Here is a 111,436-nt window from a genome sequence, read left to right on the forward strand (position 1 = left end):
TGGCCTTCGCAGCCCGCGATTGCTACCAGGCGATGGGCACGATGCCCGGCGAGATCCGGCTATCGGGCGGCGCCGCGCGCAGCCCGTCCCTGCGTCGCATCATCGCGGCCGCGACCCGGGCGCAAGTGCGAACGAGCAGCCGCCAGGAGGCAGGTGCTGCAGGTGCGGCGATGATGGCCGCGGTCGGCCTTGGCGTCTATCGATCGATGGACGACTGCGCCGCCGAGTGGGTGACGCCGCTTCTCGGCGACTGCGATGCCTATGACGAGGCGCTTTCGCAAAGCTACGATGCGCTCTTCCCTTCCTTCGTTGCGGCGCGCCAGGCGCTTCGGCCAGTGTGGAAAACCATGGCGCACCGGCCGCTCACCCGCATCCCGGGTGCACAGGAGTAAGGTCTTGAGTGATATAGTTGATCTCTTTGTGATTGGCGGCGGCGTCAACGGGGCCGGCATCGCGCGTGATGCGGCAGGTCGCGGGCTGTCCGTCATCCTCTGCGAAAAGGACGATCTGGCGCAAGGCACCAGCTCTCGCTCCGGCAAGCTGGTGCATGGCGGCCTGCGCTATCTGGAATATTATGAATTCCGGCTGGTTCGCGAGGCGCTCATCGAACGCGAGGTGCTGCTCGAGGCGGCGCCGCACATCATCTGGCCCATGCGCTTCGTTCTTCCGCATAGCCCCGAAGACAGGCCGGCGTGGCTGGTCCGGCTCGGACTGTTTCTTTACGATCACCTTGGCGGCCGCAAGCGGCTGCCGGGAACCAGGACGCTCGATCTCAGAACAGCGCCCGAAGGGGCGCCGATCAAGGACGAATTCAAGCGCGGTTTCGAATATTCCGACTGCTGGGTCGACGATGCGCGCCTTGTGCTGCTCAACGCCCTGGACGCCAGCCAGCGCGGCGCCAGCGTGCTGACGCGGACCGCTTGTGTCGCCGCCCGCCGCGAAGACGGACTGTGGTCGATCGACATGCAGGATGGCCGCACAGGTGCGGTGACGAAAATCCGCGCGCGGGCGCTGGTCAATGCGGCAGGGCCGTGGGTCAACGACATTGTCAGCCGCGTCGCCGGGCAGAATTCCACCCGCAATGTTCGGCTTGTAAAGGGCAGCCATATCGTCGTGCCCAAATTCTGGGAGGGACGGCAGGCCTATCTAATCCAGAACAGCGACAAGCGGGTGATCTTCGTCAACCCCTACGAGAACGATCTGGCGCTGATCGGCACGACCGACATTCCCTACGAAGGCAGGCCGGAGGAAGTGGCCGCCGAGCCAAGCGAAGTCGACTATCTGATCAAGGTGGTCAATCGCTATTTCAAGCGACAGCTGACACCACGAGACGTGGTCTACAGCTTCTCCGGCGTGCGCCCGCTCTATGACGACAATGCCGACAATCCGAGCGCGGTGACACGCGACTATATCTTCGAACTCGACGCCCCTAGCGGCGGCGCACCGCTTCTGTCGGTGTTTGGCGGCAAGATCACCACCTTCCGCAAGCTGTCCGAACATGCGCTGGAAAAAATCCAGCCGTTCTTTCCGGCGATGAAGAAAGCCTGGACTGCCAAAATTCCCTTGCCGGGGGGCGACCTGCCGAACGCGGACTTCGAACAGTTCCTGGGCGATTTGCACACCGAGTTTCCGTGGCTCGGCCCGTCGCTGGTGAAGCACTACGCTCGAAGCTATGGCAGCCGTGCTAGGCAATTGCTCGCCGGAACGCAAAGCGAGGCGGATCTCGGCCGCCGTTTCGGACCCGATTTTTATGAACGGGAGGCAAAGTTCCTGGTCGACACCGAATGGGCCGGCGCATCAGCCGACATATTGGAGCGTCGCACCAAACATGGCCTGCACATCAATGCAGCCGAGCGGAAGACATTCGAGGACTGGTTCGGTAACGTCATGGCGGTGGCGGACTGATGGCTTTCACGCTCTCCCTCAACACCAATCCGCTGGTCAACCGCTTCGCCGATCCCGACGACCTGATCGACGCCATTGCCTACGGCATCGGCATCCGCGACGTGCAGCTGACGCATGAATTCGTCAATCCGGGCTGGCCGGCGGCGACGATTGCCAAATTCCTGCGCTTGTTCAACCGGGCGCTTTCGCGGACCGGCGTCAGGATCACCTCCGGCATGACCGGACCCTATGGCCGGCTCAATCATTTCGGCCATCCGGACCCGGATGTCCGGCGCTACTATGTCGACTGGTTCAAGACCTTTGCAGACATTTCCGCCGAACTCGGTGCTCCGGGCATGGGGACGCAATTCGCCATATTCACCTACAGGGACTTTGACGATCCGCAGCGGCGCGCTGCACTTCTCGACATCGCGCTTGAATGCTGGCGAGAGGTGGCCGAACACGCCAAGGCGGCGGGCCTGACATATCTGTTTTGGGAGCCGATGTCGGTGGGCCGGGAATTTGGCCACACGATTGAAAGCTGCGTCACGCTGCAGAGTGCCATCGATGCGGCCAAGCTGCCGATCCCGATGAAGATGATGGTGGATATCGACCATGGCGACGTCACCTCGCCAAATCCTGACGACACCGATCCTTATGCCTGGGCGAAGGCGTTTCCGCTGCAGTCGCCGATCATCCACATCAAGCAGTCTTCGATGAACAAGGGTGGACACTGGCCGTTCACGGCTGCCTACAACAAGGACGGCCGCATAGTTCCGCAGAAGCTGCTCGACACCGTGCGGCAGGGTGGCGGAACCGACAACGAAATCTGCCTTGAACTTTCCTTCCGGGAGAGGGAACCGGTCGATCATCAGGTTATCGAGATGATCCGCGAGTCGGTGGATTTCTGGGCGCCTTACATCGACAGCGGCCGCGACAGTCTCAAGCCTCGGGCCTGAACGAATACGTCCCCTGAAAGCCGTCGTCGATGGCGGCCGCAAAAGGATCGAAGGAGAAAAAGAATGGCCCCATATTGGGTCGGCACGAGTTGGAAGATGAACAAGACGCTGGCGGAGGCACTGCAGTTCGCCGATGCCCTGGCGGCATTCATGCCTGGTTTCGATCCGGCGATACAACCGTTCGTCATTCCGCCGTTCACCGCCGTGCGCGAGGTCAAGACGGCGCTGGCCAAGACCCGCGTGAAGGTCGGCGCCCAGAACATGCATTGGGCCGACGCCGGCGCCTGGACGGGAGAGGTTTCGCCGGTGATGCTGAAGGATTGTGGGCTCGATCTGATCGAACTCGGCCATAGCGAGCGTCGCGAGCATTTCGGCGAAACGGATGTGACCGTCGGATTGAAGACGGCGGCGGCGGTCAGGCACGGCTTCGTGCCGCTGATCTGCGTCGGCGAGACGCTGACCGAGCGCGAAGACGGTCGCGCCGATGACGTTTTGACCGCCCAGGTTCTTGGTGCGCTGCAAGGGCTCGAGGACGGCGAATTGTCGGCCGAAATCCTCTTTGCCTACGAGCCTGTCTGGGCGATCGGCGAGAAGGGCATCCCGGCCAGCGCCGACTATGCCGATAAGCAGCAGGCGCTGATCAAACAGGTCGCCGCAAGCCGGATGGCGAAGGCGCCGCCCGCGCTTTACGGCGGCAGCGTCAATCCCGGCAACGCGGCCGAACTGATCGGCCAGCCGCATGTCGATGGCCTGTTCATCGGCCGTTCGGCGTGGCAAGCGGAAGGCTACATCGACATCCTGAAAAAGGCGTCGGCCGCCATCGAGCGCTGACCACTACAGTAAGAAGCAAAGGAGTTCATGCCATGAAAATCGCACTCGGAGCCGACAGCGCCGGCAAACCGCTGCTCGACGTCATCGCCAAGCATCTCGCCACGAAGCCGGAGCTGCAGGTGAGCGATCTTAGCCAGGCCGGATTCTACGCCGATATCGCCGCCAAGGTCGGTCACGAAATTCTGGACGGCAACTACGACCGGGCCATCCTGTTCTGCGGTACCGGCATTGGCGTCAGCATATCCGCCAACAAAGTCCCGGGAATTCGCGCCGCATTGACCCACGATACCTATTCCGCCGAGCGCGCCGCCAAGTCCAACAACGCACAGATCATCACCATGGGCGCCCGCGTCATCGGTCCCGAACTGGCGAAATCGATCGCCGACGCATGGCTGGCCTCGGAGTTCGATCCGAATGGCCCCTCCGCCGCAAACGTGCAGGCCATCGACAACCTAGACAGCAAGCGCTGAAGGCGAGACGCGCTCCTGATCAGCCGGTCAAGGCGACTCGCATCGCCTCGATCACGGTTACGGCGGACGCGGCGCCTGGATCCATATGGCCAAGCGAGCGTTCGCCGAGGCGGGAGGCCCGGCCCTTGGCGGCGATCATCGCCTTGGTCGCTTCCGCACCTGACTTAGCCGCCTGGGCAGCAGCCTCGAGACTGTCCACCAGACCCTTGCCGGAGGCCAGCGCCTCGCCCGCCGCCTGCGCTGCCGGACCCCATGCATCCATCATCGTCTTTTCGCCCGGCTCGGCCTTGCCGCGATCCTGAATGCCCTTGGCCATGGCCTGGAACATTGCGACCGCGTCGGCGTCGTCAAGCGACGTCTTGCCCTTCACGGCTGCCGCGCCGCGCATGAACGCAGTGGCATAGAGCGGACCCGAGGAGGCGCCGACGGCATTCAGAAACGACTTTGCCGCGGTGTTCAGCAAGGTGGTCGGATCGGTGGCTCCGGTGTCCAATGCCGCTACCGCATCGCGTGCTGCGGAGAATCCGAGCTCCATCGCAATGCCGTGGTCGGCGTCGCCGATAATACCGTCAAGCGCGCACAGCCGGTCCCTGTCGGCTGACATCGCGTCCGCGATGGCCGCGAACATGCCGGCAAGGCGGGCGGTGTCGATTGTCGTCATGTCTTTGGCCCTTGCCGCTGAAGGTCTATTGTTTGACCATGAACTTTTCCGAAAACCGGAACTCCACTTTTCGGGATCATGGTCTAGCCGGCGCGAAACATGGCGCAGTCGCAGGGGTGGTCCAGCATCGTCTGCAACTCGCCGTCCAGCCGATGTAGCGTGATCGAGGCCCCGGCCATTTCGAGTGAGGTGCAGTAATTGCCGACCCAGGTTGCGTGAATAGATACACCGATGTCATCAAGCCGGCGCTTCAACCGCCGGTTCATGATGTAGAGTTCCATCAGCGGCGTCGAACCGAGCGAATTGACGAGCACGGCGACCTTGTCGCCGCGTGCCGGCGCCATCTCGTCGAGGATCTTGTCCAGCATCTCGTCGGTGATCTCGTCGGCCGTTTTCAGTTTTCCGCGGGCGATGCCGGGCTCGCCGTGGATGCCCATCCCGATCTCCATCTCGTCAGGCCCGATCTCGAAATTCGGCCGGCGGGTCTGCGGCAGCGAACAGGGCGACAGCGCGACGCCCATGGTGAAGGTGTGGTCGTTGGCCTTCCCGGCGATGCGCTCGCATTCGTCGAAGGACAGCATCCGGTCGCAGGCGGCACCGGCCGCTTTGAAGATGAAGAAATTGCCGGCGACGCCACGCCTCTTGTGCCGCTGGTCGCGCGGTGCCGAGGCGACGTCGTCGGTGCTCAGCACCGTGCGCACCTCGATGTCGTCCATATCAGCCATCTCGGCCGCCATGTCGAAATTCATCACGTCGCCGGCATAGTTGCCGTACATGAACAGGACGCCGGCGCCCCCACTGACCGCCCTGGCGCATTCGAGGATCGGGTCTGGCGGCGGCGAGGCGAAGACGTTGCCGATGGCCGCCGCATCGGCCAGCCCCTTGCCGACGAAGCCGAGAAAGCTCGGCTCGTGCCCCGAGCCGCCGCCGATGACGAGGCCCACCTTGCCTTGGCGCGGTCCGTCGCGGGCGATGATCGAGCGTGAACTGCCGTCGACGCTCTTGAGATGGCGGGGATGCGCGGCCAGGATGCCTTCCAGCATCTCGTCGACGGCGCGGTTGCCGTCATTGATGATCTTCTTGGTCTGCACCCGTAGCCTCCCGATTTCGATATTTTTGCAGATAGTACCGGGTGTTATCGGGATTTCCACCCGGCAAAAGCATTTCACGCGTTGCGGTGTTCGCGCGCCGCCGTTGTTGACAAGCATGCCTGGACGGTTGCGATCCGGCGGCTAGCCAGCGGCGCGCCCCGCCGACCTGCCTGTCCGCGAAAACGACGTGCGAAGGCGATAGCGGTCGCCGGCATATCGGATCGTCGACGACAGCAGCGGCCGGCCGGTCGCATCGACGATGAGCTGACGCATCACCAGGGTGGATTTGCCGACGTCGATGTCGAGGTGGCGCGCGAGGGTAGGATCGGCGCCGCGCGCCTCGATCGTGGTTTCGGCGCGTGCCAGATCAACGCCGGCATCGATCAGCAGGCCGAACAGCGAAGCGGTGCGGAAGTCGACACGGCTGAGATCGGGGACGAGGGCGAGGGCGAAGAACGAGGTGTCGACGGCGACCGGAACCTGGTCGAGGCGGCGGATCCTTTCCAGGTGGAACAGCGTCGCGCCGGGTGCGATCGACAGCTCCTCGGCCTCGTCCAGCGAGGCGGGTGCTTCCTCGGCGCGCAACACGTCGGAGGAGGGCGCCAGACCGAGACGCCTGGCGGTCTCGCTGAAGGATTCCAGCGTGTTGGGAAACTCCTTCGGCACCTTGGCCGAAACATACCAGCCGCGCCCATGCGAAGGGGTCAGCACACCTTCCTCGACAAGGCTTTGCAGGGCCCGGCGCAAGGTCACCCTGCTGATCGACATGCGCGTGAACAGATCGCGCTCGGGCGGCAGCCGCGCGCCCGAAGCAAGCTTGCCGGCGGCGATCTCCTGCAGGATCGCATCGGCCGCTTGTCGCCAGAGCGGTTCGGGTCCGTCCGACTGCAGTGGCGAGCCCTCCATTTCAGTTACCATCTGCCCTGATCTTTTCCCAGACGCCCGTTCGCATCGAACGGTAGCAGGCGTCAATTACCTGGTTAACGATGACCCCATCCTCGAAGGTTTCCAGTGGCGTCGTCCCAGCCGCGAAGTGTTCCACAAAATGCCGCATCTGTTGTGAAAAACCGTAGGCCCGGGTCTCCTCGGGCACCGGATAGACCCAGCCGGTCTCGGAATCCGCCTTCTCGACGAGGTAGCCCACCGGCTTTTCGATAAAACCCCAGACCGGGCCGACGGATGTGTCGGTGACGATACGGCCGGCCGAGCCAACCAGTTCATGGCGAAGCTGCATGCCGCCTTTTTCGATCCACGACGATTCGATCGTCGCGAGCTGGCCGCCGGCGAATTTCAGCAGCGCGATCGCCGTGTCTTCCCCGGTTGTCTTATCACCGTGGACCAGCGTCGCGCCCCACGCCATCACCTCGGTAATCTCGTTGTCCTTGCCGAAGAAGTGGCGGGCGCTTTCGACGGTGTGGCAGCCCATGTCGAGCAGGGCGCCGCCACCGGCGAGCTCGGCGTTCCAGAAATGCGGCGCGTGCGGCCCCGAATGTGCTTCCCGGGCGCGCATGGTGAGGAGATTGCCGATGCCGCCCGCCTGTATCATCTGGTGGGCCTTGGCAATGTTGGGGGAAAACACGGCGCATTCGGCATAGCCGTGCCAGATGCCGGCACGCTGGACGATATCGAGGATTTCCTGCGCTTCCTTGCCCGTGCGTGCCAATGGCTTGGTGCAGATGACGGCCTTGCCGTACCTGGCAGCGATCCTGACGGCTTCGAGATGGATCTCGTTGGGCAGCGCGATCACCACGAGCTCGACCGCCGGATCGGCGCACAAGGCGTCGATATCCCTGTGGGCGGTGACCTTTGAACCCCACTTTTTCGCGAAGGCTTCGGCGCGCTCGAAGCTGCGCGAGGAGCAGGCCACGAGTTCGGCATTGCGTACGTCGAGCAGCGAGTCCGCATAGGTCTCAGCGATGAAACCCGACCCCAGAATTCCAACTCCAATCATCAAGTCCTCCCAAATTTCTTGCCGTCTGTTTGGTGGCGCCCAGTCCGGACAACGACCATACAACAGGAAAAGACAATACAATACCACTTGTCACAACATGTATCAGTAGGTATGGTCCCAGGCAACAGTGCAAAATCGTGAATCCACACGGGGCACCATCTTGAGGGAGAGCAGGAAAATGCGTTCCATGCGTGTATCGATCCCGCTGGCGGCGACGCTTGGCGTGATGTTTTCAGGCGGCGTAGGCGCCGCTTTTGCCGACCCGGTCACCATCACCTTGAACAGCTGGCGGACCGAGGACATCGCGGTCTGGCAGGACACCATCCTGCCCGCCTTCGAAGCCAAGCATCCCGACATCAAGGTCGAGTTCGCGCCGATCAACACCAATGAATACAATGCCGCCATCCAGTCGCAGATCGAAGGCGGCGCCGGCGGCGACCTGATCACCTGCCGCCCCTTCGACGTGAATCGCGAATGGATCAAGCGCGGCTATTTCGAATCCCTGGAAGGGCTGCCGGGCCTGGAAAACTTCGACAAGACGTCCCGCGCCGCTTGGTCGGGCGCCGACGACAAGGCCTACTGTCTGCCGGTCGCCGCCGTGCTCGCCGGCTTCTACTACAACGCCGACATCTTCAAGGAACTGGGTTTGAAGGTGCCGACCACCAGCGCCGAGTTCATCGATGTGCTGCAGGCGATCAAGAAGGACGGCCGCTATACGCCGCTGGCTTACGGCTCGGCCGAATCCTGGCAACTCGCCTATAACGGCCTCTACAGCATCGGTCCGGCCTACTGGAAGGGCGAGCAGGGCCGGCTCGGCCTGATCGACGGCAAGAAGAAACTGACCGACCCCGAATTCGTCGATGCCATCGCCGCCTTCGAAGCCTGGAAGCCGTTCCTGCCGGCCGGGCAGGAAAGCCTGAACTATGCCGACATGACGCAGCTGTTCACGCTCGGCAAGGCGGCCATCCTCCCGGACGGCTCATGGGACATCAACCAGGCGACCTCGACCGGCCTCAATATCGGCGTGTTCGGTCCGCCGGTGCCGAAGGCGGGCGACCAGCGCTACCTGCAGGAGATGCCGGACATGGGCATCGGCATCAATGCCAAGAGCACGCACAAGGAAGCGGCCAAGACCTTCCTCGACTGGGTCGCCGGACCCGAATTCCAGGAGCTCTATGTCAACGCCGCGCCCGGCTTCTTTGCCATGAGCAGCAAGCCGGTCACCTACAAGAACAAGCTAGCGCAGGATTTCGCCGACCTCAAGAAAGGCGCTGAGCTGACACCGCGGCTGGCGCTGGATCGCCTGAGCGCCGGCACGCCTCCGCTCGACGACGAGACCTGGCGTCTGCTGCAGGTGATGTTCACCAAGTCGGACGTCACGCCTCAGCAGGTTGCCACCGAGCTTCAGACCGGGCTCGCCTCCTGGTACGGACCGCAAAAGAAGTAATCCGGGAACGCCTTGCGCATGTCTTGCCAGCCGGCGAGGCATGCGCGAAGCCTTCGGGCACGCCGGCACATCCATGCCGGCGTGAACAAGAGGTCATCAATTGATATCTCCCGCTGCCGCCTACAGAAACCTGTTGCTGTTCGTGCTGCCGGCCCTGGCCGTCTACCTGGTCTTTGCCGTGCTGCCGCTGGCGACCTCGATCGTGATGAGCTTCTTCCAGACCAATGGCGTCTCTGGCGACACTTTTGTCGGCCTTGCCAACTACGAGCGCCTGTTCACGCATCCGACGATCAGCGCCCGCTTCTGGAACGCGCTTTTGAACAACATGCAGTATTTCGCCATCCATCTCATTGTCGAAGTGCCGATGGGCCTGCTGCTAGCGGCGTTGCTGACGTCGGGAAAACTGGCACGGTCGGAAGGTATCTACCGCACCTTGCTGTTCATACCGGCGACGCTGTCGGTGGTCATCGTCGGCTTCGTCTGGCGCCTGATCATCAACCCGCTCTGGGGCCTGGTCGGTTTTCCGCTGCTGGGCACGGAATCGACCGCACTCACCACGATTTCGCTGATGTCGGTCTGGCAGTATTTCGGCATCCCGATGGTCTTCCTTTACAGCGCCTTGCTGGCGGTGCCCAACGAGCTCGTCGAAGCCGCCAACATCGATGGCGCCGGCGGCTGGACGACGTTCTGGAAGATCAAGTTTCCGCTGATCGCGCCGCAATTCGGCCTGATCGCGATCCTCACCTACATCTGGACGTTCAACGGCTTCGACCTGGTGTTCGCGCTCAACGGATCGGCGCCCGGACCCAACTACAGCACCGACATCCTCGGCACCTATTTCTACCGGACCTTCTTCGGTTCGAGCGGGCAGCTTGCCGATCTCGACCTGGGTGCCGCGGTCGCGACGATCATCTTCCTCACGGTTCTGTTGGTGACATCGGTCTATTTCTGGCTGATCCAGCGCCGCCTGAAATCCTATTCGGTCTAGGAGCTGACATGAGCGCCCCGGACCTCACCATGCCAGTTGCCCGCCGCCGCCAGGACCGCGAGCCCTGGACGCTGGAGCGCATCATCGTCCACGCACTGCTGATCCTCTTTGTCCTGCTCGCCATAGGACCGGTGCTGATCGTCATCATCAATTCGCTGAAGACGACGCCGGCGATCTTCGGTGGTCCGTTCGACCTGCCGACGGCCAAGACCTTCAGCCTCGAAGGCTACAAGCGGGTCTTCACCCGCGGCAATTTCATCGTCAACTACCGCAACAGCCTGATCGTCACGGTGACGACGATCGTGCTGACGGTGGTCCTGTCGACGCTCGCCGCCTTCGCCCTGGTTGAGTACCGCGTGCGGGTCGCCTCGCTGCTCGCTGGCCTGTTCGTGCTCGGCATCATGTTGCCGATCCGGCTCGGCACGATCCCGCTCATCCAGATGATGCTCGCCTGGAAGCTGATGGATACGCTGGCCGCCTTGATCCTCGTCTACACCGCCATGAGCATCCCGATCGCGGTGACGCTGATGGTCACCTATTTCCGCACCGTTCCGACAGATCTCAAGGAAGCAGCGCGCATGGATGGTGCAAGCGAGTTGCGCACCTTCTGGATCGTGCTGCCTTTGGTCAGGCCCGGCCTCGCCGCGGTGGCTGCGCTGACCATGCTGCCGGTCTGGAACGACCTCTGGTTCCCGCTGATCCTGGCTCCAAGCCGGCAGAACCAGACGGTGACGCTCGGCGTGCAGCAATTCGTCGGCCAGTTCATGAACGACTATCCCGCACTTCTCGCCGCGCTGACGCTTGGCGCGGTGCCACTCGTCCTGCTGTTCACCCTGTTCTCGCGGCAATTCATCAGCGGCCTGAGCAAGGGCTACAGCAAATAGCCGGACGTCATGGCCGACAGATTTTCGCAAGACTTCTACAATTTCGAACTGATGGAACATCAAGATGCAGATAGGCAAATACATCCGCCGGCAGCCTTCGACCCTGACCGGGCTGCCCGCCGCCATCGGCGCGGATCTGGATCGGTTCGCTAGCCTGCGCCAGAAGCCGCAGCGCATCGTGCTGCTCGGCACCGGCTCCTCGATGAATGCGCTGCTGGCCGGCGCCGAAGCGCTGGAGGAGGGGACGGGCGCCTCGGTGATCGCCAAGGAGCCGGAGGCTTTCCTGCGCTTGCCGCCCAAGACATCGGACCAGCGCACGCTGGTTCTGGCTGCCTCGCAGTCCGGCATGAGCATCACCACGATCGAAGCGGTGCGCCTGGCGGTGGCGCGCGGGTTTCCCACCCTTGTCATTACTGGTGAGGAGGGCAGCCTGATTACTGAGGCCGGCGCCGAGGTGATCGTCATGCCGATCGGTCCGGAGACGGTCGGCCCGAAGACCATGGGCTATACCGCCACCGTCATCTCGGTGCTGGCGGTTGCCGCCAAGCTCGCCAACAAGACGGTCGATCTGTCGAAGCTTCTCGGACAACTGGAGCAGACAGCGGAAACCGGTCTTGCCGCAGCGAAGGATCTGATCACCCGCTTCGGCGTCCCCGACTACATACTGGTCGCCGGACAGGCGACGCATCTCGGCACCGCGTTGGAGGCGTCGCTCAAGATCGCCGAGATCAGCGGCGTGCCGACAGCAGCCTTCGACACGGAGGAGGCGTTGCATGGGCATGTCTATGGCACAACGGACAAAAGCCTGGTGATCGCCATCGCGCAGACCGAAGCCGAGGCGAAGGTCGCCGCCAATCTTGGCGAGGCTCTGGCCGAACTCGGGCCACGTGCGGTCGTCCTCAACCTCTCCGGCCATCCGACCCGCTTCGACCTCGATGTCAGTTGGCCGATCGAGCCGGAACAGCAATGGCTCGCCGGTTGTTGGGCGCCTATCCCACTGCAATGGTATGGTTGCGAGCTGGCGATCGCGCGTGGCATCGATCCGGACAAGATGATCTATCCCAATCTCGGACGCAGGCTCAACGTGCGCATCCGCAAGGAGGCCTGATGGTAACCGCGATCGGAATCGACATTGGCGGCAGCCTGGTCAAGCTCGGCGCCGTCGACGGTTCGGGCAAGGTGCTGGCGCGCGGCGCTGTCCCGGTACATCGGGATATCGAGTTTGCGGATTTCGTCCATCTGGTCACCAAGGCCACCGACGAGCTGACGCGGCAGTATCCGGACATCACCGCCATCGGCATTGGTGTGCCGGGCACGCCAAATACCGAGACCGGTATGCTGAATGGCCGATGCCCGGCGATCCCGGCACTGTTGAAGGGTTCGCTGTCGAAACTGTTCGGCATTCGCTTCGGCGTCCCGGCCATCGTCCGCAACGATGCCGTCTGCGCCACCCATGGCGAGATGCGGCACGGCGCCGGCCGTCCCTTCTCCCGCTTTGCGCTGCTGACGCTCGGCACCGGCATCGGCGGCGCCATGGTCATCGACCGCAAGGTGATCGACGGCCCGGACGGGTTGCCGCCACAGCTTGGCTGCATCTCGCTCGATCCGGCCCGCACCGACATTGCCGATCCGGTGCCGGGCATGGTCGAGAACCTGGCCAGCGCCCGTGCGCTCGTCAATCGGTATCGCCAGCTCAAGCCGGACACCGACGCCACCAACGCCGAGACCGTCTGCGATCTTGCCAAGGAAGGCGACCCCATCGCGCTGCAGGTCGTCGACGAGGTGGCGCGCTGGCTCGGTCAGATGATCGGCATCATGTCGAACATGCTCAACATCGAGGCGGCGATCATCGGTGGCGGTCTGGCGCTCGCGGGCCCGTTCTTCACCGACCGAATTGCCCGCAATGTCAGGGATTTCGTGCTGCTCAAGCCCGGCCGGCCACCTTTGATCGTGGCGGTGGAGCATGGCAATGACGCCGGCGTGATCGGTGCCGCGGCACTGGCGCTCGACATGTTCGCGCCCACGGCAAGGGAGTAGCGCCATGGCCGACGTCGAACTGAAGAAGGTTTCGAAGAGTTTCCAGAATCTGAAGGTGGTGCACGATATCGATCTCGACATCGCAGAGGGCGAATTCGTCGTCCTCGTCGGGCCGTCCGGCTGCGGCAAGTCGACGACGCTGCGCATGGTGGCCGGACTGGACCGGCCGAGCGGCGGCGAGATCCATATCGGCGGCAGGCTGGTCAACAACGTGCAGGCCAGGGATCGCGACATCGCGATGGTCTTCCAGAGCTACGCGCTCTATCCGCAGATGACGGTCGCGCAGAACATGGCTTTCGGCCTGCGCATCCGCAAGGTGCCGGACGGCGAGGTGACGCGGCGCATCGCCCGTGTCGCCGACATCCTCGACCTCAGCGAACTGCTGCAGCGCAAGCCGCACCAGCTGTCCGGCGGCCAGCGCCAGCGCGTCGCGATGGGCCGCGCCATGGTGCGGCAACCGAAAGTGTTCCTGTTCGACGAACCGCTCTCCAACCTCGACGCCAAGCTCAGGGTGAAGATGCGCGCCGAGATCAAGAAGCTGCATCAGATGGTCGCGACCACGACAGTCTACGTCACCCATGACCAGGTCGAGGCGATGACGCTGGCCGACCGCGTCGTGGTGATGAACAAGGGGCGCATCGAGCAGATCGGGCCGCCCAACGATCTCTATCATGAGCCGGCCAGCCGCTTTGTCGCCGGCTTCATCGGCAGCCCCGGCATGAACTTCTTCAAGTGCCGGCTGGAAGCGCGCGGCGACCGATTGGCCGTCGTGCTCGGTGATGGCACCGCTCTCGCCGTCCCGGCTGCCCGTACGGCCCGCTATGCCAGCCATGTCGGGCGCGAACTCGAATTCGGCCTGCGTCCCGAGCACATCACCGAGCAGCGCGAGCGGCCCGACGTCGTCGACATCAAGGCGCTGGTCGAGGTGGTCGAGCCGATGGGCATGGAAACGCTGCTGCATGTGCTGATCGCCGGCGCGGAGGCGACGGCGCGCATCGATCCCGCTTCGACGCCGAAGCCGGGCGAGGTGGCGACACTCTCGCTCGGCATGGCCCATATGCACCTGCTCGATCCCGACAGTGGCAAGGTGCTCTGAACCTGCCGGCGTACCGTCACGACACGCAAAGGGGTGGGCGCGGAGGATAGCCGGTTCCCTGCCACACTTTCACGTGTCAGAGAGCAAAAACAATATATTATTTGTTGACAAATATAATTTTGGAGCGAATTTTTAGGCACGGTTTCGAATGACCGTGATGGTTCCCAGCAGGCACGGCCATCTCACCGCAGTCCCAGGAATTTGCCGGTCATGATCGACATCCAAAGCGTGTCAAAGTCCTTCGTGACCAGGGACGCCGATCCCGTCCGTGCACTGAACGAAGTCAGCCTCGAAATCTTCGACAATGAATTCTTCACCCTGCTTGGCCCGTCCGGTTGCGGCAAGACGACCTTGTTGCGTCTGATCGCCGGTTTCGAGGCGCCAAGCTCGGGCGCCATCCGCATCGCCGGCAGCGATGTCGCCGCCTTGCCGCCGCAGAAACGGCCGGTCAACACGGTGTTCCAGAGCTACGCGCTGTTCCCGCATATGAGCGTCGCCGAGAATGTTGCCTTCGGGCTGGAAATGCAGAACGCGCCGAAATCGCTGATCGACGAGCGCGTCAGGGAAGCACTGGAAATGGTGCGGCTCGAAGGCTTCGCCACGCGCCGCCCGGCGCAACTGTCGGGCGGCCAGCAGCAGCGTGTCGCGGTTGCGCGTGCCCTTGCTCCGAAGCCGAGCGTGCTTCTGCTCGACGAGCCGCTGTCGGCCCTCGACCTCAAGCTGCGCAAGGGCATGCAGAGCGAATTGAAGCGGCTGCAGCGCGAAACCGGCATCACCTTCGTGCTGGTCACCCACGACCAGGAGGAGGCGCTTGCCATGTCCGACCGCATCGCGGTGATGCGCAGCGGCGACGTGCTGCAGGTCGGCACGCCGCGGGACATCTACGACAATCCGCAGGACCGCTTCGTTGCCGATTTCATCGGCGAGTCCAACCTGCTGCCGGGGGCAGCGCTTGGTCGCGACCCGGCGAAGACGATCGTCGTGCGCCCCGAACACATCGTCGTCTCGCCGGCATCCGATGACGCCACAGGCCACGCCAGGGGAGCGGTGTCAGCCATCACCTTCCTCGGCTCCGACACGCTCTACGAGATTGTCCTGGAAGAGGGAGCAAGGCTGCAGTCGCGCTCGCGCGGTGGTGCGGCATTGGCGACAGGCGACAGGGTCGTCGTCGACTGGGCCCGCGACGTCGAACGCGAATTGGCGAACTGAGGCGGCGATGGGTCCGAACCGCACCTACCTGCTGATTGCACCCGCCATGCTGGTCATCGGCATTTTCATGGTGCTGCCGCTGTTCCTTGCGGTCGCCTATTCGTTCATGACCGCCAACCCCTATGGCGGCGTCACGGCGCCGGCGACATTCGACGCCTATCTCCAGTTCCTGTACCAGCGCGACTTCGACGACAGCCTGGTGTTTTCGCCGAGCTATGCGCTGATCATCCTGCGTTCGATCTACCTCGCCATTGCCACGACCCTCATCTGCCTGGTGCTTGGCCTGCCGGTTGCCTGGTACATCGTCTGCCAGACACCGGAGCGCCGCCGGGTCCTGCTGTTTGCCGTCACGCTGCCGTTCTGGATCAACACGTTGATCCGCACCTATTGCTGGATCCTCATCCTGCGCGACGAAGGCCTGGCGAATGGTGCCTTGCGTCATGCCGGGATCATCTCCGATCCGCTGCCGCTGCTCTACAATGACGGGTCGATCCTGCTCGGCCTCGTCTACACCTTCCTGCCCTTCATGGTGCTGCCGATCTACTCGACGCTGGAGCGCATCGACCCGCGTCTGATCGAGGCCGCGCACGATCTCTACGCCAGCCGCGCCGCGGTCTTCCGCCGCATCGTCTGGCCGCTGGCGAGACCCGGCGCGCTGGCCGGCGCCACGCTTGTCTTCGCGCCGGCGCTCGGCTCGTTCTTGGCGCCCGACCTGCTTGGCGGCGGCAAGAAGCTTTTGATCGGCAGTCTGATCCAGATGCAGTTCACCTCGTCGCGCAACTGGCCGTTTGGGGCAGCACTCTCGACCGTGGTGACGGTCGTCGTGCTGACCGTCTTCGTCATCCGTTCGCGCAAGGCACAGGAGGAGCGGCGATGAATAGCGTAAAACCCTTCGACTGGCGGCAAACGCCCGGCCTGTCGGCCTACACCGCTCTCATATTCCTCTTCTTCTACGCGCCGCTGCTGATCCTGGTGATCTATGCCTTCAACTCGAGCCGGCTGGTCACCGTGTGGGCCGGCTTCAGTTTCAAATGGTTCGTCGCGGTCGCCAACAACGGCTCGATCCGCGACGCTGCCTTTAACAGCGTCATCATCGCGATCGTCGCCACCATCGCCTCGACGGCCATCGCCACGGCCGGCGCGTTGGCGCTGGAACGCGGCCGGCTGCGCTTCGGGCGGAGTGCGGCAACGGCGCTGATCGCGATGCCGCTGGTGGTGCCGGAGATCGTCGTGGCGATCACCACGCTGATCTTCTTCTCCGGGCTCGGGATGCATCACGGGCTCATCAACCTGATGATCGCCCACACCGTCTTTTGCATTCCGTTCGCGCTGCTGCCGATCCAGGCGCGGCTGCGCGACATGGGCGGCACGCTGGAGGAGGCTGGCCGCGACCTCTATGCCGACGAATGGCGGCTGTTTCGCCGCGTCACGCTGCCCTTGCTGATCCCGGCGATCTCGGCCGGCGCCATCATGGCCTTCGTAGTCTCGCTCGATGATTTCCTGATCTCGATGATGGTGTCGAGCGCCGGCTCGACCACCTTGCCGGTCTACATCTACGGCATGATGCGGCTTGGCGTGACGCCTGAGGTCAACGCCATCTCCACCATCCTTCTTGCCGTTTCCATCGTCTTCGTTGCGGCGGCCCTGCTCGTCGGACGACGCAAATAAGCTTGCCTAGAAATAAGAAAACCAGAGGAGAACGACCGTGACCAAATGGAAAGAAGGACTTTCAGGAATAGCTTTGGCCACCGCCATCATGGGGGCCATCACCACCACGGCACTCGCCGATTCCGGCGAACTGCACATCTACAACTGGACCGACTACACATCGGACGAAATGATCAAGAAGTTCGAGGCGGAGACCGGCATCAAGGTTACCATCGACACCTACGATTCGAACGAGACCGCGCTCGCCAAGTTGAGCTCGGGCGCCGCCGGCTACGACGTGATGATCATCAGCAACGACTTCGTGCCGATCTTCGTCAAGCAGAAGCTGTTCCAGGAAGTCGATGCGGGGGCGATGCCGAACTTCAAGAACGTCGATCCGAAATGGCAGCACCGGTCCTGGGATCCGGATGCGAAATACACCGTGCCATGGGTATGGGGCACCACGTCCTATTCGGTCGACACCGCCGTCTACAAAGGGCCGACCGACAGCCTGAAGCCGCTCTTCGATCCGCCGGCGGAACTCAAGGGCAAGGTCGGCATGTTCGGCTCGCCGACCGAGGTGATGTCGCTGGCGCTGGTGTATCTCGGCAAGGATCAGTGCAACAGCAATCCGGCGGACCTGAAGGAACTCGATGCCTTGCTCGAGGCGCAAAAGCCCTTCGTCAAGGTTTACAATTCCGATGGCATCGTCGAGCGCCAGGTCGCCGGCGAGACGGTCATGCACGAGCAGTGGTCGGGCAAGGCGCTGGCGACACGCCAGCAGAAGTCGACGGTCAAGTATGTCTATCCCAAGGAAGGTGTTGTCGGCTGGATGGACAATGTCGCCGTTCCCTCGACCGCGCCCAATGTCGACAACGCCAAGAAGTTCCTCAACTTCCTGATGGATCCCGAAAACATCGCGCTGCAGCAGAAATACACCGGCTACCAGAGCGCGATCGCTGGTTCCAACAAATACCTGGCGGCGGATATTGGCGGCTCGCCGGAGTTCAACCCGCCGGCCGATCTGAAAATCTCGTTTGCGCCGTCATGCGACGAGAAGGCGATCCGCGCCTACGATCGTATCTGGACCAATCTGCGCCAATAGGCTGATGACGCAAAACGCCGCCCGTGCGAACGGGCGGCGTTTTGCCTCCTGTCCGAGGACCTCGAAAGTGAATCGCTACGCCCGCACAATTTTCTCGCGCGCCGGCAGGTCATCGGCTTCGGCCGCCAGCAGGATGTCGGTGGTCACTGCCAGATGCGCCGCCAGCAATTCGGCTGCCTTCTCGGCATTGCGGTCGAGCACGGCATTGGCGAGGTCCTGATGTTCCTTGCTGATGTTGCGGGCATTGGGTGCCAGCGAGACCGAACGGCGGCGGTAGCGCTCGCTCTGGTCGTAAAGCTGGTCGCGCAGGCGCAGCAGCCAGCGGCTGTCGCAGCCGCCAACCAGCGCCTTGTGGAAGGCCGCATGCGCGGTCGCCCATTCGTCGCTCGAATGCACCGGATGGTCCGGTGTGTGCTCTGGCGTTCGCGACAGCCGGTGCAGGGCCGCGACCAGCTGCGATTCCCAGGCGACGTCGCCGACCTCGATGGCGCGGCGGATGCACAGCGTTTCGATCTGGATGCGCGTCTTGGTGAGGTCGACCAGATCCTCGGCCGAGATCGGCGCGGCGCGGAAGCCGCGTTGCGGTTCGGCCACGACAAGGCCCTCGGACGTCAGCCGCGACAGCGCCTCGCGGATGGCGCCGAGGCTGACGGACAGCCTGTCGCACAGTTCCTGCACCTTGAGCCGGCTGCCCGGTGCGATGCGGCACGACAAAAGGTCGGCGCGCAAATCCTCATACGCGCCCTGGGTGAGATTGATCGAGCCTTCCCTAGCCATTGGTTCGCCCGCGGCCGAATCTGTCCATCGAATGCCCTCATACATTATCCCAGGCAGGAATCAGAATGCAAAATAATATATTCTATGTTGACAGATATATAATTTCTGAACAAAGTCCAGCCTTCACAAGCGAGGATGTGGCCAGTGCGATTTGCAGCCTATAAATCGCCGCGGGGACCCGGACTGGCAATCGCATTGTCGGCAGGTGAGTTCCGCGGCATCGACGAAAGCGATGCGATGTTTCCCGGACGACTGGAGGAACTCATCGCCGAGGGCACGCAGGCGCTGCAGGCGGCAGGCGAGCGGCTGGCCAGCGGACGGCGGATCGATCCTCAAGCGGTCGAGTGGCTGCCGCCGCTATCGGCACCGGGCAAGATCATCTGCGTCGGCCTCAACTATGTCGACCATTCAATCGAGAGCGGCTTCGTGCCGCCGAATTATCCGACCTTGTTCGCCCGCTTCTCGACCAGCCTGATCGGGCATGGCGCGGCCATCCGCCGTCCGGAGGCCTCGATCCAGCTCGACTACGAGGGCGAGATGGTGGCGATCATCGGCAAGGCCGGCCGCCACATTGCCCCTGGCAAGGCACTGAGCCATGTCGCCGGCTACTCCATCTTCAACGACGCCTCGATCCGCGACTTCCAGACCAAGTCGCCGCAGTGGACCGTCGGCAAGAATTTCGACGGCACTGGCTCCTTCGGGCCGATCTTCGTGACGGCAGACGAATTGCCGCCGGGCGGCAAGGGGCTGCGCATCCAGACGCGCCTCAACGGCGAGGTCGTCCAGAACGCCTCGACCAGCGACATGATCTTCGATGTCGCCTCGCTGATCTCGATCATCAGTGAAGCGATCACACTCGAGCCGGGCGATATCCTCGTCACCGGCACGCCGTCCGGCGTCGGCATGGCGCGCAAGCCGCAGCTGTTCATGAAACATGGCGACGTCTGCGAAGTGGAATTGGAAGACGTCGGCATCCTGTCCAATGTCGTTGCCGACGACGTCATTACTGCGCAAGCCGTCAACCAATAACCCCGCCAACTCCGAAAGGACGATGTCATGACAAGAGTGATGTTTCGAAATGCCATGATTTGGGATGGCACCGGCGCCGATGCCTTTCCAGCCGATCTGCTGGTCGAGAATGGCCGCATCGTCACCATTGCGCGCACGCCCGGCCAATTGTCCGGTGACAGCGCGACGACGATCGAATGCCGCGGCATGACGCTGATGCCGGGCCTTGTCGAAGGCCACGCCCACATCTCCTTCGGCGGCGCGATCAAGGATTCCGACCTTGGCCTGATTCCGCCAGAGGAGCATCTTCTGCTGACCATGCGCAATGCCAAGACATTGCTCGACCATGGCTTCACCAGCGCCTACAGCGCCGCGACCTCGAAGCTCAGGCTAGACATCGTCATCCGCAACGAAATCAATGCCGGCCGCTTGCCGGGACCGCGCATGCGCGCCGGCAGTCCGGAAATCACCGTAACCGGCGGCCTCGGCGACGAGCGCCAGCAGCACATGTATCACGAGAGCTTCGGCATGATCGCCGACGGCGTCGAGGAGATCACCAAGGCGGTGCGCCTGTGCTGCCGCGAAGGCGCCGACAACATCAAGATCAACATTTCCGGCGATGATCTGAGCCCCGCGGCGCATGGCGGCCTGACCGTGATGAGCGAAGCCGAAGTGATGACGGCGGTGTCGGTGGCGCGCGACTTCGGCAAGAAGATCAACTGCCATGCCCGCGCCGCAGGTTCGGTGAAGCGCGCGGTGAAGTGCGGCGTCGACGTCATCTATCACTGCGAATCCGCCGACGAGGAAGCGCTCGATGCGCTGGAATCGGCCAAGGACCGCATCTTCGTCGGCCCGGCCATCGGCATCATCTACGGCACACTCTACGAGGGCGAGCCCTTCGGCTTCACCCACGAGATGGCGGTCAAGTTCGGCATGCAGCGCATCCTCGACGACAGCCGCAAGGTATACACCGAATTGCGCAAGCGCGGCGTGCGCGCACTGATCGGTGGCGACTATGGTTTCGCGCAGACGCCGCAAGGCACCAACGCGCGCGACCTCAAGCATTTCGTCGACCTGCTCGGCTATTCGCCGAGCGAGGCGCTGCAATGCGGCACGCGGCTCGGCGGCCAGGTGATGGGGCTCGGCGACGAGCTCGGCATGGTCAAGGAAGGCTTCATCGCCGACCTGCTGCTGGTCAATGGCGACCCACTGAAGGACCTCGACATGATGGTGCATGAGAAGAACCTTGTCGTCATCATGAAGGACGGCGAGCTCTACAAGGACCAGTCGGCCTCGGTCGCCGCGCAGCGCCAAGCAGCGTAGGCATCATGCAGCCCGCGGTTCCGATCGATGTCGACGAGACAAGCGGCATCTGGCGGACCGACGGGCTGCCCATGGTCTACCTGCCCAGGCACTTCCTGGTTAACAATCATCTCGCGGTCGAGGCAGCCCTCGGGCGCGACGCCTATCGCGCCATCCTGCGCACCGCGACGGCAAAGTCCGCCATCGAATGGTGCGAGGCGCAGGTGCAGGGCAAGGGCCTCGATCCGGAGGCGACGTTCCGCCATTATTTCCAGCGCCTGTCGCAGCGCGGCTGGGGCCAGTTCTCGATCGACACGCTGGATGTGGGCGGGCGCTTCGGCAGCATCAGCCTGAGGAATTCGATCTTCGCGCTGGAGGCCGGGCAGGGGCCAGGCCAGCGCGTCTGCTACATGTTCGAGGGTTTTGTCACCGGCGCCTTCTCGTTCCTGCTCGGTCTTGCGGCACCGACGCAAGTCGAATGCGAGGAGACATACTGCGCCTGTGATGGCCGGCACGACCATTGCCGGTTCGACTTCGCGGAAAGGCGTCCTGCCTGAGGCGCGCTACGGCCGGATGAGGGTCAGGGACCGTGGGGGCCGCACAGGTCGAGCGTCCATTGGATGGTTCCGCAATAGTCGCCGGCGTAGCCGTCGTAACTGCCGTAGCCATTGTAGTAGCCGTCTATCCAGCCATCATCGCCGACCCGATCGTCGCCGGTCCAACCGCCGCTGACCCACCCGCCGCGGTGCCCATGTCCACCACGCACAGCGTGTCGATGCGCGCCACCGTGATGGGCAGCAGTGTGGTGGACACTATGGTGCCTCACGACCGCGGCATTGGCGTCGGTGGTCAACGGGATCGCGCTCGTGGCCAACGCCAGTACGATGGAAGTGATGAATGCTATTTGCCTTTTCATGAGGATGCCTCCTGTTCATGCGAGACATACATGGGGAGGAAAACGACCTCTCACTCGACACGTTCCTTCACGAAATCGGGACGACATTCGCTGAAACGCAAATGAACCGGAAAACTCCACGCAACGGCCGTTTGCCAATGTCCTCGCAGGGATAGCCGCGGTCAAGATTTGTTGACCTCCATCAAGCCCAAATTGACTACCGCTTGCCTTTTTGTCGGACCATAAGACAGGCCGTGCGGTCAGGTCTCGGCTGGCTGGCGCGCACAAGGCAATCTTGCCTTTGAACGCGGATGCGCCAGCTTGGGCTGCAACATATAGCCGCCTGCATGACGGAATTGGCCACAGCATTGGAACAGCCTCAATTTGCCACCGAGCGCGACCCGAGGTTGAGGCTAATCATTCCGATCATCGTCGCCATCGCGTTTCTGATGGAGCAGCTCGATTCCACCATCATCACCACCGCGATCCCGGCCATCGCGCGCAGCCTCGACACGACACCGGTCAGGCTGAACCTGGCGATCACCACCTACATCCTGACCTTGGCCGTGTTCATCCCCGTCAGCGGCTGGTTCGCGGACAGGTTCGGCGCACGAAGAGTATTCGCGCTGGCGCTTTTCACCTTCACCCTTGGTTCGGCGCTGTGCGGCATCGCCAGCAGTTTCGGCATGCTGCTGGCGATGCGCGCGCTGCAGGGGCTGGGCGGTGCCATGATGACGCCCGTCGGGCGGCTGATCCTGCTGCGCAGCTTTCCGCGCAGCGGCTTGATCACCGCCATGACGTACATGACCTTGCCCGCCATCATGGGACCTGTCATCGGGCCGCTGCTCGGCGGCCTGTTGACCACATATGCCTCGTGGCGCTGGATATTCTATGTCAACGTGCCGTTCGGCTGCCTTGGCATTGCCGCTGCGCTGCGCTTTGTCGACGATTTCCATGAGGAAGCGGTGCAACGTTTCGACTTCGCCGGATTCCTGATGGTGGGATGCGGCGTCGCACTGCTGCAATTCGGGCTGGAAAGCATCGGCCGGCCGATCATCCCTGTCTCGGCGACAGTGCTGGTGCTGGCAGCGGCGGTCCTGCTGCTGCTCGCGTTCGGGCGCTATGCGCGCCGCGTCGTCGCGCCGGCAGTTGACCTGACGCTGTTTCGGTTTCGCTCGTTCTGGGTCGGTACGCTGGCCGGCGGCTTGTGCCGTGTCGGCCTCAACGGCGTGCCGTTCCTGTTGCCGCTGATGCTGCAGGTCGGCTTTGGCATGAGCCCGGTTACCTCCGGCTCGCTGACATTCGTCGGCAGCTTCGGCGCCTTGCTCATTCGGCCGCTGCTGTCGCCGCTGTTGCGGCGCTTCGGTTTCAATGTCGTGCTGATCGGCAGTGCGCTTGTCGGCTCCGCCGCTGTGGCGGGCTTCGCCCTGATCGGCGTCGACACGCCACACTGGATGATCGGCCTCTACGTCTTCGTGTTCGGCATCATCCGGTCGGCGCAGTTCATGACCTCCAACACGCTGTCCTACGCCGACCTGCCGGCGGACAAATTGAGCCGCGCCACCAGCCTCGGCGGCGTCCTGCAGCAGCTCAGCGTTTCGCTCGGCGTTTCAATCGCCGCCATGGTGCTGGGTCTGGTTGCCGGGGAAACCCACATCGTGACACCGGGGCGCTTTCATCAGGTGTTCCTGCTGACCGCGATCATCCCGCTGCTGTCCATTCCCGGCTTCCTGTATCTGCGCGCCGAGGACGGCGTGCAGGTCAGCGGCCACGTTCGCAAGGACAATTCTCGCAAATAGGGCGACGAAAGTTATGGCCTAGCATCGCGCGCGTATACGGGCATACTTGCATCCACATAGGGAACCATCGTTAGGTGCCCTGAACTTCAGCTCTCCGCCGGCTTGCGTTCGACGATGTAGATGTGGTCGGCCGCCAGCACCACTTCGCCGCGCTGGTTGATCACTTCGCAGCGCTCGATGACCCGTCCCGAAGCCGGCCGCTTGGGATCGTCTTCCTTGGCCGCGATGGTGGTGCGCGTCCGGATCGTGTCGCCGATGAACACCGGCTTGATGAAGCGCAGCCGGTCGTAACCATAGGAAAAGGCGACAGGATTGACGACGGTCGCCGTCAGCCCGATGCCGATCGAGAACACCAGCGTGCCATGCGCGATGCGCTGGCCGAATGGCGTCGTCTTCATGAACTCGGCGTCCATGTGATGCGGGAAGAAATCGCCGGTGTGGCCGGCATGGACGACAAAGTCGGTTTCGGTGATGGTGCGGCCGCTGGTGAGGCGCGACGCTCCGATCTCGTAGTCCTCGAAATACTGGATCTGTTCCATCAGGGTCTTTCCGCGATCGGTGTCGCCGGTGCCGCACTCGATTGATAGGCCGCCTCGACCAGCGCCATCGTGCTCCAGGCATCCTCGACCGGACTGATCAGCTTCGCATCTTCGCCGGCTGCAGAACGCTGGACATTGGCCATGCGGCCGACGAAGGCATCGGGAAACCACTCGCCGGCCAAGGGCACCGCGACCCAGTCCGTCCCGCCTTTGGGGTAGATTTCCAGCACATCCGGTTCACCGCGCGGATAGTCGAGGTTGAGGCCGAGTTTGAGATAGGCCGCGCCCTCGGTGCCGCAGATGCGGAACTCGCAGGCCTGGTGCCGGCGGCCGAACTTGTGGTCATGGTTGATCGACAGCGCGCAGCGCACCGTGTTGCCATAGTCGAGAATGGCGCTGGTGCGCGTCTGCGCCACCGCATGGTTGGGATGGCCGAGCGTCTTGGCGTGCACGCCTCGGGGGTCACCGAGCAACTGCCGGATCAGGTCGAGATAGTGGATCGAATGCATGGCGATCTCGACGCGTGGCGCCTTGAGCAGGAATTCCCACAGTTCCCACGGTGTCGCCAGCGCCAGCCAGGCGTCGAAGTCGACGATCTCGCCGAGCCAGCCCTTGGCGATCGCGTCCTTGAGCGCCAGCATCATCGGCGCGAAGCGCAGCTGGAAGTTCACCGCTGCCTGAAGCTTTTTGGCGCGGCAGATTTCGAGGATCGTGGTTGCTTCAGTGAGGTTGCTGCCCATTGGCTTCTGGATCAGCGCCACCGCGCCGTCAGGCAAGGATTTCAGCACATCGGCATGGCGCGACGGCGGTGTCGCGAGGTCGAAGATCGCGCCCTTGACGGCTGCAGCCTCCTCGGCGGAACGAAAGGCTGTCACACCCCATTGGGTGGCTAGTTTTTCAGCTCGAGCATGATCGGGATCGTAAAGCCCGGCGATCGGGAAGCCGGCCTTCCTGTAGGCCGGGAAATGCGCGTCGCCGACGATCGACCCGGCCCCGAAGGTGACGATCGGCCGGGGCGTCGAAGGTTTGGGCCAGGACTGGGCGAGTGAGGCAGGGTCGAAACCGCCTTCAATCATGATGGAAGACCTCGTCCATCGCTGCCCACCATTCGCCTTCCCCGCGCGTCGCCAGCGGTTCCTGGCAAGGCATGCAGACCGCCCACCATTCCTGCGTCCTCGGGTCGGCTGCCATCTTGGCCATGTCGGCCGCGTAGTCGGTGCCGTGATATTCGAACGTGCTGAACAGCAGGTTCTCCGGCCGCTTCAGGTAGATCGAGTAGTTCTTGATGTTGCAGGCCGAGATCATGGTCAGCACGTCCGGCCAGACAGTAGCGTGAAGGCGGACATACTCCTCGACCTTTTCCGGCTTCAGCCCCAGAACCATCCCCATCCGCTGCATATCAGTCTCCTATCCGGTGATCGCCGTGGTGAATTCGGCGATGCTCATGGCCTTGACCGCGTCCCAGTCCCAATCGATGCCGATGCCCGGTTCGTGGGGCGCCAGCGCCTGGCCATCCTCGATGCGCATATGCTTGCCGGTCAACTGGTCGAGCTGCGGAATGTACTCGACATAGCGGCCGTTCTGAACTGCGCAGGCCAGGCTGACATGCAGTTCCATCAGGAAATGCGGGCAGACCGGAATGTCGAAGGCCTCCGCTGCATGGGCGATCTTGAGCCAGGGCGTGATGCCGCCGATGCGGCCGACATCGACCTGGACGATCGAGCAGGCGCCTTTTTGCATGTATTCGCGGAAATGGCGGATGGAATAGAGCGACTCGCCGATGGCGATCGGCGTCGGCGTTGAATTCGACAACCGCACATGCCCGTCGATATCGTCGGCCGGCAGCGGCTCTTCGATCCAGGCGAGGTCGAGCTCGCGCAGCCTGGCCGCGCGCCGGATCGCTTCGTCGACAGAGAACCCCTGATTGGCGTCGGTCATGATCTCGTAGCCGTCGCCCACCGCCTTGCGCACCGCCGAGAGGCGGGCAAGATCCTCCGACCCGTGCGGCCTGCCGATCTTCACTTTTGAGCCGCGAAAGCCCTTGGCCTTGGCGGCCAGCGCATCGTCGACCAGCGCCTGAGTCTCGATGTGCAGCCAGCCGCCTTCGGTCGTGTAGAGCGGGCAGCGGTCCTTGGCGCCGCCGGCCAGCTTCCACAGCGGCAGGTTCTGCTTTTTCGCCCGCAGGTCCCACAGCGCCGTATCGATCGCAGCGATCGCGATGGCGGTGATCGCGCCGATCGTGGTGGCGTGGGTGGCAAATTCGAGATCGTGCCAGATCGCCTCGATCATGTCGGGGTCGCGGCCGATCAGGCGCGGTGCCAGATGGTCGGACAAGAGCCGCATCACCGACGAGCCGCCGGTCCCGATCGTATAGCTGTAACCGGTGCCGACCGCGCCGTCGGAATCGGTGATCGTCACGATGGGCGTTTCCTGGCTGACGAAGCTCTGGATTGCGTCGGTGCGCTTGACCTTGGGAACAAGGTCCACCATCCGCAGTTCGACTTTCTCGATTCTGGCCATGTCGTCAGCTCCGCAATGTCTTCCCGGTGTCGGCGGCAAACAGATGTGCCTGCGACATGTCGAAACTCATGGCGATCCGCTCGCCCGATTTCAGCGGCCTCGGGTTCAGCATGCGCGACACCCAGTCAGTGCCGTTGAATTCGACGAACACCAGCGTCTCGTTGCCGAGCGGTTCGGTGACGGTGATCGGCAGCTCGATCTGGTGGACGTCGGCGGCGCCGCCGGAACTGATGCCATGGCCGGTCGGATAGATGTCGTCCGGCCGCAGCCCGAACACGACCTTCTCGCCGGTGGCAACATTGGACTTGAACTGGTCGGGCAGCGGCAGTTTTTCGCCGCTGGCGAAAACCATCTGGCTGTCATCGATCGTGGTTCGTGCAGGTTCATCGGTGGCGAGCCGATGAAGCCGGCAACGAAGCGCGTCGCCGGCCGCCGGAAAACCTCGTCGGGCGTGCCGACCTGTTCGATATGGCCGTCGCGCATGATGACGATGCGGTCGGCAAGCGTCATCGCCTCGACCTGATCATGGGTGACATAGATCACCGTCGACTGCACCTTGGCATGCAGTTTCTTGATCTCGGTGCGCATCTGCGTGCGCAGCTTGGCGTCGAGGTTGGAGAGCGGCTCGTCGAACAGGAAGACGTGGGGATCGCGCACAATGGCGCGGCCCATGGCAACGCGCTGCCGCTGGCCACCGGACAGTTGCGACGGGCGGCGGTCCAGCAGCGTGTCGAGGCCCAGGATGGCCGAGGCCTCGGCGACGCGTCGGTCCATGTCTTCCTTGGCCGCACCGGCGATCTTCAGGGAGAAGCCAAGATTCTCGCGCACCGTCATATGCGGATAGAGCGCATACGACTGGAACACCATCGAGATATTGCGCGAGCGCGGCGGCAGGTCGTTGACGATGCGGCCACCAATCTCGATCGAACCGGCGCTGATCTCCTCCAGCCCGGCGATCATGCGCAGCGTCGTCGACTTGCCGCAGCCGGAGGGGCCGACCAGCGCGATGAATTCGCGGTCGGCGATGTCGAGGTCGATACCGTGCACGATCCCGACATTGCCATAGCGCTTGGTCAGCTTGGTGAGGGAAACGGTTGCCATGGGTGTCAGCCTTTCACCGCGCCGGAGGTCAGGCCGCCGACAAGGTGTTTCTGGACGATGTAGGTGAGGGTGAGCGCCGGAATGATCATCACCACGGCGAGCGCGCACATGCCGCGCCAGTCGATGGTGAACTCAGCCGTGTAGTCGAGCAGGCCGACCGGCAGCGTCTTGGCGCTCACCGAGCGGGTCAGCTGCGAAGCCAGCGCGAATTCATTCCAGCAGGTCAGGAAGGCGAAGATGGCGGCCGACGCGATGCCCGGCCCGGCGAGCGGGAACTCGACCTGCCAGAACGCCTGCCAGCGCGTGCAGCCGTCGATCTGCGCCGCTTCAGCGAGGTCCTTCGGCACCTGGCGGAAGAAGCCGTCGATCAGCCAAATCGTGAACGGCACGTTGAGCGCGACATAGGCAAGGATCAGTCCGAAATGCGTGTCGATGATGCCAAGCCGCACATAGAGGAAGAACAGCGGCAGCGACAGTGCGATGCCTGGCACCGTCCGCGTAAGCATCAGGCCGAGGAAGACGCTCGACTTTCCGCGGAAGCGGTAGCGCGCAAACGCATAGCCGCCGGCCATGCCGATGGCCACCGCAATGATCGTCGACGTCACCGAGATGATCAGCGAGTTGCGGAAATATTCGATCACCGGGATGCCGCCCTTGCCGATGCCGCTGAACATGGCGACATAGGCGTCGAACGAGATTTCCTGCGGGATCCACACTGGGGGCTTGGCCATGATCTCGACGGTCGGCCGCAGCGACGACAACACGATCCACAGACCGGGTAGGCAGATGGTCAGCATCGCCAGGAACAGGCCGATGCGGTAGACGATGCCTGTGAGCCGGCGCTTCAAGCGGGCGGAAGAATTCTCGTCCATCTTCACCACTCCGCACCGATCTGCGTGCGCGCCGCGGCGAGCTTGTTGAAGAAGTAGACGGTGAAGGCGATCGACAGCAGGATCGAGAAATAGGCCATGGCATTGGCCATGCCCATGCGTCCGTCGCTATAGGCGGTGCGCGCCACCAGCGTCCACAACAGCTCGGTGCGGCCCGCCGGTCCGCCATCGGTCATGATCTTGACGATGTCATAGGCGCGCGCCACGTCGAGCGAGCGAATGGTCATGGCGATGTAGGCGAAGGGCATGACGAACGGCCACGTCACATAACGGAATGTCTGCCATGGCGTGCAGCCGTCGACGCGCGCCGCCTCGATCGGCTCCTTGGGCATGGCGAGCAGGCCGGCCAGGATCAGGATGGCGAAGATCGCGGTCGACGACCAGATTTCGGCGATCGAAATGGCGATGAAGGCGAGATGGCTCTCGATCAGCCACGGTATGGCGTCCTGCGTGAGCCCAAGCGACTGCAAGGCATTGTTCACCAGGCCGATATTGTCGTTGAACATGAATTTGAATTGGAAGCCGACCAGGATCGGCGAGAACATCATCGGAAACATCATCAGCGTGCGCAGGATGCGCTGGCCGCGCGTCGCCTTCTCGACCAGCATCGCCAGGCCGAGGCCAAGCAGCATTTCGAGATTGAGCGCGATCGTCAGCAGCAGCACGGTGCGACCGAACGCCCACCAGAAATCGGTGTTGGACAGGATCGAAAGATAGTTCCTGAAGCCGATAAAGACGAAGAAAGTCTCGGGCCGCGTCAGGCGGAAAGGCGTGAAGCTGGAATAGAGCGACAAAAGCAGCGGCACCACGACAACCGCCGCCAGCACGATGACAGCCGGAAGCAGCAGCAGGAATGGCGGGGATGGCTTGAAGCCCTTCATCAGGATCCTGTGGGGTGTTGCATTCAACTGTCGGTGCCCCTTCTTCGTCGAGGCCCGGACCGGGGAACGGAAGGCTATCATGGATCGGTCAGCACACTCGCCCCGGCAAGGCGCGATCGCCTCCCCCATCGCTGATGGGGGAGGCCGTCTTGGGAGCAGTCGCTAGAGCTTGCCGGCGTCCTGGAGGATCTGCGTCGCCTTGGCGGCGGCCTCATCCAGTGCCTGCTTGGAAGTCTTGTCGCCGAGGATCGCCGCCTGCAGCTCGGGATAGACGGCGTTCGAGATCTCGATCCACTCAGGCGTCTGCGGCACGGCAAAGGCGTGCTTGGCTTCTTCCTGGAAGGCGGCAAGGACCTCCTTCTTGTAAGGGTCGTTTGCCGCTTGCTGCAGGTCCCAGTCCCAGACCGCGGTGCGGGTCGGCAGCGGACCTGCGGCAGCCTCGAGCTTCTGGCTGTCCTCGTTGGTCAGCCACCACACCAGGGAAGCCGCGGCCTCCTTGTTGGGACAGTTCTCGGTCACCGAGAAGCCATGGAAACCGGACCAGCCGGTGCGCTTGCCCGAGGAGCCCTTCGGCGCAACCTTGACGCCGACATTGCCGGCGACTTTCGACGACTTCGGATCGTTGAAGAATCCTGCCCAGCCCGGCCAGTCGAGGTTGATGGCGACGGTTCCGGAGGCAAAGCCCTGGCCGAGGTCGTCCCAAAGATAGTTGGTCGTGCCGGCCGGCACTGCCTTGGCCTTGTAGAGGTTGACGAACCAGTCGAGCGCCTTGATGCCTGCTTCGGAGTTGAAGATCGGCTTGCCGTCCTTGTCGAGGTACTCGCCGCCTTCGGCGACCACCATCTCGTAGAAACGACCATTGATCGCCTCTTCCTTGCCGGCGAACTGGGTGCCGTAGAAATTGGGCGGCTTGGCGAAGAACTCAGCCTGGTCGGTGACTTCCTTCCAGGTGTCCGGCGGCACCAGATCATAGCCGTATTTCGCCTTGAACTTGGTCTTGTTGTCGGCGTTCTCGTACAGGCTCTTCTGGTAGTAGAGCGCCGAAACGTCGAACTGCGCGCGGGGCAGCATCTCGAGCTTGCCGTCGATGGTTGCCGACTTGATCGTCGAAGGCACGAAGGCGTCGATCTCTGCCTTGGGCAAGAGCTTGCTGAGATCGGTGTAGAGGCTCGTATACTGCGGCGCGAAGGACGAATGGTTCCAGCCGACGCACCAGTTGGTGCTGCCCGAGGCGATGTCGGACTTGAGCTCCTTGTCGATGTCGAAGCCGTTCTTCTTGGTCAGGATGTTGACCTTGGCGCCGGTAAGCTTCTCCCATTCGGGGATACGCTCATAGAGTTTTTCATATTGCTGGCCGCCGATCAGCTTTGCGTCGATGGTGACGCCTTCGAACTTGCCGGGCAGGTCGCCGGCAAGGGCCGTGCCTGCACCGAATGCAAGCAACAATGCGCCGGCGGACACGCCGGAAAGCAATCTGTTCATTGGTATCCTCCCTTGGTGCGCCTCAGTGGCGACCGCAACTCGTCTGATGACAAGAAGCGCTACATTCATATACAAACAAAACATTCACGGGTACGTCAAGGCGAAATTTGTTTCCGTCGGCTGCGTTCCTGCGTATATGAAGAATCGAATTCACTGGAGAGATGCGCCATGGATGACAGCGAAGACGAGCGCTATCGCGCGCCGGCGCTCGACAAGGGGCTCGACATCCTCGAACTGCTGGCCGGCGTGGACGGCGGCCTGACGCAAGCCGAAATCGCCAAGAAACTCGACCGCAGCCCCAACGAATTCTACCGCATGCTCGACCGGCTGGTGCGGCGCGGCTATGTCACCCGGCTGGATGGCGACCGCTATTCGCTGACGCTGAAGTTGTTTGGCCTGGCGCAACTGCATGCGCCGGTGCGGCGGCTGGTTTCCTACGCAACGCCGCTGATGCGCGAGCTGGCAGAGACATCGCAGCAGGCCAACCAACTCGTTGTTTTTGATCGTGGTTCCGCCGTCGTGATCGCCCAGCAGGAGGCACCGAACTACTGGGGAATCTCGATCCGCGTCGGCTCGCACATCAGCCTGTTCGACACCGGCTCGGGCCATGTGTTGCTCGCCTTCCGCTCCCAGGAAGAGCGGCAGATGATGATTTCCGAGCACGTCCGCAGCACCGACAAGACCGCGCAATCGGCCGAGTTCTTCGCCCGGCTCGACCAGATCCGCGACCGTGGTTACGAGATGATGGCTTCGATGCAGACCGCCGGTGTCTTCAACCTGTCGGCCCCGGTGCGGAGTTCCGACGGCAAGGCGATCGCGGCACTGTCGATTCCCTACATCACCGTCGTCAACGCGCCCTCCGCGCCTGACATCACCAGGACCATCGAACTGTTGCTGGTCACGGCCGAAAAGCTGTCGCACCTGGCCGGATCGGCGGTCGGATCGTCGACATGAATTCTTATTTGAATGAAGAATTCCTCCGTGAGATGATCTGACGACCCAAGAGGAGGAGCTACAGTGATCGTCGATACCCATCTGCATCTCATCGATCGTTCGGTGCTGCGCTATCCCTGGCTTGCCGGCGTGCCGGCGCTTGACCGCGATTTTTCCTATGAGGAATACGCCGTGGAGGCCCACCGCGTCGGCGTCGGGCGCGTGCTGCATATGGAGGTCGACGTCGATCCGGCGGACATCGAAGCCGAGACCACTCGTGTCGAAAAGTTGTCGATGCAGCCCGGCAGCATGCTGGCCGGTGCGATCGCGTCCTGCCGGCCGGAACAAGCAGACTTTGCCGCCTATCTCGAGCGGCAGCGGGCAGATCCCTTCGTGAAGGGTTTCCGCCGCGTCCTCCATGTCGTACCCGACGATCTCTCGGAAGGCCCGTTGTTTCGGGACAACATCAAGCGGCTTGGCGGCAGCGGGTTGACCTTCGATCTGGTCGTGCTGCCGCACCAGATTCCCAGGGCGATCGCGCTTGTTGACCTGGCGCCAGATGTCCAGTTCGTGCTCGACCATTGCGGTGTCCCCGATATCAAGGGCAATGGCGAACATCCATGGCGCGAACACATGAGCGAGATCGCGCGCCGCCCGAATGTCATGGCCAAGATTTCCGGCATCGTCGCCTATGCCGATCCCGGCAGTTGGACGGCCGGGACGCTGCGGCCCTATGTCGAACACACCATCGATGCGTTCGGCTGGGACCGCGTTGTCTGGGGCAGCGACTGGCCGGTCTGCACGCTTGGTGGCGGCCTCTCGACCTGGGTGGCGGCGACCCATGCGCTGCTGTCAGGTTGCAGCGTCGATGAACGCGACAGGCTCTTGTTCGCGAATGCCCGCAAGCTGTGGCGGCTCGACTAGCTGGGTTCGTTCGTTCTCGCCTCAGCGCGGGACACCTGCACCGGAACACTTTCCCGGAACAGGCGATTGAGATCGGCAACGACCTGGCCAGCCCGGTGGCTGGATGTCAGGCCGGCGACGATGCGGTCGGACGCCGCCTGCTGGAACGCCATGTAACCATCATGGCGCGGGCGCACCCATGAGCCTTCCAGCGTCACGCGCGTATCGCGATAAAAGTTGCCGGTGGCGGCGTTGACCTCCTGATCTTCCCATGCCGCGGCATGGCCGGGCTGGCCGCCCGCGGCGGCATAGGCACCGCGCTGGACATCGCTACCGGCGACCCAGTAGGCGAAGTCGATCGCCGCATCCTTGGCCTTGGAAAAGGCTGAAACCGCTATGCCGGTGCCGCCAAGCGCCGAACCGATGGGACCGCCGGCGCCGATGACCGGGATATCGGCGAAGGCAAGGCGGTGCGCGCGGAACCCAGCCATCGCATAGGAGACGTAACCATAGATCAGCGGCGCGCAGACGATTCTGGAATCCGTCTCTGCCATGCGCTCCGAGACGGCGATCGGATCCATGTCAAAGCAGGCCGGGTCGACCAGCGCGGCGATCTCGCGCATAGCCTCGAAGACGTCGCTGCCGGTCTCAATGTCGATGAGATCGTGGGAGGGATCGGTCGCGCAGGCATGACCGAGATTGCCGGCAAGCGTGTAGAAGACCATCAGCGCGTGGGGCGGCCGCAACGGCAACAGCACGCGGCCTTGCCCGGCGAGATCGAGCACCTCGCTCCAACGCGATGGCGGCGCACCGAGTGCATCCGGTCGCCAGGCCTGGACCTGGCTGGCCGCATCGATTGGGAACGCCCACTGCCGTCCCTGCCAGTTGTAGCTCGGATAGGATTTTCCGGCGCTGCCCGAGGCAAGGGCCGCGCGCTCCGCCTCGCGGCCGGTGACGTCGAGCGGCTCGAGGCAGCGCTCCGCCGTGATCTGGCCGACATGCGGATGATCGATGACGATGAGGTCATAGGCCCGCGCCAGTTCCTCGACCGGGAAGGACTCGAAATCCTGCAGCGAACGCTTGTCCCATTCGATGGCGACCCCGGTGTTCTGCTTCCATAGCGACGAGCAGGCGACCATCGGATCGTAGCCGCGCGGATGGCTCCAGGTCATGCCCCTGAGAGTGGGCGCGAGTGTGGTCACAGCCCGAACTCCTCGCGGATCGCAGCGCTATGCTCGCCGATGCGCGGTGCCGCCCGGTCGACCTTGGCTCTGACACCGTCGACCCTGAGCGGCGAACTGGTGGTAAGGATCGAGACGTCGTCCTCGCGCGTCACCATCTGCAGCATGTCGAGCGACTGGAACCCTTCGCTTGCCAGCATTTCCGGCCAGGTCAGTACCTTGGCGCACCAGATGTCGGCCGGCTCCAGGATATCAAGCCACTCGTCGATGGTCTTGGTAGCGATCCTTTGTGCGATGATCGCCTTGATGTCGTCGCGCGCCGTGAACCACGATGCCGGTTTGTCGCGATAGGGCGCCAGTTCGCCAAGCGACAACAGATCGGCCAGCTTGGGGATCGGCGTCATGGCGATGGCGAGATAACCGTCCTTGGCGGGGTAAACGCCGTAAGGCGCAGAAAGATAGGCATGCGCGCTGCGGAAGTTGGAGCGTCGGGGCAAGCGACGGCCGTCGTTGAGATGCGTGGTCAGCACCTCGAACTGGAAATCGACCAGCGCTTCCAGCAGGCTGGTTTCGATATGGCTTCCCTGGCCGGTGATGCCGCGCCGCACCAGCGCCGCCAGGATGCCCTGTGCGCAGGCGGCACCGGCCAGCATGTCGCCGATGGCGAGGCCGAAGGGCACCGGGCCCTGGTCTTCGTCGCCGTTCAGCCACATCACACCGGAGCGCGACTGCGCCAGCAGATCCTGGCCCGGCCGCTTGACCCAGGGGCCGTCCTCGCCATAGCCGCTGATCGAGGCGTAGACCAGACGCGGGTTGATCTTGCGGACGGCTTCGTAGTCGAGGCCGAGCCGCTCGATGACGCCCGGCCGGAAATTCTGGATCAGCACATCGGCATTGGCCAGCAGGCCGCGCAGCACCTTGAGGTCGGTCTCGTTCTTAAGGTCGATGGCGAAACTTTCCTTGGCTCGGTTGATGGCATGGAAGATGGTGGAATCGCCGCCGATCTCGGTGTCGCTGAGGTAGAGCCGGCGCGACAGGTCGCCGCCATCCGGACGCTCGATCTTGATGACGCGGGCGCCGAGGTCGAGCAGCCTGAGCGAGCAATAAGGCCCGGACAGGAACTGGCTCATGTCGACGACGACGAGACCGGCAAGCGGCAATTCGGCTGCTACCGGCATCGCTATTTCTCCGTCTTGCCGACAAAGTCGGCCGGGTTTCGGTACTTCACCGTCTGCAGATGCTCGCAGTAGAGAACGAGTTCGCCTTCGCCCTTGAACACCTCGTAGCTGGCGCGGATCAGCCCCATCTCCTTGTAGCGCGGCTTCTTGTCGAGGTTGGAGCGGATCGAATAAATCGTATCGCCAATGAAGACAGGCTTTATGAAGCGGAGCTTGTCGTAGCCATAGGAAAAGGCGTTGATGCAATTGGTGGCGACCAGCCCGAGGCCAGCCGAGAACACGAAAGCACCGGCGATCAGCCGCTTGCCGAAAATGCCTTCCGTCTCGGCAAACATCTGGTCCTGCACATAGGGGTGGATGTCGAGCACCAGCGTGTTGAACAGGTGGCTGTCGCCTTCCGCCATGGTGCGCCGCAATGAGCGAATTTTTTGACCGACCGGCCAGTCCTCATAGAACCAGTTCTCGGCGTTCCACACCGGCAGGGCGGCGTGATCCTCGGGCATGTTGGCGGGGTGCGTCGAGGCGACGCCGACGGTGTGCGCGAAGTCGTTCATGGTTGGCTCCGCCAGCCCTGTGGCGGGCACCGCAGAGGTGCTGGAGCACGCATCAAAGCGCCTGAAAGCACGACGTCTCCTCCGTCAATCTTCTTTTGTAAATAGTATTTTCACATATGGGATTCCGTTGCAAGCGCGTCTCGGCGAAATCTTGACTGTCCCCGCGCGCCGAAGCGTTGGCGGGCAGCGAGGAAAACTTGCACAATGCCTGTCTGATCTTCGTCGGCAGCCTGAACCGTGAGGCGCCGTATTTTCAGGGCGCGCGGTGTCGGTTTCGGTGTCTACAGCTTCGACGAAGCGACGCTGGAAACGCGAAAACTGGGCCGAGACCAATGACGTCAACCCGACATTCCTCGCGGTGACACCGGACGGCTCGCGCATCTATGCCAATTCAGAAGCCTCGGAACAAACTGGCCGGGGCTCAAGCCTGTTGGATTGCCGAGAGCTTCCAGTTCGAGCCGTTCTCCCGCATGAATGTCCACAGCTCGGTCGTCTCTGTCGGATGCTCATCGTCGCCTTCGACGACCTTGCCGGTGGCCCGTTGGCGCATCACGTCACGAGATTCGTAGCGCAGTGCGGCCGTGGCGTAGTCGCGGTCATCCTCGCGCCAGCTTTCCGCGATGTCGGCCTGCAGCAAAGTGATGTCCGATACGTCGTTCCTGAGACCCTTCTGGGCATTGTCGGCCAGCTCTTCGGACAAATAGGACACCATCTCGGGGGTCGTCGCCCGGCGCAGGGCGGCATGGTCTTCGCGCCCGAATGCTTCCTGGACGTCGGTCAACAGCTGCTGGAATGCGTCAAGATCGGTCTGAGCCAGCGTGATCTCCTCCGAACCGGTGGCTGGAGAGCCTCCGCCCGAACCGCCACCAAAGCCGGGAATTGTAAAGGAGCGTGCCGTGTCCGCCTGTTGCTGTGCCGTTGCGCGGTTCTCAAATCTCGAAACTTGAGCATTGGAAGATTGGGCATCGGAAGTTTGGCCATTGCCGGCACCCGCGAGCACAGGGCCACGCGCGGATTGCGACCGGAAAAAGCGAATGGCCAGCATGATTGCGCCACCTATCAGCAGGGCCTGAAGCAGGAAGCCGAACATGCCGGCCAGGCCGCCGAAGCCTTGGCCGACGAGCAGGCCGATCAGGCCACCGAGCAGCAGGCCGCGCATCATCGTTCCACCGAAGCCGCTCATGAAACCGGGCCTCTGCAGGCCGGCCTGCGGTTGCCGCACCGGAGTGTTCACGCCGGTGTTGGGCGTCATCGAACGCTCGACCGGAGCGATCGGCGCTGGTGCCGTTCTGGTCGGCGGTGCCGATTGGAACGTACGTGTGCCACGGCTGCCGAAACTGCCGCCGCGACGAGCCTCGGCGTGATCCATCGCGACCATGGAGAATGCAAGGACCAGCCCTGCAATCAGGGCGGCAAATCGGCTTGAGCGAGACATCATCGGGGGTGGCCTTTTTTCGATGTGGTTTCGGAAATTTTCAGCAAACGCCGGCCCGGACGCCGGACATCATGCGATCAGTCGAACAATTCTTCGAAGAATGATTTCTTCCGCTTGGGATAGCGGTGGCCCTGCGAGCGGGAATAATCGTCATCGCGCCCTTGGCCATGTTGCGGTTGGGAGAACGCTGCCGGCTGTGGCTGTTGCACAGGCGCGGCGTCCCTGCCGGAACGCTCGATGATCTTGTCGAGTTCGCCGCGATCAAGCCAGACGCCTCGGCACTGCGGACAATAATCGATCTCGATCCCCTGGCGTTCGCTCATCACGAGCGCAACGCGGCAGGAGGGGCAAACCAAACCAAGGAGGGAAGATGTCATGAGGGGCTCCAAACCAAAAAAGAATGAGCCCGCTTGACCGAAAAGAATGGAAACGGGCCCGTTATAGCGGTCCGACATCACAATCGCCAAAGAAGCGACAGTCAGAGGGGCCCGGCCCGCACAAGGCAATTAGGAATGCAGAGGCGCGCCTTCAAGGGATTGTTGCTCAAACCGTCACCACAATCTTTCCGAACTGCCGGTTCGATTCCAGGAAGCGATGCGCCTCGACGATTTGCTCGAACGGGAAAGTTCTGTCGATGATCGGCCTCAGCGCGCCGGTCTCCAGGCCTTCGAGGATGAACGCTTTGGCCGCTTCCAGCTTCGCCGGGTTGCCGGTGATCTCGTGGACGAGATAACCGCGCAGCGTGAGCGTCTTGGCCAGTACGGCGAACAACGGGAACGGCGTCGGCTCGCGGTTGAGGCCACCATACTCGATGAGAATGCCACCCCGCGACATCGCCGCCGTCAGCGGCTCGAAGATCGGGCCGCCGATCGCATCGAACACGACGCGCACGCCTTGCGGCCCGGCGATTTCATCGAGCCGTGCGGCCAGATCCTCCTCCGTAGAGGCCACCACATAGGCCGCGCCGGCGTCGAGCAGGGCCTGCCTCTTGGCCGATGTTCGCGTCACCGCAATCGCGGTGGCGCCAACCCTGCTGGCGATCTGGATCGCGGCAAGCCCGACACTGCTCGATGCCGCGGTGATGACGACCAAATCTCCGCTGTGCAGCCTGGCGATATCGATCAGCGCGCCATAGGCGGTGAGGTATTGCATCCAGACCGCCGCCGCCATTGGCCAGTCGAGTGAGGGCGGGTGCTTGACGACGAGCCCGGCGGGATAGGTGGCGAGCTCGCCATAAGCGGGCCAGCGGATCATCGATTGCGGCGGGATGATGCTGACGCTGTCGCCCGGCGCAAAATCCGTCACACCTTCGCCCACCGCCTCGATGATGCCCGCAGCCTCGAGGCCAAGCCCCGAGGGTAGCGTCGGCGTCTCGATATAGGCACCCGCACGGAGCAGCGCCTCGGCGCGATTGAGGCCGAGTGCCTTGACTCGGATTTGAACTTCGCCCGGCCCCGGTCCGGAAAGCTCGACATCCTCGATGCGCAGGACCTCGGGGCCACCATGCTGGTGGAAGCGAACAAGACGTGCCATTCGGGTCACTCCAAATTATCTGAACCGAATGAGCTATGCAGGCAAGATTCTCGGCGATAAATGGCTATAAAGGTAGAACAGTAGAAACCAGGAGTTCTGAATATGGATCGGCTTGAGAGCATGGCCGTGTTCGTCAAAGCGGTCGACCTCGGCTCGTTTGCGGCCGCGGCGGTCGCGCTCGATCTGTCCGGACCGATGGTCGGCAAGCATGTCCGGTTTCTCGAGGAGCGGCTGGGCGTGCGGCTGCTCAACCGGACCACGCGCCGGCAGAGCCTGACCGACTTCGGACGCGCCTACTATGAACGCTGCCGGGTCGTGCTGGCCGAGGCCGAAGCCGCCGATGCGCTCGCCGCCGACCAGTTTTCCGAACCGCGGGGCAAACTGCGCGTCACCATGCCGGCGCATTTCGGTCGGCACTGCGTGACACCCATACTGCTGCGGCTGGCGCGGCAATATCCGATGCTGGAACTCGACCTGTCCCTCAGCGACCGCTTCGCCGACCTTGCCGAGGACGGCTATGATCTTGCCATTCGGACCGGCGCCCTGGAAGACAAGGCAAGGGTGATCGCGCGTCGTGTCGCGCGCCAGGGCATGGTCGTCTGCGCAGCACCCTCCTATCTCCAACGCCACGGCGAACCGCGTCGGATCGAGGATCTCGCCGACCATCAGGCCATTGTCTACCGCCGGCTCGGCCAGGTCGTTCAGCCGTGGCTGTTCGCGCGCGAGGGGCAAGCCGCACAGGAATTCATACCCACCGGTCGGCTGCGGCTCGACGATCTCGATGCCATCGCCGATGCTGCTGCCGAAGGCATGGGCCTCGCCTGGTTGCCCTATTGGCTGGCGCACGAGCGAATTCAGGCCAGCGCGCTGGTGGCGCTGCTGCCGGATCAGCCGCGATATCTCTACGACTGTCACGCGCTTTGGCTGAAGACGCCGCATCTGCCGTTGAAGGTACGGCTGGCCGTCGATGCACTGGCGGCCGCTTTGCCGAAATCGATGGCCTGATCGCAAGCGTCGCCGTCGGCGTCTGCGCGGCTCAGGCACCGCAAGGTGGCCTGAGCCGCGCAGCTAATTCACTACAATTTGCAGTAAGGCGTCACCGGCGCGATGACGCCGAAATCCTTGGCGATCTCGTAACCGATGCCGTCTGCCGCCGCCTTGCCGACATAGGAATGGCAGAGCGTGTGGTTGTTGGTGGCGTCGACGCGGATCTTGCCTTGCGGCGCGTCGAACTCGATCGATGGCAATGCCGCCAGCACATCGTCGTCCTTCAGCGATCCGGCCTTCTCGGCGGCCAGCGCGTAGAGATGCAGCCCATTGTAGCCGGCCTCGCCGATGCCGTTGACCATCTTCTCCTGGCCGAACTTTTCGCGGAAGCTCGAGATGAACTTCTTGTTGACCGGATTGTCGAGCGCCATCCAGTAGGGCTGCGGCGCGTAGGTTCCGGCGGCCACGCCGGGCGGCAGCGCGTCCTTGTTGAAGACCTCGTCGAGCGGCGCGATCAGCGGCTGCTTGATATCGAAGCTGCGATACTGCTTGAGCTGGGTGACGGCGTCGTTGCCGACCACCATCGACCAGACGACATCGGGCTTCAGCGACTTGATCTTCTGGAACGCCGGGCCGAAATCCGTGGTGCCGAACGGATAGTAGTCTGCGCCGATGATCTTGCCGCCGGCCTTCTCGTAGGCCGCCGTGATCGCCTCGGTCATCTTCTGCGGCCAGGCATAGTCGGAGGCCATGACATAGATCGTCTTGCCGAGGTTCTCGGCCACCCAGGGCATCATCGGGTCGACTTGCTGCATCGGGATAGGGCCGGTGGCGACGAAGTAGCGGTTGCATTCGCCGCCTTCGAAGTTGGTCGGGTAGAAGAACAGCTTCTTGGCTTTCGAGGTTACGGACAGCGTCGCACTGCGCTCGGGCGAGATGATGGTGCCCATGATCACGTCGACCTTGTCTTCGTTGATGAGCTTGCGTGCCTTGTCGATCGCGCCCTTGGTCGTGGTCTGGTTGTCCTCGATGAACAATTCGACCTGGCGGCCGCCAATGCCATTGGCGGCGTTGAGTTCGGCAGCCGCCAGCTTGTAGCAATTGAGCAGCGTCTCGCCGAGGATCGCCTGCAATCCGGTGATCGGGATCGATAGGCCGACCTTGACGGTGTCGGCGGCGCGCAGGATCGACGGCGCACCGACCATGGCGAAGGCGGCCGCGGCGCCGCCCGATTTCAGAACAGTTCGTCTGCTTATCATTTTTGCGTTCCCTTCCAGTCCAGGCGCGCCCCATGCACGCCTTACAAAGCCAACAAATCCCGGGCGCGCTTTAAGCGCGCCTATAGAGCCAACAGATCCTTGAGCAGTGTCTCGTCGGCGAACGCCTCCGGCGCGCCTTCATGTACGATCCTGCCTTTTTCCATCACCATGCAGCGGTCCGCCGCCCTAAGAACGAGATCGAGATTCTGCTCGACAAGAACGATCGCGATGCCGCGCTCGCGCGCGATGCGCGGCACCAGCTCGGCAATCGACTGCACGATGTTCGGCTGGATGCCTTCCGAGGGTTCGTCGAGCAGCAGCACCGACGGCAAGCCGCACAGCGCGCGGCCGATCGCCAGCATCTGCTGCTGGCCACCGGAGAGTGTGCCGGCAACCTGCGCTTCGCGTTCACGCAGGATCGGGAAATAGCCGAAGATATCGGCCGGAATGCCGCCGTCGCCGCGCCCCTTGGCGGCGCGTGTGCCGACGTCCAGGTTTTGCCGCACGGTCAGCTGGTTGAAGATGCCGCGTCCCTGCGGGACATGCGCGATGCCGGCCCGCGCGCGGCGGAAGGCCGGCGCATTGGTGAGGTCCTGGTCGCCGAGAAGCATGGCGCCGCCGCTCGCCCGCAAGGCTCCGGCGATGACGCGCAGCAGCGTCGTCTTGCCGGCGCCGTTGCGGCCGAGCAGGCCGACGACCTCGCCCGGCGCGACGCTGAGGTCGATGCCGTTCAACACCGGGAGCAGGCCGTAGCCGGCCGAGATCGCCATTGTCCGCAGCATGGTCAGCGCCTCCCCAGATAGACGTCGCGGACCATCTCGTCGGTCTCGATGTCGTGGAAAGGACCGCTGCGCAGCCGGCGCCCCTGATGCAGCACCAGCGTTTCGCAGTTCAGCGCTCGCACGAAGCGGATGTCATGTTCGACCGCGACGATCGAGAATTCGCCCTTGAGCCGCAGCAGCATCTCCGCCGTCGCCAGCGTCTCCTGCGGCGTCATGCCCGCGGTCGGCTCGTCGAGCAGCAGCAGCCTTGGCTCGATCGCCAGCGCCATGCCGATCTCCAGCCATTGCTTCTGGCCGTGCGCGAGTTCGCCGGCCAGCGTGGCGGCACGATCGCCGAGCGCGACCAGCTCCAGCAATTCAGCGACCGGGCGGACAGGTGAGGGCGCGCCCCACCGCGCCACCTTCAGATTGTCCTCAACCGACAGGCTGGGGAAGACCGACGGGATCTGGAACTTGCGGGCGATGCCGAGCCGGGCGATGCGGTGCAGCGGCAGGCCGGCGATGTCGCGGCCGAGGAAGCGCACGCTGCCGCTGGTCGGGCGCAGCGTGCCGGTCAGCACGTTGAGGAAGGTGCTCTTGCCGGCGCCGTTCGGCCCGATGATGCAGCAAAGCTCCTTGTCGCGCACGGTGAGATCAAGCGCTTCCAGCGCCTGCAGGCCGCCAAAGCGGATGCCGACATTTTCGGCCTGGAGCAGGACATCGCTCATTGCGCGCGCCTCCGGCCTTTGAACAGGACCTTCAGCCGCGCGTAGATCGACAGGATGCCGTCCGGCAAGACGAAGACGATGACGACGAAGACACAGCCGAGCAGCAGCGGCCACAGGCTCGGGTTGAAGCTGCTGATCGTCTGTTGCGCCCGCTGGATGAAGATGGCACCGAGCACAGGACCGAGCAGCGTGCCGCGCCCGCCGACCGCCACCCAGACGATGACTTCCGTCGACAAAAGCAGCCCCGAAAGGTCCGGCGCCACCAGCCCCGCCATGCAGACATAGAGGGCGCCGGCAAGTCCGGCGATGGCCGCGGACAGAACGAAGGTGACGAGCAGCCGCAAGGGCGCGTTGTGGCCCAGCGCCGCCGCCCGGACTTCATTGTCCTGGATGGCGGTGAGCACCGTGCCCCAGCGCCCGCGGCTGATCGCCCACAGCGCCAGCACGGCCACCGCGACGATGGCTGCGACGAAGATGTAGCTGGGCAGGTCCTGGCTGAGATCGACATGCAGCCCGCCTATATCGAACTCGATCGGCGGGATGCCGATCAAACCGCTGTCGCCGCCGGTGACCGAGCTCCAGGAGACCGCGGCCTGCTGGCAGATGACGCCCATGGCCAGCGTGACGATGGTGAAATAGCTGCCACGGATGCCGCCGAAGAACAGGAAATAGCCGATGATGGCGGCGACGAAGGCCGCGCCGGCCACCGCGCCCATGATACCAAGCAGGCTGGCGAAGGGGATCGCGTCATTGAGCGTGACCAGCGCCATGATGTAGCCGCCAATGCCGAAAAAGGCGGCGTGGCCGAAACACAGAATGCCGGTGCGACCCCAGAAGAAGTCGAGGCTCGCCGCGAACAGGCCGAAGATCAGTGCGTCGCGGATCACTGTCAACTGATAGCCATCGGCAATGAGCGGATAGATGATGGCGAGCGCCACGCAGACGGCGAAGATCAGCAGCCAGTTGCGGTCTCGGGTGATCATCGCGATGCCCCGTTGAACAGGCCGTTGGGCCGCAGCCGCACGGCGACGATGGCCGCGAGCAGCACGATCGCTTGCGCCAGCGATGGCGATATCTGGTAGTTCAGGACACTCGTCAGGCCGCCGACGAAGACGCTTCCGGCGACAAGGCCGCCGATCGAACCGACGCCGCCGACGATGACGACGAAGAAGGCGTTGGCGAGATAGTTCACTCCCATCTGCGGCAGCACGATCGCCAGCGGCGCGACCAGTCCTCCTGCCAGTCCGGCAATGGCGGCACCGAAGGTGAAGGCGATGGCATAGGTGCGCCGCGTGTTGATGCCGACGCCCTCGGCCATCTCGCGGTTCTGGATGACGGTGCGGATGTCGAGGCCGAACGATGTCCGGCTGATCAGCAGGACGACTCCAAGCAGCGTCAGCGCGGCAATAGTGATCAGGATCAGCCGGTAGGCCGGATAGACGGTGAAGAAGAGATCGAGCGTGCCTTCGATCGGCGGCGTCACCGGCTTGGCGCCGAGACCGAAGGTCAGTTCCAGCCCTTGTTGCAGGATCAGGCTGACGCCCCAGGTGGCGAGCACAGTCGAGACCGGCCGCGAATAGAGATGGCGGATGATGGCGAACTCGAGGATGCAGCCGACAACCGCGCCGGCGATCGGTGCGGCGGCCAGCCCCAGCCAGAACGAACCGCCGATGCTCTGGACGAAATAGACCGCGAAGGCCCCGACGGTGACGAACTCGCCATGCGCGAGGTTGGTCACGTTCATCAGGCCGAAGCTGATCGCCAGGCCGAGCCCGACCAGAATCAGGATGCTGATCAGCGTCAGTGCATTGAGGAGCGTGGTGACGACAAAATCCATCGCGTCAGGCCGCACTGGCGAGGCGTTGGCGCAGGCCGGCAAGCAGTCCTTCGGCGGCATCGATCACACCAGCCTGATGCGGCTGCAATTCCTGCCCTGCCCATTCGTCGATATGGTCCGACAGCGGGTCGACCACTTCGGTGCGATGATTGGCCAGCGTCTCGATGACGGCATGGCCGCAGAACGGAACGTAACCTTCGGAATAGCCGCCTTCATGGCTCATCATCAGGCGTCCGTTCGATGTCTCGGCGGCCAGCGCCACCATGCGTGCGGCTAGGCGCCGGAAGCATTCGCTGTTGAGCATCATGCGACCGAGCGGGTCGAAGCCCGATGCATCAAAGCCTGAAGCGACGATGACGAGGTCCGGCTTGAAGGCGCGCAGGGCCGGGGCGATGACGCGATCAAAGGTCGATTCATAGGCGCCGGTGCCGCTGCCGGCCGGCAACGGGATGTTGATGTTGTAGCCTTCGCCGGCGTCCTTGCCATTGTCGGCCAGCGCACCGCGCCCGGTCGGATAGAGATTGTCCTGGTGCACGGAAATGGTCAGCACCGATGGGTCGGAATAAAACACCGTCTCTGTGCCGTTGCCGTGATGCACGTCCCAGTCGACCACCGCCGCGCGGCCAAGCAGCCCTTCATGCTGCAGCCGGCGCACGGACACGCCGATGTTGGAGAACAGGCAGTTGCCCAACGCCTGGTCGGGCTCGGCATGGTGCCCTGGCGGCCGCGCCAGCGCATAGGCATTGTCGACCCGGCCGGTCAGCACGGCGCGCATGGCGGCATAGGTGGTACCGGCCGACAGCAGGGCGATGTCGAAACTGTTGAGGCCGATCGGTGCCTGCGGCCCAGCAAAGCCGGAACCCCGTTCGCTGAGCATGCGGATATCGTCGACGTGGCGTTGGGTATGCACGCGCAGCAGATCCTCGACCGAAACCGGCTCGGGAATGATCGGCACGAGGTGGCGCGACAGGCCGCTGACCTGGATCAAATTGTTCAGCCGACGCTTTGAGCCGGGCGATTCCAGATGCCGGCCGGGTTCCACGAAACGGCCGGGAGGCATCATGTCGGCGCTGGAGCCGGTGTCATGCCACATCAGCTGTTCGTGAAAAACGTAACCTGTCGCCATCCGCAACGTCCTCTAAAAACCGGGTGACGCTAACAGGCTTGCGGTGGCATGGCCCGACCCGAAAGAGGGGTTGTGCCCGCTATCTATGCCCCTCCTTTCGGAGGGGTTTGAAGGTTTGTCGACCCTTGCGCGGCGCGCACGGCCTGGACCCGGTTGCTCACCGCCAGCTTGCCGAAAATGTTCTTCAGATGCCACTTCACCGTGGTTTCGCTGACCGACAGCGCGACCGCGATATCGCGGTTGGACATGCCCTCCGTCAGGCAGCGCAGCAACTCGGCCTCGCGCTGGGTGAGGTGTTCCTTCTCTGCGGCTGGCGGGGCGGGCCTGCGCGTCGCCACTGGCATCGTCTGCGCGGCATCGATGATGCGCGTGACATAGGCTGAGAGTGCCGGATCGGTCTTTGCCTGGGCCGCACGCAGCCGCATCAACCCTTCGACAACGGGCCTTCCCTCATCGATGAAGGAGCGGATGAATCCAGAGGGGTGGGCAAGGCGCAGCGCTTCGAGCAGATAGCGATCGGCCTCGCGTTGGTCTTGGCCGGCGCTCTTGGCGCGCTGGATCAGCGCCAGGATATGGCGGCGCATGCGCCCGCTGTCCCTCGTGCGCTCCAACAGCGCGTCGAAGACCCGCGCCGCATCGACATAGGATTTCTCCGCGGTCAGCAGTCTGCCTTCGGCGAAGAACTCGAATTCATTGGCGACGGTGGGAGTGGTTTCGGCCCGTCCGCGGCGATGCTCGTTCAGCAGGGCGCGCGCCTCGGCGCCGCGGTTCTGGTCGAGCAGCAGCCTAACGCGATCATGCACAAGCACCGAAGCGAGACGACGATACACGGAGCCGCGCACGCGCTGGTAGACCCGCTCCAGCATATCGAGTGCGGCCTCCGCGCGGCCGGTCAGTTGCAGCACGCGGGCATAGGTCGGAACGCTGGCGAGCGGATAGACGATGACCGCCGCTCCCTCGATCAGCGGCCCGAGATTCTCGACCAAGGTCAGCGCTTCGCTCGACGCATTGGTCTCATAGGCAAGTTCGGCAAGCAGCGTGCCCGCCAGCGCTTCGGCATAAGAATTAGGACCGATCCGCGCCCTTGCCTCGGCGATTGCATCGCGCAGGAGCCGTTCGGCGACGGGCAGGCGGCCGGCCGAGCGTTCGATGACGGCCATGTAGCAATTGGCGATGGTGACGCCGAGCAGGCTGCCGCTTCGCTCATGCGCCTTGCGCGCCGCGTCCACCGCCGCGCGTGCACCGTCGAGGTCGCCCAGTGCATAGAGATTGTAGCCGATGACGTTGGCGGTAGCGCCCTCCATGAACCAGGCGTCGGGCGCAATGACGCGCAGGGCCGCCAGTGCGGTGTCGCGCGCCTGCTCGAACTGCTCCAGCGTGCTGTGGACGGCGGCGGCGAGCACCACCAGTTCCGCATCGATCGTGGTGCCGGTCAACGTGCCGGGATCCTTGCCGTCGGCCGGCCCGGTTTCGACCAGCTTGCGCGCATTGTTCAGCGTCTGTTGGGCAAGCTCGGGTTGGCTGCTGTGCACCGCCAGCCACAGCACGACAAGCTGCAGACGGATGCGCTGGTCGATCAGCTTTTTGGGCAACAGCGCCAGCAATTGGCGCACATAGAGAAGCTGGCACTGGGCGATGAGGTCGAGCGCGTTGTTCTCGACGAACACCGCCGCGCGGGCCTGGTCGCCGGCGGCGAGCGCGTGGCCGATCGCCTCGGTCAGCATCTTGCGTTCGCCGAACCATTCGGCGGCCGCCAAATGCAGCGGCGCGATCATCTCCGGTTCGCGCCGTTCCATCTCGCGGCTGAGGAAGTCGCGGAACAGATGATGATAGCGGAACCAGCGCCGCTCCTCGTCGAGCGGCACCAGGAACAGGTTGCGCGTCTCGATCTCGGTGATCGCCGCCTCGGCATCCGCCGCCCGCATCACCGCCCGGCAGGCCTCCGCGCTGAAGCGTTCGAAGATAGAGCTGTAGAGCAGGAACTTCGCGATCGCCGACGGCAGTTCGAGAAACACTTCCCCCATCAGGAAATCGGCGACGTTGCGGTTGGCGCCGGTGAAATTGCCGATGACGGTTTCGGGCGCATGCGCGGCACTGAGCGACAGTGAGGCGAGCTGCAGGCCGGCGGCCCATCCTTCGGTGCGCGAACACAAGGTCTCCACAGTGCCGCTGCTGACGCTCAAACCGAGCTTCTCGTTGAAGAAGGCCTCGGCTTCGGAGGAGGCGAAGCGCAAATCGTCGGGGCCGATTTCGCAGACGTCGCCCAGCACCCTAAGCTTGCCGAGCTGCAGGTCGGGCAGGGTGCGCGAGCCGATGACGAAGGCGACATTGGCCGGCGCCTGTCGGGTCAAGCGTTCCATGAACCGCTTGACCGCTGGCGCCTCGATGGCGTGATAGTCGTCGAAGAACAAGGTGATGTCGGCCTCGCGCGCCGCCAATCCCGCCACCAGCGCGGCGAGCACGACGTCAAGCTGCGGGATCGGGCTCGACTGGAAGGCAAGGTCGAGCTCCGCCGGGCTCTGTACGAGGTGGCGCAGCCCGCCCACCAGATGCGACAGGAAGGCACCCTCATCATTGTCTGTTGCCTCGCAGGACAGCCACGCAGTCAGCCGGCCGAGGCGCGCCGCTTCCGCAGCCCATTGCGCCATCGTCGTCGACTTGCCGAAGCCGGCCGGCGCGGCGAAGAGCACGATGCGCGTGTCGATGTGGTGCTTCAGCGTCGACAGGATGGTCTCGCGACGGACCCATCGGCGGTGATGCGGCGACGCATGCGGGGTGGGTTGCGGAGCTGTTCTCATCTAGGCTCGCGCAACCTGTCGGTTCTCCGGACTGCAGGTGCTCCACTCCGCTTCGATCAGCGGAATCTGCGGTGCGGCATTGCGCGGCAAGGTGCCCTTTATCCGGGGATCGTCGACGATCTCAAAACCGGACGCGAATGGCACAAATCCGCAGGCGCCGTAGAAGCCTATCACGCTGGGATGATCGAAGCTGCTTGTATGCAGCCAGACGCGGCTTGGTTTCAGGCGCCATGCCAGTTCGAGCGCGCCGGCCATAAGGCGCTTGCCGAAACCGCGGCCGGTCAGGGACGGGAACAGGCCGAAATAGGTGATCTCGATCTCGTTGCTGTCGGCGACGAAGAATTCGACCATGCCGAGATGCAGGCCGCTTTCATCATGGCCGTAGTAGAGATGCTGGCGCGGATCGGCGAAGTGCTCCGTTATCTCGGCGTCGGACATTTCAGACACGCGGTCCCACAGCCAGGGGGCGCCGATTTCGAGGAAGATCGCTCGATAGGACGCGCAGTCGGGCGTGGTGATCCGGGTCATGGCCAGGGGTTGCGCGAGGTCGGGCTGCGGAGCGCGCGCCTCCATCCATGTCACCGCATTGGCTAGCTTGCCCGCCGGCAGGCGCCGGTAGCCAATGGCGAGATCGGTGATTTCGGCCGGCATCGTCTCTTCGGGGATCAACGCATTCCTCTTCATCTCTGCCGATAGCAGTATCGGCTTACCGCCGCTGATGCCAACACCCGCGAATGGTCTGACAAGAGCGGCTGGCCTGGATCGGATTTTTGGCGCCACTGCCTCTTGCATTTTATGAGAATGGCATATGAGATATGATACACCATCCAAATGAAAGTGAAATACAATGCCTGAGCGGATTGCGGACGAGGCCATTCTCAGCGCGGTCGACGACGGTTTCGCACGACAGGTCGCGTTCCTGGCCGATCTCGTACGCTTTCCCTCACAGCGCGGCGAGGAGCATGCCGCGCAATCCTTCATGGCGGCCACCTATGAGATCGACGGCTATGCGGTCGACATGTGGCGCGTCGATGTCGAAGCGATCCGCGACCTGCCGGGTTTTTCACCCGTGGCAGTTTCTTATGACGATGCCTTCAATGTCGTTGCCACCCATACGCCGAGAAACGCGACCGGCCGCTCGCTGATCCTCAACGGCCATATCGATGTCGTGCCGACGGGACCACTCGACCGTTGGACCCGCGATCCCTACGATCCGGCGATCGAGGACGGCTGGATGCATGGCCGCGGCGCCGGTGATATGAAGGCTGGCCTGTCCGCCTGTCTTTACGCGCTGACCGCATTGCGCAGCCTCGGCTATCAACCGGCCGCGAAATTGTTCCTGCAGTCGGTCGTCGAGGAAGAGTGCACCGGCAATGGCGCGCTCGCCTGCCTGCAGCGCGGCTACCGCGCCGATGCCGCCTTCATCCCCGAGCCGTTGGAGCCGAGGCTGATGCGGGCGCAGGTCGGGCCGATCTGGTTCAGGGTCGAGGTCGACGGCGATCCGCAGCACGCGTCGGGCGCTTTCTCGGCCGGTGCCAATGCCATCGAAAAGGCATTCGTGATCATCCAGGCGCTGAAGCAGCTCGAAATCGTCTGGAACGCCCGCAAGGTCGATGACCCGCATTTTTGCGACCATCCGCACCCGATCCGCTTCAATCTCGGCAAGATCGAAGGCGGCGAATGGACGTCGAGCGTTCCGGCGCGCTGTGTTTTCGAGATGCGGGTCGCGACCTATCCCGGCCAGAAGCTCGAGGATGCCAGAGCAGAGCTTGAGGCGTGCATCGCCGATGCGGCCCGCGCCGATCCGTTCCTGGCCAACCGCCCGCCCAAGATGAGCTACAACGGCTTCATGGCCGAGGCCTATGTGCTGCAAGGGGCCGACGAGATGGAAGCCGTGCTGCGCCGCAGCCATACCGCTGTCTGGGGCGAGCCGCTTACGGAACATGTCACCTCGGCGACCACCGATGCGCGCTTCTTTGGCCTCTATGCCGACACGCCGGCGATCGTCTACGGTCCGATCTGCCGCATGCCGCATGGCTATGACGAGGCCGTCGACCTGGACTCGGTGCGCAAGGTCACCCAGACCATCGCGCTGTTCATCGCCGACTGGTGCGGCCTTGAGCCCGTCGATCCAGAGGCCGGGCCATGAACGCGGCAGTGCCCGATGCCTTCGGGGACACACTGGCCGAGGACGCGCCCGACGTTTCGACGGCCGACGCGCTTGCCATCCTGCGCCGGCACTACGGCCTTGCCGGCACCGCGCGTCCGTTGCCTGGTGAACGCGACCACAACTTCCACATCCAGACGGACGGTGACGGCGAGTTCGTCCTGAAAATCTCCCATCCGGCGGAAGAAGCGGGCTTCACCGACTTCCAGAACAAGGCACTCGATCACATCCTTGCGGTCGATCCGACCTTGCCGGTTCCCTCGGTGCGCAAAAGCCTGCAAGGTGAAGCGCAATTCACGGTCAGCGTCGGTGGATCGGCGCCACGCATCGTCCGGCTGGTCACCTATCTGCCCGGCCAGTTGCTGTCGCGGTCGCCTGCATCCCCGGCGCAAGATCGTAATCTCGGCATCTTCCTCGCCCGCCTTGGCCGCGCGCTGCGCGGCTTCTTCCATTCGGCCGCCGGCAGCGACCTGCTCTGGGATATCCGCAAGGTGGCCAAGACGCGGCCGATGCTGGCGCATATCGCCGACGCTGGTCGGCGGGCCATGGTCGAGCGTGCGATCGACGCCTTCGAGGAGCATGCGGCGCCGGTCATCCCGAAACTGCGCGCCCAGATCGTCCACAACGACATGAACTCCTACAATGTGGTGATGGATGCGTCGCTGCCGGAGGTCGTGAGCGGCATTCTCGACTTTGGCGACATGATCCACTCGCCGCTGATCTGCGATCTCGCCATCGGCGCCGTCTATCGCTGGCCGGCGGAAGGTCATCCGCTGGTGCCGGCCGCGCGCTTTGTCGCCGGCTACCGGTCGGTGCAACCGCTCGAGGCCGAAGAGCTGGGCATCCTTTTCGATCTGATCCGGGCTCGGCTTGCGCTCATCGCCAACATCGCCAGCTGGCAGGCCGAGCGTTTCCCGGCCAAGCGCGACTATGTCTTGCGCCTCGCCACCGAGGTCTGGGCTTCGCTCGAACGGCTGGACGGCCTGTCGCCCGCTGATGCCCGCCGCTATTTTCTCGACCATTCCAATCCGGAGTAGATGCCCGTGTCCCAGTCCTTGCCTGCCAATGCCTCTGCCGATGCCGGCGCTTCGGCACAAGAGCGCGCCCTGCTCGAGCGACGCGCCAGGCTGCTTGGCCCGACCTACCGCGCCTTCTACCGCAACCCGATCCATCTCGTGCGCGGCAGCGGCGTCTGGCTCTACGATGCCCAGGGTCGAAAATTCCTCGATGCCTACAACAATGTCGCTTCGGTCGGCCACTGCCACCCGCGTGTCGTCGAGGCCCTGTCGGGGCAGGCCGCGACGCTCAACACGCACACACGCTATCTCAGCGAGATCATCCTCGACTACGCCGAGAAATTGCTTGGCACCTGTCCGCCCCATCTCGGCCATGCCATGTTCACCTGCACCGGCAGCGAGGCCAACGACCTTGCCATCCGCATCGCCCAGCATTCGAGCGGCGGCACAGGCGTCATCATCACCGACTTCGCCTATCACGGCGCCACGATCGCGACTGCACAATTGTCGCCGGCCGCGGTCGGCGTGAAAGCGGTGCCCCCGCAGCACCGCACTGTCGCAGCGCCGGACACGTTCCGCGATCATGGCCGCGCCGCGCGCGATTTCGCGAAAAACGTCGCCGCCGCCATCGAGGATATGCGCACGCGCAATGTCCGTCCCGCGGCAATGCTTCTCGACTCGGCGTTTTCCAGCGACGGCATCTTCTTTCCCGATGCGGCCGTGATGCGCGAGGCGGCAAGCCTCATCAAAAAAGCCGGCGGCATGGTCATTGCCGATGAGGTCCAATCCGGCTTCGGCCGGCTCGGCCAGGGCATGTGGGGCTTCGCCAATTATGGCATCGAGCCAGATATCGTTACGATGGGCAAGCCGATCGGCGACGGGCATCCGATGGGCGCGGTGATGGTACGGCCGCAGCTTGTTGCCTCCTTCGGCTCAAACACCGGTTACTTCAACACCTTCGGCGGCAACCCGGTCGCTGCCGCCGTCGGCATTGCCGTTCTCGAGGTGATTGAGGGCGAGGGGCTGATCGAGAATGCACGCATGGTCGGCGCCTATACGGCTGATCTGCTGGGCTCACTGAAGGGCCGGCACGGCATGGTCGCCGACGTCAGGGAAAACGGCCTTTATTTCGGTGTCGAGTTGACGGCGGAGGGCGACGAGGCCTTGGCCGCCAGCAAGACATCGGCAGTCGTCGAGGCCATGCGCGAGGACGGCGTGCTGATCTCCTCCTGCGGTCCGCGCGGCAATGTGCTCAAGATCAGGCCGCCGCTACCCTTTGCCAGGGACAATGCCGAGCAACTGGCCAAGACGCTCGACCGCGCACTGTCGAACTGGTGACCGGAGCGGGCCGCGCATGCTGAAGCTTGAACATCAAACCCTGAACGACCGTGCCTATGGCGCGCTCAAGCAGGAATTGATTTCCGGCGGCTTCAGCCCGGGCCAGACACTGGTCATCCGCAAGCTCGCCGAGACGTTCGGCATATCGACCACGCCGATCCGCGAGGCGCTGCAAAGGCTGGTCGCCGAACGGCTGCTCGAGATGCAGAACAACCGCTCGGTTATCGTGCCCTTGCTGTCCGCCCCCGCCTTCGAGGAACTGACGCGCATCCGCATCGCCGTCGAGGGTCTGGCGGGCGAGATGGCGGCGTCGCGGATGACCGAAAGCGGTCTGGTCGACATCCACGCTACGCTCGCCGGCATGCAGCACGCCATCGAGGCGGGCGACGCCAGGGCCTATCTAACGCTGAACGAGGCCTTTCACTTCGCCATCTACCAGCATGCCGGCGCGCCGATCCTTCTGAATATGATCCGCGACCTCTGGGGGCGGGTCGGGCCGTATCTCAAGCTGCTGATGCAGGCGGATCGCTACGTTCCGCAGTCGAACGATGCGCACCGCAAGATCGTCGCCGCGCTGGAGCAGCGCAGCGGTCCCGCCGTCCGGACTTTTATCGAACAAGACATCGCCATGGCAGCCGCTGTTCTGTCGTCAAACCTTGACGCGGCCAGGTGACGGTCCGCCTATCTCGTTTCGTCCAACCGGTCGCGCAGCATGCTCCAGCCGAGCAGCATATTGGGCGCGTGCCGCAACAAGGCATGGAACGGGATCGGTGCCGGCGGCGCAAACGGCAGCGGCAGATCGCGGGCATCGGCTCCAGTCGCCCAGTCGGCCAGCACCTTGCCCATCGCCGTCGTCATGGCAATGCCCCGTCCGTTGCAGGCGCGACCGGCAATGAGCCCGGGCCCGAGGTCCATGAGGTGCGGCAGGAAGTCCGGCTCGACCGCGGCCATTCCCGACCAGCTATAGGCAAGCGGCGGCAGGTCAGGCAATTCAAGATGCCTAGCGAGCCGTCGCCAGATCGTCTGCGGCACGCGCGCATCGGCTCCGGCGCCAAGGATATGCATGCCGCCGCTGATCAGCCGGTTCTCGGCGTCGAAGCGGAATGTGAAGAGATTGCGCCTGGTGTCGCCGACGCCTTGCCTGCCAGGCAGGAGGCGCGTCCGGATTTCACGGGGCAGCGGCGCCGTGGCGATCTGGAAAACCCTAAGCGGAACATAGGTTCGTTGCAGCAACGGATTGAGCGCCCCACCATAAGCGTTGGTGGCGATCAGCACCTTGCCGGCGCGTACCGAGCCCTCTGGCGTTTTCAACACCCAGCAATCCGTCGTGCGATCGAGCGCGGTGACGCGCGTATGCTCGAAGATGCGCGCGCCGGCCTTCTCGGCCGCATCGGCCAGCCCACGCGCGTAGTCCACCGGATTGAGCACGCCGCCAGAACGATCCATCCAGCCGCCGACATAGCCGCGCGCGCCGGTCAGTGCCTCGACGCTCTGCCGGTCCAAGGCAACGGCAGGCCGGCCGCGCTGCGCCCATTGCCCGGCGCGGGATTTGACCTTCTCGAACACGGCGGGGGAATGCGCCGGCTGAATCCATCCGCTCTGCACGGCGTCGCAGTCGATGCCGTGCCGGCGGATCAGGCCGAAGACCAGGTCGGCGCTGCCGGCGGCAAAATCGATCAGCCGTTCACCACGCTCGGGGCCGAGATGGCGGATGATGTTGTCCGGGTCCATTTTGGCAAAGTTCGGCACGACGAAGCCGGCATTCCTGCCGGTCGCGCCCCAAGCGATTATTTCGGCTTCGAGAACGGCGACCGACAGTCCTTTCCCGGCGGCGTGCAGCGCGGTCGAGAGGCCGGAAAAGCCACCGCCGACGATGGCGAGGTCGACATCGAGCCCGCCTTGCAGCGCCGGCCTGCCGCGACGATTGCGGCTGACGGCATGCCAGAGCGAAACGTCGTGCGCTTCCTGCCGGACCGCGGCATTCATGACCCGGAACTGCTCTTGCCGGCAACCATCTTTGCCCGCTTGCCGAACCATGGCCGCCGCGGCCAGTCGCCGAACAGGCCGTTCGGCCGGATCAGCAGGATGACACAGAGCATGACGCCGATGGCGGCGATCTGCAGCGCGGCGGCGCGGGCCTGCTGCTCCGGCGGAAACAGCACGCTGGTCAACGTGCCCGATCCAGCCCATATCGCCCAGACCAGGATGCTGCCGACGACAGCGCCGACATTGCTGCCCGAGCCGCCGACGATCAGCATCACCCAGACCTGGAAGGTCAGGATCGGCAGGTAATTGTCCGGCGCGATGAAGCCGGTGAAATGCGCCTGCAGCGCGCCGGCCAGCGCCATGATGGCGCCACCGACGGCAAAGGCCTGGACGCGATAGAAGCGCGCGCTCTTGCCCAACGAGATCGCCGCCCGTTCGTCCTCGCGCAGCGCCTTCAAGACGCGTCCCCACGGGCTGCGCGACAGGTGCTCCAGGGCGAGATAGGCGACCAGCGTCACCGCCGAGACGACGGCAAGGTTGGACAGGTTGAACAGCAGCGGTGTCTCAGCAAGGCTGCCGAAGGGACGCGGGATGAAGCCGATGCCGAACGGGCCGCCGGTCAATCCCTGCGCGTTGAGCGCGACCAACTGCACGACGACGGCGACGCCGAACGTGGTGATCGCCAGATAGTCGGATCTCAGCCGCAGCGTGGCCATGCCGGTAAGTGCCGCGGCGATGCCACCGACGGCCATGGCGCCGAGCCAACCGACAAGGATCGGCAGGCCGAAGCCACCCAGTCGCGCGGCATCGTCAGGTGTGGTCAGCAGCGCCGAGGTATAGGCACCGATGGCGACGAAGCCGGCGAGGCCGACATTGAACAGCCCGGTCAGCCCCCATTGCAAGTTGAGCCCCAGCGTGACCAGCGAAAAGATCAGAGCGGTGGTCAGGAAGAAGGCGCCGTAGCCGAGCAGATCCATCAGCGTTCCCTCACACCGAACAGGCCGATTGGTCGCACGAACAACACCGCCATCAGGATGATGAAGGAGACGGCGGCGCGCCATTCGGCGCCGATCAACTGCACCGCGCCGGCTTCGGCGAGCCCAATGATCAGGCCGCCGAGCACGGCGCCGGGAATGCTGCCGATGCCGCCGAGAATGGCGGCGGCGAACATCGGCAGCAGCATGTCGAAGCCCATGAACGGGCGGATTTGCACCAGAATGCCGATCATCACGCCGGCGACACAGGCCAGCGCGCCGCCGATGATCCAGGTCACGCGCACCACGCTGGCGACATCGATGCCGACGATGCGGGCCAGTGCCGCATTCTGGCTGAGCGCCTGCATTGAGCGGCCGGTCTGCGTGCGCGTCATCAACAGATGCACGCCGAGCACCAGCACGGCGGTCAGCAGCAAGAGAGCAATCTGGTCTGGCGTGATGCGGATGCCGAAGCCGACCGGCATGGCGATCTGGATCGCCCGGCTGAAATAGGTCGGCCGCGAAGTGAAGGTGAATTCGAGCAGGCTTCTGAGCGCCATCGAGGCGCCGAAGCTCGCCATCACCACGATGATCGCCTGGCCCTGCGAGCGCAGCCGCGCAAACAGAACCTTGTCGAGCAGCAGCGCCAGCAAAGCAGTGAAGGCCATGCCGACGATCAGTGCGACGATCAGCGGCCAGCCGAAGGACAGCGGTCCGATCGGTGCCACCTTGCCGAATGTCGCGCCGATGGCGCTGACGACGGCCAGCGTCGCATAGGTGCCCCAGGCCATGAAGTCGCCATGGGCGAAGTTCGAGAAGCGCAGGATCGAATAGGTGAGCGTCACGCCGATGGCGCCGAGGCCGATCATCGAGCCGGTCAAAAGCCCGTCGACGATGAATTGCAGGCTCATGCCGCGCCTCCTTTCCCGGCGTGAGGCGTTTTTTCTGCCTTGAGGGGGCGCTGGCCAAGATAGAGTTCGGCCACGACCGGGTCGTTCCACAGATCGGATGCGATGCCTTCGTGCCGGTCCTTGCCTTCGACCAGCACATAGGCGCGGTCGCCGATGGCCAGTGCTGCCTTGGCGTTCTGTTCGACCAAAAGGATGGTGACACCGGACTTGCGGATGCCGGCCAGCATCTCGAACACCATCGACACGAATTTCGGCGACAGGCCGGCCGACGGCTCATCGAGCACCAGCACCTTGGGGTGGACGATCAGCGCCCGCGCGACGGCGAGCATCTGCCGCTGTCCGCCCGAGAGGTTGCCGGCGGCGGTCCGCCGCTGGCGGACGAGGTCGGGGAAGGCTGCATACATTTCGTCGATGCGGGCAGGGATTTCGCGCCGCTCGAGAATGCCGCAGGCGACCTTCAGATTGTCCTCGACCGACATCAGCGGGAAGATGTTTTCGGTCTGCGGCACGAAGGCCAAGCCAAGCCGTACCATGGTGTGCGCCGGTGCGGCGGTTATGTCTTTGCCGTCCAGAAACACCGTGCCGCCGGTGATCGGGACAAGGCCGGCGATCGCCTTGATGAAGCTCGACTTGCCGGCGCCATTGGGGCCGAGCACGACGACGATCTCGCCCTTGCTAACGGTGATCGAGGCGCCGCGCACGATCGGCACGCCGGGCTCGTAGCCAGCCTCGAGATTGCAGACATCGAGGACCGTCTCGCTCATGCCGCGCCTCCGAGATAAGCCTCGATGACGCGCGGGTCGCTGGCGACCTCTTCCGCCGTGCCTTCGCTTAGCAACTGGCCGCTCGCCATGACGAGGACGCGATGGCAGAGCCGCGTCACCATGTCGATGTTGTGTTCGATCAGCAGGAAGGTGATGCCGCGCGCGTTGATATCGCGGATGCGGTCGATAATGACTTCGAGCAGCGTTGCGTTGACGCCGGCCGCCGGTTCGTCGAGCAGGATGATCGCCGGATCGGCCATCATCACGCGGGCGAGTTCGAGCAGCTTGCGCTGGCCGCCGGACAACACGCGCGCCGGTTCATGCGCGAGGTGGGTGAGGGTGACCAGATCCAGCAGTTCTAGCGCCTTGGTCCTGGCGGCTTTCTCCTGCGCCGCCACTCGCCTTGGCGCGACGAAGTTGGCAAGCAGCTTTTCGCCGGCCTGACCCTGCGCCGCCAGCATGATGTTTTCGATCAGCGTCAGGTTGGGCAGCGGACGCGGGATCTGGAAGGTGCGGCCAAGGCCGCGACCGATGCGCAGATGCGCGGCTTCACCCGAAACGCGCGCACCGTTAAGCAGGATATCGCCGCTGGTCGGCAGGATGCTGCCGGCAAGCAGATCGAACATCGTCGTCTTGCCGGCGCCGTTCGGCCCGATCAGGCCGAGGATTTCTCCCGCCTTGACGTCAAACGAGACATCGTTGACGGCGACGAGGCCGCCGAACCGCCTGACAACGTTCCTTGCCGTCAGAACCGGCGCACGGGTCTCTTGTCCCTGCTGTTCCGCTGCCTCGCTCATCAAACCCTCTGGCCGAAGACGATCGTTGTCGCCTCCTGATTTTTGATTTGTGATCACACTTGCTTTGATCACGCTATTCGGCTTTAATTTCGTCTGCAAGCCGAAAACCGGCCGAGAACGGAATTCCATGCAAAAGGCTGCCATCGAAAAGAACAACGAGGCCATCGCGGCCCAGCTGGCGCCGGTCGGCCGCGAGACCGTGCAGGATCGCGTCTATTCGGAATTGCGCCGTGCCCTGATCGGCGGCCTGTTCGAGCCAAGCCAGGTGCTGACCATCCGTGGGCTCGCCGATGCGCTGGTCACCTCGACCATGCCGGTGCGCGAGGCGCTCGGCCGGCTGATCACCGAAAAGGCGTTGGAGGCGCTGCCCAACCGTTCGGTGCGGGTGCCGCCGATCACGCTTGAACGCCTCGACGATCTCTTGCGTGCCCGCATCCTGATCGAGGGCGAGGCCATCGCGCTGGCCGCCGCCCGCATGGGGCCGCGCCAGATCGCCACCATCGAGACCATTCTCGGCGAATGGGACGAGATGCGCGCTCTGAAGCACAAGAAGGATGTCGATCGCGAAGTGACGCTCAACCAGAGCTTTCATTTCGAGATCTACCGCTCCTGCGGCTCGGCCGTGCTGATCCCGATGATCGAGAGCCTGTGGCTGCAATCGGGCCCCTGCATTCGTGTCGCCATCTACGCCTTCTCGGAAGCCGGCGAGGTCGACACCGCCCAGTATCACCGCCGCATCGTCACGGCACTGGCCACCCAGGATGCGCAGGCCGCGCGCGAGTCACTGGCCGCCGACATCAGCCGGCCCTTCACCTTCCTGCGCAGCAAGCTGCAATCCGCCGCCGCGAAAGACCAGACATGACCGCCATCAGGATCACCGAGCCACGCTCGCAGCTTTCCATAACGGCACTGTTGCTGCCGCAGAAAGCGCCGGAAAATGCTGCCTTCCTCCAGGCATATCTAGGCACGCCACGCGTCGTCCCGGGCATCCATGCGATGTGGACGGGGCCGGAAATCTCCTGTCCGGTTCCCGCTGCCGATCTTGAGGGCCAGCCCTATGCCAGGCCTCTGGCGGCCGAGAACGCGACGCTGACGCCGCAGCCGGGTGACATCGTGCTGTCCTATGTGCCGCCGCGCATGTGGGGCGGCAATCCCAATGCGATCTTCGACATCGGGCTCTACTACGGGCAGGGCGCGCGCCTGCTGTTCCCGATCGGCTGGCTCGCCGGCAGCGTGGTGGCGCAAGTGCGCGCCGAAGAGCGCGATCGGTTCGCCGCCGCCTGCGGCATCATCCGCCGCAACGGCGCCTGCGACGTCACCTTCAGCCTAGTGGAGGGCTAAATGGCCGACGACAGTTTCGAGCTCTTTGATCTTCGCGTCGAGGCGGTCATCCCGGAGGGCAAACCGATCTATTGCGGCGCCAAGGCCGGCGACTATTTCGAGCTCAAGGGGGAGATGCTGTCGATGCCAGCTGGCCAGGGCTTTTCGATCTATTCGATATCGGCCGTGTTGCCGTTGCTGGCAGCCAAGCAGCGCCCGACCCACCCGAACGACTGGATGACCTCGGACGCCGAGATCGCCTGTCCCGATCCCAATTGCGCCAGTCGGCTGAGGATCGTCAGGCTGGCCAAGCGGCGGTTCAGCCATGCCGAGACCACGGCTGTGCCGCTGCCGAAGCGGGGAGACGACAAATGAGTACCCAGACTTTCGAACTCGGCTCCGGCTACACCATCTCGCGCGTCATCCGCGGCGGCTGGCAACTGGCCGGCGGCCACGGCGCCATCGACCGCCAGCAGGCGGTGACCGATCTGATCGCCACCTTCGATGCCGGCATCTGGACCTATGATTGCGCCGACATCTACACCGGCGTCGAGGAACTGATCGGCGCGGTGCGCCTGCGGCTGGCCAGCGAGCGCGGCCTCGACGTCGCCGCCAGGATGAAAGTGCACACCAAGCTGGTGCCCGACCTCGAACGGCTGGCCGGCATCAGCCGCGACTACATCAGGAGTATCGTCGACCAGTCACTGCGGCGGCTGAAGACCGAGCGGCTCGACCTCGTGCAGTTCCACTGGTGGGACTATGCGCAGCCGCGCTATGTCGAGGCGATGGGTTGGCTCAACGAGCTTCGGCTTGAGGGCAAGGTGCGCAATCTCGGCACCACCAATTTCGACACGCCGCGGCTGGCCGAAATCCTCGCCGCCGGCATCCCGCTGGTCAGCCAGCAGCTGCAATATTCCGTGCTCGACCAGAGGCCGGGCAACAGCCTTGCGGCACTCGCCGCGAAAAACGGCGTCAGCTTCCTTTGCTACGGATCCGTCGCCGGCGGCTTCCTCAGTAACAAATGGCTAGGCGTGGCCGAGCCGGCCACCCCGCTCGAAAACCGCTCGCTGGTCAAATACAAGCTGATCATCGATGACTTTGGCGGCTGGGACCTGTTCCAGCAGTTGCTTCAGGCGCTGAAGGCAGTCGGCGACCGCCACGGCGTCGACATCGCCACCATCGCCAGCGCCTGGGTGCTGGAGCAGCCGCACGTGGCGGCCGTCATCGTCGGTGCTCGCAACCAGGCACATGCGCTTGCCAACGCCGGCATCATGGACGTCACGCTCGATGCCGAGGACCGGGCGCGGATTGCCGCCGTCATCGCGCAAGGCACCGGCCTCGAGGGTGATGTCTACACGCTGGAGCGCGACCGCCACGGCCGCCACGGTTCGATCATGCACTACAACCTCAATGCGGGGAAGCAATGAGCGGCGAGCCCTCCCTGTTTTCACGCGCCAGCGCCGAGATCGTCGACCTGCATCGCTTTTTCGTCGACTGGTTCGTTGCGGCGCGCGCCAATAAAGCGGACTTCAGCCGCTTCGAGCGCGTCATGGGCGACGGCTTCGCCATGGTCGCACCGGACGGCCAGATTCTCGATCGCGACGCAGTCGTCGGCCATGTCCGCACCAGCCGCGCCACGTGTGACGACGGGTTCGCCATTTCGATCGAGGACATCCGTCCGGGCTGGCAGGATGCCGAGACGATTGTCGTTTTCTACGTTGAGGCGCAACTGCGCGGTGGCAAGCACAGCCGCCGCCAGTCGAGCGCCGTCTTCACCACCAGTTCATCGGCGCCCAACGGCGTCCTATGGCGACATCTGCATGAAACCTGGCTGCAGGTGCCGGAACTCCGATGTGCAGACAAAGAGACAAGTAATCCAGTTCGTGTAGCTCAAAGGGGAACAACAATGAGAAAGACGATACTTCAACTCACCACCGCGCTCGCCCTCGTAACGATGGCCGGTGCTGCGCAAGCGGCCGATTGCAAGATCACCGTTGGCCTCGTCATGGAACTGACCGGCCCGGCCGGCGAATATGGTCAGGCCGGCGCCAAATCGGTCGAGATGGCCTTCCGCGACATCAATGCCGCCGGCGGCGTGCGTGGCTGCGACCTGGCGACCGACACGCGCGACAGCCAGAGTCAGGGCAACATCGCTGTCGACGCCGCCACCCAGCTGGTTCAGGTCAAGAAGGTGCCGGTCATCATCGGCGGCATCATTTCGTCGGTGTCGATCCCGATCCTGACCTCGGTCACGGCACCGGCCAAGATCGTCCAGGTGTCGCCGGCTTCGTCGTCGCCGACGCTGACGGCGCTCGGCCGCGACGGCAAGACCAATGGCATCTTCTTCCGCACCATAACCTCGGATGCGCTGCAGGGCGTCGCTGCCGCCAAATACGCCGTCGACAAGGGCTTCAAGAAGCTGTCGATCATCCATGTCAACAATGACTTCGGCGTCAACATGGTGGCCGAGTTCTCGCGCGCCTACAAAGCGCTCGGCGGCACCATCGTTTCCGACATGCCCTACAACGAAAAGCAGTCGAGCTATGCTTCCGAAGTGACGGCGGCGATGGCCGGCGAGCCGGACGGGCTCTATCTCGTCAGCACGCCGGTCGACGGCGCGACGGTTGCCCGCACCTGGATTTCGCAGGGTGGCGTGCAGAAGTTCCTGCTCAATGACGGCATGAACAGCCCTGACTTCATCGAGTCCGTCGGCGCCGACTATCTGAAGGACGCCTATGGTACGTCGTCCGGCACCAGCCCGACGGCCTCCACCGACTATTTCACGAAGAACTACAAGGAATTTTCCGGCATCGAGCCGTCCAATCCGGCGGCCGACCGTTCCTATGATGCGGGCGCCATCGTCGGCCTCGCTATCGCCATTGCCGGCTCCGAGGATCCGGCCAAGATCAAGGACGCGATGTACAAGGCGGTCGACCCAGCCGGCACGCCGATCTTTGCCGGCAAGGACGAATTCGCCAAGGCGCTCGGCCTGATCAAGGACGGCAAGCCGATCCGCTACGAAGGCGTCATCGGTCCCGTCGCCTTCGACAAATATGGCGACATCACCGGCCCCTTCCGGCTCTGGAAGATCGTCGACGGCAAGGTGACGACCGACGGCGAAATGACCACCGACGACGTCAACGCGTTGCAAGCCAAACTTCAGTAAGACAACTTCTCGCCCGGCGTCGATCCGATCTCATCGCGATCGACGCCGGACGGTCAGTTTGTCTCGCACTTGGATGGCCGTGAGAACCACATCGTTTGCACGGACAAGGGTTTGACCGGCAGGCGATCACGAATAGGATTGGCCTATCAACAGGATTGGCCAATGTCGCCTGAAACTGAAAAACTTCTATCTGCTCTCGGCGACCGGCTGGGTGCGGGCGGTGTGCTCGCCGGCTCCGACGTGGACCAGCGCTATCGCGACGATCCCGATGGCAAGCTCGGCGCACTGCCCGAAGCGGTGCTGCGCCCGCGCGACACCCAGGGTGTCGCGGCAGCACTCGCCGCATGCAACGATCTCGGCCAGCCAGTTGTCGTGCAGGGCGGACGCACCGGGCTGACCGGCGCCGCGCGCGTGCAGCCGGGCGAAATCGTGCTGTCGCTGGAACGCATGACAGGTCTCGATGCACCGGATCGTCAGGCTGCCAGCATCGTCGCCGAGGCCGGCGCAACGCTGCAGGCGGTGCAGGAGGCAGCCGACGGCGCCGGTCTGATGTTCGGGGTCGATATCGGCGCACGCGGTTCGGCCACTATCGGCGGCAATGTCGCCACCAATGCCGGTGGCATCCGCGTGCTGCGCTACGGAATGTACCGGGCGCAGGTTCTGGGGCTGGAGGCGGTGCTTGCCGATGGCAGCGTGCTGACCTCGATGAAGGGCCTGCCCAAGGACAATTCCGGCTACGACCTCGGCCAGCTCTTCATCGGCACGGAAGGGACGCTCGGCGTCGTCACACGCGCGGCGCTCAGGCTGCATCCGAAGCCGGTGTCCGAGGTAAACGCCTTCTGCGCACTCCCATCGCTCGATGCGGCGATCGCCCTGCTTGGGCTGCTGCGGCAAAGGCTCGGCCCGCTGTTGTCTGCCTATGAAGTCAACTTCGCGCCGCTCTATGACGCGATGGTCGCCAGCATGGACATGCCGGCGCCGCTGCCGGCGGGTTCGCCTGTCTACGTGCTGGCCGAGATCCAGGGCAGCGAGCCCGAACGCGACGGCGAGCGCTTCGCCGAGGTCTTGATGCAGGCGGTCGAGTACGGCGTGGTCGACGATGTGGTCGTCTCGCAGTCGCCGCGCGAAGTTCGGGCGCTGTGGGCGGTGCGCGAGGACGCCAATCGCGTCCTGTTTTCGATCAAAGGCCTTGTCGGCGTCGACATCAGCATCCCGCTGGCGCGGATGGGTATTTTCCTGCGAGAAGCGGACGCTGCCATCCATGCCATGGATCCCGGCGCCGACATCTATGTCTTCGGCCATCTCGGTGACGGCAATCTGCACTACCAGGTCCGCACGGTGGATCCGGCGGCGGCATACGATATCGTCTATCGCGGCGTGGCGGCAGCGGGAGGGGGCGTTTCGGCCGAGCATGGCATCGGCCTCGACAAGAAGAGGTGGCTGCATCTGGTCCGCAGCGATGCCGAGATCGCCACGATGCGGCGGCTGAAGACAGCTCTCGACCCCAGAAACATCCTCAATCCGGGGCGGGTCTTCGACCTGGTCCCGTCTGCCTTAGCGGCCGGCCTGTAGTCAACGTGGCACTGCGACATCCGTCGGCGGTGACTGCCGCGCACTCAGGTCCGTTCCGTCGCGACTTGCCTGGGGATGAGAAAACGCGCGGCGAGCACGCAAAGCAGTACGGTGAACATCAGGATCAGCGCCACCAGCGCATTGATGTCGGGGGAAAAGCCAAGCCGCATCATCGCCCACAGCCTCACCGGCAGCGTGCTTTGGGTGCCGGTGACCAGGATGGTGATCATGGTCTCGTCGAATGACAGCGCGAAAGCCAGGATTGCACCGCCGACCATGGCGCTCGACAGGTTCGGCAGGACGATGCGCCAGAACGTTTGCCAGCCGGTGGCGCCGAGATCGTAGGATGCTTCGACCAGCGTGCGGCTCATCGACTGCAGCCGCATCAGCACCGTGCGATAGACGACCGCCAGCACGAAAACCGTATGTCCGATGACCACCGTCAGCAGCGAGCGTTCAAGGCCGATCTCGCGGAAGAAGATCAGCAACGCCAGACCGCTGATGATCGGCGGCATCAGGAACGGCAGGAAGATGATGAACTGCAGCAGCGTGCGCCCGGAACGGCGACTGTGATAGTAGAGCGCCAGAAGCGTTCCGCTGACCACCGACAGGATGACGGTGCAGACGCCGACGATCAGCGTGGTCCGCAAGGCGGCCAGAATGTCGTGGTTTTCGGCCAGGGCGACATAGGTCGCAAGCGTCGGCGAAGACCAGTCGACATTGCCATGCGCAATGGTGAAGAACGACGACACGATCGGCACGGCCAGCGGGCTGTAGAGCAGCACCGCGACCAATGTCGTGATCGCAGCCAGAAAGACGGTGGATAGCCGGGGCAGGGCGGTCATATCGCTGTCCCCCGGTTGCGGCCGAAGCGCTCGCCGACAAGAATTGCCGCGATCACCACGACAGCCAGCGCCACTGATAGCGCCGCACCGAACGGCCAATTGTAGGCCGTGCCGAACTGGCTGTAGAGGATGCGGCCGAAGGTGAAGCCGCTGATCCCGCCGACCATTTGCGGGGTCAGGAAATCGCCGATCGCCAATACGAACACGAAGCTCGCCGCGGAGGCGACGCCGGGCAGGCTGAGCGGCAAGGTGATGCGCAGGAACGTCTGCAGGCCGCTTGCGCCCAGATCGTCGGAGGCGCGCAGCAGCACCTGCGGAATCCGCTCCAGCGACAGGAAGATCGGCAGGATGGCGAACGGGATCAGCAGCAGCGTCAGCGTCAGCAGGATGGCGTTCATGTTGAACACGAAAAGCGTCGATGGCTCCTGCAGGATGCCGAGCCCGACCAGCGCCTTGTTGAGAAAGCCGTTAAGGCCGAGGATGCTGCGGATCGCATAGATCTTGATCACGTAGCTCATCAGCAGCGGCACCAGCAGCAGCATCAGCAAGGCATAGCGCCAGCGCCCCTTCAGGGTCGTCAGGAAATAGGCGGCGGGATAGGCGAGCAGAATGCAGATTGCCGCCACCGAGAGACACAGCACGATGGTGTTCCAGAATACCGGAAGAAAGATCGGATCGGTAAAGAAGCGGACATAGTTGCCCAGTGACAGCGTATGAACGATCGTGCCCTGGTCGACGCTGAAGAAGCTATAGCCGAGGAAGATCGCCAGCGGCACGAGGACGAAGACCACCGGCAAGGCGAAAGCCAGCACCGTCACCAGCAGCGACCATCGCCGTTCCGCGAGCGGTATCGTGCCGGTTCCGCTCATGCCAGCACCAGGTGGCCTTCATGCGGCGCAAACGCGAGGGAGATCGTCGCGCCGGATTGCAGCGTGCTGCCGTCGACCCGGCTCGGCATGCGCAGCCGCAAGCGTTGCCCAGCATGGTCGGCGCCGACCGTGATGGTGGCAACGGTCGACGAGCCGGCGAAGGCCATGTCGGCGATCGTGCCGGAAAAGCGGTTGTCGGTGTCCTTTGCATCGGCAAGGTGCAAGGCCTCGGGACGGAACGCAGCGAAGGCACTGGCGCCATCCGCCGCGGTCTTTAAATGCGGCTGGTCACGGATCGAACAGACCAGGCGTCCGAGCGCCGTCTCGATCGATCGCAGTTCGCCCTGGACGGATCCAAGCTTTCCGGCCACCAGATTGTTCTCGCCGAAGAAGCGCGCCACGAACTCGCAATTCGGCTTGTAGTAAAGCTCGTGCGGCGTGCCGAGCTGGCGGATATGGCCGGCCTGCATGACACAGATCCGATCGGCCATGCCAATCGCTTCTTCCTGGTCGTGGGTGACGAACAGGAAGGTGGTTTTGATTTCGCGCTGGATGGATTTCAGGAACTCCTGCATTTGCCGGCGCAGCTCGAGGTCGAGCGCCGCCAGCGGCTCGTCGAGAAGGATGAGGCGCGGCTGGCAGATCAGCGCGCGGGCCAAGGCGACGCGCTGGCGCTGGCCACCGGAGAGCTGGGCTGGAAAGCGGTCGGTGAAACGGCCGAGCTGGACAAGCTCCAGCGCTTCCGCGACGCGGCGCGCAATCTCCTTGCGCGGCAGGTGGCGAACCGAAAGCCCGTAGCCGACATTGCCGGAAACGGTCAGATGCGGAAACAGCGCATAGTCCTGGAACACGGTGTTGAATGGCCGCCGGTTGATCGGCATGCGGCTGATGTCGTGGCCGTCGAGCCGGATCTCGCCCGACGTCAGTGGTTCCAGCCCGCCGATCAGCCGCAGCACCGTGGTCTTGCCGGAGCCTGACGGCCCAAGAACGGTCAGGAACTCACCGTCCTTGATCGACAGGTCGATGTCGTGCAGCACCGGAACGGTGCCGTAGGATTTCGAGACGGACCGCAGCGTCAAGAGGTCGGTGTTTTGGTTCATAAGATATTCTCGCATACGCTTCGGCGGCCCGGAACGTCCGGACCGCCGGGTCCTTCGAAGTCTTCGTGCGGAAAGATCAGGGCGTGGCCTTGATCTCGTTCCACATGTCCGACCGCTTCAGCGGATCCTCGACATTGTTGAGCCAGACCAGCTTGTCGTTGCCGCCGGCGCTGCCGGTCTCCGTCACCGTGTTGCCGAAACCAGTGCGCTCGGAAAGCTCGCCGCTGACCTTCTTGCTCAGCATGAAGTCGATCCATTTTTCGGCCGCCGCATTGTCGCGGACGCCCTTGGAGATGACCCAGTTATCGAGCCATGCAAGCGCACCCTCGCTTGGATTGACGTAGGCGACATGGGCGCCGATCTTCTGCAGCGCCTTGACCTGCTGCTGGCCATAATTGGCCCAGATCAGTGCCACGTCATTGTTCTGATAGATCTGCTGCGCCTCGTCGGCGGTGGTGTAGAAGCTCAGCACATTGCGCTTGAGTTCGACCAACTTGGCCTTGACCGCCGCCATCTGTTCTTCATTCAGATTGAACGGATCCTTGTAGCCGAGCGTCAGCGCGGTGAACGAGAAATTGTGCTCGCCATTGTCATAGGCCAGGACTTTGCCCTTGTAGGCCGGGTCCCAGAGGACCGACATCGATGTCGGTGCCGGCTTGACCTTGTCGGTGTCGTAGATCAGGCCGATCGAGTCGAAGCAGAACGGAATGCCATAGACCTTGCCGTCCTTGGTGACGCCGCTTACCGCCGTAAGATCGCGGAAGCGCGGCAGCACCTCTTTCTGGTTGGCCAGTTTCGTCACGTCGATCGGCGACACCAGATCGGCCTTGATGTAGCGCTGCAACTGGGCGGTGTTGACGGCGAAGACGTCGAAGTCCTGCCCTTCGCTGCCCTTGATCTTGGCCCAGATCTCGTCGTCGCTGCCGATGAACACGACATCGACGCCGACGCCGGTTGCCGCGGTGAAATCCTTCACCCAGTCCGGGTCGGCGTAGCCGTCCCAGGCCAGAACCCGAAGGTTCGCGGCCAAGGCTGCCGAAGTCATCAGGCCGATGCCGAGCCCGATTGTCGCCATTCTTAGAAACAGTTTCTTCAGTCCCATTTTTAATCTCCCATTGTCGTTCTGATGGACCGCAGTTTCTGGACCTTCGCCGTCACAACTTGGTGACGGCGACCAGTCCCTCGTCCGGCACCGACACCATCCGGTTGCGCAGTGGCCTGCCGAATGTCTGTGCCTGGATTTCATACTCGTCGCCGGAAGCCGTCTTGATGCCGGAGGCGTAGCTCATCACCGCCGCGCCGAAGAAGTAGGCATGCAGGTCGCCTGCTCTGCGGTGCATCGGGTAGCGGAAATGGAAATGTTCGAGATTGGCGATCGAGTGCGACATGTGCGCCTCGCCCGACAGGAACTCCTGCTCCCAGATGACGGCGCCGTCGCGTAGGATGCGGGAATGGCCACGCACTTCATCGGGTAGGTCGCCGATCAAAAGCTCCGGGCCGATCGAGCAGGAGCGGAGTTTTGAATGGGCGAGATAAAGGTAGTTCTCGGCTTCCGTGACATGGTCGGAGTATTCGTTGCCCAGCGCATAGCCGATGCGATAGGGGCGGCCATCCGGCCCATTGAGATAGAGCCCGACGATTTCGGCCTCTTCCGCGCCGGCGCGCGCGAACGCCGGCATCGGCAGCGCAGCACCAGGGGGCACGACGCAGGTGCCGACGCCCTTGAAGAACCATTCGGGCTGGATTCCGATCTGCCCGGCGGCGGGTTTGCCACCCTCCAGACCCATGCGGAAGATCTTCAGTGAATCGGATTCCTCGGCGTCCTCGCCATGCGTAAGCACATGCATCTTGTCGCGTGCCGCGGCACTGCCGGTATGGGTCAGGCCCGTGCCGGTGACCAGGAAGCGCGCCGGTTCCGGATGGTCGACCGGGGCCAGCACGCGGCCGTCGCGCAACAACTCGTCATAGTCGACCGTTGCAGTGCCCGTCCGCTTCTCGACAAGTGCGGCGATGGAAACGCCCTCGGCAATCGCCGCTTCGGCAAGTTCCAGCACGGTGCTGGCCTTTTCGAGCGGGTGCAGGTGATTGCCGTCGTCGGAGACACGGCCAACCCCCCTGTTGCCATCGGGCATTCTGAACTGAACAAGACGCATGAGGTACCCTTCTTCCCTTGGGGCCGTGCGGGTCACACCCAGCCCGCATCGACGATGAATTGCTGGCTTGTGCACATGCGGCTGTCGTCGGCGGCCAGGAACAGCGCCATGCGCGCAATATCGGAGGGCTGCAGCCGGTCGGGCAGGCACTGTCGCTCCTCGATCTGCCGCTCTCCGGCCGGGTTCAGCCACATGCGCATCTGGCGCTCTGTCATCACCCAGCCAGGCACCATGCAGTTGACGCGGATGCGCTCGGGACCAAGCTCGCGGGCCAGCGCCCGCGTCATGCCGTAAACCGCCGCCTTTGCCGTCACATAAGCGGGGCAATCGGGATCGCCGACCATCCAGGTGATGGAACCGAAATTGATGATCGAGCCGCCGCCCAGCGAGCCCATCTGCGGGCGCACCGCTTGCGCCGCAAAGAACTGGTGGCGCAGATTGACCGCCATGCGGTCGTCCCAATAGGCGACCGTCACGTCCTTGGTTTGATGGCGATCATCGTTGCCGGCATTGTTGCACAGAACCTGGATCGGGCCGTTGTGCTGCATCGCTTGCACCGTTGCCGCCTGCAGTTGCTCGACGTTGCGCAGGTCGCAGGCGATGAACAGCGGCGCACGATGTCCATCAGCCGCGATCGCGTCGACCAGGCACCGGGACGGCTCCTCGGCCTGATCGACAAAGGCAACGCGGCTGCCTTGCGCGCAGAAATGGCGCACCAGGCTTTCGCCGATGCCACTGCCACCGCCGGTTATGAAGACGCTGCGGCCTTTGAGGCTGGGGTAGGTGGCGTAGCCGCCGATTTCATCCATCGCGCGCGCCTCTCTAGTGGGAATGCCGGGGGATGCCGGCATCGCGCCGACCGACGAGAAAGTCGAAATCGCAGCCCTTGTCGGCCTGCAGAACGCGCTCGACATAGAGGCTCTGGTAGCCGCCTTCGGGCGGCGTCGGCGGCTGCCAGTTGTGTCGGCGGATAGCCAGTTCTTCGTCCGACACCAAAAGCTCCAGGCGCCGGCCGGCCACGTCCAGCTCGATGAGATCGCCATCGCGCACCAGCGCCAGCGCCCCGCCGGCCGCTGCTTCCGGTGCCACATGCAGCACCACGGTGCCGTAGGCGGTGCCGCTCATGCGCGCGTCCGAGATGCGCACCATGTCGGAGACGCCTTGCTTCAGCAGCTTGGCCGGCAGCGGCATGTTGCCGACCTCGGCCATCCCGGGGTAGCCACGCGGTCCGCAGTTCTTCAGCACCATCACTGAAGAGGCGTCGATATCCAGCTCCGGATCGTCGATGCGGGCGTAGTAGTGCTCGATGTTTTCGAAGACGATCGCCTTGCCGCGATGCTGCATCAGCTCGGGCGTTGCCGCCGACGGTTTGATGACCGCCCCGTTGGGCGCCAGATTGCCACGCAGGATCGAGATGCCGCCTTCCCTGGTCAGCGGGTCGCTCAGCGGGCGGATGACCTCGGTGTTGTAGTTGGGCGCGCCGTCGATCAACTCGCCAATGGTCTTGTTGCTGACGGTCATGGCGTCGCGATGAAGAAGCCCCACTTCATCAAGCGACGCCATGACCGCAGCCAGCCCCCCGGCATAGTAGAAATCTTCCATCAGGAACCGGCCCGATGGCATCAAATCGACAATGGTCGGAACGTCGCGGCCAAGGCGGTCCCAGTCATCGAGGCTGAGATCGACGCCTACACGGTTGGCGATGGCGATCAGGTGCAGCACTGCATTGGTCGAGCCGCCGATTGCGCCATTGACGCGAATGGCGTTCTCGAACGCTTGCCTGGTGAGAATCTGCGCGATCGTCACATCCTTGCGGACCAGCTCGACGATCTGGCGTCCGGCCATCTGGGCGAGCACGCCACGGCGTGAATCCACCGCCGGGATCGCGGCATTGTCCGGCATGCCGATGCCGAGCGCCTCCACCATGCTGGCCATGGTCGAAGCCGTGCCCATTGTCATGCAGCTGCCCGCCGACCGGCTCTGGCCCTGTTCGGCGGCCAGGAAATCGGCGACCGGCATGCGGCCGGCCTTCACCTCTTCGGCGAATTTCCAGACATGCGTGCCCGAGCCAATATCTTGTCCGCGGAACTTGCCGTTGAGCATCGGTCCGCCGGAAACGGTGATGGTCGGCAGATTGCATGATGCAGCACCCATGAGCAGCGCAGGCGTGGTCTTGTCGCAGCCGACCAGCAGGATGACGCCGTCGATAGGATTGCCGCGGATGGATTCCTCGACATCCATGCTGACCAGATTGCGAAACAGCATGGCGGTGGGGCGCATGTTGCTCTCGCCCAATGACATGACCGGAAATTCCAGCGGCAGGCCGCCGGCTTCATAGACGCCACGTTTGACGTGGTCGGCCAGGGCGCGCAGATGCGCGTTGCATGGTGTCAGTTCCGACCAGGTGTTGCAGATGCCGATCACCGGGCGGCCGTCGAAAGCGTCGGCGGGAATGCCTTGGTTCTTCATCCAGCTGCGGTGCATGAAGGCATTCTTGCCTTCGCCGCCGAACCAGGCCTCGGACCGCAGCTTGCGTTTGGTCTCGGTCACGAAGCCAGCTCCCGATTGGCGCGGCGCCTGTTGCGGTTCTCGACACTGCGGCGCACGTCTTCCTCGGCATCGTCGATGAGCACCAGCAGCGCCTTTTGCGCGCCGGCGGCATCGCGCGCGGCGATCTTCTCAGCCACTTCCCGGTGCAGCGGCAAAGAGTGGCGCTGTCCTTCCGGATTGTCGTTGGAGAGGCGGAAGCTCATCACCAGCGCGGTTTCGACCAGTGCAGCGAGCGAGCCGATCAGCTCGTTGCCCGTCATGCGCAGAATGGTCTGGTGGAAAAGCAGGTCAGGCTTGGCGAAGCGGTCGCCGTCGTCGACAACGGCTTCCATTTCGGCGAGCGCGGCGTTGATCTCGGCGATCTGCGCCGGCGTGGCGCGCTGCGCGGCGAGTGCGGCCGACATCGGCTCGATGGCCCGGCGCAGTTCGAACAGCGCCCGCACATCGTCGGCGCTGACACCTCTGGCGTAACGCCACGACAGGACGTCCGGGTCGAGGAAGTTCCAGTCGGAGCGGGGACGCACCCTTGTGCCGGTCTTCGGCCGCGATTCGACAAGCCCCTTGCCGGCCAGCACCTTGATCGCCTCGCGCAGCACCGTGCGGCTGACCCCCAGCATCTCGCTGGAATCGTCCGCATTGGGCAGTGCCTCGCCGGGCAGGAAATCGCCCTGCACGATGCGCAACCCGATCTGCTCGACAACCGTCGCATGCAGTGCCGTGGAGCCGCTGGAAACCGCGACGGCGACTCGCGAAGTCCGCGCCGTGCTAAAAGATTTCTTATTCTTCATACTATTCATATGATATGTCTTATAGCCGTGGCGATTGGAGTCAAGGGATGGGGACATGCCGATGACAAAGAATTCAGCAGCCGTTGTGGGGCAGCAACTGCTTTCGATCAGCGACGGCATTGCGACGGCGGAGATTGCTCCGGCCGCCGGCGGTGCGGTAGCGTCGTATCGCTGGCGGCAAGACGGCTCTGTCGTGGACTTGCTACGCCCGGCCGATCAGGCGGCGATCAGCCGCCGCGATGCCGGCGCCATGGCCTGCTTCCCGCTGGTTCCCTATTCCAATCGCATAAGGGGTGGTCGCTTCGCCTTCGCTGGTCGTACCGTCACACTGCCGACAAGCCCCGATGACCCGCATCATGAGCACGGCCATGGCTGGCGTCGGCCATGGACAGTCGGGCGACACGAACCCAGCGCTGTCGTCTTGCGCTATCGCCACGCCGCCGACTCTTGGCCATGGAGCTACGAGGCCGAGCAAGTCATCTCGCTGGCCGATGGCAGTCTGGGCATCACCATTTCGCTGCGCAATCTCTCGGACACGCCGATGCCGGCCGGGTTCGGCCTGCATCCTTATTTCCCATCGACGCCGTGGACGCATGTCCAGGCGCCGGTGTCCGGCATGTGGGAGACCGATGCGGACATCTTGCCAACCCGCCACGTCCTGCCGCCGGCCGGTGCCAACCCCACCACGGGCTTCGATGTGTCCGAGACGGACTTCGATACCGTCTTCACCGGATGGACGCGCCGGGCCCGGATTTGCTGGCCGGAACATGGACGGCAACTGGAGATCGAGGCCGAGATGCCGCTCGATTTCCTCGTACTCTACACGCCGCCCGGCGAGCCGTTCTTTTGCGCCGAGCCGGTCACCAACATCACCGATGCCTTCAACCGCGACGCGGGCATCGACACCGGCCGCATCGTGCTGGCGCCCGGCCAGATGCGATCCGCCAGTGTTCGCTTCACGCCCTCACAGGCGGCCTGACCGAAGTCGAACCGTCCAAAGGGGTCGGTTCAGAACGGATAATGCTGGCCCGGATCCTCGATCGTCACCCAGCGCAAATCGGTGAACTCGGCGATCGATGCCTTGCCGCCGAAACGGCCATAGCCCGAGCCCTTGACGCCGCCGAACGGCATTTGTGCCTCGTCGCCGACGGTTGGGCCATTGATATGGCAGATGCCGGCTTCGATGCGCGCGGCGACCGCCATGGCACGCTTGATGTCGCGGCTGAAGACGGCTGACGACAGGCCGTATTCGGTGTCGTTGGCGACACACACGGCCTCGTCCTCGCCCTTGACCCGGATCACCGGCTTGACCGGCCCGAAGGATTCTTCGGCATAGACGCGCATGGCCGGCGTGACGTGGTCGAGCAATGTCGCTTCCACCACGGTGCCACTGCGCTTGCCGCCGGCCACGAGCCTGGCGCCCTTGGCGACGGCATCGGTGATGAGTTCCTCCATCTTGTCGGCCGCTTGGCTGCTGATCAGGGAGCCCAGTACGACATGGCCGCGTGGATCGCCCGCCGGCAGTTGCGACGCGCGTGCCGCGAGCTTGGAAACGAATTCATCGGCGACCTTTTCGTCGACGATCAGACGCTCGGTCGACATGCAGATCTGGCCCTGATGCATGAACGCGCCGAAGGTGGCGGCGTTGACGGCCGCGTCGATGTCGGCATCGTCCAGCACCAGCAACGGCGCCTTGCCGCCGAGTTCGAACAGCGCCGGCTTCAGGTGCCGTCCAGCGAGTTCGGCGATGATCCTGCCCACCTTGGTCGAGCCGGTGAAGTTGACGCGCTTGACTGCAGGATGCGCGACCAGCGCCTCGACAATGCCGGCGGCGTCCTTCGGATCGTTGGTGACGACATTGATGACGCCCTTCGGCAGGCCGGCCTCGACCAGCACCTGGCCGATCAGCCGGTGTGTGCCGGGGCACATTTCGGAAGCTTTCAGCACCACCGTGTTGCCGCAGACGATCGGCATGGCGATGGCGCGGGTGCCGAGAATGACCGGCGCATTCCACGGCGCGATGCCGAGGCACACGCCAGCCGGCTGGCGGATCGCCATGGCCAGCGTGCCCGGCTTGTCGGATGGGATGATCTCGCCCGAAATCTGCGTCGTCATCGCCGCCGCCTCGCGCAGCATGTTGGCCGCCAGCATGACGTTGAAGCCGGCCCACGGGCCGGTCGCGCCGGTCTCTTCCATCATCAGCTTGGTAAACTCGCCGACCTTCGAGGCCATGACGTCGGCCGCTTTGCTCAGCAAGGCGCGGCGCTCACCGGGCCCGGTCTTCGACCAGGCCGGAAAGGCGGCCGCTGCGGCCTCTACCGCGGCGTTGGCGTCAGCAATGCTGGCCGCGGCGGCGCGTGTCGCCAGCCTGCCGGTGAACGGGTCCATGCGCTCGTAGGACGCCGCACCTGAGGCAGCCCGTTCGTCGCCATCGATCAGAAGTCCGATGTCCATGACTGTCTCCATCCCTCTATTCTTGTTTGCCCATGATCTTTTCCGAAAACCGGTTCCCGCTTTTCAGGATCATGGTCTAGAATCCGAACATTTCGGCGTTGATCGATGCTTCGAGGCCACCATCGACCGGCACGTTGGCGCCGTTGATCCAGCGCGCGCCGTCCGAGCACAGGAACAAGACTACCGGTGCGATATCGCCCGCTGTGCCAGCCCGTCCGACCCTGGCAATGTCGCTGTCGACGCGGGCGTCGCCGAGCACGGTGCGGAACTGTTTGAGGATCGGTGTCTCGACCGGGCCAGGGCTTACCGCATTGACGCGGATGCCGCGGCGTTTGAACAGATCCTGGTGCGCCGCACGGAAGGTCCATAGCAGCAGCAGTTCCTTGGAGACGGGATAGCCTTCCTCGTTCCTGACTGCGTGGTCGCAGACCACCTCGGCGACATCGGGAAAACCTTCGATGCCGACCATCGAGGCGGCGCGATTGAGATGGGCGCGCCAGCCATAGCCGGCGATCGAGGCGACGTTGACGATGGCGCCGCCTTCGCGAAGTTTTGGCACAAGTCCTTCCGAAAGCGCCCGCAGCCCGAAGAAATTGACGGCCAGTGTCGCCGCCGCACCGGTGTTGCCGGAGAGGCCAGCGACATTGCAGAGTGCGTCGATACGCTGCGGCAGACGCGCGATGAGATCGTCGACACCAGCCTTGCTAGAGATGTCGGCCTTGACGAAGCTGCCAACCGCGGCAGCCGGCTCACGCACATCGACGCCGATCACATCGGCGCCGAGCTGGCCGGCGAGTTCCGTGGTGCGCGCCCCAATGCCGGAAGCGACGCCGGTGACAAGGATGGTCTTGCCGAAGAGCATGGTCATGCCTTTTCCTGATGCTTCGTGGTTTGTTGTGGCGTCGCGTCGTCATCTGCGGAGGCAGCTGCGAGCCTGACGCGATAACCGACCGGCAGCAGGCGAAGCCCAAAGCGCTCCTCGATCGTCCCCCACAGGCCGCGCGGCAGGAAAAGTGAGAACACCACAGCCGTGGCGCCGAGCCCGACCAGGTACCAGACGCCGGTGCCGCCGAACCATGTCTCGATGAGGAAGAACACCAACGCGCCGAGAATAGCGCCCTCGAAAGTGCCGATGCCGCCAACCAGCACCATGAAGATCATGTAGGCGGTCCATTGCACGTTGAAGTAGGTCTTCGGCTGGAAGGTGATGGAGGTCGCCAGCCACAGCGCACCGGCAATGCCGATGCCGAAGGCGGCAAGCACGAACAGCAGCCGCTTGGTGCCGGTGACGCGCACGCCGACCGAGGCGGCGGCGTCCTCATTGTCCCGGATCGCCCGGATCGCGGCACCCGTGCTGCCGCGCAGCAGACCAAACAGGATGGCAAGCAGCGCGGTCATCGAGGCCAGCGCCAGCCAGTAGATCGTCGCTCGCCTGGTGCCGGCGTCGTAGACATTCAGCGAGATCAGCGAGGTGCCGGTTTCGCCCTGCACCAGCCGGTCGAGATTGACCAGCAGATGCGTGAGTGCCGCGATCACCCACATGCCGATGGCGAATTCGCCATTTCTCAGCCGCAGCATGAACAGCGACAGCGGGATAGACACCACGCCGACGACAAGTCCCGAGGCGAACAGCGCCAGGAACGGGTTGAGGCCCGCATCGGCCAGCCGGATGGCGAAATAGGCGCCGAGCCCGAAGAACACCTGCTGGCCGACCGAGACCAGGCCGCCGAAGCCGGCCAGCGCATTCCACATCGCCGCCAGGATCACATAGATGAACAGTGCGGTCATGCGGTCAACCGCACCGGCCGACAGAAACTGCGGCGCGATCGCAAGCAACGCGATGATGACGGCGACGGCCATCGCGGCGATCCGCGACGTCGCCGTGCCGCGCTCGATGACAGGCATGGTGGCGGGAGCACTCATGACGTCTTCCCGAGGCGCAGCAGGCCGCGCAGGCCGAGGCCGGACGCGGACAGCCGCACGAAAAGCACGACGAGAAAGACAGCGTGGCCGCCGATTAGAAACCCCTGCGGATGCACCTGTGCGCCGAGCGTCTGGGCAAGCGCCAGCACGATACCGCCGATCAGCGTCCCCCACAGCGAACCGGCGCCGCCGATCACCGCCGCCTCGAAGGCGAACAGCAATTGCGGCGCCCCGGCATAGGGATCGAAAGTGGCGCGCATGCCCAGGAACGCGCCGGCAAGACCGACCGTGACCATGGCGATGGCCGCGGCAATGGCGTTGGCGCGGCGGGCATCGACACCGACCAGGCCGGCTGTATCGGGGTCTTCCGAGGTGGCGCGGATCGAGCGGCCAAGCCTGGTTTGCGTGAGGAACAATTGCAGCCCGCCGAGCAGGACAATTGCGGTGGCGAACATCATCACCGCGAGCTTGCCGACATAGATGCTGCCTGGCCATTCCCAGGAATCATAGGACAGGCTGCCGATATAGGGCGCCAGCGAACGCGTGTCGGCGCCGAACTGCTCGAACAGCAGATTATCGATGACGATGGCCAGGCCGAACGTCGTCAGGATCGGCAGCAGGGCTCCACCGCGCGCGCTGCGTTCGAGCAGGAAGCGCTGCAGCGCCCAGCCGATCGTCGCCATCAATGGCAGGACGATGAGCAGGCCGACAAAGGGCGAGACATGGAATCGCGAGGCGAGCCACCACAGCGCGTAGGCGGAAAACACCGCAAGGCTGCCATGCGCGAGGTTGATGACGCGCATCACCGAAAACATGAACGACAGGCCGCAGGCGATCAGCGCGTAATAGCCGCCGAGAAGGATGCCCTGGATGATCTGGTTGCTCATGCCGGAACGCTCCCGGTGCTTTTCCGGTGCAGACCGAAATAGGCCTTCGTCACCTCGTCGCGCGAAACCTCCTTGCTTGGTCCTTCGAGCGCGACACGCCCTTCGAGCATGCAGATGACCCTGTCGGATACAGCGAGCGCGCGGTTGAGATCCTGTTCGACCAGGATGATCGTCGTGCCCGAAGCGATCAGCCCTTGCAGCGCGGCATAGACACGGTCGACGATCAGCGGCGACAGGCCGAGCGAAACCTCGTCGAGCAACAGCAGTTCCGGGTTGCTCATCAATGCCCGGCCGATCGCCGTCGCCTGTTGCTCGCCACCCGAAAGATGGCCCGTCCTGGCATGGCGGCGCGGTTTCAGGTTTGGGAACATCTCGAGCACCTTGTCGACGCTCCAGTCGCCCGACCGGCCGACAGTCCTGCCGAGCAGGAGGTTCTCCTCGACCGTCATCTGCACGAACAGTTTTCGTCCTTCCGGCACCAGCACGATGCCCATGCCGACGCGCCTGTGCGACGGCACGCTGGTGAGATCGGCGCCGTCGAGCAGCACGCGACCGGCCGCCGGCTGATGCGCGCCGGCGATGGCCCGCAGCAGCGTCGTCTTGCCGGCGCCATTGGCGCCGACCAGCGCCAGCGTCTCGCCGCGTTCGATCGTGAAGCTTACGCCGCGCACCGCCTGCAGCAGGCCGTGCCGGACAACCAGGTTCTCGACCGACAGCAGGCTCATTTCGGGCCTCCGCCGAGATAGGCGCGCACGACCTCGGGGTCGGCCATCACCGCTTGCGGCTCGCCGTCGGCGATGATCTTGCCGGCATCCATGCAGATCAGCCGCTCGGCCACCTGCAGCAGGATATGCACGATGTGCTCGATCCAGACGATGCCGACCTTGCGCCGGCGCAATTCCTTGATCGTGTCGACAAGTTCGCCGGCTTCGCCATCGGTCAGGCCGCCGCCGATCTCATCGAGCAGCAGCAGTGTCGGTCTTGCGGCAAGCGCCCTTGCCAGTTCCAGCCGCTTGCGATCGAGCAGCCCGAGCGTTTCGGCGCGCCGGTTGGCAACGCCCAGCATGCCGCACAGTTTCAGCGAGCCGAGCGCCTCCTCATAGGCCTCGTCGCGGCCGAGACCGGCGCCGTGCGAGGCGGCGACGAAGACATTCTCGAAGGTGGTCATACCGCTGAACGGTTTTGGCACCTGGTGCGTGCGCACCAGGCCGAGCCGGCAACGTTGCGTCGCCGACAGCGGCGTCACATCGCCGCCCTTGAAGCTGACCGTGCCCGAGCTTGGTGGAAAAGCCCCGGCAAGCACGCTGAGCAGTGTCGTCTTGCCTGCACCATTCGGGCCGACAATGCCGACCGCCTCGTCGGCGGCCATGGTGAAGTCGACGGCATCCAGCACCACAAGTGCGCCGAAGCGCTTGTGGATAGCGGCGGCGGCGAGGATCGCCTGTTGTTGCGGATGGGTCACCAGGCGATCCTCGTCAGCGGTCCATCAGCCGTTGTAAGGCAAAAGCTTGGCTTCGACGGGCACTTTCGGGTCCGTGGCATTCTCGGTCACGACATAGTCGAGCGGGAACTTGGCTCCTTCCTTGGCGGCCACCCATTGCGTGCCGATGATCGGGCCGGGAGAGACATTGGCAACCGGGCCGCTGGTGAAGTCGACCTTGCCGATCATCGTCTCGGTCTTGAGCTGGCTCAGCGCCTTGGCCACCGCGGCCTTGTCCTTGGCGTCGCTGCTTGCCTTCAGCGCTTCGAAGCCGGCGTCGAGCAGCGACATCGAGGCGCCGAGCTGCTGCGTCCACTGCTTGCCGCTCGCGGCCTCGTAGCCGTCGGCCAGCTCGGTTCCCGAAACGCCGGTCAGCGGCGACTTGTAGGGGAATGCCTTGTGCCAGTAGGCGGCACTCGAAATCTTCATGCCGAGATCGCCTAGCGCTTCGATATCCGAGGGGAACAACCCGGTCTTGGCGACCTGGCAGATCTTGATCTGCTTGATCAGCCCTTGCTGTGCCGCCTGTCGCCAGAACGCCGCGAAGTCCGGCGGGATCGGGAAGGAATTGAAGATCTCGACGCCTTCCTGTTTGAACAGCGCGATCTGCGAGGAATAGTCGGTGGTGCCGGTTTCATAGGCGCCGGGATCGACGATGGTGAACCCTTGCTTGGCCAGCAGCGGCGCCAGATTGGCGCGGATGGCGTTGCCGTCGGCGTCGTTCGGATACATGACGCCGACCTTTTTGTTGGTCTCGATCAGGTTCCATTGCGAGATGTAGGTCTTGAAGAACTCGCCGACGCCGAAGCCGAAATGATAGGTCCATTTGAACGGCGAGGGTGCACCGGGCTTGGCGCCGCGGCCGAAATACCAGGCCTCCCAAGGCATGACTGTCGACAGGCACGGCACTCCTGCGGCTTCGCAGGCGTCGGCCACCGGGTTGATCACCTCGGGCGTCGACACGGCCAGCATCAGGTCGATGGCCTGGTTGTTGATCAGGTCCTTGGCCAACTGGCCGGCGCGCGATGGGTCGGACTGCGTGTCCTGGTCGAGGATTTCAACGCTGTACTTCTTGCCGCCCAAGTCGAGCCCGCCGGCCAGCGCCTTGCGGGCCAGATCGAGCACGTAGCCGTCGGTCTGGCCGAAACCGGCGAGCGGCCCAGTGCGCGGACTGACGAAGCCGACCTTGAGCGTGTCGCCTGCTTGAGCAAAGGCGCCGCGGCCGCCAAGCGCGAGCGCTGCGCCGCCGGCAATCGATGTGGCGATGAACTGGCGTCGCGATAGGCCCGGAATTATGGATCTGCTGCCAATGGCGTGGGTCATATTTTCCTCCCTCTGTGGCTCCTCCATCGTCACAGTGCACCACCGGTTTGGTTCGGTAAAATGATATTTTGCGGTGTTTCATTAACCCCTGGGTTAGGAAACTGCCCGGCCGAGACGACGTCCGGTTGGAATGTTCCGAGGCTTCAGCTGCCTTGCCTGGCGGCTTCGCGGATGGTCTGCAGCAGGATCGAGAAGGCCGGCGAGGGCGCCGTGTCGGTCCGCATCGTCAGGCCGACCGGGCCCTTGGTTTCCTCGGTGTTGACCGGCAAGGCGACGAAGGCACCGCTGCCCAGTTCATTGGCAACGACGCCGGCCGAAATGATCCAGACGGCATTGCTCTGCCGCAGGAAGGCGCGACCGAACGAGTCCGAGACGGTTTCGATCTCGGTTGCCGGCGCGGTCATGCCGTTGGTGATGAACAGCCGGTCGACGAACGGGCGGATGACGGATTCCCGCGTCGGCATCAGCATCGGGAATTCGTCGAGCCGTGCGAACACGTCCTGCTCGGGATCAAGCAGCGGATGTCCCGCTCGCACCACGAACAGCACCTGTTCGGAGTAGAGGTGCTCGAAGAAGAAGCCGGTCATGTTCTCCGGCGCTGCCAGCCGCCCGACAACGAGATCGAGCGCGCCGGTGCGCAATTGTTCGAGCAGCACCGCGTTCTCGCCGGTGACGATCTTGATCGCCGCCCCGGTGCCCTCCTTGAGGAACAGGGTCATGGCAAGCGGCATCACCCGCGCCGACACTGTCGGCAGCGCGCCGATGCGGATCGGGTGCCGGTTGATCGCCCCATCCTGCCGAACGGAATCGACGCCTTGCTTGAGCGCCGTGATCGCCGTGCCGGCATGGCGAAGGAAGATCTCGCCGATGCGCGTCAGCCTGATGCCGCGGCCATCGCGTTCGACCACCGCCACGCCGAGCGCCTCTTCCAGTTCGCGCAACGTCTTGGTCACCGCCGGTGGGCTGACATGCAGCAAATCGGCCGCTCGCGCCACGCTTCCCTGCCGTGCAACTTCCAGGAATGCCTGCAGGTGACGGAACCGGATGCGGCTCTCGGACATGGATTTGATAACCCCTGAGTTAATGAAACGGCGCAAAATATCATTTTACCGAACCAAATGCCTTGTGCAATGTGGCGATGGAGGATCGAAATCGTGCCATTCGTCACCATCGGCGGCATCACGCTGCACTACCGTCACGTCGAGGCGAACGGCAGTGCGCGCCCGATCGTGTTCATCAATTCGCTCGGCACCGACTTCCGGATCTGGGACGAAATTGTCTCGGCTCTTGATGGGGAAATGCCCTTGCTGGTCTATGACAAGCGCGGCCACGGCCTGTCCGACATCGGCGACATCAGGTCGATTGACGATCATGTCGACGATCTCTCGGCGCTCCTCGATCATTTCGGGTTGGAGAAGGTCCTACTGTGCGGCCTGTCGGTGGGCGGCATGGTCGCGCAAGGCCTCTATGCCAGGCGACCCGAGATCGTCGAGGCCATGATCCTATGCGACACGGCCCACAAGATCGGCACGACGGACAGCTGGAACACGCGCATCGCAACGGTCGAAAGCAGAGGGATCCAGGAGATTGCCGATGGTGTGCTCAAAGTGTGGTTCACCCCCAGCTTCCACGCAACGCGTTCAGCCGAGCTCGACGGCTACTGGAACATGCTGACCAGGCAGGCGCTCGCCGGCTATCTCGGGACATGCGCGGCCGTTCGCGACGCCGATTTCACGGAGGCTGCGCGCCGTATCTCCGTACCGACGCTTTGCATCGCCGGTGATCAGGACGGCTCGACGCCTCCCGATCTTGTCCGCTCGCTGGCTGCTCTCATTCCCGGCGCGCGCTTCGAGATCATCCGCGACGCCGGACATATTCCCTGTGTCGAACAGCCCGAAGCACTTGTCGCCCTGATCCGCCATTTTATCGCATCGCTTGCCCTTGGAGCCGAAACCCATGGATGAAGTCCCCGGCAACACCGCCAGATATCGCACGGGCCTTGGCGTACGGCGGTCCGTGCTCGGCGATCCGCATGTCGACCGGGCCGAGGTCGCCGCCACCGGTTTCGACCAGCCTTTCCAGGAGCTGATCACCGAGGCCGCCTGGGGAACGGTGTGGGCACGGCCGGGCTTCACCAAGCGCGAGCGCTCGATCGTCACGCTGGCGCTGCTGGCAGCACTCGGCCATGATGAGGAGGTCGCCATGCATGTGCGTGCCACCGCCAACACCGGTGCGTCGCGCGACGACATCTGCGAAGCGTTCCTGCATGTCGCCATCTATGCCGGCGTACCGGCCGCCAACCGTGCCTTCAAGATCGCCAAGGACGTGTTTTCGGAAATGGACGGAGCCAAGAATGCCCGCTGAGTCCAGATCGAACCGGAAGCCCGAGACCGGCGCCTTTTTCCAGCGCGACCGGACCTGGCATCCGCCGGCGCTGACGCCGAACTACAAGACTTCCGTGTTGCGTTCGCCGCAGAAGGCGCTGCTCGCCTTCGACAACACGCTGTCGGAGATTGCAGGGCCGGTCTTCGGTCACGCTATGCTCGGCGAACTCGATGGCGACCTGATCCACAATTTCGCCAGACCCGGCGAGAGCGCCATCGGCGAGCGCATCATCGTCCATGGGCGGGTGCTCGACGAACGTGGCGTTGGCGTGCCCGGCGCGCTGCTCGAATTCTGGCAGGCCAATGCCGGTGGCCGCTACCGTCACAAGAAGGACGGTTACCTGGCGCCGCTCGACCCGAATTTTGGCGGCTGCGGCCGCGCCATATCAGGCGAGGATGGTGGCTATGCCTTTCGCACTGTCAAGCCCGGTCCCTATCCCTGGCCGAACGGGCCGAACGACTGGCGGCCCTCGCACATCCATTTTTCGGTCTTCGGACATGGCTTCGCGCAACGGCTGATCACGCAGATGTATTTCGAGGGCGACCCGTTGATCTGGCACTGCCCGATCGCGCGGGGCATTCCCGACAAGGCAGCGATCGAAACGCTGATCGCCGCGCTCGACATGCAATCGACGATCCCCTTCGACGCGCGCGCCTACAAGTTCGACATCGTGCTGCGCGGGCGCCGCTCCTCGCTGTTCGAAAACAGGCTGGAGGGCAATTGATGGCCCAGTCGCTCGACCGGCTCAAGGAAAGCCCCTCGCAAACCGCGGGACCCTACGTCCATATCGGGCTGACGCCCAATTTCTGCGGCATCGGCGGCGTCTATGCGAGCGATCTTGGTGCGACCATGGTCAACGACAAGACCAAGGGCGAGCGTATCGGCCTGCGCATCCGCGTGCTCGACGGCACCGGCACGCCGCTCAAGGACGCGCTGATCGAGATCTGGCAGGCGGATGCCGACGGGCTATACAATTCGCCGGCGGAACTGCGCGGCACGGCCGATCCGAACTTTTTCGGCTGGGGCCGCTGCCCGACAGACATGGACACCGGCCTGTGCACGTTCGACACCATCAAGCCGGGTCGCGTGCCTTTCGCCGATGGCCGCCTGATGGCGCCGCATATCACGCTCTGGATCGTCGCCCGTGGCATCAATGTCGGCCTGCACACACGGCTCTATTTTTCCGACGAGGAGAAGGCCAATGCGCAGGATCCGATCCTGGCGCGCATCGAGCACCGCATTCGTGTACCGACGCTGATCGCCGAGCGCACCGGCGATATCTATGTCTTCGACGTCCATCTCCAGGGGGAGAAGGAAACGGTCTTCTTCGACAGCTAGGAGGCCCGCGCCATGACCGTTTCGCCCTTCGACCATCCATTGCTCTCCGCTCTTCTCGGCGACGAGGAAGCGAGCCGGCATTTTTCCGTCGAGGCGGAAATCGAGGCGATGCTCGCCTTCGAGCGCGCGCTGGCGGACGTGGAGGCGGAAAACGGACTGATCACGGGGGAGGCGGCAGCAGCCATCGTGGCGGGGCTCAGCACATTCCGGCCCGACACCGCCTTGTTGCGCGCCGGTGTCGCCAGGGACGGCGTCATCGTGCCGGAATTGGTGCGCCAGATCAGGGCAGCGGCCGGCGAACCGCATGGTGCCTCCGTTCATTTTGGCGCGACCAGCCAGGATGTCGTCGACACAGGCCTGATGCTTCGGCTCAAATCCGTCGTCGAACATCTCAGCCTCCTGTTGACCGAAACCGGCATGCGCCTCGCCTCACTCGAAGAGCGCTTCGGGGGCAGGGCGCTGACGGGGATGACGCGCATGCAGCCGGCGGTTCCAATCAAGGTGGCGGATCGCATCATGGCGTGGCGCGTGCCGCTGCAACGGCATCAGCAGAGATTGTCGGAACAGTCGAGGCGCCTGTTGGTGGTGCAGTTCGGCGGCGCCGCCGGCACGCTGGAAAAGCTGGATGACAAGGGGCCGGCGGTGCGGGCGGCCCTCGCGGCAAAGCTCGGCCTTGCCGATGCGCCGCAATGGCATAGCCAGCGCGACGCGCTCGCTGATTTCGCAGGCTGGCTGTCGCTGGTGACGGGCAGCCTCGGCAAGTTCGGCCAGGACATCGCGCTGATGGCGCAAGACGGCACCGACATCGGGCTTTCGGGCGGTGGCGGCTCGTCGGCCATGCCGCACAAGCAGAATCCGGTAAAGGCCGAGGCTCTGGTGGCGCTGGCCCGTTTCAACGCCACGCAGCTTTCCGGCATGCATCAGGCCGTGGTGCATGAGCAGGAGCGTTCGGGCGCGGCCTGGACGCTGGAATGGCTGCTGCTGCCGCAGATGGTGGTGGCCACAGCCGCGTCGCTGCGCCTTGCCGCCGAACTGGCCGGGCAGGTCGAAAGCCTGGGACGCTGATGCGCACGCAGATCCTCATTGTCGGGTCAGGTCCGTCCGGCCTGCTGCTTGGCCAGCTTCTCGGCACGATCGGTATCGAGACGGTCATTTTGGAGCGCGCCAGCCGCGAGCATGTTCTCGGGCGCGTGCGCGCCGGTGTGCTCGAACAGGGTACCGTCGAACTGCTGGAGGAAGCGGGTGCCGCGGCACGGCTGCACGCCGAAGGGCTGCCGCATGCCGGCATCTCGCTCGCCTTCGACGGACGCCTGCACCGCATCGACATCGAGGCGCTGACCGGCGGCAGGCATGTCACCGTCTACGGCCAGACCGAAGTGACGCATGATCTGATGGACAAGCGCGATGCGGCAGGACTGACCACGATCTACGAGGCGGCAAACGTCACGCTGCACGATTTCGACGGCAAGGCGCCTTTTGCCACCTATGACAAGGACGGCGTCACCCATCGCATCGAGTGCGATTTTATTGCAGGCTGTGACGGCTATCACGGCGTCAGCCGCAAATCGGTGCCTGAGCGCGCGCTGAAGACCTTCGAGCGCCACTATCCGTTCGGTTGGCTCGGCGTGCTGGCGGAAGTGCCGCCGGCCGATCACGAACTGGTCTACGCCAACCACGAGCGGGGCTTTGCGCTGTGCTCGATGCGCTCGACGCATCGCAGCCGCTACTATGTCCAGTGCCCCGAGGGCGACCGCGTCGAGGCGTGGTCCGACGACCGCTTCTGGGACGAGTTGCGTCGCCGGTTGCCGGAGCAGACGGCGGCAAGCGTCGTCACCGGTCCGTCCTTCGAGAAGTCGATCGCGCCGCTGCGCTCCTTCGTTGCCGAGCCGCTGCGTTTCGGCCGGCTGTTCCTGGTCGGGGACGCCGCCCACATCGTGCCGCCGACCGGCGCCAAGGGCCTCAACCTCGCCGCCAGCGATGTGCGCTACTTGTTTGCCGGTTTGCGCGACTTCTACCGCGACAAATCGATGGCCGGCATCGACGCCTATTCAGGCAAGGCGCTGGCAAGGGTGTGGAAGGCGGTACGCTTCTCCTGGTGGATGACGACGATGCTGCACCGCTTTCCCGACACCGGCGATTTCGGCCAGCGCATCCAGGAGGCCGAGCTCGACTACCTCGTACACTCGCGTGCAGCGTCGACTGCGCTCGCCGAGAACTATGTCGGCCTGCCTTACTAGTTTTTCGTATAGTCAGGCCCAAACCGTGTCGGCAGGCCGTCGGCGAGTTTCAACCAAGGGAGCTTCTCCTCAAAAGCGACATGCAGCGTGGGTGCAAATTTTTCCGGCTCCTCCATCGCTGCGGCAAAAAAATGCATGACACCAGACATGTTCTTTGAGCGGAAGGACAGCGGCGAGCCACATTCATCGCAAAATGTTCTTTCCACACCGGGAGAAGAGTTGAATACCTTCGGTGGCTTGCCTAGCCATCGCCATTGGCTGTCCAAGACGCCAATGTAGGTGGTCATCGGCGCAGAACATTGGCGCCGACAACTTTCACAATGACAGCTCACGCATGCTTGTGCCGGGCCATCGACTTCGAAAGCAATAGCGCCACATAAGCAATGACCGCGCATGCAAATTCTCCTTGAGTCAACTGACCTGACCAATAATTTGTACCGGGCGTAGTGAGAGAGTCGCCATGAGATACGCCGAGCTGGCGCTCAATTGCGACATTCGGCGCTAGTGATTGTTCTCGCGTGCGCGGGGAGTTGTTTTGGCCTTGGCGGCCATCAGATTGGCGCTTCGCCTTTATGAGTCCGCGGCCTGATGCATGTCGCCCAAAAGTGGTTCCGGTCTTGGGACAACGACATGCATAAAACATAGCCTCAAAGCGCGGCGCGCTTTAAGGGCCGCACCGCCGGCGATCATCGTTCAGCGTCTTTTTGCCTGGCAAGATCCGACAGCATCGGTCGCTGCCCCTTGAGGATCTTGACCTCGGCCTCGGGCAAGGTGAACCAGCCGGCCCTGTCGACTTCCGGGAATTCCTTCATTGATCCCGACCTTGGCGGCCATTCCATGGTGAAGGTGTTGCTCCTGATGGCTGCCACATCGATGTCGATACGCGCCTCGACGGACCACGCCATGACGATCTTTCCACCCGGCTGCCTGTAGTCGCCGAGCCGTGTGAAGGGACCATCGATCTTGATGCCGAGCTCTTCCTCGGTCTCGCGTCGCGCCGCCGACAACTCGTCCTCGTTTTCGTCGACGAGGCCCTTCGGTATCGACCACGCACCATCGTCCTTCTTCGCCCAGAACGGTCCGCCCGGATGAACCAGCAGCACCCTGAGATCGCCCTTGTTTCGACTGTGGATCAGCAACCCCGCACTACGTTTTGCCATTTTTTAATGTCCGTTTGTAAAGCTGATTGCGAAGGCGGCGGTCCACCGATTCCCCTGGTCATGGGCGCCGACCTTGCGCCGAATGATTGCGACGCTATGTCAGGTGCGACTGCATTGCTCCTCTTCCGCGAGTCCGGCAATCTGACCATCGCTTATTTGGCGGCTCGAAGGCTAGATGAGGCGTGACGATGCAACTCGGTCTTATTGGCTATTACAGCGACTTCGTGGCGTATCCGTTGGTGATCGCCGTGCTGGCAGTGGCCGGGCTGATCGAGGCCGGCGAAGACAATGCGCCGGGCTGGATAGTCACTGTCGTCGCCTGCCTCTTGCTCTGGACGTTGACCGAATACGTCCTGCACAGGTTCGTCCTGCACCACATCCCCTACATCAAGGACCTGCATGATCGTCACCATGTCGAAGAGCGCAGTTCGGTGGGCACGCCGACCTGGCTCAGTCTGGGAGTGCATGCGCTGGTCGCGTTTTTCCCGATCTGGATGATTTCAGGTTTCGCCGCCGCAAGCGCGGTAAGTTGCGGACTGATGCTGGGGTACCTCTGGTACATCAGCGTCCATCACATGATCCATCATTGGCATCCCTCCCATCCGAGTTATCTCTACACACTCAAGCGCCGCCACGCCGTGCATCATCATGTCGACGAAACGGTCAATTTCGGTGTCACGTCCATATTCTGGGATCGTGTTTTCGGCACGGCGAGGCTCTGAAGCCAGGGGCACGTGCATCGGTCGTTCAACGCCTTTTTGCGCGACCGCCTAGGGATTTGGCTCCGCGAGGTCCGCTCTGAACCGGCGTGTTGCTCTGGTTTTCGTCGGACAGTTTTCGCCAGCGGGCAAGACGCTCCGGATCGAGCGTGCCTGCCTTCAAGGCGGCCTGCACCGCGCAGCCCGGTTCATGTACGTGGGTGCAGTCGCGGAACTTGCAGAGCGGCGCGAGCTCGGTGATTTCGGCAAACAGCGTGTCGATGCCGTAGGCGACGTCGCTGACCTGCAGCGTCCGCATTCCCGGCGTATCGATCACCCAGCCGCCGCCCGCAATGGCGTGCAGTGACCGCGACGTGGTGGTGTGGCGCCCCTTGGCGTCGTGTTCGCGGATGTCTCCGGTCTGTTGCGGCAAGCGCTGGCCAGATCCGGCCAGCGTGTTGACAAGCGTCGATTTGCCGACGCCGGAGGAGCCGACCAGCGCGACCGTCTGGCCGGCACCGCACCAGGTGGCGAGCGCGGTCGCGGCATCCGATGTGCGCGGGTTCAGCGTCACCACCGCTAGGCCGCGTTGCAGCGCGGCGGCCTGCCGCTGATACGCCTCGGCGTCGGCCGCGGTATCCGCCTTGGTCAACAGGATCACCGGCGTCGTTCCAGCCTCGTTGGCCAGCGCCAGATAGCGCTCGAGCCGGGCCGGATTGAAGTCGGCATTGCATGAGGTGACGATGAACAGGGTGTCGACGTTGGCCGCTGCCAGCTGCGGCACCCGACCGCCCTGGGTGCGGCGTTCCAGCACCGTCTTGCGGGTCAGGCGGCGCTGCACAAGCCGGTCATGCGCGTCGACGAGCACCCAGTCGCCGACGGCGTAGTCACCGGTGTTCGCCTGCGCCGGCAGCGTCAGATCGATTGGCCCTGCCCGGGACAGGCCGGTCAGGCGGTCGCGATGGACCGTGGCGATCCGCGCAGGGACGAGATTGGCTTCGCCGGGCTCGAGCTGGTCGCCGAAAAAATCCGTCCAGCCCAGGCTGGCGAGAGATGGCATGGAAGGATCCGTCACGGCTTTGACCGGGGGTACGGCGTCGCAGACATCGGACAGGATCCCTGGCAGGTGGGGCGTGAACGGGGCGGGGGCGATTGCCCAGCCGTGTATGGGCGGCACGGCGGCATTTGGCAAGCCGGACCCTTGCCGATGGCCCGCGCGGCAAGCATCTAGTCGGAACCTATCCCGTCACACGGCGATCTGGAATCCTGCCGCACGGACGGGAGCCTTCGTTCTGATCGAGGAATGTCGTTTTTCATATCGTCAACAAATAAATTGACGCTCGTAATGTTTTTGCGCTGTACTGGAAACTGTGAAAATTGACTGAATAAGTTCGGCCAAGCATTGCCGCCCTCGGACAACGGCCGCATGACTGGTGACGGGCGGATCGTTCCGATCGGCGGGTGTGGGCAAGAGGGACCTGACGTTCGATGGCGGAGAAGACGCACCGCACGATGGACGATTTTGCCCGGGCATGTGGCGTGTCCCGGCCGACGCTGTCGAAATATTTTGACGATCCGGCGAGCGTGAAGCCGGCCACGCGGGCACGCATCGAAACCGCGTTGCGTTCCTCGGACTATCAGCCGAACCTTTTCGCCCGCAATCTAAACCGCAAGCGCACCCGCAACATTGGCATCGTCGTACCGACGATCACCGACCCGTTCTATGCCGAGATGGTCAGCCGCATCGAATTTCGCTGCCGCGACGAGGGCTATTGGCCGATCGTCATTTCTTCGCATGGCTCGCAGAAGCTGGAGGCGGAATCGGTCAGGACGCTGCTGTCACTTAAGGTCGCCGGCGCGATCATCGCGCCGCTGGGCCTGGCCTCCGACCGTAACGTTTTCGACAAGCTCGGGCAGGACATTCCGATCGTCTATTTCGACACCTATATCGAGGGTGACACGCCCTTCGTCGGTAACGACAACCACCAGAGCACGTCGACCATGGTTGACTATCTCAACCGGTCCGGAGAACCGCCTGTCTATGTCGACATTCCGCATGTCAACCACAATTCCGGGGAGCGGCTGCAAAGCTACATGGCGACGATGAAAGTCGCCGGCTTGGAACCGGTCGTCATCGACGCGGCGCGCGACTACACCTGGGACTTCGAGCGCATCGGCCATGAATGGATGGAAAAGACACTTGATGTTGGCGGTCTGCCAGGCCGCACGATCCTGTGTGCCAATGATCGTCTGGCCTTTGGCGTGATGGCGGCCGCGTTCTCGCGCGGACTGAAGATCGGCCGCAGACCCGACTGCGATCTGCGCGTTGCCGCGCATGACGATCATCCGCTGAGCCGCTACACCTGTCCGGCACTGACCACCATGGCACAGGATTTCGCCGCCATGGCAGGCCGCAGCGTCGAGATCCTGCTGGCCCTGCTGGACGAGGCCGAACCGCCAAGGCAGGGCATGGCGCAAAGGGTCAAGCTCGGCGCGACTCTGGTGATGCGTCAGTCGGCCTGAGCGTCCAGCTTCAGCGATCCTTCTCGAACTGGCGCCAGGCCGCCACCGCCTCGGCCGCCGCTTGCCGCGCGGCGGGGATATGGCGTCCCATCGAGACGAAGCCGTGGATATTGCCCGGCCATTGGCGCAGGACCAGCGGCACGCCCGCGGCTTGCAGGCGTTCGGCATAGGCTTCGCCTTCGTCGGCAAGGATGTCGCAGCCGGCAAGTGCGACGAAAGCCGGCGCGACGCCTGTGAGATCTGGCGCCAGCAAGGGCGAGACGCGCCAGTCCAGGATGTCGTCAGGCGTTCGCATATAGTGGTCGCGGAACCATGCCATGGTGGTTGCCGTCAGCCCGAAGCCGTCGCCGAAACGCCGGTAGCTGTCGGCCATCTGCCGCGCATCGGTGTTGGGATAGATCAGGATCTGTGCGGCGAGGGGTGGCGCCAGCCCATCGCGAGAAAGCAGCGCCAGCACGGTGGCGAGATTACCGCCGGCGCTGTCGCCGGCAACGCCGATACGGGATGGGTCGATGCCGAGAGCGGCGGCGTTCTCCGTCATGAAGCGCAATGTTGCCAGGCAATCCCACAGCCCGGCGGGAAATTTGTGGTCCGGTGCCAGGCGATAGTCGGGACAGACAATGACTGCGCCGCCGAGATTGGCCAGCCAGCGGCAGATCTCGTCATGCGATTCGAGGTTGCCGACGACCCAGCCTCCGCCATGCAGGTAGAGCAGCGCCGGCGCCCCGCTTTGTGGTGCGCCGATGCCCCGATGGATGCGGACCGCGATGGGGCCGTTCGGCCCATCGATCCGCTGTTCCAAGGTCGCAGCGACCGGTTCGCGCTCGCCCTGCAGTGTCGGGAACGAGGCGTTGTAGGCGGCCCGCGCCGCCGCTACGTCCCCATTCTCGAACGGCTCTCCGCCGGCCGCGCGGCCGATTTCGAGGACGTGCAGCGCATCCGGGTCGAGTGTCATCGTCATATCCTCAGGCAAGCAGGTCGGTTGCCTCTTCCTCGGTCAGCAGCGCAGGTTGGGTGACTTCGCCCGCGACCATCACCGAGCCCTGGCCCTCGCCGGAACGCAGGATCGCCTCCATGATCTCAAGCACATGCAGCGCGAGGTTGCCGGAGGCGCGTGGCGTGTTACCGGTTTGAAGCGAACGCGCCAGATCGGCGACGCCGAGCATGCGGTAATTGGCGCGGTCGGGCGCCGCATAGGGCCAGTTGCGGGCGCCGTAGAGGTCGCCTTCGCTGGCAAAATCCTTCCAGTCGGCGCCGCGCTCGGACAGCGACACGGTGCCGCCGAACGTGTCGGGATCGGGCAGGCGCAGCGAGCCCTCCGTGCCGTGCAACTCGATCGGGTGGTTGGAGTGGCGAAAGACGTCCCAGGAAGCGCCGAAGGTGACCGTCGCCCCGGACCGGAATTCAAGCAGCGATAGCACGTTGGTCGGCGTGCCGACCTTGAATGTGGTGTTCTTGAACGGTCCGTCGGCGGTGATCAGCCTTTCCTCCTGGCCGCGCGTCGCCATCGCCATGACACGCTCGACCGGGCCAAGCAGGTTGACCAGCATGGTCAGATAATAGGGGCCCATGTCGAACACCGGGCCGCCGCCAGGCTGGTAGTAGAATTGCGGGTTGGGGTGCCAGTGCTCCATGCCGCGGCCCATCATGAAGGCGGTGCCGGTGACCGGACGGCCAATGGCGCCGGCGTCCATCAGCCGACGCGCGCGGCGTCCGGCAGCGCCGAGGAAGGTGTCGGGCGCCGAGCCAAGCAGCAGGCCGCGCGACTTCGCCTCGCTGACCAGTCGTTGTCCGTCGGCGGCCGAGGTGGCAAGCGGCTTTTCGGTGAAGACGTGCTTGCTGGCCGAAAGCGCCGACATGGTGACGTCGAAATGCACGGCGGGAATGGTGAGGTTGAGAACCAGGCCGATTTCGGGATCGGCAAGCAGGGCATCGACGCCCATTGCCCTGATGCCGTATTCGCGGGCCCGCAGGGCGGCCGCGTCCGCGGAGATGTCGGCGCAGGCCTTCAACTCCACGCCTGCAAAAAGTGCTGCGTTGCGCATGTAGGTCATGGCGATGTTGCCGCAACCTATGACCCCTACACCAAGCTTTTCCATCATTCCTCCAGTCGGCGTCCGTCCGTCAGGATCGGCGATTCTTCGTTCACGTGGCCATCCTTCGCCCACGTCATAAGCATATTGATGCACCATTATGCAGTTTAAATCTTGACGCGCGACAATTTTTTATAAATCATGTGCGAAGTTGGACGGGCGGGAGTGGCTGCCGTCAACTCTGGGAGGACTACACATGGACGAGTCAAGGAAGGGGCCGCGCAGCGGTTCCAAGTCGATTGGGCATGTCACCATCGCCGATCGCCGGCAATTTCTCATCGGTTCCGCCGGCCTTCTCGGCGCGGCGGCTTTCGGGGCAGGGACGTCGCTCGGCATTGGCCGGGCTCGCGCCCAGAGCCGGGCCGAGATCAGCTTCGCCAGCGCCGCCTTCTTCGGCAAGGAGACCTTTGGCGACCTGATCAAGGCCTTCAACGAATCGCAGGACCGCATCCTGGTCAAGAACATCGAACTGCCGCCCCCGAGCTCCTCGACCGAGGTCTACCAGGGCCTCGTGCAGCAGCTCGCCCGCCGCACCGGCACGCCCGATGTCTTCAGCCAGGACGTGATCTGGATCGCCGGCTTTGCCGCCGCCGGATGGGCGCTGCCGCTGGACGAGTATTTCCCGGCCGACAAGCGCAGCGCCTACTTCACTGGGACCCTCGATGCCTGTACCTATGGCGGCAAGCTCACCGCCCTTCCCTGGTTCATGGATTCGGGCATGTTCTATTACCGCAAGGACGTGCTGGAAAAGCATGGCGGCAAGGTGCCGGAAAGCTGGGCCGACATGGCGACCATTGCCGCCGCCGCGCAGAAGGCCGGCGACATCGATTACGGCTATCTCTGGCAGGGCAAACAGGCCGAGGTGCTGGTCTGCGACGCGGTCGAGATCATCACCTCCAACAACGGCGCCATCCTGGCGCCCGACGGCAAGTCGTCGCTGATCAACCAGAAGGGCGCGGTAGAGGCGATCCAGTTCCTGCACGACACCCTCGCCACCAACAAGATCAGCCCGAAGGACGTGCTGTCCTGGGACGAGGAACCGTCGCGTCAGCCCTTTACCTCGGGCAAGGCGATGTTCATGCGCAACTGGTCGTATGTCTACCCGATTGCCCAGGACGCCAAGGCTTCCCAGGTGGTCGACAAGGTCGGCGTCGCGCCGCTGCCGTCGTTCCCCGGCGGCAAGAGCTCGGCCTGCCTCGGCGGCTACCAGCTCGGCGTCAATGCCAACTCGAAGCAGCGCGAAGCCGCGATCGAGCTCTTGACCTGGCTGTCGTCGACCGAGGTCCAGCACCGCATCGCGCTGAACTTCGGCCTCGCACCGACGCGGCCGGCGCTGTTCCAGGACGCACAGATCAAGAAGGAACAGCCGTTCATGGCCAGCCTGGAGAAAGTCTTCACCGGCGCCACGGCGCGGCCGATCACGCCTGAATACGCGAAAGTGACGCTTGCCTTGCAGTCCGGCATCTCCAAGGCGCTGGTCTCCGGTAATGTCCAGGCCGAGATGGACGCGACGGCGGCGCAAATCGACAAGATCGTAGGCTGAACCAATGTCCGCGGCGGCCACCATTCCCAGTGTCGGCCGGCCGCGGCGTCTCGGCAAGGCGCTTCCGGGCGCCTTGTGGGCCTTGCTCCTGCTGACGCCGGCCTTCGTGTCGCTGGCGTCGGTCTCCTTCTACCCGATCGTCAACGGGCTCTACCTGTCGCTCACCAACACCTCGCTGATCACGCAGGAACAGGATTTCACCGGCTTCTCCAACTATGTCGAGCTGTGGGGCGACCCGCAGTTCTGGAATGCGTGGTGGCACACGATCTGGTTCACCACCGCTTCGACCGTGCTGGAGACGGTGATCGGGCTCGGCATGGCGCTCATCCTGTGCGAAGCCTTCAAGGGGCGGGGGCTCGTCCGCGCGGCCATGCTAGTGCCGTGGGCGATGCCCACCGTCGTCACCTCCAAGATGTTCGGCTGGCTGTTCGACGGCCAGAACGGCATCATCAACTACATCCTCCTGCATGCCGGGCTGATCGACCAGAACATCAACTGGTACGGCTCCACCGACACGGCGATGATCACCATCATCATCGCCGATGTCTGGAAGACGACGCCGTTCATGGCGCTGCTGCTTCTGACCGGGTTGCAGACCGTGCCCAATTCGCTGATCGAGGCGGCGCGCATGGATGGCGCCAAGGGTTGGATCACCTTCTGGTACATCCGCCTGCCGCTGTTGATGCCGACCTTGCTGATCGCCGGCCTGTTCCGCGCGCTCGACGCCTTCCGCGTCTTTGACCTCGTCTACGTGCTGACCGGCGGTGGCCCGGCCGATTCGACTGAAACGCTGTCGACGCTGTCCTACAAGGTGCTCTTTTCGACGCTGCAGTTCGGCTACGGCTCGGCCGTCTCGACGGCGATGTTCGTCACCGAGGGCATCATCGCGCTGGTGTTCTGCCTGTACCTCGTCCGCCAGATCAGGAGAGCGCAGTGAACGACACGCGCTCGCCGCTGCAGACCTTCGCCATCTATCTCGGCGCCTTGCTGATCCTCGTCTGGTCGGGCGGTCCGTTCATCTGGCAGTTCTCGACCTCGTTCCAGCTTGACAAGGCGCTGACGTCAGGCTCGCCGTCGCTGATCCCGGATCCCTTCACGCTGGAGCACTACTACAACGCCTTTGTCGAGAAGCAGCTTCACCGCTACGTCTGGAACTCGCTGGTGGTCTCCCTGGCGACGACGTTCCTCTGCCTGTTCGTCGGCTCGCTGGCCGCCTTCGCGCTGTCGCGGCTCAACATCAAGGGCCGCTTCGGCATTCTGATGGTCATCCTTTCTGTGTCGATGTTCCCGCAGATCGCGCTGGTCGGCCCGCTCTATCTGGTCGCCACCAATCTCGGCCTGCTCGACACCTACACGGCGCTGATCATCACCTACCTGGCACTCGGCCTGCCGCTGGTGACCTGGGTGTTGTTCGGCTATTTCGAGACGCTGCCGCGCGAGATCGACGAGGCGGCGCGCATGGACGGCGTCAGCGTGCCCGGCCTGCTCTGGCGCATTATCCTGCCGATGTCGCTGCCGAGCCTGGTGACCACCGGCCTGCTCGCCTTCATCACCGCGTGGAACGAATTCCTGTTCGCGCTCGCCTTCACCTCCAACATCGACCGGCAGACGATACCGGTCGGCATCGCCAACTTCACCAACCTCTATTACGTCCCCTGGGGTGACATCGCCGCGGCTTCCGCCGTTGTGACCGTGCCCTTGATCCTCCTGGTGCTGTTCTTCCAGCGCCACATCATCGAAGGACTGACCCAGGGCGGCGTCAAGGAATGAACGACATGACGACGACGAAGCTCAAGGTCGGCTGCCAGACCTTCACCTGGGAAATGCTGGGCAAAGGCTGGACTGGCGGCCCCGACGATCTGTTGAAGGCGATAGAAGACGGCGGCTACGCCGGCATCGAGATCACCGACACCATGATCGGCCGCTATGCCGACAGCCCGGCCGAATTCGCTGCTGCGCTCGATGCCCGAGGCCTCTCCCTCGTCTCCTTTGCCTTTGGCTCGAAGAGCGGTTTCACGTTGAAAGAGGCGCTGGAAAGCGACCTCGAAGCCGCCCGGCGCTGGACAGGGTTTGCCGCGAACTTTCCCGGCGCACTGGTCTCAATCGGCTCGGCGACGGTCGTCTCCGACGGTCCGCGCGAAGATAAGTTCGCCATATCGGCCGAATTCTACAATCGCGCCGCCGAGATCGGCCGCAAGGCCGGTGTGGATGTCGCGCTGCATCCGAGTTCGCACCACAACACGCTGCTCTTCGACCGCGCCGACTACGACACGATCTTTGCCTTGCTCGACCCCGGTCTGGTCGGCTGGGTGCCGGATACCGGCCACATCCTGCGCGGCCACAAGGACATGCTCGACACGCTGCGCACCCACCGTGACCGCATCCGTTACATTCATCTCAAGGACGTCGACGCCAAGGGCACCTGGGCCATGCTCGGCCAAGGCGTCTGCGACACCCCGGCGGTCATCGAGATCGCCGGCACCGCACCGCGTTTCACCGGCTGGCTGGTGCTCGAAGAGGAATCCGACGCCGCCGCCGCCGACCCCGCCGGCGCGGTCAAGACCAACCGCCTGACAATGCGCGCCTACGGCGCCTGAAGAACGAGACGATGATCAAGAAACAGGACAGACGCCTCAGGGTCGGCGTGCTCGGTTGCGGCCCCATCGCGCAGTTTGCGCATCTGCAATCCTGCGCCAAGGCCAGCAATGCCGATCTCTATGCCATCTGCGACGCGGCACCCGACCTCCTCGCCCGCATGGGTGCCACCTACGAACCGCGGAAAATGTATGCCGACTATGACGCGATGCTCGCGGATCCCGAACTGGAAGCGGTGATCGTCGCCACCTCGGACGCCTATCACGTGCCGATGTCGATCAAGGCGCTCGATGCCGGCAAGCATGTGCTGTGCGAAAAGCCGATAGGCACGTCGGTGGAGGAGGGCGAGGCGCTGGCCGCGGCGGTCAGGCGCTCCGGCAAGGTCCTGCAGGTCGGCCACATGAAGCGCTTCGATCCCGCGCTGGAGGCGGCGCGCGATTTCGTCCGCGACGAGATCGGCGACGTGCTGGCGCTGAAGGCCTGGTACTGCGATTCCACCCATCGCTATACCAACACCGATGCCGTTCAGCCGCTGCCCGTCACCAGCAAACTGGCGAGGAAACCGAGCGGCAATCCGAAGGCTGATCTCAGGCAGTATTTCATGCTGGCGCACGGCTCGCATCTCGTCGACACGGCGCGCTTCCTGTGCGGCGATATCGTCGCCGTGCGCGCCCGCCTCAACGAGCGTTTCGGCGCCTATTGCTGGTTCGTCGAGACCGAATTCGCCAGCGGCGCGCTCGGCCATCTCGATCTCACCGTCGCCGTGCGGATGGACTGGCACGAAGGTTTCCAGCTCTATGGCGAGCATGGCTCTGTCCTCGCCAAGACCTTCAACCCTTGGTACTTCCGCGCCAGCGAGGTCGAGATCTTTCACGAGAAGACGGCCACGGCGCACAAGCCGCTCGGCGCTGACGGCCATTTCTTCCGGCGCCAGCTGGAAGCTCTTGCCGAAACGGTGCTCGAAGGCGCGCCGATGCGCGGCGCCAACGTCGAGGACGGCGTCGCGTCGATCCGCGCCATGGTCGCCATCGCGCGCTCGGTGGTATCAGGCGAGTGGGTTGAGCTCGCCTCGGTTTCGGGGGCGGTGTGATGCGTCTCGGCATTTTCGCCAAGACCTTTCCAGGCGCCGAGCCAGCCGCCGTGCTGGCTGCCGTGCGGCATGCTGGCTATGAGACCACGCAGTTCAACCTCGCCTGCGCCGGCCTGCCGTCAATGCCGGATGCCGTGCCGTCGGACGCCATCGCGGCGATCCGCGCCGCCACGCAGTCGAGCGGTGTTTCGCTCGCGGCACTATCGGGCACCTACAACATGGTGCATCCCGACAAGGCCGTCCGCGACGATGGCCTCAGGCGCCTTGCCGTCGTCATCGAGGCTGCTGCTGCCCTGGACATTCCCCTGGTCACGCTCTGCACCGGCTCGCGCAACGCCGCCGACCAATGGGCATACCATCCCGACAATGCCGACCCGGCGGCCTGGTCCGACATGGCCACCGAGATGGCGAAGGCGCTGGCGCTGGCCGAAACCGCCGGTGTCGATCTCGGCATCGAGCCCGAGCAGGCCAACATCGTCACCTCTGCGAAGGATGCCAGCAGGCTGATCGCCGAGATGGGATCGAAGCGCCTGAAGATCGTGCTTGATCCGGCAAACCTGTTCGAACACGCGACGCCCGGCGAGGCGCGCGCCGTTGTCGATGCCGCGATCGACGAAGCGGCGGGCCACATCGCCATGGCGCACGCCAAGGACCGTTTTGGTGACGGCCGCTTTGCCACCGCCGGCCAAGGCATCGTCGACTTCCCGGATTTCATCGCGCGGCTGAAGGCGATGGGCTTCGACGGGGCGCTCGTCACCCACGGGCTGTCCGCCGGCGAAGCCCCCGGCGTCGCCGCCTTCCTGCGGAGGCTCCTTTGATGGACGCCGCGCCGACGGTCATGCTTCGCGACGATGCGGCGCTTTGTGTCTTCGATACAGGGCGGGGGTTTCCGGTCATCTTCCAGCATGGTCTCGGCGGTGATGCGGCGCAGGTGGCGCAGAATTTTCCCGACAGTCGGTCATACCGCCGGCTGACCGTCGAATGCCGCGCACACGGCGGCTCCGGCGCCGGCTCGACGCGGCCCTTTTCGATCGCCATGTTTGCCGACGACGTGCTGGCCGCCGCCGACGCGGCCGGGCTCGACCGTTTCGTCGCAGGCGGCGTCTCGATGGGCGCGGCGATCGCGCTCAGGCTTGCAAGCCATCACGCGGACCGTGTCCTGGGTTTGGTGCTGGTGCGCCCGGCCTGGCGCTTCGATGCGGCGCCGCAGAACATGCAGCCCTTTTCGGAGGTGGCGAAGCTCATCCGCGATCGCCCGCTGGAGGACGCGCGCAACGCCTTTGCAACCTCGGTCACCGCCGCCCGCTTTCGTGGGGAAGCGCCGGACAATCTTGCGTCCCTGCTTGGTTTCTTCGAGCGCGAAGATGCGGCTGTCTTCGCCGAGGTGATGCGGGCGATCGCAAACGATGGGCCCGGCGTCACGCCGGCGGCTGCCGGCAATCTCGCTATCCCCACGCTGGTCATCGGTAGCGGCGTCGATCTTATCCATCCGCTGCCGACCGCCCGTTTCCTCGCCGACGTCATCCCAAACGCCGCCTTTGCCGAGGTGACGCCGAAGGCCACCGACAAGGATCGTCATTTCGCCGACGTCCGCACCGCTATCGCGGGCTTCCTCGAGGATCGCTTCAACAACCAGGACCAGCCATGATCTCGAAACCTCTCTCAGGCCAGGCCGCCATCGCCGCATTGCCGCGCGATCGCATGATCGCTGAATTCTCGCTGTGGTCCGCCGACCTCGTCAATTTCGAGCGCGATCTGAAGCGCATCGAGCCCTATGTCGACCTTCACCACATCGATGTGGCGGACGGTCATTTCGCCCCTTCCTTCCTGTTCTTTCCCGATCTTGTCGCCCGCATCGCTGGGCTGACGGCCAGACCCATCCATGTTCATCTGATGGTCGATGCGGCCGTAGTCGAGTCGCAGACGCGCCAGTTCATCGAGGCCGGCGCCGACATGATCAGCGTCCATGCCGAGAACGGCGAGGCGGGATTGCGCGCCGTCCGGCTGGCACGCGAACTCGGTGCCGAAGCCGGCGTGGTGCTCAGGCTGGAGACACCGGTCGAGACGGTGACGCCTTTCGTCTCCGAGGTGGCTTTCGTCACGCTGCTTGGCACTGCCATCGGCGTCAAGGGGCAGAGCCTGTCGGACGAGGCCTGCGGCAGGCTGGGCGCTGCCCGCGCCATCCTGAGAGAGGCCGGCCGCGAGGCGGCCGTGGTTCTTGCCGCCGATGGCGGCATCCGCCACGAGACGGTGCCGTTGCTGCGTGCCGCCGGCGCCGAAACCGTGGTCCTCGGCTCGCTCGCCTTCGGCGACAAGGATCTGGCCGGCCGCATCGGCTGGCTGCATGGCCTGAAGGTCGCGGCATGAGCAACGAAGCCGCCCTTGCGATCGATCTTGGTGGCACCGAGCTTCGTGCCGCCCTGGTCGACCGTGAAGGCAAGATCCTGGCGTTCGCCGCAGTGCCGACGCAGGCGCAAGCCGGTCCCGAAGTGGTGATCGGCCAGATCGAGGCGCTGGCCGCGACCATCCACGCCGAGGCCCCGGCGCTCGCCATCGTCGGCGTCGGCGTCGGCGCGCCGGGACCGCTCGATCCGCTGGCCGGCATCGCCGTCGGACCGCCGACACTCGCCGGCTGGCTGGACGTGCCGCTTGCCGATATCCTCGAACGGCGGCTCGGCCTGCCGGTGCGGCTGGAGAACGACGCCAATGCCGCGGCACTCGGCGAATGGCGCTTCGGCGCCGGCCACGGCGCCCGCTCGCTGGTCTTCGTCACGGTCTCCACCGGCATCGGCGGCGGCGTCGTCGTCGACGGGCGCATACTCCATGGCCGCCGTGGCCTTGCCGCCGAGATCGGCCACATGACCATCACCAATGAAGGCGAGCGCTGCATGTGCGGCGTCGTCGGCTGCTTCGAGGCCATTGCCTCGGGCACCGCGCTCGGCCGCCGCGCCAACGCCGCGACAGCACCCTTTGATGGCTCGGCGCTGCGGCGCCTCTCGGGCAACGGTGAAGTGACCGGCCGTCACGTGGTCGAGGCGGCACGGCTGCAGGACGAGCTTGCCTTGGCCCTGCTCGAGGAGGAAGCGCGCTGGCTGGGCATCGGCTTCACCAATCTTTTGCATCTTTATTCGCCTGACGTGCTGGTCGTCGGCGGCGGCATTGCCAATGGCCTCGACCTCATGGCGCCTGCCATCGAGGCGACCATCAGGCAGCGGGCCATGCGTGCCTATCGCGACGTGCCGGTCGTTCAGGCCCAGCTTGGCCGCCACGCCGGGCTGGTTGGTGCCGCCAGCCTTGTCCTGTTCGATGACGGAGGTACGCTGGCGGCACGCATGCCTGTCGGTCCAAGCACATATCCGGATGCGAGGAGGGACTTCAATGGCTGAGCTCAAGCTGCGCGGCGTGCGCAAATCCTATGGCAATGCCGAGGTGATCAAGGGCGTCGACCTCGATGTCGGCGACCGCGAGTTCGTCGTCTTCGTCGGCCCGTCGGGCTGCGGGAAGTCGACGCTGCTGCGCATGATCGCCGGTCTCGAGAAGATCACCTCCGGCGAGCTGATGCTTGATGGCGCGCGCATCAATGAGGTCGATCCCTCCGAGCGCGGCCTCGCCATGGTGTTCCAGTCCTATGCGCTCTATCCGCATATGACGGTCGCCGAAAATATGGGTTTTGCGCTGAAGATCGCCGGGCTGCCGGTCGTCGAGCGTGACGCCAAGGTCAAGGCGGCGGCCGAGGTGCTGCAGCTGTCACATCTGCTCGAGCGGCGGCCGAAGGAGCTGTCCGGCGGCCAGCGCCAGCGTGTCGCCATCGGCCGCGCGATCGTGCGCCAGCCGAAGGTGTTCCTGTTCGACGAACCGCTGTCGAACCTCGACGCGGCGCTCCGCGTCAACATGCGGCTGGAGCTGATGCAACTGCACGAGCGGCTCGCCGCCACCATCGTCTATGTCACGCACGACCAGACCGAGGCGATGACCATGGCCGACAAGATCGTCGTCCTCAATGGCGGCACGATCGAACAGGTTGGCACGCCGCTCGACCTCTATGCCAGGCCAGCCAATGTCTTCGTCGCCGGCTTCATCGGCTCGCCGAAGATGAACATGCTGCCGGTCAGGGTTCTGTCCGCCAACGCGGATGGCGTTGCCGTTGCCCTGCCGGGCGGACCCAGCCTGGTCGTTCCGGTCGAGGCGGGCGCGCTTGCACAAGACAGCGAGCTGCTGCTCGGCATCCGGCCGGAACATATCCGCATCGCGGATGCGGGCCAGTTCAAGGGCGAGGCGGTGCTGGCCGAACGGCTCGGCGGCTTGACCATCCTGCATGCCGAGATCGGCGAGAAGACGAGGCTGGTCGTGCAGACCGAGGGCATCGACACGACACCGCTGCACAGCCCCATTGCCATGCAGGCCGACCCCTCCCGCTGCCATCTCTTCGCCGCCGACGGCAAGGCGCTGGCACCGCTGCGCAAAACCGCCTGACATCGTTGTCACCTGTACGGCAGCGGCCGGAAGCCATGGGCTTCCGGCCGCTGATTGGTGTTGAAGCGCTCGGATTACTCGGCGGGAACGAGATCAGCCGGCAGGCTGTCGTCGGCCGTGCCCGCCAATGCCCTGGCGAGCTTGGCTTCGTCGAGTTCGCCTTCCCAGCGGGCGACGACCAGCGTGGCGACGGCATTGCCGACGAAGTTGGTCAGCGCCCGGCACTCCGACATGAAGCGGTCGACGCCGAGGATCAGCGCCATGCCGGCGACCGGCACCGCCGGAACGACCGACAGCGTGGCGGCCAGGGTGATGAATCCGGCTCCGGTGATGCCGGCGGCGCCCTTGGAGGAAAGCATCGCAACCAGCAGCAGCAGGATCTGGTCGCCGATCGACAAATGGATGTTGGTCGCCTGCGCGATGAACAGTGCCGCCAGCGTCATGTAGATGTTGGTGCCGTCGAGGTTGAAGGAATAGCCGGTCGGGATGACCAGGCCGACCACCGAGCGCTTGGCGCCGGCCTTCTCCATCTTTTCCATCAGCGACGGCAGGGCGGCTTCCGATGAGGACGTTCCCAGCACCAGCAGCAGCTCTTCCTTGATGTAGCGGATCAAGGACAGGATCGAGAACCCGTTATAGCGGCAGACAGCACCCAGCACGACGAACACGAACAGCAGCGACGTCACGTAGAAGGTGCCGACCAGCATGGCGAGGTTGATGACCGCGCCGATGCCGTATTTGCCGATGGTGAACGCCATGGCGCCGAAGGCACCGATCGGTGCGGCCTTCATCAGCACGCTGACCAGCTTGAAGATCGGCGTCGTTAGCGCCTGCAGGAAGTTGAGGACGGGCGTGCCCTTGTCGCCGACCAGCGCCAGCGAAATACCGAACAGCACCGAAAAGAACAGCACCTGCAGGATGTCGCCGTCGGCGAAGGCACCGACGATCGTCGTCGGGATGATGTTCATCAGGAAGCCGGTGACCGACTGGTCATGCGCCTTTGCGGCATAGGTGTTGACGGTCGAGGCGTCGAGTGTCGCCGGGTCGATGTTGAAGCCGGCACCCGGCTGCACGACATTGGCCACGACAAGGCCGATTATCAGCGCCAGCGTCGAGAAGGTGAGGAAGTAGAGCATCGCCTTGCCGGCCACACGTCCGACCTTCTGCAGGTCGCTCATGCCGGCGATGCCGGTCGCTACGGTCAGGAAGATGACCGGGGCGATGATCATCTTGACCAGCTTGATGAAGGCGTCGCCGAGCGGCTTCATGCTCTCGCCGATCGACGGATAGAAGTGACCGAGCAGGATGCCGACGGTGATCGCGACGAGCACCTGCACGTAGAGTTGGGCATAGAAAGGCTTGCGCTGCGCGGAAGGCGCGCCTGATTGGTCTGCGATGTGCATCGAACTCTCCCTTGCCGGAGGGGCGGAAATGCACCGCCCTGCGTGACTTCTCCCATCGCGGCGCTCCGGTCGCGCGCCGCTGCAAGGACTTTTGCAAGCGCTGTGCCAGATCGGTGAAAGGCCGGAATCCCTGGATTTCGGCGGGTTGTCAGCCGCTTTGCCGCGAATGCCTGTGCGGATTTCCGCACAGGCAGCGTTTGCCTGGGCGGAATTTCGCATTACACTGGGCCCCAAGGCTGCGGGGGAAAAACGGGCCGCGAGGAAAAGGGAGAGGGCAGACGTCGCAAGCAGGCATCGATAGGGGATACGCGGCCGGCCGTGAATTGCTGCGCGAAGCGGGGGCCCGGCTGCGCGATGGCCGCTGGCGTGTCGTGGTCGTCGCTCTTGCGGTTCTGGCAGGCGCGATCGCCATCGCCGGGCGCATCGCCACCGGCCAGGCGGCCGACAATCTGCGCGACGGAGCGCTTGCCGCCCTGCCCCTGGCGGCGGGAACCCTGACCGGCGAAATCGAAAAGCAGCGCCTGGTTCCATTGGTGCTGTCACGCGACGATGCCGTGCGCGGGGCGCTGCGCCGGGCCGGAAAGATGCAAGAAGCGGCCCTCAACGACAAGCTCAGGGCGATTGCCGGCGATGCATCGGCGTCCGCCATCTATGTCATCGACACAGCAGGCATCGCAATCGCCGCCAGCAACGCAGGCGAGCCGACGAGCTTTGTCGGCATCGACTATAATTTTCGTCACTATTTCCAGGAGGCAATGGCCAAGGGTGCTGCCAGCCAATATGGCCTCGGCACGATCAGCGGCCGGCCGGGTCTTTACCTCGCCAGCCGCGTCGATGATGGCGGCAAGCCGCTTGGCGTTGTGGTGCTGAAGGTCGAACTCGACCGCGTCGAAGCCAATTGGCGCTCGAGCGGCTTTCTTGTTTTCGTCACCGACGAACGCGGCGTGGTGCTGGCCACCAGCCAGCCCGAGTGGCGGTTTCATGCCCTGGCGCCACTCTCGGCGCAGGACGCCGCCGCTGCCCGCGAGCAACTTCAGCTGGCCGATGCCGGCTTCGAACCGCTGCCGTTGCGACGCGGTGCCGGTGACGGCCTGGCGACAATCGACAGCTCCGGAAAGCCGCGCCAGTTCGTTGAAGTGGTGCAGGACCTGCCCGGTGCGGTGCCCGGCTGGCGTCTGTGGCTGCTGACGCCCGCCGACGCGGCTTTGTCGTCCGCCGCCAACACGGCGCGCCTGACCACGCTGCTTGGGTTGCTGCTCATGGGCCTGCTCGCCTTCGTGCTGACCCGGCGCAGGCGTGCCCGCCGGCTGCGGCAGGAGGCGCTGGCGCGCATGAATGCCGAACTGGAGAGCCGGGTCAGCACCCGGACGGCCGAGCTGACGCGCTCCAACACCGCACTTGCCGGGGAAATCGCCGAGCGTGAGAACGCCGAAGCCAAGGTCCGCCGGCTGCGTGACGATCTCGCCCAGGCCAACCGGCTTTCCATCCTCGGCCAGATCGCCGCCGGCGTGGCGCACGAGATCAACCAGCCTGTCGCCGCCATCCGCACCTATGCCGAGAACGCCGGCCGCTTCCTCGACACCGGCAAGACCGAGCCGGTCAGCGGCAATCTGACATCGATCGTATCAATGACCGAGCGCATCGGCGCGATCACCAGCACCTTGCGCACCTTTGCCCGGCGGCCAGGAGTCGCCGCCTCGCCATTGCCGGTGCGCGAGGCGATCGACGGCGCACTGTCGCTTCTGTCCGGCCGCATCCGTGATTCCGGCGTGACTATCGTCAAGCCGCGCGGCAGCGCGTCGCCGGTGGTCATGGCCAGCCGTATCCGGCTCGAGCAGATCCTCGTCAACCTGTTGCAGAATGCGCTGGACGCGATGAAGGACCAGCCCGATCCCCGCATCGAGATCGACATCGCCGAGCGCGACAACAGGGTGCTGATTTCGGTGCGCGACAACGGCCCTGGCCTCGGTCCGGAGGCGGCCGGCAATCTGTTCATGCCGTTCCAGACCACCAAGGAGAAGGGGCTTGGCCTCGGACTGGTGATCTCGCAGGAGATCGCCCAGGAATTGGGCGGCACGCTGCGGCTCGATCCCGGCAGCGCCGGCGGCGCATCCTTCACCATCGACTTGAGGCGAATTGAATGACAGACGCATCAGGGCTGGTGGCGCTCGTCGAGGACGATGCGGACCTGCTTCACGCCACCACGCAATTGTTCGAGCTTGCCGGCTTCGCGGTGGTCGCGCTCGGGGCGGCCGAGGCGGCGCTTACCGTCGTCGACAGGAATTTCGAGGGCGTGGTCGTCAGCGACATCCGCATGCCGGGCATGAACGGGCTGCAGCTGTTCGATCGCGTCAAGGCGATCGACCCGGACATACCGGTGATCCTGGTCACCGGGCATGGCGACGTCGATCTCGCGGTGGCAGCGCTCAAGGATGGCGTCTATGATTTCATCCCGAAACCCTATGCCAGTGACCGCCTCGTCGAGGCACTCAGACGGGCATCGGAGAAGCGGCGGCTGGTGATGGAGAACCGGCGGCTGCGAGAAGCCGCGGCGCAGGCTGCCGACGGCCTGCCGCTGATCGGCGAAGCGCCAGCCATCCGGCGGTTGCGCGAGACCTTGCGGCAGATCGCCGACATGGACGTCGACGTGCTGGTGGAAGGGGAGACCGGAACCGGCAAGGAGGTGGTGGCCGACCTCCTGCACAGATGGGGGCGGCGGCGCGCAAAGCCCTTCGTGGCGCTGAATTGCGGTGCCCTGCCGGAGACCGTCATAGAAAGCGAGCTGTTCGGCCACGAGGCGGGCGCGTTCACCGGCGCGCAGCGGCGACGGATCGGCCGCATCGAGCATTCCAGTGGCGGCACGTTGTTCCTCGACGAGATCGAATCCATGCCGCCGGCCCTCCAGGTCAAGCTGCTGCGTGTGCTCGAAACGCGTAGTGTTACCCCGCTTGGCTCGAACGAGACCCGGCGCGTCGACCTGCGGGTCGTCGCGGCGACAAAGGTGGATCTCGGACGGCAGGACCAGCGCGGCGACTTTCGCGAGGATCTCTATTTCCGCCTCAACGTGGTGACGTTGCGCATTCCGCCCTTGCGCGAGCGGCGCGGCGACATCCCGATGCTGTTCGGCCATTTCCTCGGCAAAGCCGCGGAACGGTTCGGCCGGCCGGTCGCCAGGGTCAACGCAGCGGTCAGCGACCATCTCCAGTCGCATGCATGGCCGGGCAATGTGCGCGAGCTTGCGCATTTTGCCGATCGCGTCGCCCTCGGCCTCGGTCCGGACGACGACACGAAAGCGGTTCCCGCGCACTTGCCGGAGCCGGCGGCCACACTGCCCGAACGGGTCGGCCACTACGAGGCGCAACTCATCCGCGACGCACTGCGCGACCACGGCGGCGATGTGCGCAGCGCCATCGACGCACTCGGCGTGCCGCGCAAGACCTTCTACGACAAGCTCAAGCGCTACGGCATTGCAGCGTCCGAGTTTCGCAATGGCGGCGATGCGGATACGCACCCTGTTCGGGGCCAGATATGAACATTGCGCAAGCATCGTGCCCCTTATTCGGAAAAGGCCATGAAGACGACACTTGAAACGACGGCAAATCCCTCGCCGCAAGAACTCACCTTTCTCGCCGAACGGTTGACGGCGTTCAACGACGGCGATGTCGGTGCTTCCGAAAGAAAGGCCCTGGCCGTGTTCGTGCGCGACGAAGACGGCACTGTCGTCGCCGGCATCTCGGGCTACACCGCCTGGGGCTGGCTCTATGTGCAGTGGCTGTGGGTCGATGAAAGGCTGCGCGGCCAGCAGATGGCCGGCAACATGCTGGATGCGGCCGAGCAGGAAGCGGTGGCGCGCGGCTGTCGGAATGCCTGGATCGACACCTTCAATCCGCACGCCGCCAAGGTCTACCAGCGCCAGGGCTATCAGCCCTTCGGAACGCTTGCCGATTTCCCTGTCGGCCGCAGCCGCATCTTCCTGCGGAAGACGCTTCCAGGGCCTGACTAACCGGCGAGCCGTCCGCCGCGCATCGGCTGCGGCGCACCGGTCGTGCTCGGGAAGCTGATCGGCAGACCCCTCAGCACGCGGACCGCGAGGAAGGCAAAGCACTCGGCCTCCACAGCGTCGCCGCTCCAGCCAAGGCTTTCGGCCTGCACCACCTCGACGCCGGCGCGGCTGGCGAGCATCGCCATCATTGTCGGGTTGTGGCGGCCACCGCCGCTGACCACGAGTTTTTTCGGGCGGCGCGGCAACAGGTCGAGCGCCTTGCCGACGGCGGCAGCGGTGAAGGCGGTCAAAAGGGCTGCGCCATCCTCGGCATTCATGCCGTCCGCCATGGCGGCGCCGAAGTCGAAACGGTCCAGCGATTTGGGATACGGCTTGGTCAGATAAGGATGCTGCAGCAGCTTGGCCAGCCGTGCCTCGTCGACCGTTCCCGCCCGGCCAAGCGCGCCGTCGCGGTCCATGTCGCCGAGCCCTTTTGACTTGATGAAATCGTTGAGCGGCGCGTTGGCGGGGCCGGTGTCAAAGGCAACGACATTGTCGGCGCCATCCCACCAGGTGATGTTGGCGACGCCGCCGAGGTTGAGCACCGCCACCTCGCCGCTGGCGCCGGCGCTGCGCATCAAAGCGGTGTGATAGGCAGCGGCCAACGGCGCGCCTTGCCCGCCGGCGCGCATGTCGGCCGAGCGGAAGTCATAGGCGACCTTGGTGCCCAACAGGGCGTGCATCAATTCGCCGTCGCCGAGCTGCCGGGTCTGGCCGAGCCTGCCCACCTGCGGCGCGCGATGCAGGACGGTCTGGCCGTGAAAGCCGACGACGCCGATATCGGCCATCGTCATGCCGTAACCTTCGACGAGTTCCTTGACCGCCGCCGACTGGGCACGAGTCAGGGCTTCCTCCGCCTTGCGAAATATCGCCGGCTCCGGCCCGGTGAAATTCCAGGCCCTTGCCTCGCTCAGCGTCTCTTCCAGCAGCGAGCGGATCGACGGGGGATAGGGCATCAGCCGATAGGTGCCGAAATCGTCGATCCGCTCACCATCGGTCTTGATCAGCGCGACGTCGATGTTGCCGTCAAGCACGGTGCCGGTCATCAGGCCTACGGCCCAGATTGGTTCCATGGTCACTTCCCTAATAATCCTCGTTGACAAGATCGCCGACCGCCTGCCGAAGCGGAGCGATTCCGCTGTCGAAATGACGTGTCGGATGGATCCGGTTGGTGAGCAAGGTCCAGGCCTTGCCGCTGTCGAAGTCGATCCACAGTCCCGTGCCGGTAAAGCCGGTGTGGCCGATGGTTCCCGGGCTGCACAACGCCCCGCCGGACCATCCCTCATAGGGGCGCTCCCAGCCATGCGTGCGGGTTGCGGACAAGGGCGTGCGCATCAGCGCGATCGAACGCTCGGACGCGCCGGTGCCGTCCAATAGCCCCTGCGCGAAATCGAGGACGGACGCGGCTGTTCCGAACAGGCCGGCATGTCCGGCCCCTTGCAGCGCCGAGCAATTGTCGTCGTGGACCTCGCCGGACAAAACGCGATGGCGCCAGGTGCAGTCCTCGGTCGCGGCTGACGCATCCGGCTCGGCGGAAAAAGCGAAGCCCGGGCCGGGATCCATGTTCCAGATTGTTTTTCCCGACAGCCGCTCCAACGCAAAGCCGAGCAGGATGAAGTTGATGTCGGAATAGACCGGGTCGCGGGCTCGCCATTCGCGCTGCAAGATGAAGGCGCGCAGCAGCTCGGGATCTCGCCCATAGGTGTAGATCGGTTCGACAGCGGGAAACGGCGTCTGGTGGCCAAGACACTGGCGAAAAGTCACTTTCCGCTCCCAGGCCTCTGCATCATACTGGCGAAGATCCGGCAGAGCGGAGATCAGCGGCGCATCGAGATCGATGGCGTCGTCTTCCGCCAGCGCCAGGATGCGCGGTGTCGTAAAGATCACCTTGGTCAAGGACGCCAGGTCGAACCAGGTTTGGTCGTGCATTGGTCGCAACTTCGGTACGAGTTGCGCGGAGCCGACCGACCTGACGACGCGCTCGCCATTTTTGTCGACAATGCCGAGGACGCCGCCGGGGATGCGCTTGGCGGCGACTGCGGCCTTCAGCGGTGCGAACGCGCGATCGAAAAGCTGGGCGAGGGTGCTCAACACGAGCCTCCATCTGAAAGGCAGCGTTCCGTCCCACCCCCCTCTGCCCTGCCGGGCATCTCCCCCGCAAGGGGGGAGATTGGCAGTTCGTGCGCGCCGTCAGCCTTCAGACTTTGGAGATTGGCGAAGGCCGATGCGACATCCAATCTCCCCCCTTGCGGGGGAGATGTCCGGCAGGACAGAGGGGGGTGCTGTCCCGCCGAGTCAGGAAGTGCCTGCAGGACAGTAATCACACCTCCGCCCTCGCCATATGATCAGCCCCAAACTGCTCCCATCTCGCCGGCGCCGGCTCGTACCCCTGCGGGCGCACCAGCGAGGGGACCTGGCGCGTGTCGAGTTCGAAATGTTCGTGGCGCCGGTCGATGGTCGGAACGGCGGCGATGAGCTTCTTCGTATAGGAATGTTGCGGCTTCGACAGCACCGAGGTCGCGTCGCCGATCTCGACGATCTGGCCGGCATAGATGACGGCGATCCGGTGGGCGATCCGCTCGACGACGGCCATGTCGTGCGAGATGAACAGATAGGCCAGCCCGAACTCGCGCTGCACGTCGACCAGCAACTCCAGCACCTTGGCCTGCACCGAAACATCGAGCGCCGACACCGCTTCATCGAGAACGACCACGGAAGGGTTGAGCATCAACGCGCGGGCGATGCACAGCCTTTGCCGCTGGCCGCCGGAGAATTCGTGGGGGTAGCGTTCAAGGCTGTTCTTCGG

General features: G+C 64.1%; 112 protein-coding genes and 1 pseudogene (2 of these 113 running past the window's edge). 54 read left to right on the plus strand and 59 right to left on the minus strand.

Annotated features, from left to right (window positions below; translation table 11 throughout):
- The 5 genes from AC1DYW_RS08640 to derI all read left to right on the plus strand — a co-directional run.
- Positions 1-392, plus strand: partial view of an FGGY family carbohydrate kinase gene (locus tag AC1DYW_RS08640; protein ID WP_477225836.1) — the 3' end only. Its footprint begins 1,183 nt before the window's first position; the window shows 392 of its 1,575 coding nt (coding positions 1,184-1,575); its start codon lies off the left edge, out of view; it ends in the stop codon at positions 390-392.
- 4 nt (positions 393-396) lie between these two features.
- Entirely contained in the window at positions 397-1,905 is a 1,509-nt protein-coding gene (locus tag AC1DYW_RS08645; protein ID WP_477225837.1) for a glycerol-3-phosphate dehydrogenase, read from the plus strand.
- Positions 1,905-2,843 (plus strand): sugar phosphate isomerase/epimerase family protein, encoded by a 939-nt coding sequence (locus AC1DYW_RS08650; RefSeq protein ID WP_477225838.1) that lies wholly within the window; start codon positions 1,905-1,907, stop codon positions 2,841-2,843. Before AC1DYW_RS08645 ends, AC1DYW_RS08650 begins: the two co-directional genes overlap by 1 nt.
- 63 nt (positions 2,844-2,906) lie before the next feature.
- On the plus strand, positions 2,907-3,674 hold the full coding sequence (locus AC1DYW_RS08655; protein ID WP_477225839.1) for a triose-phosphate isomerase: 768 nt from the start codon (positions 2,907-2,909) through the stop codon (positions 3,672-3,674).
- A 32-nt stretch (positions 3,675-3,706) separates the two neighbouring features.
- Positions 3,707-4,144 carry a D-erythrulose-4-phosphate isomerase gene (gene derI / locus AC1DYW_RS08660; protein WP_477225840.1) on the plus strand — a complete coding sequence of 146 codons (438 nt, stop codon included), beginning with the start codon at positions 3,707-3,709 and terminating at the stop codon, positions 4,142-4,144.
- 19 nt (positions 4,145-4,163) lie between these two features.
- Here derI and dhaL read toward each other — a convergent pair whose 3' ends face one another.
- From dhaL to AC1DYW_RS08680, 4 genes are all read right to left on the minus strand, one after another.
- Positions 4,164-4,805 (minus strand): dihydroxyacetone kinase subunit DhaL, encoded by a 642-nt coding sequence (dhaL, locus tag AC1DYW_RS08665; RefSeq protein ID WP_477225841.1) that lies wholly within the window; start codon positions 4,803-4,805, stop codon positions 4,164-4,166.
- A gap of 83 nt (positions 4,806-4,888) precedes the next feature.
- Positions 4,889-5,896 carry a dihydroxyacetone kinase subunit DhaK gene (locus AC1DYW_RS08670; protein WP_457151255.1) on the minus strand — a complete coding sequence of 336 codons (1,008 nt, stop codon included), beginning with the start codon at positions 5,894-5,896 and terminating at the stop codon, positions 4,889-4,891.
- Between the two features lie 141 nt (positions 5,897-6,037).
- A complete protein-coding gene (locus tag AC1DYW_RS08675) occupies positions 6,038-6,814 on the minus strand; it encodes a GntR family transcriptional regulator (RefSeq protein WP_457151256.1) in 777 nt (258 codons plus the stop codon).
- Positions 6,804-7,847, minus strand: coding sequence for a Gfo/Idh/MocA family protein (locus AC1DYW_RS08680; protein WP_457151257.1), 1,044 nt, complete (start codon positions 7,845-7,847; stop codon positions 6,804-6,806). The genes AC1DYW_RS08675 and AC1DYW_RS08680 overlap by 11 nt, the downstream gene beginning before the upstream one ends.
- A 187-nt stretch (positions 7,848-8,034) precedes the next feature.
- Here AC1DYW_RS08680 and AC1DYW_RS08685 point away from each other — a divergent pair, with 187 nt between their 5' ends.
- The 10 genes from AC1DYW_RS08685 to AC1DYW_RS08730 all read left to right on the plus strand — a co-directional run bounded on the left by AC1DYW_RS08685 (position 8,035) and on the right by AC1DYW_RS08730 (position 18,260).
- On the plus strand, positions 8,035-9,294 hold the full coding sequence (locus AC1DYW_RS08685; protein ID WP_477225842.1) for an ABC transporter substrate-binding protein: 1,260 nt from the start codon (positions 8,035-8,037) through the stop codon (positions 9,292-9,294).
- A 100-nt stretch (positions 9,295-9,394) separates the two neighbouring features.
- On the plus strand, positions 9,395-10,282 hold the full coding sequence (locus AC1DYW_RS08690) for a carbohydrate ABC transporter permease (protein ID WP_477225843.1): 888 nt from the start codon (positions 9,395-9,397) through the stop codon (positions 10,280-10,282).
- A 29-nt stretch (positions 10,283-10,311) separates the two neighbouring features.
- The gene (locus AC1DYW_RS08695; protein WP_477226417.1) at positions 10,312-11,166 is read left to right on the plus strand and encodes a carbohydrate ABC transporter permease; all 855 of its coding nucleotides are present in this window, start codon (positions 10,312-10,314) and stop codon (positions 11,164-11,166) included.
- A 64-nt stretch (positions 11,167-11,230) separates the two neighbouring features.
- Complete coding sequence (locus AC1DYW_RS08700) at positions 11,231-12,274, plus strand: SIS domain-containing protein (protein WP_477225844.1); 1,044 nt, start codon at positions 11,231-11,233, stop codon at positions 12,272-12,274.
- The gene (locus tag AC1DYW_RS08705; protein WP_477225845.1) at positions 12,274-13,203 is read left to right on the plus strand and encodes an ROK family protein; all 930 of its coding nucleotides are present in this window, start codon (positions 12,274-12,276) and stop codon (positions 13,201-13,203) included. The genes AC1DYW_RS08700 and AC1DYW_RS08705 overlap by 1 nt, the downstream gene beginning before the upstream one ends.
- A 4-nt stretch (positions 13,204-13,207) precedes the next feature.
- Positions 13,208-14,299, plus strand: a complete 1,092-nt coding sequence (locus AC1DYW_RS08710; RefSeq protein ID WP_477225846.1) for an ABC transporter ATP-binding protein — start codon at positions 13,208-13,210, stop codon at positions 14,297-14,299.
- A 210-nt stretch (positions 14,300-14,509) separates the two neighbouring features.
- Positions 14,510-15,508 (plus strand): ABC transporter ATP-binding protein, encoded by a 999-nt coding sequence (locus tag AC1DYW_RS08715; RefSeq protein WP_477225847.1) that lies wholly within the window; start codon positions 14,510-14,512, stop codon positions 15,506-15,508.
- A gap of 7 nt (positions 15,509-15,515) precedes the next feature.
- A complete protein-coding gene (locus tag AC1DYW_RS08720) occupies positions 15,516-16,385 on the plus strand; it encodes an ABC transporter permease (RefSeq protein ID WP_477225848.1) in 870 nt (289 codons plus the stop codon).
- Positions 16,382-17,176 (plus strand): ABC transporter permease, encoded by a 795-nt coding sequence (locus tag AC1DYW_RS08725; RefSeq protein ID WP_477225849.1) that lies wholly within the window; start codon positions 16,382-16,384, stop codon positions 17,174-17,176. The genes AC1DYW_RS08720 and AC1DYW_RS08725 overlap by 4 nt, the downstream gene beginning before the upstream one ends.
- Before the next feature lie 37 nt (positions 17,177-17,213).
- The gene (locus AC1DYW_RS08730; protein ID WP_477225850.1) at positions 17,214-18,260 is read left to right on the plus strand and encodes an extracellular solute-binding protein; all 1,047 of its coding nucleotides are present in this window, start codon (positions 17,214-17,216) and stop codon (positions 18,258-18,260) included.
- Positions 18,261-18,335: 75 nt separating this feature from the next.
- Here AC1DYW_RS08730 and AC1DYW_RS08735 read toward each other — a convergent pair whose 3' ends face one another.
- A complete protein-coding gene (locus AC1DYW_RS08735) occupies positions 18,336-19,037 on the minus strand; it encodes a GntR family transcriptional regulator (RefSeq protein WP_095080829.1) in 702 nt (233 codons plus the stop codon).
- A 144-nt stretch (positions 19,038-19,181) separates the two neighbouring features.
- Between AC1DYW_RS08735 and AC1DYW_RS08740 the strand changes: the two genes are divergently transcribed.
- From AC1DYW_RS08740 to AC1DYW_RS08750, 3 genes are read left to right on the plus strand one after another with little or no spacing between them, the layout of a single operon-like run.
- Positions 19,182-20,066, plus strand: coding sequence for a fumarylacetoacetate hydrolase family protein (locus tag AC1DYW_RS08740; protein WP_477225851.1), 885 nt, complete (start codon positions 19,182-19,184; stop codon positions 20,064-20,066).
- Between the two features lie 27 nt (positions 20,067-20,093).
- The gene (locus AC1DYW_RS08745; RefSeq protein WP_477225852.1) at positions 20,094-21,368 is read left to right on the plus strand and encodes a metal-dependent hydrolase family protein; all 1,275 of its coding nucleotides are present in this window, start codon (positions 20,094-20,096) and stop codon (positions 21,366-21,368) included.
- A gap of 5 nt (positions 21,369-21,373) precedes the next feature.
- Positions 21,374-21,904, plus strand: coding sequence for a DUF5943 domain-containing protein (locus tag AC1DYW_RS08750; protein WP_457155144.1), 531 nt, complete (start codon positions 21,374-21,376; stop codon positions 21,902-21,904).
- A 23-nt stretch (positions 21,905-21,927) separates the two neighbouring features.
- Here the strand turns inward: AC1DYW_RS08750 and AC1DYW_RS08755 are convergent, their stop codons facing one another.
- Positions 21,928-22,263, minus strand: a complete 336-nt coding sequence (locus AC1DYW_RS08755) for a hypothetical protein (protein WP_477225853.1) — start codon at positions 22,261-22,263, stop codon at positions 21,928-21,930.
- Positions 22,264-22,610: 347 nt separating this feature from the next.
- Between AC1DYW_RS08755 and AC1DYW_RS08760 the strand changes: the two genes are divergently transcribed.
- Positions 22,611-24,041 carry a DHA2 family efflux MFS transporter permease subunit gene (locus AC1DYW_RS08760; RefSeq protein WP_457153942.1) on the plus strand — a complete coding sequence of 477 codons (1,431 nt, stop codon included), beginning with the start codon at positions 22,611-22,613 and terminating at the stop codon, positions 24,039-24,041.
- Between the two features lie 86 nt (positions 24,042-24,127).
- Here AC1DYW_RS08760 and AC1DYW_RS08765 read toward each other — a convergent pair whose 3' ends face one another.
- From AC1DYW_RS08765 to AC1DYW_RS08805, 9 genes and pseudogenes are all read right to left on the minus strand, one after another.
- Complete coding sequence (locus AC1DYW_RS08765) at positions 24,128-24,583, minus strand: MaoC/PaaZ C-terminal domain-containing protein (protein WP_167391954.1); 456 nt, start codon at positions 24,581-24,583, stop codon at positions 24,128-24,130.
- The gene (locus tag AC1DYW_RS08770) at positions 24,580-25,653 is read right to left on the minus strand and encodes a Gfo/Idh/MocA family protein (protein WP_457153947.1); all 1,074 of its coding nucleotides are present in this window, start codon (positions 25,651-25,653) and stop codon (positions 24,580-24,582) included. The genes AC1DYW_RS08765 and AC1DYW_RS08770 overlap by 4 nt, the downstream gene beginning before the upstream one ends.
- On the minus strand, positions 25,649-25,978 hold the full coding sequence (locus tag AC1DYW_RS08775; RefSeq protein ID WP_457153943.1) for an L-rhamnose mutarotase: 330 nt from the start codon (positions 25,976-25,978) through the stop codon (positions 25,649-25,651). The genes AC1DYW_RS08770 and AC1DYW_RS08775 overlap by 5 nt, the downstream gene beginning before the upstream one ends.
- A 9-nt stretch (positions 25,979-25,987) precedes the next feature.
- Complete coding sequence (locus AC1DYW_RS08780) at positions 25,988-27,100, minus strand: mandelate racemase/muconate lactonizing enzyme family protein (protein WP_457153944.1); 1,113 nt, start codon at positions 27,098-27,100, stop codon at positions 25,988-25,990.
- A gap of 4 nt (positions 27,101-27,104) precedes the next feature.
- Positions 27,105-27,452, minus strand: a complete 348-nt coding sequence (locus tag AC1DYW_RS08785) for a TOBE domain-containing protein (protein WP_477225854.1) — start codon at positions 27,450-27,452, stop codon at positions 27,105-27,107.
- A 17-nt stretch (positions 27,453-27,469) separates the two neighbouring features.
- Positions 27,470-28,201, minus strand: a pseudogene (locus AC1DYW_RS08790) (ABC transporter ATP-binding protein); the annotation flags it as partial.
- A gap of 5 nt (positions 28,202-28,206) precedes the next feature.
- The gene (locus AC1DYW_RS08795) at positions 28,207-29,073 is read right to left on the minus strand and encodes a carbohydrate ABC transporter permease (RefSeq protein ID WP_095080845.1); all 867 of its coding nucleotides are present in this window, start codon (positions 29,071-29,073) and stop codon (positions 28,207-28,209) included.
- A gap of 2 nt (positions 29,074-29,075) precedes the next feature.
- Complete coding sequence (locus AC1DYW_RS08800) at positions 29,076-29,972, minus strand: carbohydrate ABC transporter permease (RefSeq protein ID WP_095080847.1); 897 nt, start codon at positions 29,970-29,972, stop codon at positions 29,076-29,078.
- A gap of 162 nt (positions 29,973-30,134) precedes the next feature.
- On the minus strand, positions 30,135-31,454 hold the full coding sequence (locus AC1DYW_RS08805; protein WP_477225855.1) for an ABC transporter substrate-binding protein: 1,320 nt from the start codon (positions 31,452-31,454) through the stop codon (positions 30,135-30,137).
- Positions 31,455-31,622: 168 nt separating this feature from the next.
- Between AC1DYW_RS08805 and AC1DYW_RS08810 the strand changes: the two genes are divergently transcribed.
- Both AC1DYW_RS08810 and AC1DYW_RS08815 read left to right on the plus strand, forming a co-directional pair.
- Positions 31,623-32,408 (plus strand): IclR family transcriptional regulator, encoded by a 786-nt coding sequence (locus AC1DYW_RS08810; protein WP_184871614.1) that lies wholly within the window; start codon positions 31,623-31,625, stop codon positions 32,406-32,408.
- A gap of 63 nt (positions 32,409-32,471) precedes the next feature.
- Positions 32,472-33,311: an amidohydrolase family protein gene (locus AC1DYW_RS08815; RefSeq protein ID WP_457153688.1), complete on the plus strand. Its 840-nt coding sequence runs from the start codon at positions 32,472-32,474 to the stop codon at positions 33,309-33,311.
- Here AC1DYW_RS08815 and AC1DYW_RS08820 read toward each other — a convergent pair.
- From AC1DYW_RS08820 to AC1DYW_RS08845, 6 genes are all read right to left on the minus strand, one after another.
- On the minus strand, positions 33,308-34,462 hold the full coding sequence (locus AC1DYW_RS08820) for an extracellular solute-binding protein (RefSeq protein ID WP_457153689.1): 1,155 nt from the start codon (positions 34,460-34,462) through the stop codon (positions 33,308-33,310). The two genes, AC1DYW_RS08815 and AC1DYW_RS08820, sit on opposite strands and share 4 nt — an antisense overlap.
- Before the next feature lie 26 nt (positions 34,463-34,488).
- The gene (locus AC1DYW_RS08825; RefSeq protein ID WP_477225856.1) at positions 34,489-35,649 is read right to left on the minus strand and encodes a CaiB/BaiF CoA transferase family protein; all 1,161 of its coding nucleotides are present in this window, start codon (positions 35,647-35,649) and stop codon (positions 34,489-34,491) included.
- Between the two features lie 2 nt (positions 35,650-35,651).
- Entirely contained in the window at positions 35,652-36,203 is a 552-nt protein-coding gene (locus AC1DYW_RS08830; protein ID WP_457153686.1) for a MaoC family dehydratase, read from the minus strand.
- A 421-nt stretch (positions 36,204-36,624) separates the two neighbouring features.
- Positions 36,625-37,641 carry a Tim44 domain-containing protein gene (locus tag AC1DYW_RS08835; RefSeq protein ID WP_457153685.1) on the minus strand — a complete coding sequence of 339 codons (1,017 nt, stop codon included), beginning with the start codon at positions 37,639-37,641 and terminating at the stop codon, positions 36,625-36,627.
- Positions 37,642-37,715: 74 nt separating this feature from the next.
- Positions 37,716-38,015 carry a TFIIB-type zinc ribbon-containing protein gene (locus AC1DYW_RS08840; protein ID WP_095081108.1) on the minus strand — a complete coding sequence of 100 codons (300 nt, stop codon included), beginning with the start codon at positions 38,013-38,015 and terminating at the stop codon, positions 37,716-37,718.
- 166 nt (positions 38,016-38,181) lie between these two features.
- A complete protein-coding gene (locus AC1DYW_RS08845; protein WP_477225857.1) occupies positions 38,182-39,171 on the minus strand; it encodes a zinc-dependent alcohol dehydrogenase family protein in 990 nt (329 codons plus the stop codon).
- Positions 39,172-39,273: 102 nt separating this feature from the next.
- Here AC1DYW_RS08845 and AC1DYW_RS08850 point away from each other — a divergent pair, with 102 nt between their 5' ends.
- A complete protein-coding gene (locus AC1DYW_RS08850) occupies positions 39,274-40,176 on the plus strand; it encodes a LysR family transcriptional regulator (RefSeq protein WP_477225858.1) in 903 nt (300 codons plus the stop codon).
- Positions 40,177-40,247: 71 nt separating this feature from the next.
- On the opposite strand, the gene AC1DYW_RS08855 is transcribed toward AC1DYW_RS08850, so the two are convergent.
- The 8 genes from AC1DYW_RS08855 to AC1DYW_RS08890 form a co-directional block, all read right to left on the minus strand.
- Positions 40,248-41,417, minus strand: coding sequence for a substrate-binding protein (locus AC1DYW_RS08855; protein ID WP_477225859.1), 1,170 nt, complete (start codon positions 41,415-41,417; stop codon positions 40,248-40,250).
- An 80-nt stretch (positions 41,418-41,497) separates the two neighbouring features.
- Entirely contained in the window at positions 41,498-42,199 is a 702-nt protein-coding gene (locus tag AC1DYW_RS08860) for an ABC transporter ATP-binding protein (RefSeq protein ID WP_477225860.1), read from the minus strand.
- A gap of 2 nt (positions 42,200-42,201) precedes the next feature.
- Positions 42,202-42,906, minus strand: a complete 705-nt coding sequence (locus AC1DYW_RS08865; protein WP_477225861.1) for an ATP-binding cassette domain-containing protein — start codon at positions 42,904-42,906, stop codon at positions 42,202-42,204.
- Entirely contained in the window at positions 42,903-43,889 is a 987-nt protein-coding gene (locus AC1DYW_RS08870; protein WP_477225862.1) for a branched-chain amino acid ABC transporter permease, read from the minus strand. The genes AC1DYW_RS08865 and AC1DYW_RS08870 overlap by 4 nt, the downstream gene beginning before the upstream one ends.
- Positions 43,886-44,803 carry an urea ABC transporter permease subunit UrtB gene (urtB, locus tag AC1DYW_RS08875; RefSeq protein WP_477225863.1) on the minus strand — a complete coding sequence of 306 codons (918 nt, stop codon included), beginning with the start codon at positions 44,801-44,803 and terminating at the stop codon, positions 43,886-43,888. Before urtB ends, AC1DYW_RS08870 begins: the two co-directional genes overlap by 4 nt.
- Entirely contained in the window at positions 44,748-45,869 is a 1,122-nt protein-coding gene (locus tag AC1DYW_RS08880) for a class II histone deacetylase (RefSeq protein ID WP_477225864.1), read from the minus strand. The genes urtB and AC1DYW_RS08880 overlap by 56 nt, the downstream gene beginning before the upstream one ends.
- Before the next feature lie 83 nt (positions 45,870-45,952).
- On the minus strand, positions 45,953-48,667 hold the full coding sequence (locus AC1DYW_RS08885; protein ID WP_477225865.1) for a winged helix-turn-helix domain-containing protein: 2,715 nt from the start codon (positions 48,665-48,667) through the stop codon (positions 45,953-45,955).
- Entirely contained in the window at positions 48,668-49,336 is a 669-nt protein-coding gene (locus AC1DYW_RS08890; protein WP_477225866.1) for a GNAT family N-acetyltransferase, read from the minus strand. It abuts the gene before it with no gap.
- 178 nt (positions 49,337-49,514) lie between these two features.
- Between AC1DYW_RS08890 and AC1DYW_RS08895 the strand changes: the two genes are divergently transcribed.
- The 4 genes from AC1DYW_RS08895 to AC1DYW_RS08910 are packed head-to-tail and all read left to right on the plus strand — an operon-like array spanning position 49,515 to position 53,861.
- Complete coding sequence (locus tag AC1DYW_RS08895) at positions 49,515-50,816, plus strand: ArgE/DapE family deacylase (protein WP_477225867.1); 1,302 nt, start codon at positions 49,515-49,517, stop codon at positions 50,814-50,816.
- Positions 50,813-51,871, plus strand: coding sequence for a phosphotransferase (locus AC1DYW_RS08900; protein ID WP_477225868.1), 1,059 nt, complete (start codon positions 50,813-50,815; stop codon positions 51,869-51,871). The genes AC1DYW_RS08895 and AC1DYW_RS08900 overlap by 4 nt, the downstream gene beginning before the upstream one ends.
- Complete coding sequence (locus AC1DYW_RS08905; RefSeq protein WP_477225869.1) at positions 51,872-53,188, plus strand: aspartate aminotransferase family protein; 1,317 nt, start codon at positions 51,872-51,874, stop codon at positions 53,186-53,188.
- Between the two features lie 16 nt (positions 53,189-53,204).
- On the plus strand, positions 53,205-53,861 hold the full coding sequence (locus AC1DYW_RS08910) for a GntR family transcriptional regulator (RefSeq protein WP_457150394.1): 657 nt from the start codon (positions 53,205-53,207) through the stop codon (positions 53,859-53,861).
- An 8-nt stretch (positions 53,862-53,869) separates the two neighbouring features.
- Here AC1DYW_RS08910 and AC1DYW_RS08915 read toward each other — a convergent pair whose 3' ends face one another.
- From AC1DYW_RS08915 to AC1DYW_RS08935, 5 genes are read right to left on the minus strand one after another with little or no spacing between them, the layout of a single operon-like run.
- Positions 53,870-55,174: an NAD(P)/FAD-dependent oxidoreductase gene (locus tag AC1DYW_RS08915; protein WP_477225870.1), complete on the minus strand. Its 1,305-nt coding sequence runs from the start codon at positions 55,172-55,174 to the stop codon at positions 53,870-53,872.
- The gene (locus AC1DYW_RS08920; RefSeq protein ID WP_477226418.1) at positions 55,171-56,154 is read right to left on the minus strand and encodes a branched-chain amino acid ABC transporter permease; all 984 of its coding nucleotides are present in this window, start codon (positions 56,152-56,154) and stop codon (positions 55,171-55,173) included. The genes AC1DYW_RS08915 and AC1DYW_RS08920 overlap by 4 nt, the downstream gene beginning before the upstream one ends.
- Positions 56,151-57,059 carry a branched-chain amino acid ABC transporter permease gene (locus AC1DYW_RS08925; protein WP_477225871.1) on the minus strand — a complete coding sequence of 303 codons (909 nt, stop codon included), beginning with the start codon at positions 57,057-57,059 and terminating at the stop codon, positions 56,151-56,153. Before AC1DYW_RS08925 ends, AC1DYW_RS08920 begins: the two co-directional genes overlap by 4 nt.
- Complete coding sequence (locus tag AC1DYW_RS08930) at positions 57,056-57,823, minus strand: branched-chain amino acid ABC transporter ATP-binding protein (protein WP_457150391.1); 768 nt, start codon at positions 57,821-57,823, stop codon at positions 57,056-57,058. Before AC1DYW_RS08930 ends, AC1DYW_RS08925 begins: the two co-directional genes overlap by 4 nt.
- Positions 57,820-58,620, minus strand: a complete 801-nt coding sequence (locus AC1DYW_RS08935; RefSeq protein ID WP_477225872.1) for an ABC transporter ATP-binding protein — start codon at positions 58,618-58,620, stop codon at positions 57,820-57,822. Before AC1DYW_RS08935 ends, AC1DYW_RS08930 begins: the two co-directional genes overlap by 4 nt.
- A gap of 127 nt (positions 58,621-58,747) precedes the next feature.
- Here AC1DYW_RS08935 and AC1DYW_RS08940 point away from each other — a divergent pair, with 127 nt between their 5' ends.
- The 6 genes from AC1DYW_RS08940 (at position 58,748) to AC1DYW_RS08965 (ending at position 64,678) form a co-directional block, all read left to right on the plus strand.
- Positions 58,748-59,482, plus strand: coding sequence for a GntR family transcriptional regulator (locus tag AC1DYW_RS08940; RefSeq protein WP_095081116.1), 735 nt, complete (start codon positions 58,748-58,750; stop codon positions 59,480-59,482).
- On the plus strand, positions 59,479-59,961 hold the full coding sequence (locus tag AC1DYW_RS08945; RefSeq protein WP_477225873.1) for a DUF3830 family protein: 483 nt from the start codon (positions 59,479-59,481) through the stop codon (positions 59,959-59,961). The genes AC1DYW_RS08940 and AC1DYW_RS08945 overlap by 4 nt, the downstream gene beginning before the upstream one ends.
- Complete coding sequence (locus tag AC1DYW_RS08950; protein ID WP_477225874.1) at positions 59,962-60,315, plus strand: TIGR04076 family protein; 354 nt, start codon at positions 59,962-59,964, stop codon at positions 60,313-60,315.
- A complete protein-coding gene (locus tag AC1DYW_RS08955; protein WP_477225875.1) occupies positions 60,312-61,367 on the plus strand; it encodes an aldo/keto reductase in 1,056 nt (351 codons plus the stop codon). Before AC1DYW_RS08950 ends, AC1DYW_RS08955 begins: the two co-directional genes overlap by 4 nt.
- Positions 61,368-61,846: 479 nt before the next feature.
- Positions 61,847-63,106, plus strand: coding sequence for an ABC transporter substrate-binding protein (locus tag AC1DYW_RS08960; RefSeq protein ID WP_477226419.1), 1,260 nt, complete (start codon positions 61,847-61,849; stop codon positions 63,104-63,106).
- A 162-nt stretch (positions 63,107-63,268) separates the two neighbouring features.
- Positions 63,269-64,678, plus strand: coding sequence for an FAD-binding oxidoreductase (locus AC1DYW_RS08965; protein WP_477225876.1), 1,410 nt, complete (start codon positions 63,269-63,271; stop codon positions 64,676-64,678).
- Between the two features lie 44 nt (positions 64,679-64,722).
- Here AC1DYW_RS08965 and AC1DYW_RS08970 read toward each other — a convergent pair whose 3' ends face one another.
- The 8 genes from AC1DYW_RS08970 to AC1DYW_RS09005 form a co-directional block, all read right to left on the minus strand.
- On the minus strand, positions 64,723-65,523 hold the full coding sequence (locus tag AC1DYW_RS08970; RefSeq protein ID WP_477225877.1) for an ABC transporter permease: 801 nt from the start codon (positions 65,521-65,523) through the stop codon (positions 64,723-64,725).
- The gene (locus AC1DYW_RS08975) at positions 65,520-66,392 is read right to left on the minus strand and encodes an ABC transporter permease (RefSeq protein ID WP_095080915.1); all 873 of its coding nucleotides are present in this window, start codon (positions 66,390-66,392) and stop codon (positions 65,520-65,522) included. The genes AC1DYW_RS08970 and AC1DYW_RS08975 overlap by 4 nt, the downstream gene beginning before the upstream one ends.
- Positions 66,389-67,492, minus strand: a complete 1,104-nt coding sequence (locus AC1DYW_RS08980) for an ABC transporter ATP-binding protein (protein WP_477225878.1) — start codon at positions 67,490-67,492, stop codon at positions 66,389-66,391. Before AC1DYW_RS08980 ends, AC1DYW_RS08975 begins: the two co-directional genes overlap by 4 nt.
- 76 nt (positions 67,493-67,568) lie before the next feature.
- A complete protein-coding gene (locus tag AC1DYW_RS08985; protein WP_477225879.1) occupies positions 67,569-68,594 on the minus strand; it encodes an ABC transporter substrate-binding protein in 1,026 nt (341 codons plus the stop codon).
- Between the two features lie 52 nt (positions 68,595-68,646).
- Complete coding sequence (gene araD1 / locus AC1DYW_RS08990; protein ID WP_477225880.1) at positions 68,647-69,645, minus strand: AraD1 family protein; 999 nt, start codon at positions 69,643-69,645, stop codon at positions 68,647-68,649.
- Between the two features lie 32 nt (positions 69,646-69,677).
- Complete coding sequence (locus AC1DYW_RS08995; protein WP_477225881.1) at positions 69,678-70,454, minus strand: SDR family NAD(P)-dependent oxidoreductase; 777 nt, start codon at positions 70,452-70,454, stop codon at positions 69,678-69,680.
- 13 nt (positions 70,455-70,467) lie between these two features.
- Complete coding sequence (locus AC1DYW_RS09000; RefSeq protein WP_477225882.1) at positions 70,468-72,195, minus strand: IlvD/Edd family dehydratase; 1,728 nt, start codon at positions 72,193-72,195, stop codon at positions 70,468-70,470.
- Positions 72,192-72,983, minus strand: coding sequence for a FadR/GntR family transcriptional regulator (locus AC1DYW_RS09005; RefSeq protein ID WP_477225883.1), 792 nt, complete (start codon positions 72,981-72,983; stop codon positions 72,192-72,194). The genes AC1DYW_RS09000 and AC1DYW_RS09005 overlap by 4 nt, the downstream gene beginning before the upstream one ends.
- Before the next feature lie 61 nt (positions 72,984-73,044).
- Between AC1DYW_RS09005 and AC1DYW_RS09010 the strand changes: the two genes are divergently transcribed.
- On the plus strand, positions 73,045-73,962 hold the full coding sequence (locus AC1DYW_RS09010) for an aldose 1-epimerase (RefSeq protein ID WP_477225884.1): 918 nt from the start codon (positions 73,045-73,047) through the stop codon (positions 73,960-73,962).
- Positions 73,963-73,991: 29 nt separating this feature from the next.
- Here AC1DYW_RS09010 and AC1DYW_RS09015 read toward each other — a convergent pair whose 3' ends face one another.
- From AC1DYW_RS09015 to pcaQ, 8 genes are all read right to left on the minus strand, one after another.
- Positions 73,992-75,437, minus strand: a complete 1,446-nt coding sequence (locus AC1DYW_RS09015; RefSeq protein ID WP_477225885.1) for an aldehyde dehydrogenase — start codon at positions 75,435-75,437, stop codon at positions 73,992-73,994.
- A gap of 76 nt (positions 75,438-75,513) precedes the next feature.
- A complete protein-coding gene (locus AC1DYW_RS09020; protein WP_457150979.1) occupies positions 75,514-76,299 on the minus strand; it encodes a coniferyl-alcohol dehydrogenase in 786 nt (261 codons plus the stop codon).
- A 2-nt stretch (positions 76,300-76,301) separates the two neighbouring features.
- On the minus strand, positions 76,302-77,360 hold the full coding sequence (locus AC1DYW_RS09025; RefSeq protein WP_477225886.1) for a branched-chain amino acid ABC transporter permease: 1,059 nt from the start codon (positions 77,358-77,360) through the stop codon (positions 76,302-76,304).
- Positions 77,357-78,247 carry a branched-chain amino acid ABC transporter permease gene (locus AC1DYW_RS09030; RefSeq protein ID WP_477225887.1) on the minus strand — a complete coding sequence of 297 codons (891 nt, stop codon included), beginning with the start codon at positions 78,245-78,247 and terminating at the stop codon, positions 77,357-77,359. The genes AC1DYW_RS09025 and AC1DYW_RS09030 overlap by 4 nt, the downstream gene beginning before the upstream one ends.
- On the minus strand, positions 78,244-78,972 hold the full coding sequence (locus AC1DYW_RS09035; protein ID WP_477225888.1) for an ABC transporter ATP-binding protein: 729 nt from the start codon (positions 78,970-78,972) through the stop codon (positions 78,244-78,246). Before AC1DYW_RS09035 ends, AC1DYW_RS09030 begins: the two co-directional genes overlap by 4 nt.
- The gene (locus tag AC1DYW_RS09040) at positions 78,969-79,712 is read right to left on the minus strand and encodes an ABC transporter ATP-binding protein (RefSeq protein ID WP_477226420.1); all 744 of its coding nucleotides are present in this window, start codon (positions 79,710-79,712) and stop codon (positions 78,969-78,971) included. Before AC1DYW_RS09040 ends, AC1DYW_RS09035 begins: the two co-directional genes overlap by 4 nt.
- 21 nt (positions 79,713-79,733) lie before the next feature.
- Positions 79,734-81,050: an ABC transporter substrate-binding protein gene (locus tag AC1DYW_RS09045; RefSeq protein ID WP_477225889.1), complete on the minus strand. Its 1,317-nt coding sequence runs from the start codon at positions 81,048-81,050 to the stop codon at positions 79,734-79,736.
- 143 nt (positions 81,051-81,193) lie between these two features.
- Positions 81,194-82,111 (minus strand): pca operon transcription factor PcaQ, encoded by a 918-nt coding sequence (gene pcaQ, locus AC1DYW_RS09050; RefSeq protein ID WP_477225890.1) that lies wholly within the window; start codon positions 82,109-82,111, stop codon positions 81,194-81,196.
- Positions 82,112-82,204: 93 nt separating this feature from the next.
- Here pcaQ and pcaD point away from each other — a divergent pair, with 93 nt between their 5' ends.
- From pcaD to pobA, 6 genes are read left to right on the plus strand one after another with little or no spacing between them, the layout of a single operon-like run.
- Complete coding sequence (pcaD, locus tag AC1DYW_RS09055; protein ID WP_477225891.1) at positions 82,205-83,014, plus strand: 3-oxoadipate enol-lactonase; 810 nt, start codon at positions 82,205-82,207, stop codon at positions 83,012-83,014.
- Entirely contained in the window at positions 83,007-83,414 is a 408-nt protein-coding gene (gene pcaC, locus AC1DYW_RS09060) for a 4-carboxymuconolactone decarboxylase (protein WP_095080935.1), read from the plus strand. The genes pcaD and pcaC overlap by 8 nt, the downstream gene beginning before the upstream one ends.
- Positions 83,404-84,159, plus strand: coding sequence for a protocatechuate 3,4-dioxygenase subunit beta (gene pcaH, locus AC1DYW_RS09065; RefSeq protein WP_477225892.1), 756 nt, complete (start codon positions 83,404-83,406; stop codon positions 84,157-84,159). Before pcaC ends, pcaH begins: the two co-directional genes overlap by 11 nt.
- Entirely contained in the window at positions 84,159-84,773 is a 615-nt protein-coding gene (pcaG, locus tag AC1DYW_RS09070; protein WP_477225893.1) for a protocatechuate 3,4-dioxygenase subunit alpha, read from the plus strand. Before pcaH ends, pcaG begins: the two co-directional genes overlap by 1 nt.
- A gap of 12 nt (positions 84,774-84,785) precedes the next feature.
- The gene (locus tag AC1DYW_RS09075) at positions 84,786-85,838 is read left to right on the plus strand and encodes a 3-carboxy-cis,cis-muconate cycloisomerase (protein ID WP_477225894.1); all 1,053 of its coding nucleotides are present in this window, start codon (positions 84,786-84,788) and stop codon (positions 85,836-85,838) included.
- A complete protein-coding gene (pobA, locus tag AC1DYW_RS09080) occupies positions 85,838-87,010 on the plus strand; it encodes a 4-hydroxybenzoate 3-monooxygenase (RefSeq protein ID WP_477225895.1) in 1,173 nt (390 codons plus the stop codon). Before AC1DYW_RS09075 ends, pobA begins: the two co-directional genes overlap by 1 nt.
- Here the strand turns inward: pobA and AC1DYW_RS09085 are convergent.
- Both AC1DYW_RS09085 and AC1DYW_RS09090 read right to left on the minus strand, forming a co-directional pair.
- On the minus strand, positions 87,007-87,405 hold the full coding sequence (locus AC1DYW_RS09085) for a GFA family protein (protein WP_095080944.1): 399 nt from the start codon (positions 87,403-87,405) through the stop codon (positions 87,007-87,009). The genes pobA and AC1DYW_RS09085 overlap by 4 nt on opposite strands.
- Before the next feature lie 291 nt (positions 87,406-87,696).
- A complete protein-coding gene (locus AC1DYW_RS09090; RefSeq protein WP_477225896.1) occupies positions 87,697-88,170 on the minus strand; it encodes an NUDIX hydrolase in 474 nt (157 codons plus the stop codon).
- Positions 88,171-88,358: 188 nt separating this feature from the next.
- Between AC1DYW_RS09090 and AC1DYW_RS09095 the strand changes: the two genes are divergently transcribed.
- On the plus strand, positions 88,359-88,892 hold the full coding sequence (locus tag AC1DYW_RS09095; protein ID WP_477225897.1) for a sterol desaturase family protein: 534 nt from the start codon (positions 88,359-88,361) through the stop codon (positions 88,890-88,892).
- A 25-nt stretch (positions 88,893-88,917) separates the two neighbouring features.
- On the opposite strand, the gene rsgA is transcribed toward AC1DYW_RS09095, so the two are convergent.
- Complete coding sequence (gene rsgA, locus AC1DYW_RS09100; RefSeq protein ID WP_477225898.1) at positions 88,918-89,928, minus strand: ribosome small subunit-dependent GTPase A; 1,011 nt, start codon at positions 89,926-89,928, stop codon at positions 88,918-88,920.
- 428 nt (positions 89,929-90,356) lie between these two features.
- Here rsgA and AC1DYW_RS09105 point away from each other — a divergent pair, with 428 nt between their 5' ends.
- Positions 90,357-91,391: a LacI family DNA-binding transcriptional regulator gene (locus AC1DYW_RS09105; protein WP_477225899.1), complete on the plus strand. Its 1,035-nt coding sequence runs from the start codon at positions 90,357-90,359 to the stop codon at positions 91,389-91,391.
- 10 nt (positions 91,392-91,401) lie between these two features.
- Here AC1DYW_RS09105 and AC1DYW_RS09110 read toward each other — a convergent pair whose 3' ends face one another.
- On the minus strand, positions 91,402-92,346 hold the full coding sequence (locus AC1DYW_RS09110) for an alpha/beta hydrolase (RefSeq protein ID WP_477225900.1): 945 nt from the start codon (positions 92,344-92,346) through the stop codon (positions 91,402-91,404).
- A 10-nt stretch (positions 92,347-92,356) separates the two neighbouring features.
- A complete protein-coding gene (locus AC1DYW_RS09115) occupies positions 92,357-93,493 on the minus strand; it encodes a Gfo/Idh/MocA family protein (RefSeq protein WP_477225901.1) in 1,137 nt (378 codons plus the stop codon).
- A 187-nt stretch (positions 93,494-93,680) separates the two neighbouring features.
- Between AC1DYW_RS09115 and AC1DYW_RS09120 the strand changes: the two genes are divergently transcribed.
- From AC1DYW_RS09120 to AC1DYW_RS09165, 10 genes are read left to right on the plus strand one after another with little or no spacing between them, the layout of a single operon-like run.
- On the plus strand, positions 93,681-95,027 hold the full coding sequence (locus AC1DYW_RS09120) for an ABC transporter substrate-binding protein (RefSeq protein WP_095080954.1): 1,347 nt from the start codon (positions 93,681-93,683) through the stop codon (positions 95,025-95,027).
- A 4-nt stretch (positions 95,028-95,031) separates the two neighbouring features.
- On the plus strand, positions 95,032-95,964 hold the full coding sequence (locus AC1DYW_RS09125; protein WP_477225902.1) for a carbohydrate ABC transporter permease: 933 nt from the start codon (positions 95,032-95,034) through the stop codon (positions 95,962-95,964).
- Positions 95,961-96,797 carry a carbohydrate ABC transporter permease gene (locus AC1DYW_RS09130; RefSeq protein ID WP_457151421.1) on the plus strand — a complete coding sequence of 279 codons (837 nt, stop codon included), beginning with the start codon at positions 95,961-95,963 and terminating at the stop codon, positions 96,795-96,797. Before AC1DYW_RS09125 ends, AC1DYW_RS09130 begins: the two co-directional genes overlap by 4 nt.
- A 5-nt stretch (positions 96,798-96,802) precedes the next feature.
- Positions 96,803-97,624 carry a sugar phosphate isomerase/epimerase family protein gene (locus tag AC1DYW_RS09135; RefSeq protein WP_477225903.1) on the plus strand — a complete coding sequence of 274 codons (822 nt, stop codon included), beginning with the start codon at positions 96,803-96,805 and terminating at the stop codon, positions 97,622-97,624.
- A gap of 11 nt (positions 97,625-97,635) precedes the next feature.
- Entirely contained in the window at positions 97,636-98,712 is a 1,077-nt protein-coding gene (locus tag AC1DYW_RS09140) for a Gfo/Idh/MocA family protein (protein WP_477225904.1), read from the plus strand.
- A complete protein-coding gene (locus AC1DYW_RS09145; RefSeq protein WP_477225905.1) occupies positions 98,712-99,530 on the plus strand; it encodes a sugar phosphate isomerase/epimerase family protein in 819 nt (272 codons plus the stop codon). Before AC1DYW_RS09140 ends, AC1DYW_RS09145 begins: the two co-directional genes overlap by 1 nt.
- The gene (locus AC1DYW_RS09150; protein WP_477225906.1) at positions 99,530-100,360 is read left to right on the plus strand and encodes an alpha/beta fold hydrolase; all 831 of its coding nucleotides are present in this window, start codon (positions 99,530-99,532) and stop codon (positions 100,358-100,360) included. Before AC1DYW_RS09145 ends, AC1DYW_RS09150 begins: the two co-directional genes overlap by 1 nt.
- Positions 100,357-101,079 carry a ribulose-phosphate 3-epimerase gene (locus AC1DYW_RS09155; RefSeq protein WP_477225907.1) on the plus strand — a complete coding sequence of 241 codons (723 nt, stop codon included), beginning with the start codon at positions 100,357-100,359 and terminating at the stop codon, positions 101,077-101,079. Before AC1DYW_RS09150 ends, AC1DYW_RS09155 begins: the two co-directional genes overlap by 4 nt.
- Positions 101,076-102,098 (plus strand): ROK family protein, encoded by a 1,023-nt coding sequence (locus tag AC1DYW_RS09160; protein ID WP_477225908.1) that lies wholly within the window; start codon positions 101,076-101,078, stop codon positions 102,096-102,098. The genes AC1DYW_RS09155 and AC1DYW_RS09160 overlap by 4 nt, the downstream gene beginning before the upstream one ends.
- Positions 102,091-103,185, plus strand: a complete 1,095-nt coding sequence (locus AC1DYW_RS09165; protein WP_477225909.1) for an ABC transporter ATP-binding protein — start codon at positions 102,091-102,093, stop codon at positions 103,183-103,185. Before AC1DYW_RS09160 ends, AC1DYW_RS09165 begins: the two co-directional genes overlap by 8 nt.
- A 74-nt stretch (positions 103,186-103,259) precedes the next feature.
- On the opposite strand, the gene AC1DYW_RS09170 is transcribed toward AC1DYW_RS09165, so the two are convergent.
- Positions 103,260-104,588, minus strand: a complete 1,329-nt coding sequence (locus AC1DYW_RS09170) for a dicarboxylate/amino acid:cation symporter (RefSeq protein ID WP_095080972.1) — start codon at positions 104,586-104,588, stop codon at positions 103,260-103,262.
- A gap of 323 nt (positions 104,589-104,911) precedes the next feature.
- Between AC1DYW_RS09170 and AC1DYW_RS09175 the strand changes: the two genes are divergently transcribed.
- Genes AC1DYW_RS09175 through AC1DYW_RS09185 form a run of 3 tightly spaced genes read left to right on the plus strand, consistent with a single transcriptional unit; the run spans position 104,912 to position 108,591 of the window.
- Positions 104,912-106,732: a sensor histidine kinase gene (locus AC1DYW_RS09175; RefSeq protein WP_477225910.1), complete on the plus strand. Its 1,821-nt coding sequence runs from the start codon at positions 104,912-104,914 to the stop codon at positions 106,730-106,732.
- Positions 106,729-108,120, plus strand: coding sequence for a sigma-54-dependent transcriptional regulator (locus tag AC1DYW_RS09180; RefSeq protein WP_477225911.1), 1,392 nt, complete (start codon positions 106,729-106,731; stop codon positions 108,118-108,120). The genes AC1DYW_RS09175 and AC1DYW_RS09180 overlap by 4 nt, the downstream gene beginning before the upstream one ends.
- A gap of 39 nt (positions 108,121-108,159) precedes the next feature.
- Complete coding sequence (locus AC1DYW_RS09185) at positions 108,160-108,591, plus strand: GNAT family N-acetyltransferase (protein WP_477225912.1); 432 nt, start codon at positions 108,160-108,162, stop codon at positions 108,589-108,591.
- Here AC1DYW_RS09185 and AC1DYW_RS09190 read toward each other — a convergent pair.
- The 3 genes from AC1DYW_RS09190 to AC1DYW_RS09200 all read right to left on the minus strand — a co-directional run.
- Entirely contained in the window at positions 108,588-109,703 is a 1,116-nt protein-coding gene (locus tag AC1DYW_RS09190; protein ID WP_477225913.1) for an anhydro-N-acetylmuramic acid kinase, read from the minus strand. The genes AC1DYW_RS09185 and AC1DYW_RS09190 overlap by 4 nt on opposite strands.
- Positions 109,704-109,713: 10 nt before the next feature.
- Positions 109,714-110,721, minus strand: coding sequence for a serine hydrolase domain-containing protein (locus tag AC1DYW_RS09195; RefSeq protein ID WP_477225914.1), 1,008 nt, complete (start codon positions 110,719-110,721; stop codon positions 109,714-109,716).
- A 229-nt stretch (positions 110,722-110,950) separates the two neighbouring features.
- On the minus strand, positions 110,951-111,436 hold the 3' end of the coding sequence (locus tag AC1DYW_RS09200; protein WP_477225915.1) for an ABC transporter ATP-binding protein. It continues 1,263 nt past the right edge of the window; 486 of the gene's 1,749 nt are visible here — the last part of the coding sequence; its start codon lies beyond the right edge, outside the window; the stop codon is at positions 110,951-110,953.

The sequence above is a fragment of the Mesorhizobium sp. P2_D5 genome, assembly GCF_056404355.1.

What these genes read in the sequence shown, in the direction of transcription:
- AC1DYW_RS08970 (WP_477225877.1), bottom strand. Translation starts at nt 65,523, where the DNA reads ATGACCGCCCTGCCCCGGCTATCCACCGTCTTTCTGGCTGCGATCACG.
- AC1DYW_RS08965 (WP_477225876.1), top strand. Translation starts at nt 63,269, where the DNA reads ATGTCGCCTGAAACTGAAAAACTTCTATCTGCTCTCGGCGACCGGCTG.
- AC1DYW_RS08725 (WP_477225849.1), top strand. Translation starts at nt 16,382, where the DNA reads ATGAATAGCGTAAAACCCTTCGACTGGCGGCAAACGCCCGGCCTGTCG.
- AC1DYW_RS08860 (WP_477225860.1), bottom strand. Translation starts at nt 42,199, where the DNA reads ATGCTGCGGACAATGGCGATCTCGGCCGGCTACGGCCTGCTCCCGGTG.
- AC1DYW_RS08900 (WP_477225868.1), top strand. Translation starts at nt 50,813, where the DNA reads ATGAACGCGGCAGTGCCCGATGCCTTCGGGGACACACTGGCCGAGGAC.
- AC1DYW_RS09120 (WP_095080954.1), top strand. Translation starts at nt 93,681, where the DNA reads ATGGACGAGTCAAGGAAGGGGCCGCGCAGCGGTTCCAAGTCGATTGGG.
- derI (WP_477225840.1), top strand. Translation starts at nt 3,707, where the DNA reads ATGAAAATCGCACTCGGAGCCGACAGCGCCGGCAAACCGCTGCTCGAC.
- AC1DYW_RS08750 (WP_457155144.1), top strand. Translation starts at nt 21,374, where the DNA reads ATGCAGCCCGCGGTTCCGATCGATGTCGACGAGACAAGCGGCATCTGG.
- AC1DYW_RS09160 (WP_477225908.1), top strand. Translation starts at nt 101,076, where the DNA reads ATGAGCAACGAAGCCGCCCTTGCGATCGATCTTGGTGGCACCGAGCTT.
- AC1DYW_RS08950 (WP_477225874.1), top strand. Translation starts at nt 59,962, where the DNA reads ATGGCCGACGACAGTTTCGAGCTCTTTGATCTTCGCGTCGAGGCGGTC.
- rsgA (WP_477225898.1), bottom strand. Translation starts at nt 89,928, where the DNA reads ATGCCATCTCTCGCCAGCCTGGGCTGGACGGATTTTTTCGGCGACCAG.
- AC1DYW_RS08830 (WP_457153686.1), bottom strand. Translation starts at nt 36,203, where the DNA reads ATGAACGACTTCGCGCACACCGTCGGCGTCGCCTCGACGCACCCCGCC.
- AC1DYW_RS09085 (WP_095080944.1), bottom strand. Translation starts at nt 87,405, where the DNA reads ATGCGCGGTCATTGCTTATGTGGCGCTATTGCTTTCGAAGTCGATGGC.
- pcaG (WP_477225893.1), top strand. Translation starts at nt 84,159, where the DNA reads ATGGCCCAGTCGCTCGACCGGCTCAAGGAAAGCCCCTCGCAAACCGCG.
- AC1DYW_RS08975 (WP_095080915.1), bottom strand. Translation starts at nt 66,392, where the DNA reads ATGAGCGGAACCGGCACGATACCGCTCGCGGAACGGCGATGGTCGCTG.
- AC1DYW_RS09115 (WP_477225901.1), bottom strand. Translation starts at nt 93,493, where the DNA reads ATGATGGAAAAGCTTGGTGTAGGGGTCATAGGTTGCGGCAACATCGCC.
- AC1DYW_RS08650 (WP_477225838.1), top strand. Translation starts at nt 1,905, where the DNA reads ATGGCTTTCACGCTCTCCCTCAACACCAATCCGCTGGTCAACCGCTTC.
- AC1DYW_RS09090 (WP_477225896.1), bottom strand. Translation starts at nt 88,170, where the DNA reads ATGGCAAAACGTAGTGCGGGGTTGCTGATCCACAGTCGAAACAAGGGC.
- AC1DYW_RS08680 (WP_457151257.1), bottom strand. Translation starts at nt 7,847, where the DNA reads ATGATTGGAGTTGGAATTCTGGGGTCGGGTTTCATCGCTGAGACCTAT.
- AC1DYW_RS08955 (WP_477225875.1), top strand. Translation starts at nt 60,312, where the DNA reads ATGAGTACCCAGACTTTCGAACTCGGCTCCGGCTACACCATCTCGCGC.
- AC1DYW_RS08775 (WP_457153943.1), bottom strand. Translation starts at nt 25,978, where the DNA reads ATGCAGCGGATGGGGATGGTTCTGGGGCTGAAGCCGGAAAAGGTCGAG.
- pcaC (WP_095080935.1), top strand. Translation starts at nt 83,007, where the DNA reads ATGGATGAAGTCCCCGGCAACACCGCCAGATATCGCACGGGCCTTGGC.
- AC1DYW_RS08705 (WP_477225845.1), top strand. Translation starts at nt 12,274, where the DNA reads ATGGTAACCGCGATCGGAATCGACATTGGCGGCAGCCTGGTCAAGCTC.
- AC1DYW_RS08755 (WP_477225853.1), bottom strand. Translation starts at nt 22,263, where the DNA reads ATGAAAAGGCAAATAGCATTCATCACTTCCATCGTACTGGCGTTGGCC.
- AC1DYW_RS09105 (WP_477225899.1), top strand. Translation starts at nt 90,357, where the DNA reads ATGGCGGAGAAGACGCACCGCACGATGGACGATTTTGCCCGGGCATGT.
- AC1DYW_RS08930 (WP_457150391.1), bottom strand. Translation starts at nt 57,823, where the DNA reads ATGAGCGAGACGGTCCTCGATGTCTGCAATCTCGAGGCTGGCTACGAG.
- AC1DYW_RS09075 (WP_477225894.1), top strand. Translation starts at nt 84,786, where the DNA reads ATGACCGTTTCGCCCTTCGACCATCCATTGCTCTCCGCTCTTCTCGGC.
- AC1DYW_RS09170 (WP_095080972.1), bottom strand. Translation starts at nt 104,588, where the DNA reads ATGCACATCGCAGACCAATCAGGCGCGCCTTCCGCGCAGCGCAAGCCT.
- AC1DYW_RS08820 (WP_457153689.1), bottom strand. Translation starts at nt 34,462, where the DNA reads ATGACCTGGAGCCATCCGCGCGGCTACGATCCGATGGTCGCCTGCTCG.
- AC1DYW_RS08855 (WP_477225859.1), bottom strand. Translation starts at nt 41,417, where the DNA reads ATGATAAGCAGACGAACTGTTCTGAAATCGGGCGGCGCCGCGGCCGCC.
- AC1DYW_RS09140 (WP_477225904.1), top strand. Translation starts at nt 97,636, where the DNA reads ATGATCAAGAAACAGGACAGACGCCTCAGGGTCGGCGTGCTCGGTTGC.
- AC1DYW_RS08800 (WP_095080847.1), bottom strand. Translation starts at nt 29,972, where the DNA reads ATGAAGGGCTTCAAGCCATCCCCGCCATTCCTGCTGCTGCTTCCGGCT.
- AC1DYW_RS08675 (WP_457151256.1), bottom strand. Translation starts at nt 6,814, where the DNA reads ATGGTAACTGAAATGGAGGGCTCGCCACTGCAGTCGGACGGACCCGAA.
- AC1DYW_RS08925 (WP_477225871.1), bottom strand. Translation starts at nt 57,059, where the DNA reads ATGAGCCTGCAATTCATCGTCGACGGGCTTTTGACCGGCTCGATGATC.
- AC1DYW_RS08915 (WP_477225870.1), bottom strand. Translation starts at nt 55,174, where the DNA reads ATGAATGCCGCGGTCCGGCAGGAAGCGCACGACGTTTCGCTCTGGCAT.
- AC1DYW_RS09110 (WP_477225900.1), bottom strand. Translation starts at nt 92,346, where the DNA reads ATGACACTCGACCCGGATGCGCTGCACGTCCTCGAAATCGGCCGCGCG.
- AC1DYW_RS08700 (WP_477225844.1), top strand. Translation starts at nt 11,231, where the DNA reads ATGCAGATAGGCAAATACATCCGCCGGCAGCCTTCGACCCTGACCGGG.
- AC1DYW_RS09025 (WP_477225886.1), bottom strand. Translation starts at nt 77,360, where the DNA reads ATGAGTGCTCCCGCCACCATGCCTGTCATCGAGCGCGGCACGGCGACG.
- AC1DYW_RS08905 (WP_477225869.1), top strand. Translation starts at nt 51,872, where the DNA reads ATGCCCGTGTCCCAGTCCTTGCCTGCCAATGCCTCTGCCGATGCCGGC.
- AC1DYW_RS08745 (WP_477225852.1), top strand. Translation starts at nt 20,094, where the DNA reads ATGACAAGAGTGATGTTTCGAAATGCCATGATTTGGGATGGCACCGGC.
- pcaH (WP_477225892.1), top strand. Translation starts at nt 83,404, where the DNA reads ATGCCCGCTGAGTCCAGATCGAACCGGAAGCCCGAGACCGGCGCCTTT.
- AC1DYW_RS09155 (WP_477225907.1), top strand. Translation starts at nt 100,357, where the DNA reads ATGATCTCGAAACCTCTCTCAGGCCAGGCCGCCATCGCCGCATTGCCG.
- AC1DYW_RS09135 (WP_477225903.1), top strand. Translation starts at nt 96,803, where the DNA reads ATGACGACGACGAAGCTCAAGGTCGGCTGCCAGACCTTCACCTGGGAA.
- AC1DYW_RS08910 (WP_457150394.1), top strand. Translation starts at nt 53,205, where the DNA reads ATGCTGAAGCTTGAACATCAAACCCTGAACGACCGTGCCTATGGCGCG.
- AC1DYW_RS09185 (WP_477225912.1), top strand. Translation starts at nt 108,160, where the DNA reads ATGAAGACGACACTTGAAACGACGGCAAATCCCTCGCCGCAAGAACTC.
- AC1DYW_RS09165 (WP_477225909.1), top strand. Translation starts at nt 102,091, where the DNA reads ATGGCTGAGCTCAAGCTGCGCGGCGTGCGCAAATCCTATGGCAATGCC.
- AC1DYW_RS08885 (WP_477225865.1), bottom strand. Translation starts at nt 48,667, where the DNA reads ATGAGAACAGCTCCGCAACCCACCCCGCATGCGTCGCCGCATCACCGC.
- AC1DYW_RS09045 (WP_477225889.1), bottom strand. Translation starts at nt 81,050, where the DNA reads ATGACCCACGCCATTGGCAGCAGATCCATAATTCCGGGCCTATCGCGA.
- pobA (WP_477225895.1), top strand. Translation starts at nt 85,838, where the DNA reads ATGCGCACGCAGATCCTCATTGTCGGGTCAGGTCCGTCCGGCCTGCTG.
- AC1DYW_RS08945 (WP_477225873.1), top strand. Translation starts at nt 59,479, where the DNA reads ATGACCGCCATCAGGATCACCGAGCCACGCTCGCAGCTTTCCATAACG.
- AC1DYW_RS09095 (WP_477225897.1), top strand. Translation starts at nt 88,359, where the DNA reads ATGCAACTCGGTCTTATTGGCTATTACAGCGACTTCGTGGCGTATCCG.
- AC1DYW_RS09020 (WP_457150979.1), bottom strand. Translation starts at nt 76,299, where the DNA reads ATGCTCTTCGGCAAGACCATCCTTGTCACCGGCGTCGCTTCCGGCATT.
- urtB (WP_477225863.1), bottom strand. Translation starts at nt 44,803, where the DNA reads ATGCCGCCGAAGGACTGCTTGCCGGCCTGCGCCAACGCCTCGCCAGTG.
- AC1DYW_RS08655 (WP_477225839.1), top strand. Translation starts at nt 2,907, where the DNA reads ATGGCCCCATATTGGGTCGGCACGAGTTGGAAGATGAACAAGACGCTG.
- AC1DYW_RS09035 (WP_477225888.1), bottom strand. Translation starts at nt 78,972, where the DNA reads ATGAGCCTGCTGTCGGTCGAGAACCTGGTTGTCCGGCACGGCCTGCTG.
- AC1DYW_RS08840 (WP_095081108.1), bottom strand. Translation starts at nt 38,015, where the DNA reads ATGACATCTTCCCTCCTTGGTTTGGTTTGCCCCTCCTGCCGCGTTGCG.
- AC1DYW_RS08995 (WP_477225881.1), bottom strand. Translation starts at nt 70,454, where the DNA reads ATGGATGAAATCGGCGGCTACGCCACCTACCCCAGCCTCAAAGGCCGC.
- AC1DYW_RS09150 (WP_477225906.1), top strand. Translation starts at nt 99,530, where the DNA reads ATGGACGCCGCGCCGACGGTCATGCTTCGCGACGATGCGGCGCTTTGT.
- AC1DYW_RS08825 (WP_477225856.1), bottom strand. Translation starts at nt 35,649, where the DNA reads ATGCCGGTAGCAGCCGAATTGCCGCTTGCCGGTCTCGTCGTCGTCGAC.
- AC1DYW_RS08870 (WP_477225862.1), bottom strand. Translation starts at nt 43,889, where the DNA reads ATGATCACCCGAGACCGCAACTGGCTGCTGATCTTCGCCGTCTGCGTG.
- AC1DYW_RS09190 (WP_477225913.1), bottom strand. Translation starts at nt 109,703, where the DNA reads ATGGAACCAATCTGGGCCGTAGGCCTGATGACCGGCACCGTGCTTGAC.
- AC1DYW_RS08805 (WP_477225855.1), bottom strand. Translation starts at nt 31,454, where the DNA reads ATGAACAGATTGCTTTCCGGCGTGTCCGCCGGCGCATTGTTGCTTGCA.
- araD1 (WP_477225880.1), bottom strand. Translation starts at nt 69,645, where the DNA reads ATGCGTCTTGTTCAGTTCAGAATGCCCGATGGCAACAGGGGGGTTGGC.
- AC1DYW_RS09005 (WP_477225883.1), bottom strand. Translation starts at nt 72,983, where the DNA reads ATGAAGAATAAGAAATCTTTTAGCACGGCGCGGACTTCGCGAGTCGCC.
- AC1DYW_RS08865 (WP_477225861.1), bottom strand. Translation starts at nt 42,906, where the DNA reads ATGAGCGATGTCCTGCTCCAGGCCGAAAATGTCGGCATCCGCTTTGGC.
- AC1DYW_RS09015 (WP_477225885.1), bottom strand. Translation starts at nt 75,437, where the DNA reads ATGGACATCGGACTTCTGATCGATGGCGACGAACGGGCTGCCTCAGGT.
- AC1DYW_RS09030 (WP_477225887.1), bottom strand. Translation starts at nt 78,247, where the DNA reads ATGAGCAACCAGATCATCCAGGGCATCCTTCTCGGCGGCTATTACGCG.
- AC1DYW_RS08695 (WP_477226417.1), top strand. Translation starts at nt 10,312, where the DNA reads ATGCCAGTTGCCCGCCGCCGCCAGGACCGCGAGCCCTGGACGCTGGAG.
- AC1DYW_RS08880 (WP_477225864.1), bottom strand. Translation starts at nt 45,869, where the DNA reads ATGGCGACAGGTTACGTTTTTCACGAACAGCTGATGTGGCATGACACC.
- AC1DYW_RS08940 (WP_095081116.1), top strand. Translation starts at nt 58,748, where the DNA reads ATGCAAAAGGCTGCCATCGAAAAGAACAACGAGGCCATCGCGGCCCAG.
- AC1DYW_RS09010 (WP_477225884.1), top strand. Translation starts at nt 73,045, where the DNA reads ATGACAAAGAATTCAGCAGCCGTTGTGGGGCAGCAACTGCTTTCGATC.
- AC1DYW_RS09180 (WP_477225911.1), top strand. Translation starts at nt 106,729, where the DNA reads ATGACAGACGCATCAGGGCTGGTGGCGCTCGTCGAGGACGATGCGGAC.
- AC1DYW_RS08980 (WP_477225878.1), bottom strand. Translation starts at nt 67,492, where the DNA reads ATGAACCAAAACACCGACCTCTTGACGCTGCGGTCCGTCTCGAAATCC.
- AC1DYW_RS09125 (WP_477225902.1), top strand. Translation starts at nt 95,032, where the DNA reads ATGTCCGCGGCGGCCACCATTCCCAGTGTCGGCCGGCCGCGGCGTCTC.
- AC1DYW_RS08850 (WP_477225858.1), top strand. Translation starts at nt 39,274, where the DNA reads ATGGATCGGCTTGAGAGCATGGCCGTGTTCGTCAAAGCGGTCGACCTC.
- AC1DYW_RS08685 (WP_477225842.1), top strand. Translation starts at nt 8,035, where the DNA reads ATGCGTGTATCGATCCCGCTGGCGGCGACGCTTGGCGTGATGTTTTCA.
- AC1DYW_RS08985 (WP_477225879.1), bottom strand. Translation starts at nt 68,594, where the DNA reads ATGGGACTGAAGAAACTGTTTCTAAGAATGGCGACAATCGGGCTCGGC.
- AC1DYW_RS08710 (WP_477225846.1), top strand. Translation starts at nt 13,208, where the DNA reads ATGGCCGACGTCGAACTGAAGAAGGTTTCGAAGAGTTTCCAGAATCTG.
- AC1DYW_RS08785 (WP_477225854.1), bottom strand. Translation starts at nt 27,452, where the DNA reads ATGGTTTTCGCCAGCGGCGAAAAACTGCCGCTGCCCGACCAGTTCAAG.
- dhaL (WP_477225841.1), bottom strand. Translation starts at nt 4,805, where the DNA reads ATGACGACAATCGACACCGCCCGCCTTGCCGGCATGTTCGCGGCCATC.
- AC1DYW_RS08935 (WP_477225872.1), bottom strand. Translation starts at nt 58,620, where the DNA reads ATGAGCGAGGCAGCGGAACAGCAGGGACAAGAGACCCGTGCGCCGGTT.
- AC1DYW_RS08720 (WP_477225848.1), top strand. Translation starts at nt 15,516, where the DNA reads ATGGGTCCGAACCGCACCTACCTGCTGATTGCACCCGCCATGCTGGTC.
- AC1DYW_RS08895 (WP_477225867.1), top strand. Translation starts at nt 49,515, where the DNA reads ATGCCTGAGCGGATTGCGGACGAGGCCATTCTCAGCGCGGTCGACGAC.
- pcaQ (WP_477225890.1), bottom strand. Translation starts at nt 82,111, where the DNA reads ATGTCCGAGAGCCGCATCCGGTTCCGTCACCTGCAGGCATTCCTGGAA.
- AC1DYW_RS08960 (WP_477226419.1), top strand. Translation starts at nt 61,847, where the DNA reads ATGAGAAAGACGATACTTCAACTCACCACCGCGCTCGCCCTCGTAACG.
- AC1DYW_RS09145 (WP_477225905.1), top strand. Translation starts at nt 98,712, where the DNA reads ATGCGTCTCGGCATTTTCGCCAAGACCTTTCCAGGCGCCGAGCCAGCC.
- AC1DYW_RS08735 (WP_095080829.1), bottom strand. Translation starts at nt 19,037, where the DNA reads ATGGCTAGGGAAGGCTCGATCAATCTCACCCAGGGCGCGTATGAGGAT.
- AC1DYW_RS08810 (WP_184871614.1), top strand. Translation starts at nt 31,623, where the DNA reads ATGGATGACAGCGAAGACGAGCGCTATCGCGCGCCGGCGCTCGACAAG.
- AC1DYW_RS08795 (WP_095080845.1), bottom strand. Translation starts at nt 29,073, where the DNA reads ATGGACGAGAATTCTTCCGCCCGCTTGAAGCGCCGGCTCACAGGCATC.
- AC1DYW_RS08780 (WP_457153944.1), bottom strand. Translation starts at nt 27,100, where the DNA reads ATGGCCAGAATCGAGAAAGTCGAACTGCGGATGGTGGACCTTGTTCCC.
- AC1DYW_RS08715 (WP_477225847.1), top strand. Translation starts at nt 14,510, where the DNA reads ATGATCGACATCCAAAGCGTGTCAAAGTCCTTCGTGACCAGGGACGCC.
- AC1DYW_RS08845 (WP_477225857.1), bottom strand. Translation starts at nt 39,171, where the DNA reads ATGGCACGTCTTGTTCGCTTCCACCAGCATGGTGGCCCCGAGGTCCTG.
- AC1DYW_RS08835 (WP_457153685.1), bottom strand. Translation starts at nt 37,641, where the DNA reads ATGATGTCTCGCTCAAGCCGATTTGCCGCCCTGATTGCAGGGCTGGTC.